Source organism: Halostagnicola alkaliphila (assembly GCF_055379965.1).
Window position 1 is genome coordinate 1 of record NZ_AP043824.1, and the last position, 115343, is coordinate 115343.

Annotated in this window: 96 protein-coding genes and 3 pseudogenes (1 of these 99 running past the window's edge); 56 read left to right on the forward strand and 43 right to left on the reverse strand. The window is 59.2% G+C overall.

All coding sequences use genetic code 11. The features are described from left to right. Positions 1–830 (forward strand): endo-1,4-beta-xylanase (locus ACZ5C7_RS00005; protein WP_464374345.1); only part of this gene is annotated, 830 nt, incomplete at its 5' end. Positions 831–945: 115 nt separating this feature from the next. Beyond that, entirely contained in the window at positions 946–3081 is a 2136-nt protein-coding gene (locus ACZ5C7_RS00010) for an alpha-glucuronidase family glycosyl hydrolase (RefSeq protein WP_464374346.1), read from the forward strand. A 130-nt stretch (positions 3082–3211) separates the two neighbouring features. Here ACZ5C7_RS00010 and ACZ5C7_RS00015 read toward each other — a convergent pair whose 3' ends face one another. After that, positions 3212–3460: a hypothetical protein gene (locus ACZ5C7_RS00015; protein ID WP_464374347.1), complete on the reverse strand. Its 249-nt coding sequence runs from the start codon at positions 3458–3460 to the stop codon at positions 3212–3214. 314 nt (positions 3461–3774) lie between these two features. Here ACZ5C7_RS00015 and ACZ5C7_RS00020 point away from each other — a divergent pair, with 314 nt between their 5' ends. Further along, entirely contained in the window at positions 3775–3930 is a 156-nt protein-coding gene (locus tag ACZ5C7_RS00020; RefSeq protein ID WP_464374348.1) for a hypothetical protein, read from the forward strand. A 154-nt stretch (positions 3931–4084) separates the two neighbouring features. On the opposite strand, the gene ACZ5C7_RS00025 is transcribed toward ACZ5C7_RS00020, so the two are convergent. Together ACZ5C7_RS00025 and ACZ5C7_RS00030 are read right to left on the reverse strand one after the other, a co-directional pair. Further along, positions 4085–5251: an ABC transporter ATP-binding protein gene (locus ACZ5C7_RS00025; protein WP_464374349.1), complete on the reverse strand. Its 1167-nt coding sequence runs from the start codon at positions 5249–5251 to the stop codon at positions 4085–4087. Next, complete coding sequence (locus ACZ5C7_RS00030) at positions 5244–6308, reverse strand: ABC transporter ATP-binding protein (protein WP_464374350.1); 1065 nt, start codon at positions 6306–6308, stop codon at positions 5244–5246. Before ACZ5C7_RS00030 ends, ACZ5C7_RS00025 begins: the two co-directional genes overlap by 8 nt. Positions 6309–6793: 485 nt before the next feature. Between ACZ5C7_RS00030 and ACZ5C7_RS00035 the strand changes: the two genes are divergently transcribed. From ACZ5C7_RS00035 to ACZ5C7_RS00045, 3 genes are read left to right on the forward strand one after another with little or no spacing between them, the layout of a single operon-like run. Further along, entirely contained in the window at positions 6794–6916 is a 123-nt protein-coding gene (locus tag ACZ5C7_RS00035; protein ID WP_464374351.1) for a hypothetical protein, read from the forward strand. A 2-nt stretch (positions 6917–6918) separates the two neighbouring features. Beyond that, positions 6919–7119 carry a hypothetical protein gene (locus ACZ5C7_RS00040; RefSeq protein WP_464374352.1) on the forward strand — a complete coding sequence of 67 codons (201 nt, stop codon included), beginning with the start codon at positions 6919–6921 and terminating at the stop codon, positions 7117–7119. 33 nt (positions 7120–7152) lie between these two features. After that, positions 7153–8976 carry an ABC transporter substrate-binding protein gene (locus ACZ5C7_RS00045; RefSeq protein ID WP_464374353.1) on the forward strand — a complete coding sequence of 608 codons (1824 nt, stop codon included), beginning with the start codon at positions 7153–7155 and terminating at the stop codon, positions 8974–8976. 1229 nt (positions 8977–10205) lie between these two features. Here the strand turns inward: ACZ5C7_RS00045 and ACZ5C7_RS00050 are convergent. Beyond that, positions 10206–10976, reverse strand: a complete 771-nt coding sequence (locus ACZ5C7_RS00050) for an IclR family transcriptional regulator (protein ID WP_464374354.1) — start codon at positions 10974–10976, stop codon at positions 10206–10208. Between the two features lie 410 nt (positions 10977–11386). Then, positions 11387–11650 (reverse strand): annotated as a pseudogene (locus tag ACZ5C7_RS00055) (SDR family NAD(P)-dependent oxidoreductase); the annotation flags it as partial. Positions 11651–11921: 271 nt separating this feature from the next. Here ACZ5C7_RS00055 and ACZ5C7_RS00060 point away from each other — a divergent pair. The 7 genes and pseudogenes from ACZ5C7_RS00060 to ACZ5C7_RS00090 all read left to right on the forward strand — a co-directional run. After that, entirely contained in the window at positions 11922–13220 is a 1299-nt protein-coding gene (locus ACZ5C7_RS00060) for an extracellular solute-binding protein (protein ID WP_464374355.1), read from the forward strand. Between the two features lie 335 nt (positions 13221–13555). Continuing rightward, positions 13556–14578: a carbohydrate ABC transporter permease gene (locus tag ACZ5C7_RS00065; RefSeq protein ID WP_464374356.1), complete on the forward strand. Its 1023-nt coding sequence runs from the start codon at positions 13556–13558 to the stop codon at positions 14576–14578. Then, complete coding sequence (locus ACZ5C7_RS00070; RefSeq protein ID WP_464374357.1) at positions 14578–15414, forward strand: carbohydrate ABC transporter permease; 837 nt, start codon at positions 14578–14580, stop codon at positions 15412–15414. The genes ACZ5C7_RS00065 and ACZ5C7_RS00070 overlap by 1 nt, the downstream gene beginning before the upstream one ends. A 10-nt stretch (positions 15415–15424) precedes the next feature. After that, a complete protein-coding gene (locus ACZ5C7_RS00075) occupies positions 15425–16555 on the forward strand; it encodes an ABC transporter ATP-binding protein (RefSeq protein WP_464374358.1) in 1131 nt (376 codons plus the stop codon). Between the two features lie 161 nt (positions 16556–16716). Next, positions 16717–19698 (forward strand): glycoside hydrolase family 2 protein, encoded by a 2982-nt coding sequence (locus tag ACZ5C7_RS00080; RefSeq protein ID WP_464374359.1) that lies wholly within the window; start codon positions 16717–16719, stop codon positions 19696–19698. A gap of 132 nt (positions 19699–19830) precedes the next feature. Beyond that, positions 19831–21957 (forward strand): glycoside hydrolase family 2 TIM barrel-domain containing protein, encoded by a 2127-nt coding sequence (locus tag ACZ5C7_RS00085; protein WP_464374360.1) that lies wholly within the window; start codon positions 19831–19833, stop codon positions 21955–21957. Then, positions 21942–23042, forward strand: a pseudogene (locus ACZ5C7_RS00090) (beta-galactosidase small subunit family protein); the annotation flags it as partial. The gene ACZ5C7_RS00085 and the pseudogene ACZ5C7_RS00090, both read left to right, overlap by 16 nt. A gap of 836 nt (positions 23043–23878) precedes the next feature. Here ACZ5C7_RS00090 and ACZ5C7_RS00095 read toward each other — a convergent pair. After that, entirely contained in the window at positions 23879–25093 is a 1215-nt protein-coding gene (locus ACZ5C7_RS00095; RefSeq protein ID WP_464374361.1) for an ABC transporter substrate-binding protein, read from the reverse strand. 631 nt (positions 25094–25724) lie between these two features. Here ACZ5C7_RS00095 and ACZ5C7_RS00100 point away from each other — a divergent pair. The 8 genes from ACZ5C7_RS00100 (at position 25725) to ACZ5C7_RS00135 (ending at position 34224) form a co-directional block, all read left to right on the forward strand. Next, complete coding sequence (locus ACZ5C7_RS00100; protein WP_464374362.1) at positions 25725–26852, forward strand: amidohydrolase family protein; 1128 nt, start codon at positions 25725–25727, stop codon at positions 26850–26852. Position 26853: 1 nt separating this feature from the next. Beyond that, positions 26854–27213: a Rieske (2Fe-2S) protein gene (locus ACZ5C7_RS00105; RefSeq protein ID WP_464374363.1), complete on the forward strand. Its 360-nt coding sequence runs from the start codon at positions 26854–26856 to the stop codon at positions 27211–27213. A gap of 288 nt (positions 27214–27501) precedes the next feature. Then, entirely contained in the window at positions 27502–28263 is a 762-nt protein-coding gene (locus ACZ5C7_RS00110; protein WP_464374364.1) for an IclR family transcriptional regulator, read from the forward strand. 675 nt (positions 28264–28938) lie between these two features. Further along, positions 28939–29700: an enoyl-CoA hydratase/isomerase family protein gene (locus ACZ5C7_RS00115; RefSeq protein WP_464374365.1), complete on the forward strand. Its 762-nt coding sequence runs from the start codon at positions 28939–28941 to the stop codon at positions 29698–29700. A 303-nt stretch (positions 29701–30003) separates the two neighbouring features. Next, positions 30004–30339: a hypothetical protein gene (locus ACZ5C7_RS00120; protein WP_464374366.1), complete on the forward strand. Its 336-nt coding sequence runs from the start codon at positions 30004–30006 to the stop codon at positions 30337–30339. Then, positions 30336–31856: a UbiD family decarboxylase gene (locus ACZ5C7_RS00125; RefSeq protein WP_464374367.1), complete on the forward strand. Its 1521-nt coding sequence runs from the start codon at positions 30336–30338 to the stop codon at positions 31854–31856. Before ACZ5C7_RS00120 ends, ACZ5C7_RS00125 begins: the two co-directional genes overlap by 4 nt. Next, a complete protein-coding gene (locus tag ACZ5C7_RS00130) occupies positions 31853–33274 on the forward strand; it encodes a UbiD family decarboxylase (RefSeq protein WP_464374368.1) in 1422 nt (473 codons plus the stop codon). The genes ACZ5C7_RS00125 and ACZ5C7_RS00130 overlap by 4 nt, the downstream gene beginning before the upstream one ends. Then, complete coding sequence (locus ACZ5C7_RS00135; protein WP_464374369.1) at positions 33271–34224, forward strand: MBL fold metallo-hydrolase; 954 nt, start codon at positions 33271–33273, stop codon at positions 34222–34224. The genes ACZ5C7_RS00130 and ACZ5C7_RS00135 overlap by 4 nt, the downstream gene beginning before the upstream one ends. A gap of 131 nt (positions 34225–34355) precedes the next feature. Here the strand turns inward: ACZ5C7_RS00135 and ACZ5C7_RS00140 are convergent, their stop codons facing one another. The 6 genes from ACZ5C7_RS00140 to ACZ5C7_RS00165 all read right to left on the reverse strand — a co-directional run bounded on the left by ACZ5C7_RS00140 (position 34356) and on the right by ACZ5C7_RS00165 (position 37800). Then, positions 34356–35198: an enoyl-CoA hydratase/isomerase family protein gene (locus ACZ5C7_RS00140; RefSeq protein WP_464374370.1), complete on the reverse strand. Its 843-nt coding sequence runs from the start codon at positions 35196–35198 to the stop codon at positions 34356–34358. Positions 35199–35323: 125 nt separating this feature from the next. Further along, positions 35324–35500: a PaaD-like zinc ribbon domain-containing protein gene (locus tag ACZ5C7_RS00145; RefSeq protein ID WP_464374371.1), complete on the reverse strand. Its 177-nt coding sequence runs from the start codon at positions 35498–35500 to the stop codon at positions 35324–35326. A 5-nt stretch (positions 35501–35505) separates the two neighbouring features. Then, entirely contained in the window at positions 35506–36270 is a 765-nt protein-coding gene (locus ACZ5C7_RS00150) for a Phenylacetic acid catabolic protein (RefSeq protein WP_464374372.1), read from the reverse strand. Then, positions 36263–36472, reverse strand: coding sequence for a phenylacetic acid degradation PaaB family protein (locus tag ACZ5C7_RS00155; protein WP_464374373.1), 210 nt, complete (start codon positions 36470–36472; stop codon positions 36263–36265). Before ACZ5C7_RS00155 ends, ACZ5C7_RS00150 begins: the two co-directional genes overlap by 8 nt. Before the next feature lie 9 nt (positions 36473–36481). Continuing rightward, complete coding sequence (locus ACZ5C7_RS00160; RefSeq protein ID WP_464374374.1) at positions 36482–36877, reverse strand: metal-sulfur cluster assembly factor; 396 nt, start codon at positions 36875–36877, stop codon at positions 36482–36484. 2 nt (positions 36878–36879) lie between these two features. Continuing rightward, positions 36880–37800, reverse strand: a complete 921-nt coding sequence (locus tag ACZ5C7_RS00165; protein WP_464374375.1) for a 1,2-phenylacetyl-CoA epoxidase subunit PaaC — start codon at positions 37798–37800, stop codon at positions 36880–36882. A gap of 264 nt (positions 37801–38064) precedes the next feature. Between ACZ5C7_RS00165 and ACZ5C7_RS00170 the strand changes: the two genes are divergently transcribed. Together ACZ5C7_RS00170 and ACZ5C7_RS00175 are read left to right on the forward strand one after the other, a co-directional pair. Beyond that, positions 38065–38562 carry a GNAT family N-acetyltransferase gene (locus ACZ5C7_RS00170; RefSeq protein ID WP_464374376.1) on the forward strand — a complete coding sequence of 166 codons (498 nt, stop codon included), beginning with the start codon at positions 38065–38067 and terminating at the stop codon, positions 38560–38562. Between the two features lie 3 nt (positions 38563–38565). Continuing rightward, positions 38566–38850: a 2Fe-2S iron-sulfur cluster-binding protein gene (locus ACZ5C7_RS00175; protein WP_464374377.1), complete on the forward strand. Its 285-nt coding sequence runs from the start codon at positions 38566–38568 to the stop codon at positions 38848–38850. Positions 38851–39298: 448 nt separating this feature from the next. Here ACZ5C7_RS00175 and ACZ5C7_RS00180 read toward each other — a convergent pair whose 3' ends face one another. The 4 genes from ACZ5C7_RS00180 to ACZ5C7_RS00195 all read right to left on the reverse strand — a co-directional run bounded on the left by ACZ5C7_RS00180 (position 39299) and on the right by ACZ5C7_RS00195 (position 43001). Beyond that, on the reverse strand, positions 39299–39550 hold the full coding sequence (locus tag ACZ5C7_RS00180) for a hypothetical protein (RefSeq protein ID WP_464374378.1): 252 nt from the start codon (positions 39548–39550) through the stop codon (positions 39299–39301). Beyond that, positions 39537–41171, reverse strand: a complete 1635-nt coding sequence (locus tag ACZ5C7_RS00185) for an acyl-CoA synthetase (protein WP_464374379.1) — start codon at positions 41169–41171, stop codon at positions 39537–39539. The genes ACZ5C7_RS00180 and ACZ5C7_RS00185 overlap by 14 nt, the downstream gene beginning before the upstream one ends. A gap of 173 nt (positions 41172–41344) precedes the next feature. Next, positions 41345–42118 (reverse strand): CoA-transferase subunit beta, encoded by a 774-nt coding sequence (locus tag ACZ5C7_RS00190; protein ID WP_464374380.1) that lies wholly within the window; start codon positions 42116–42118, stop codon positions 41345–41347. Continuing rightward, the gene (locus ACZ5C7_RS00195) at positions 42108–43001 is read right to left on the reverse strand and encodes a CoA transferase subunit A (RefSeq protein WP_464374381.1); all 894 of its coding nucleotides are present in this window, start codon (positions 42999–43001) and stop codon (positions 42108–42110) included. The genes ACZ5C7_RS00190 and ACZ5C7_RS00195 overlap by 11 nt, the downstream gene beginning before the upstream one ends. Positions 43002–43194: 193 nt before the next feature. Between ACZ5C7_RS00195 and ACZ5C7_RS00200 the strand changes: the two genes are divergently transcribed. From ACZ5C7_RS00200 to fdhF, 10 genes are all read left to right on the forward strand, one after another. Continuing rightward, positions 43195–44388 (forward strand): ABC transporter substrate-binding protein, encoded by a 1194-nt coding sequence (locus tag ACZ5C7_RS00200; RefSeq protein WP_464374382.1) that lies wholly within the window; start codon positions 43195–43197, stop codon positions 44386–44388. Between the two features lie 117 nt (positions 44389–44505). Continuing rightward, positions 44506–45375, forward strand: a complete 870-nt coding sequence (locus ACZ5C7_RS00205; RefSeq protein ID WP_464374383.1) for a branched-chain amino acid ABC transporter permease — start codon at positions 44506–44508, stop codon at positions 45373–45375. Next, positions 45376–46455: a branched-chain amino acid ABC transporter permease gene (locus ACZ5C7_RS00210; protein ID WP_464374384.1), complete on the forward strand. Its 1080-nt coding sequence runs from the start codon at positions 45376–45378 to the stop codon at positions 46453–46455. 2 nt (positions 46456–46457) lie between these two features. Continuing rightward, complete coding sequence (locus tag ACZ5C7_RS00215; protein WP_464374385.1) at positions 46458–47258, forward strand: ABC transporter ATP-binding protein; 801 nt, start codon at positions 46458–46460, stop codon at positions 47256–47258. Further along, a complete protein-coding gene (locus ACZ5C7_RS00220) occupies positions 47245–48009 on the forward strand; it encodes an ABC transporter ATP-binding protein (RefSeq protein ID WP_464374386.1) in 765 nt (254 codons plus the stop codon). Before ACZ5C7_RS00215 ends, ACZ5C7_RS00220 begins: the two co-directional genes overlap by 14 nt. A gap of 25 nt (positions 48010–48034) precedes the next feature. Then, the gene (locus tag ACZ5C7_RS00225; RefSeq protein WP_464374387.1) at positions 48035–48844 is read left to right on the forward strand and encodes an enoyl-CoA hydratase/isomerase family protein; all 810 of its coding nucleotides are present in this window, start codon (positions 48035–48037) and stop codon (positions 48842–48844) included. Between the two features lie 54 nt (positions 48845–48898). Next, on the forward strand, positions 48899–49378 hold the full coding sequence (locus ACZ5C7_RS00230; RefSeq protein WP_464374388.1) for a VOC family protein: 480 nt from the start codon (positions 48899–48901) through the stop codon (positions 49376–49378). Beyond that, a complete protein-coding gene (locus tag ACZ5C7_RS00235; protein ID WP_464374389.1) occupies positions 49368–50243 on the forward strand; it encodes an enoyl-CoA hydratase/isomerase family protein in 876 nt (291 codons plus the stop codon). Before ACZ5C7_RS00230 ends, ACZ5C7_RS00235 begins: the two co-directional genes overlap by 11 nt. A 96-nt stretch (positions 50244–50339) precedes the next feature. After that, complete coding sequence (locus tag ACZ5C7_RS00240; RefSeq protein WP_464374390.1) at positions 50340–51893, forward strand: NADH-ubiquinone oxidoreductase-F iron-sulfur binding region domain-containing protein; 1554 nt, start codon at positions 50340–50342, stop codon at positions 51891–51893. Beyond that, a complete protein-coding gene (gene fdhF, locus ACZ5C7_RS00245) occupies positions 51890–55096 on the forward strand; it encodes a formate dehydrogenase subunit alpha (protein ID WP_464374391.1) in 3207 nt (1068 codons plus the stop codon). The genes ACZ5C7_RS00240 and fdhF overlap by 4 nt, the downstream gene beginning before the upstream one ends. Before the next feature lie 180 nt (positions 55097–55276). On the opposite strand, the gene ACZ5C7_RS00250 is transcribed toward fdhF, so the two are convergent. Continuing rightward, positions 55277–56869 (reverse strand): long-chain-fatty-acid--CoA ligase, encoded by a 1593-nt coding sequence (locus ACZ5C7_RS00250; protein WP_464374392.1) that lies wholly within the window; start codon positions 56867–56869, stop codon positions 55277–55279. A 305-nt stretch (positions 56870–57174) separates the two neighbouring features. Here ACZ5C7_RS00250 and ACZ5C7_RS00255 point away from each other — a divergent pair, with 305 nt between their 5' ends. Further along, on the forward strand, positions 57175–58182 hold the full coding sequence (locus ACZ5C7_RS00255) for an ABC transporter substrate-binding protein (protein ID WP_464374393.1): 1008 nt from the start codon (positions 57175–57177) through the stop codon (positions 58180–58182). Between the two features lie 50 nt (positions 58183–58232). Here ACZ5C7_RS00255 and ACZ5C7_RS00260 read toward each other — a convergent pair whose 3' ends face one another. The 4 genes from ACZ5C7_RS00260 to ACZ5C7_RS00275 all read right to left on the reverse strand — a co-directional run bounded on the left by ACZ5C7_RS00260 (position 58233) and on the right by ACZ5C7_RS00275 (position 62632). Further along, positions 58233–59039, reverse strand: coding sequence for an enoyl-CoA hydratase/isomerase family protein (locus ACZ5C7_RS00260; RefSeq protein WP_464374394.1), 807 nt, complete (start codon positions 59037–59039; stop codon positions 58233–58235). After that, on the reverse strand, positions 59032–59922 hold the full coding sequence (locus ACZ5C7_RS00265) for a 3-hydroxyacyl-CoA dehydrogenase family protein (protein WP_464374395.1): 891 nt from the start codon (positions 59920–59922) through the stop codon (positions 59032–59034). The genes ACZ5C7_RS00260 and ACZ5C7_RS00265 overlap by 8 nt, the downstream gene beginning before the upstream one ends. 125 nt (positions 59923–60047) lie before the next feature. Next, on the reverse strand, positions 60048–61457 hold the full coding sequence (locus ACZ5C7_RS00270; RefSeq protein ID WP_464374396.1) for a zinc ribbon domain-containing protein: 1410 nt from the start codon (positions 61455–61457) through the stop codon (positions 60048–60050). Then, positions 61454–62632 (reverse strand): thiolase domain-containing protein, encoded by a 1179-nt coding sequence (locus ACZ5C7_RS00275; protein WP_464374397.1) that lies wholly within the window; start codon positions 62630–62632, stop codon positions 61454–61456. The genes ACZ5C7_RS00270 and ACZ5C7_RS00275 overlap by 4 nt, the downstream gene beginning before the upstream one ends. Positions 62633–62873: 241 nt before the next feature. Between ACZ5C7_RS00275 and ACZ5C7_RS00280 the strand changes: the two genes are divergently transcribed. Together ACZ5C7_RS00280 and ACZ5C7_RS00285 are read left to right on the forward strand one after the other, a co-directional pair. Beyond that, entirely contained in the window at positions 62874–64325 is a 1452-nt protein-coding gene (locus ACZ5C7_RS00280) for an aldehyde dehydrogenase family protein (protein WP_464374398.1), read from the forward strand. 129 nt (positions 64326–64454) lie between these two features. After that, positions 64455–65615, forward strand: coding sequence for an acyl-CoA dehydrogenase family protein (locus tag ACZ5C7_RS00285; protein ID WP_464374399.1), 1161 nt, complete (start codon positions 64455–64457; stop codon positions 65613–65615). Between the two features lie 437 nt (positions 65616–66052). On the opposite strand, the gene ACZ5C7_RS00290 is transcribed toward ACZ5C7_RS00285, so the two are convergent. The 6 genes from ACZ5C7_RS00290 to ACZ5C7_RS00315 form a co-directional block, all read right to left on the reverse strand. Next, positions 66053–67381 carry a methyl-accepting chemotaxis protein gene (locus ACZ5C7_RS00290; protein ID WP_464374400.1) on the reverse strand — a complete coding sequence of 443 codons (1329 nt, stop codon included), beginning with the start codon at positions 67379–67381 and terminating at the stop codon, positions 66053–66055. 135 nt (positions 67382–67516) lie between these two features. Then, a complete protein-coding gene (locus ACZ5C7_RS00295; RefSeq protein WP_464374401.1) occupies positions 67517–67945 on the reverse strand; it encodes a universal stress protein in 429 nt (142 codons plus the stop codon). A 93-nt stretch (positions 67946–68038) separates the two neighbouring features. Then, a complete protein-coding gene (locus tag ACZ5C7_RS00300; protein WP_464374402.1) occupies positions 68039–69130 on the reverse strand; it encodes a mandelate racemase/muconate lactonizing enzyme family protein in 1092 nt (363 codons plus the stop codon). A gap of 141 nt (positions 69131–69271) precedes the next feature. Further along, positions 69272–70768, reverse strand: a complete 1497-nt coding sequence (locus tag ACZ5C7_RS00305) for a tripartite tricarboxylate transporter permease (RefSeq protein WP_464374403.1) — start codon at positions 70766–70768, stop codon at positions 69272–69274. 3 nt (positions 70769–70771) lie between these two features. Further along, positions 70772–71377: a hypothetical protein gene (locus tag ACZ5C7_RS00310; protein WP_464374404.1), complete on the reverse strand. Its 606-nt coding sequence runs from the start codon at positions 71375–71377 to the stop codon at positions 70772–70774. Positions 71378–71428: 51 nt separating this feature from the next. Then, on the reverse strand, positions 71429–72421 hold the full coding sequence (locus ACZ5C7_RS00315; protein WP_464374405.1) for a Bug family tripartite tricarboxylate transporter substrate binding protein: 993 nt from the start codon (positions 72419–72421) through the stop codon (positions 71429–71431). Between the two features lie 462 nt (positions 72422–72883). On the opposite strand from ACZ5C7_RS00315, the gene ACZ5C7_RS00320 reads away from it, so the two are divergent. Then, the gene (locus tag ACZ5C7_RS00320) at positions 72884–74041 is read left to right on the forward strand and encodes a thiamine pyrophosphate-dependent dehydrogenase E1 component subunit alpha (protein ID WP_464374406.1); all 1158 of its coding nucleotides are present in this window, start codon (positions 72884–72886) and stop codon (positions 74039–74041) included. A 13-nt stretch (positions 74042–74054) separates the two neighbouring features. Next, positions 74055–75023: an alpha-ketoacid dehydrogenase subunit beta gene (locus ACZ5C7_RS00325; protein WP_464374407.1), complete on the forward strand. Its 969-nt coding sequence runs from the start codon at positions 74055–74057 to the stop codon at positions 75021–75023. A 63-nt stretch (positions 75024–75086) separates the two neighbouring features. Here the strand turns inward: ACZ5C7_RS00325 and lpdA are convergent, their stop codons facing one another. The 3 genes from lpdA to ACZ5C7_RS00340 all read right to left on the reverse strand — a co-directional run bounded on the left by lpdA (position 75087) and on the right by ACZ5C7_RS00340 (position 79669). After that, positions 75087–76511: a dihydrolipoyl dehydrogenase gene (gene lpdA / locus ACZ5C7_RS00330; protein WP_464374408.1), complete on the reverse strand. Its 1425-nt coding sequence runs from the start codon at positions 76509–76511 to the stop codon at positions 75087–75089. Further along, positions 76511–78067, reverse strand: a complete 1557-nt coding sequence (locus tag ACZ5C7_RS00335) for a dihydrolipoamide acetyltransferase family protein (protein ID WP_464374409.1) — start codon at positions 78065–78067, stop codon at positions 76511–76513. Before ACZ5C7_RS00335 ends, lpdA begins: the two co-directional genes overlap by 1 nt. Before the next feature lie 843 nt (positions 78068–78910). Further along, complete coding sequence (locus ACZ5C7_RS00340) at positions 78911–79669, reverse strand: IclR family transcriptional regulator (protein WP_464374410.1); 759 nt, start codon at positions 79667–79669, stop codon at positions 78911–78913. Between the two features lie 171 nt (positions 79670–79840). Here ACZ5C7_RS00340 and ACZ5C7_RS00345 point away from each other — a divergent pair, with 171 nt between their 5' ends. Both ACZ5C7_RS00345 and ACZ5C7_RS00350 read left to right on the forward strand, forming a co-directional pair. Continuing rightward, positions 79841–80350, forward strand: a complete 510-nt coding sequence (locus tag ACZ5C7_RS00345; protein ID WP_464374411.1) for an LUD domain-containing protein — start codon at positions 79841–79843, stop codon at positions 80348–80350. 1 nt (position 80351) lies between these two features. Further along, complete coding sequence (locus ACZ5C7_RS00350) at positions 80352–82604, forward strand: LUD domain-containing protein (RefSeq protein ID WP_464374412.1); 2253 nt, start codon at positions 80352–80354, stop codon at positions 82602–82604. 97 nt (positions 82605–82701) lie between these two features. Here ACZ5C7_RS00350 and ACZ5C7_RS00355 read toward each other — a convergent pair whose 3' ends face one another. Continuing rightward, complete coding sequence (locus tag ACZ5C7_RS00355) at positions 82702–84111, reverse strand: GntP family permease (RefSeq protein WP_464374413.1); 1410 nt, start codon at positions 84109–84111, stop codon at positions 82702–82704. Between the two features lie 376 nt (positions 84112–84487). On the opposite strand from ACZ5C7_RS00355, the gene ACZ5C7_RS00360 reads away from it, so the two are divergent. Both ACZ5C7_RS00360 and ACZ5C7_RS00365 read left to right on the forward strand, forming a co-directional pair. Beyond that, on the forward strand, positions 84488–85870 hold the full coding sequence (locus tag ACZ5C7_RS00360; protein WP_464374414.1) for an FAD-binding oxidoreductase: 1383 nt from the start codon (positions 84488–84490) through the stop codon (positions 85868–85870). A gap of 411 nt (positions 85871–86281) precedes the next feature. Beyond that, positions 86282–86506, forward strand: coding sequence for a hypothetical protein (locus tag ACZ5C7_RS00365; protein WP_464374415.1), 225 nt, complete (start codon positions 86282–86284; stop codon positions 86504–86506). Positions 86507–86553: 47 nt separating this feature from the next. On the opposite strand, the gene ACZ5C7_RS00370 is transcribed toward ACZ5C7_RS00365, so the two are convergent. After that, positions 86554–87861, reverse strand: coding sequence for a class-III pyridoxal-phosphate-dependent aminotransferase (locus ACZ5C7_RS00370; RefSeq protein ID WP_464374416.1), 1308 nt, complete (start codon positions 87859–87861; stop codon positions 86554–86556). Between the two features lie 1042 nt (positions 87862–88903). Beyond that, positions 88904–90985, reverse strand: coding sequence for a cation:proton antiporter domain-containing protein (locus tag ACZ5C7_RS00375; RefSeq protein WP_464374417.1), 2082 nt, complete (start codon positions 90983–90985; stop codon positions 88904–88906). Positions 90986–91337: 352 nt separating this feature from the next. Here ACZ5C7_RS00375 and ACZ5C7_RS00380 point away from each other — a divergent pair, with 352 nt between their 5' ends. From ACZ5C7_RS00380 to ACZ5C7_RS00390, 3 genes and pseudogenes are all read left to right on the forward strand, one after another. After that, a complete protein-coding gene (locus tag ACZ5C7_RS00380; protein ID WP_464374418.1) occupies positions 91338–91583 on the forward strand; it encodes a PRC-barrel domain-containing protein in 246 nt (81 codons plus the stop codon). A 174-nt stretch (positions 91584–91757) separates the two neighbouring features. Continuing rightward, complete coding sequence (locus ACZ5C7_RS00385; protein WP_464374419.1) at positions 91758–92186, forward strand: TRAM domain-containing protein; 429 nt, start codon at positions 91758–91760, stop codon at positions 92184–92186. A gap of 254 nt (positions 92187–92440) precedes the next feature. Then, a pseudogene (locus ACZ5C7_RS00390) lies at positions 92441–92732 on the forward strand (helix-turn-helix domain-containing protein); the annotation flags it as partial. A gap of 125 nt (positions 92733–92857) precedes the next feature. Here ACZ5C7_RS00390 and ACZ5C7_RS00395 read toward each other — a convergent pair. Then, positions 92858–93139 carry a DUF7967 family protein gene (locus ACZ5C7_RS00395; RefSeq protein WP_464374420.1) on the reverse strand — a complete coding sequence of 94 codons (282 nt, stop codon included), beginning with the start codon at positions 93137–93139 and terminating at the stop codon, positions 92858–92860. A 425-nt stretch (positions 93140–93564) separates the two neighbouring features. Between ACZ5C7_RS00395 and ACZ5C7_RS00400 the strand changes: the two genes are divergently transcribed. Beyond that, complete coding sequence (locus ACZ5C7_RS00400) at positions 93565–93813, forward strand: ATP-binding protein (RefSeq protein ID WP_464374421.1); 249 nt, start codon at positions 93565–93567, stop codon at positions 93811–93813. Between the two features lie 356 nt (positions 93814–94169). Here the strand turns inward: ACZ5C7_RS00400 and ACZ5C7_RS00405 are convergent, their stop codons facing one another. From ACZ5C7_RS00405 to ACZ5C7_RS00415, 3 genes are all read right to left on the reverse strand, one after another. Next, positions 94170–94736 (reverse strand): winged helix-turn-helix domain-containing protein, encoded by a 567-nt coding sequence (locus ACZ5C7_RS00405; RefSeq protein ID WP_464374422.1) that lies wholly within the window; start codon positions 94734–94736, stop codon positions 94170–94172. A gap of 2 nt (positions 94737–94738) precedes the next feature. Then, entirely contained in the window at positions 94739–96316 is a 1578-nt protein-coding gene (locus ACZ5C7_RS00410; RefSeq protein ID WP_464374423.1) for a signal peptidase I, read from the reverse strand. Positions 96317–96522: 206 nt separating this feature from the next. Further along, a complete protein-coding gene (locus ACZ5C7_RS00415) occupies positions 96523–97653 on the reverse strand; it encodes a DUF5305 domain-containing protein (RefSeq protein WP_464374424.1) in 1131 nt (376 codons plus the stop codon). A gap of 727 nt (positions 97654–98380) precedes the next feature. Here ACZ5C7_RS00415 and ACZ5C7_RS00420 point away from each other — a divergent pair. The 5 genes from ACZ5C7_RS00420 to ACZ5C7_RS00440 all read left to right on the forward strand — a co-directional run bounded on the left by ACZ5C7_RS00420 (position 98381) and on the right by ACZ5C7_RS00440 (position 102904). Beyond that, positions 98381–99520, forward strand: a complete 1140-nt coding sequence (locus ACZ5C7_RS00420; protein WP_464374425.1) for a DUF7504 family protein — start codon at positions 98381–98383, stop codon at positions 99518–99520. Positions 99521–99635: 115 nt separating this feature from the next. Beyond that, positions 99636–100202 (forward strand): response regulator, encoded by a 567-nt coding sequence (locus ACZ5C7_RS00425; RefSeq protein ID WP_464374426.1) that lies wholly within the window; start codon positions 99636–99638, stop codon positions 100200–100202. Between the two features lie 72 nt (positions 100203–100274). Beyond that, positions 100275–101330 (forward strand): sensor histidine kinase, encoded by a 1056-nt coding sequence (locus tag ACZ5C7_RS00430; protein WP_464374427.1) that lies wholly within the window; start codon positions 100275–100277, stop codon positions 101328–101330. A 278-nt stretch (positions 101331–101608) separates the two neighbouring features. Beyond that, a complete protein-coding gene (locus ACZ5C7_RS00435; RefSeq protein ID WP_464374428.1) occupies positions 101609–102160 on the forward strand; it encodes a hypothetical protein in 552 nt (183 codons plus the stop codon). A gap of 72 nt (positions 102161–102232) precedes the next feature. After that, positions 102233–102904 carry a hypothetical protein gene (locus tag ACZ5C7_RS00440; protein ID WP_464374429.1) on the forward strand — a complete coding sequence of 224 codons (672 nt, stop codon included), beginning with the start codon at positions 102233–102235 and terminating at the stop codon, positions 102902–102904. Positions 102905–103571: 667 nt separating this feature from the next. On the opposite strand, the gene ACZ5C7_RS00445 is transcribed toward ACZ5C7_RS00440, so the two are convergent. Continuing rightward, on the reverse strand, positions 103572–104336 hold the full coding sequence (locus ACZ5C7_RS00445) for an IclR family transcriptional regulator (RefSeq protein ID WP_464374430.1): 765 nt from the start codon (positions 104334–104336) through the stop codon (positions 103572–103574). Positions 104337–104604: 268 nt separating this feature from the next. Between ACZ5C7_RS00445 and ACZ5C7_RS00450 the strand changes: the two genes are divergently transcribed. Next, the gene (locus tag ACZ5C7_RS00450; RefSeq protein ID WP_464374431.1) at positions 104605–105750 is read left to right on the forward strand and encodes an XdhC family protein; all 1146 of its coding nucleotides are present in this window, start codon (positions 104605–104607) and stop codon (positions 105748–105750) included. On the opposite strand, the gene ACZ5C7_RS00455 is transcribed toward ACZ5C7_RS00450, so the two are convergent. Both ACZ5C7_RS00455 and ACZ5C7_RS00460 read right to left on the reverse strand, forming a co-directional pair. Then, positions 105720–106328 carry a nucleotidyltransferase family protein gene (locus ACZ5C7_RS00455; RefSeq protein ID WP_464374432.1) on the reverse strand — a complete coding sequence of 203 codons (609 nt, stop codon included), beginning with the start codon at positions 106326–106328 and terminating at the stop codon, positions 105720–105722. The two genes, ACZ5C7_RS00450 and ACZ5C7_RS00455, sit on opposite strands and share 31 nt — an antisense overlap. A gap of 2 nt (positions 106329–106330) precedes the next feature. Further along, positions 106331–107761: a dihydroorotase gene (locus ACZ5C7_RS00460; protein ID WP_464374433.1), complete on the reverse strand. Its 1431-nt coding sequence runs from the start codon at positions 107759–107761 to the stop codon at positions 106331–106333. A gap of 153 nt (positions 107762–107914) precedes the next feature. On the opposite strand from ACZ5C7_RS00460, the gene ACZ5C7_RS00465 reads away from it, so the two are divergent. Together ACZ5C7_RS00465 and ACZ5C7_RS00470 are read left to right on the forward strand one after the other, a co-directional pair. Continuing rightward, positions 107915–108421 carry a (2Fe-2S)-binding protein gene (locus ACZ5C7_RS00465; RefSeq protein ID WP_464374434.1) on the forward strand — a complete coding sequence of 169 codons (507 nt, stop codon included), beginning with the start codon at positions 107915–107917 and terminating at the stop codon, positions 108419–108421. A gap of 2 nt (positions 108422–108423) precedes the next feature. Continuing rightward, positions 108424–110901: a xanthine dehydrogenase family protein molybdopterin-binding subunit gene (locus tag ACZ5C7_RS00470; protein ID WP_464374435.1), complete on the forward strand. Its 2478-nt coding sequence runs from the start codon at positions 108424–108426 to the stop codon at positions 110899–110901. A 211-nt stretch (positions 110902–111112) separates the two neighbouring features. Here the strand turns inward: ACZ5C7_RS00470 and ACZ5C7_RS00475 are convergent, their stop codons facing one another. Then, positions 111113–111607 carry a CoxG family protein gene (locus ACZ5C7_RS00475; RefSeq protein WP_464374436.1) on the reverse strand — a complete coding sequence of 165 codons (495 nt, stop codon included), beginning with the start codon at positions 111605–111607 and terminating at the stop codon, positions 111113–111115. Positions 111608–111732: 125 nt separating this feature from the next. Continuing rightward, on the reverse strand, positions 111733–112620 hold the full coding sequence (locus ACZ5C7_RS00480) for an FAD binding domain-containing protein (protein ID WP_464374437.1): 888 nt from the start codon (positions 112618–112620) through the stop codon (positions 111733–111735). Between the two features lie 353 nt (positions 112621–112973). Between ACZ5C7_RS00480 and ACZ5C7_RS00485 the strand changes: the two genes are divergently transcribed. Then, positions 112974–113732, forward strand: a complete 759-nt coding sequence (locus ACZ5C7_RS00485; RefSeq protein WP_464374438.1) for a cyclase family protein — start codon at positions 112974–112976, stop codon at positions 113730–113732. A gap of 44 nt (positions 113733–113776) precedes the next feature. After that, positions 113777–115057 (forward strand): amidohydrolase family protein, encoded by a 1281-nt coding sequence (locus tag ACZ5C7_RS00490; RefSeq protein ID WP_464374439.1) that lies wholly within the window; start codon positions 113777–113779, stop codon positions 115055–115057. 76 nt (positions 115058–115133) lie between these two features. Here the strand turns inward: ACZ5C7_RS00490 and ACZ5C7_RS00495 are convergent, their stop codons facing one another. Beyond that, positions 115134–115343 carry the 3' end of a cytosine deaminase gene (locus ACZ5C7_RS00495; RefSeq protein ID WP_464374440.1) on the reverse strand. 1089 nt of this gene lie beyond the right edge of the window, so only the last 210 of its 1299 coding nucleotides appear in the window; its start codon lies beyond the right edge, outside the window — the gene reads right to left on this strand; it ends in the stop codon at positions 115134–115136.

The window sequence follows — 115343 nt, forward strand, 5'->3', positions numbered from 1 at the left end:
TACTGAAGATGGGGCCGCTGCGACCGTCTCGACACACGTACGATTTCGAAGATGCCGACGCGATCGTCAACTTCGGCGTCGAAAACGACATGTTCGTTCGCGGACACACTCTCGTCTGGCACAACCAGAAACCCGACTGGTTCCAGGCGTGGGACTACGCGGACGACCAACTTCGGACGTTCCTACGGGATCACATCCACACTGTCGCCGGCCGTTACCGCTCGAAAATCGACGCCTGGGACGTCGTTAACGAGGCGGTCGCCGATGACGGCTCGATGCGCCGAACGGTGTGGTCCGACGCGTTGGGCGAGGAGTACTTCGCCGATGCGTTCCGATGGGCCGACGAAGTCACCGATGCCGACCTCTATTACAACGATTACGGCGCCGACGAAATCAACGAGAAATCCGACGCGATCTACGACTTCCTCGAGGGGTTGCTCGAGGACGATGTCCCGATCGACGGCGTTGGCCTCCAGATGCACGCGCTGGGCGACCATCCGGACCCGGATTCGATCGCAGAGAATATCGGACGGTTCCAGGAACTCGGTCTCGAGGTGCACCTCACCGAAATGGATGTTGCCTTTCACACCGACGACGTACCCGAAAATCCACTCGAGACGCAGGCGACGTTCTATCGAGACACTATCGTGGCCTGTCTTGACGCTGGCTGTGACACGGTCGTCACTTGGGGAGTTCACGACGGGAGTTCTTGGCTCCGGAGCTTCAAGGACTTCGGCGAGCGCTACACCGGTGATCCGCTGCTGTTCGACGATCGATACGGCCAGAAACCGGCCTACGACGCTGTCAAGCGCACCCTCGAGGAACGGTGAGCGCCGAGGGCACTCGAGAGAAATGATGGCGATATATCACAGAAATTATAGAATCGAACGGTAGCGTCTACCAACGGGGAACGTTTTTATTGTACTCACACACATGTAGGGACGAATGTTCGACTCCACGTACGACGACTGCTGGCTCCGGTACGAGCGCGTCGACGACGCCGCCCTCCCGGCGTACCGAAATCGACTTTCCCACGCGTATGTCTCCGAAGGTGCACCCGAACTCGGAGCCGTTCGGGAGGAACTCAGAACGGGAATTCGGGGAATGCTCGGCCGGGAACCGCACCTCTGGCAGCACCCGCCGCGATCGGTCGAGAACTTCCTCGTCATCGGTCATCCCGAAGAGATGCGACCTATCAGCGAGACGGTCGAGTCAGACGAAGTTTGGAATCTCGAGGAAGGCGGCTACGTGATTCGGACCGTCGAGTGGGAGGGCCACGAGTGTACCGTTATCACGGCTCCGAACGACGGCGGGCTCGTCTACGGTACGTTCCATCTGTTGCGCCTCGTCGCGTTGGGCGAACCGATCGACGACTTAGACATCGTCGAGGAACCCGCGAACGCCTCCCGGATCATCAACCACTGGGATAACCCGTTCAGTCGCTCCGTCGAACGCGGCTACGCCGGTCAGTCCATCTTCGACTGGGAGCGATTGCCCGACCTCCGCGAACGGTATTTCGATTACGCGCGCCTGCTCGCATCCGTCGGCATCAACGGCGTCGTCCCGAACAATGTCAACACCGGCATCCCCGATCGACCGTCCGCCAACGACGCCGTCGCCGAACGCGCCGGCTGGCAACTCCTAGAGCGCGAGAACTTGGAGAAGCTCGAGGCGCTAGCTTCCGTCTTCCGGCGGTACGGCATCACGATCTACCTCTCGGTCAACTACGCCGCGCCGATCCGACTCGGCGGTCTCGAAACGGCTGATCCCCTCGATCCCGACGTTCGCCAGTGGTGGCAAGACAAGGTCGACGAAGTTTACGACGTGATTCCCGACTTCGGCGGTTTTCTGGTCAAAGCTGACTCCGAGGGCCAGCCCGGTCCCTACGACTACGACCGGAGCCACGCGGAGGGAGCGAACGTCCTCGGCGAAGCGCTCGAACCTCACGGCGGCCGCGTCTGGTGGCGCGCGTTCGTCTATTCCGAGCACGACGACCGCGCAGTTCAGGCCTACGAGGCGTTCTCCCACATCGACGGTGAATTTTACGAGAACGTCACCGTCCAGATCAAAAACGGGCCGATCGACTTCCAGCAACGTGAGCCCGTCTCGACGCTGTTCGGTGCGATGCCCGAAACCAATCTGGGCTGTGAACTGCAGATCACCGGCGAGTACACCGGTCAGGGCGTCCACACTACCTTCCACGTCCCAATGTGGAAGGAGACCCTCGAGTTTGATTCCTATGCGGACGGAGAGCGAACCCCCGTCAAGGATGTGCTCGCCGAACGCGACGGGCAGGGTATCGCCGGCGTCGGCATCGTCGGCGAGGACCCGAACTGGACCGGCAATCACCTTCTCCAGTCGAACCTCTACGGGTTCGGGCGACTCTGCTGGGATCCCGACCTCGAAACCGAGGCGATCACCGACGAGTGGGTCCGCCAAACGTTCGGCCACGACCCGGCTGTCGTCGAGGCCGTCAGCGATATTCTCCTCGAGTCGTGGGACGCCTGTATCGACTACCACACCGGCGGAATCGGCCTGATGCACATGATGTACAACGGCGAAGCCGCCCTGGAGAACCACTATGACCCAGCGCCGGAGGAGTGGCCCGAGTACATCGGTGCGACCGAGGACGGCATCGGCGTCGATCGGACCTCGGAAGGGAGCGGCTACGCCGCCCAGTATCGTGATCCGATCACCGAACGCTACGATTCGGTCGAGGCGTGTCCGAAGGAACTCCTGCTCTTTTTCCATCATCTCCCGTGGGAGTACGAACTCGAGGACGGGCGGACCGTCGTCCAGACGCTCTATGATAACTGCCACGACGGCGTCGAGAGCGTTCGTAAACTGCGGGCGAAGTGGGAATCGCTCGAGAGTGCTTCGCAGTCTCGTGATGACGGAAGCCACAAAGCGGCTTCCGAACCACTGCGAGGCGTCGTCGACGATCGGCGCTATCGCCACGTCGCCGAACGATTGGACGAACAGGTCGTTCAGGCCGAACGATGGTGCGAAACGCTCTGTGCGTACTTTTACGATAAATCGGGCGTTCCGGACGAGAAGGGCCGCGTTCCCGAGGTGTCCTGACGACGGCCGTCGCGAACCGGGTCCAGGCGACAAGCGTATTCGCCGAAACCTCCCACCGTACGCGACGTGTGGGGACGCTCGTGTCAGAGGAACGGATACACGTCCTCAAACGCAAAGAGTGGAGAACGGGTTATTCGAAATCCGACCGCTGAATGCGCCACTGACGGAGATATTGCGTGCTGAACGCAAATAACAAGAGAGTGACGTAGCCGAGCGTACACAGGACGATCATCACCGTCGCGTACAGGGCCAAGAACCCCGCTGCAAAGTCTGACCCGATACCGGAGGCGATCACTGCCATACCGAAAAGAACGCCTGCGGCCGGAATGAGTGCGAACAGATACGGGTGCTCGAATCGCTCGTTGTACTTATCTATCATACTACGGTGAGACGGACTCACACCATATCAATCATACGGTCTGATACGGATTACTGTAACGATTTACCGGCGCAACCGCAGGACGGGACGCGGTTGCGCCGAAAATGACTTACAATAAACCGTATGACACGGCAGCAGAGTTGAGTCACTGACGGTCGGCAGTTCGATGCGGGCCATTCCGGGCCACACAGTGTCGTTCTCGATTTCCCCGACGTTTATCTATACCGAGCCAGTAGTCGACGGTACGAATGCCGAACCCTTCACATAACCGCCTCTCCAGTTTCAGTCAACAAATCTGGATCTGGATGTTTGCCATGTCGGTAACCATGTTACTGGTGCTCGGATGGGCATTTCTGTACCTCGAGCCCGGAACGCCGTCATACGTCATCAGTCAGGTCAGCGCGATTATCCTCGGCCTCACAGTTATCGGGACGGTGATTGCACTCTACTCGAACTGGAAGCCGTTTTAAGCTGTTGGCGGACCCCGCACTCGAATCGACGGTCGGTGCGGGCTCGAGTGCGGATTCTCCCCATCGAGTGCGAATTGAGATTATCGAGCGCGAATTCAGGGGGAGATAAACACGCGAGCCAAACGACCGCAAAAACGAGGAATCGACGGCCAAATCAGGACGAGGCTTCGTCGGTCGCCGATTCCTCCGTGGATGCGGATCCGTCGAACTGGCCGTCGACGATTTCGTCGCTTTGCCAGTACTCGTGGTCGTCTATGTTGCGGAAACACTTCGTCTCGTGGTGCTGGTCGCCGTCGCTCTCGTAGAGGGCCGGGGCCTCCTGTCGGCAGGCCTCTCGTGCGTCGGGACAGCGGGTGTGGAACCGACACCCTGTGGGAGGGTTGGTCGCATCCGGAATGTCGATTTTTCGGACCGGCGGAGATTCTCGCATCGACTCTTCGGCACGTTCCGGATCCAGTTCCGGCGTTGCCCACTGTAACACCTTGGTGTATGGATGTTGTGGGTTCTGAATGATTTCCTCTGCTGTCCCCACTTCTACGAGTTCGCCGAGATACATCACGCCGATCTTGCCACCCGATTTCCCCGCGAGGTAGCGGGCGTTCGCGAGGTCGTGGCTGATGAACACGAACGACGTATCGAACAGCTCCTGCATCTCGAGAAAGAGGTCCATCACGCCGATTCGAAGCGAAACGTCGAGTGCGCTGACGGCCTCGTCGGCGAGTATCACTTCGGGCTCGACCAACAGCGAGCGAATGAGCGCGACACGCTGTTGCTCGCCGCCGGAAAGCTGGTGGACGTACCGGTTCGCGTAGTCCTCCGGCGGGCTAATCCCCGTTCGTTCGAGCATCTGGTGGATCCGACTTCGCCGGTCGGCGAAGTTGAGGTGCGGGTGCCAGCGCTTGAGTGGGACCTCGAGGTTCTCGAGGACGGATCGGTAGGGGTTGAGCGCCGCTCCGGGATCCTGGTGGATGATCTGGAGGGACCGTCGGACCTCTTCGAACGTGACGGCATCGTCGTCGCCGTCACGGACTTCCCAAATGTCGTGACCGCGGTATTTGACGGTGCCGTCGGTGGGGCGAGTGAGCCCGACCATCGCCTTCCCGAGCGTGGTCTTCCCGCTTCCGCTCTCGCCGACCAGCGCGAGTACGTCGTTTTCGCCGAGATCGAGATCAATGTTGTCGACGGCCCGAACGGTGGGATCTTCCTCGAGTCCAAGCTTGTTGCCGAGCCAGTCGGGCGTCATCGAGTTGATCATCGACGAGTCTTCGAAGTGAACCTGTAGATCGCGAACCGAAACGACCGGATCGTCGTCTTCACTCATCGGAATCACCGCCGAAAACGAGGGGGACTCCCTCGTCCGCTCGTTCCCAATAGTGACAGCGGACCTCGTGGTCGTCGTCGACCGACTCGAACCGCGGATCGTCTACCTCACAGCGTTCGTCGCCGAGCGGACAACGCGGGTGGTACGAGCAACCGCCGGGATGGGTAACTGGATCTGGACTCTCGCCTTCTATCGGCTGCATCTCCGCTAAGGGAATCTCTAAGTTGGGCGTTGACTTGAGCAGCGCCCTCGTGTACGGATGTGCAGAGTTGCCGAGGATTTCGTTTGCTTCGCCGACCTCGACGAATTCGAAGGCGTAGAGGACGGCCAGCCGATCGGCGAATCCGGAGACGATCGGCAGGTCGTGGCTGATAAATACGAGTGTGAGGTTGTACTTGTCTTTGATATCATAGAGCAAGTTGAGAATCGACCGCTGCATCAACAGGTCGAGCGCTGCTGTCGGCTCGTCCATCACGAGCACTTCGGGTTCCAGAATAAGGCTCAGCGCGATCAGCGCTCGCTGTTTCTGTCCACCGGAGAGTTCGTGTGGAAACGACGAAAGCATCCGTTCGGGCTCGAGGTGAAGGTCCTCGAACAACTCGTTCGCTCGCTCGAGCCCTTCGGCGACATCCCAGCCGTGGGCCTCGAGGGTTTCCTCGAAGTGCTCGCCGATAGACATCGTGGGGTTGAAGGCGCTCATCGCGCCCTGAAATACCATCGAGATGTCCTCCCAGCGCACTTCTCGCAGTTTCCACGGAGAAAGGTTGAGCAGGTCGATCGGTTCCCGGTCTTCGGGGTAGTACATAATTTCGCCCGTCAGTATCCCGGGTTCGACGACGGCATCGAGCAACGCGTCGGCGAACATCGACTTGCCGCTGCCGCTTTCTCCGACGACGCCGAGCGTTTCCCCTCGTTGGATATCTATAGTGACGTTATTGAGCACCTTCGAGGTACCTTTGTCCATCTCGAATCGGACGTTTGCGTCTCGTACCGTAATGACCGGATCCCCCGTCGCTCGAGTCGTCGTCGCCGTTGGTTCAATCGCCTTATTTGACATCGTTGACGATACCCCCTTCCGAAACAATCAATTGATCATCATACATGGGCAGACACCACGCTGTCCTGGCATATGTCATCGACTACCACGTTGGGCCTTTTATCATATATATCCTTCCATCGGCTCGAACTTGCAACTATCGTCCTCACACGGCGAAACACACGCAAGGTACTCCCGCTATGATCCTGTGAGACGTTCGTCGCGACCCACGAGTCGAGCGGCTACGGACTCACCGCTGATAAACTACACGACGGTATTGCAACCGACGCCTACGACGCGGTCTACATCCGTACACCCAATGTACGCCACCTCGCGGTTGTCGGGAGCGCAGCAGCACACGGAACCGACAGTCAAACGGGCCGAGAACTCGTTAACGGAGGCGCGATCGGCGAACCGGTCCACGTCCACGCAGACACATCTTAAACCATCATTGGCTGGGGAAAAAACAGTGGCGACTAAACAGTAGCTCGTCGGCCCCGAGACGAGTGGTCACCGATCTTGGAATCGACCCGCTCAACACGACCCGATTCATCCTCGAGCGCGATCCGGTTGCCATACAGGCGATGATGAACTCGAGTCACGAGTACTTCAAGAACGTCTCCGGGTGACAGTGGGGGACACGACTATCGACATCGGGATCCTGCAGGTCGATCAGATGGAAGAGGAACTCGATTACTTCGCCCGACTGCATCCTGGATGGCGTGAGCCACGCGCGACGCTAGCGTGGCGGTTCACCCCGGCAGTGGTGTACGGTCAGACGACCGCCGATCCGGTAACTCGAGCAATTGATCGGGCAAAACGGTTCCCATAACATTTATAATGGACAATGATACATATTAGTTCGATGCCAACAAGCAACGACCGCCAGGGTTATTTGTCGCGTAGAAAAGTGCTGGCCCTTTCGGGGGCTACGGGTGCGGCGACGCTCGCAGGTTGTTTCGGCGACGACGACTCCGACTTGCTGGGTGACGACAACCTCGAGAACGTTCTAGACGATATCGACTACAACGAGAATTACGTGGACGAGTACCATCAGGCAGTTCCATCGGGTGCCGTCAATCCGTTTAGCGACGAATACCTGTTTAACCCGTATCATCCGAACTGGAGTTCGGGGGACGGTGGTCAGGAGTTCTGTAACGAGTACCTCACCGTCTACAATACCGAAACTGACGAGTTCATCCCGCGCGTCGCCGAGGACTGGGAGATTGACGACGACCTCCGGACGGAAGTGACCCTCAGTGAGGACTATGGCTGGTCGACCGGCGGAGATGTCACGGCACAGGACTTCGCGACCGAGATGCGACTCAGTGCGTATATGGGGATGGGAATGCAGAACTTCGTCGACCCTGACGAAGGGATCTACGCTGAGGACGACTACACGCTCGTCATTGAACCTCGCGATGAATACACCGACCTCGAGGACGGGCTCTGGATGAACCAGTGGGCCGAAACGATTTTGCAGGTATCAGAAGACCAGTTCGGTCAATTCATCGAGGCGTTCGAGGAGGCAGAAGACGAAGACGAGAGACAAAGCATTCGCGAGGACGTACTCAGATTCGAACCCAGTTGGGACCAGACGATTTTCTCGGGTCCGTTCATCTTTATCGACGCCAACGAACAGTATGCAGACCAGATCCCGAATCCGAATCACCCGATCGCACAGGACTGGGAGTTCTACCTTCGTCACGGTGTCTACGACGACGAAGAAGGCGTTCAGGCTGGCGAAGTCGACTGGGAACACAACAACCCCGATATCGACAGCGTCCCAAGCAAATACGACGAGCCGCCCGTGTCGTTCTCCGGCCAGTCGTTTACACTCATTTTCGGGACTGAAGATGAGTACATCCGTGACCACGCCGAAGTGCGTCAAGCGATCGCCTACGCCATCGACATGGAGAATCTCGTCGACGTTGCTGCGCCCGGGACGCCGATCGACGAGTACTCGACGGGTATCGACTACGGCTACGTCGAGAACTTCGTTGACGAAGACGCGCTCGATGCCATGCCGAACTACGCGCCCGAAGACACCGACACCGCTGCGGAACTACTCGAGGAAGTCGGCTTCGAATACGACGGCGACTACTGGCTTACGCCCGACGGCGACGTCTGGACGGTCCATTTCCCGGCTGGCGACTGGTTCGACACTCACTCGGAACTCATCTACAACAACCTCGCTGAGTTCGGTATCGACATGGACTGGTACGTCGAAGAAATGACGACGTGGGATGCCGAAATTGGAGACAATCTTGCGTACGACATGACCGTCCACCTGAACTACGGAATGGCACGTGACTATCACCCTCACGCCGACTTAGACGAGGAGTTTCACAACCCTGACCGCGGGCTGTTCACCGAGCGCACAGGTATCGTTGATGAAGAAGTTGACGTTCCCGAAGTCGGCAATCCCGACGGCGACACGGTCACATTCGACATCGAGGAGGAACTCGAGGCAATGGCGACCGCTCAGGACGACGACGAACTCATGGAGCACTCGACCAACCTCGCCTGGGTTCACAATCAACTCCTGCCGGGTGTGACTATCTTCCCGTGGAGCGAACACTACTTCGTCAACGATGGTGAGTGGAACTTCGAGCTCGAAAGTGACGACTGGTTGACGTCAAATCGAATTGCACACTACCTGCTCCAGAACGGCCTCCAACCCGAGTAACACTCGCTTCGACCGAGCAAGCCGCGGGTGAATTAGTGGCAACTATCTCTTTTCAACTGGCAGTGTATCGGAAGCAGTTTAAAAAGAGAGCTGATTCTGAAGGGAATCTGGCATTGTGCTCGAAGAGGGCCGCGCGGTTGGATTTGACAAATCGGGGATGCATGAGCGGACTGCGACCACGTTCGGATGGTTTACCGCCTGCCTCTACGCAACCGGTTGTTCGCTTCGAGAAACACAATCGATTCCTCGCCCGATCTGCGTGAAAGTCCATAAATCGACCTCGCACTGGGTGTTTCGGTGAGCTAACAGCGTTCCAGACCCGCCAGCGAACACGGAAGCGACGCTTTCGTGTGGCCTCTTGGAGAACAGTGTTCTCCAATGGTCGCCAAAACGGAGATTCGGCTCGTTAGCAAACGCGAAGGCGTCTGCGGGCGGTCAAGCCGTCTTAGGGCCGGTATTGGGAGATTAAAGTTGTTTCTAACGGTGGTTGGCTTTGGGCATACACCGCAATGCTGTGATCTGAAACGGTTCCCGATAGCGTATTCCTTGAAGGGGCCCCAATTCAGTTGCCGCGTTTCTTCACGAATTCAGCGGGGAACACAACCGTTCTGAAACTGAAGTTACCGTCGATTGCGACGTCTGTCTGGGTTCACTTTTTGGGCGAGGATGTAGCAGTCGCTCGATCGGCGAACGAAACTCGATCGAAACGTGATTTGTCTCCCAAATAGTATTAACCACATTCACATTTCGTCGATAATCGATCAGTCAAGCGCCAGAGAAAGACTTGATTTATACACTACGATAACAGCAGTGACATCACCAGTCACGTAACAGACAGACGCAATCGGAGGTGCTGTACTAGACTGTTCGGTATCACTAGACTGTAGTTGGGATACCAATTTCGTCCGTGAGGAATAACCGGTTCGAGATGATTGCCCAAATACTTTTACAGAAGTACTATAGTAATCAGATGGCATCTTGGACGGGTCGGAGAAATACATTCCGTGTCTCGATACCACACCAGGAGAAATTCCCCGAAAACGGGCCCGAGTCGAACAGCCTCCTTCGACGGTTCCAGATCGTTTCTCACAATGGAACGAAAAGCGGACGGTAAGTACAACGGTGTGCATACGAGTAGGCGATTGTAAATGCGTTTCTCAAGGCGTGATACCCATAAGACACCGAACGTTCGAGCCAGGGTGTTTCATATATCGAAACGGCGTTCCGAGTTACTCTCTTTGCAAGAGCGATACTTCCACAGCGTTGCTCGCACTGACCACGAGCCCGGCGATGTCTTCCTCGAGTTTCTTCCCGCTCATATGGTCGATGTTCCCTGCGGCCGTGATCGAAGCGACGCTTCCGGAAGGTGTGCGAATTGGTGCCGCGACACACTGAATGGACGGAACGTGCTCTCCGCGCTCGAAAGCCAGTCCTCGGTCGCGAACCGATTGGAGTTCTTCAGTTAATTGCTCTCTCGTGGTGATCGTCTTTCCCGTACATTCTGAAAGCCCCCGTTTCTCAAGGATGTCGTCTATTGTGTCCGCAGAGAGCTGAGAGAGGATCGCTTTCCCACCCGCCGTCGCGTGGAGGAACACGGAGCCACCGACCGGGGGAAGAAAGCCACTGGTCTCGGAGGTCCCACCGGCACGGTACGCATAGACGCCGAGTTGGTGCTCGTGGATCATCAAACTAACCGTCGCACTCGTGGTTTCGGCGAGGTTGTCTATCGCAGCTCTGGCGACGAGACAGAATTGATCGCGGCTGCGGACGCGTTCTCCGATTCCGAGGAATCGAAACCCGAGTCGGTACGAACCGCTGTTGTTCGTCACGTACCCCATTGTCTCCAGCGTCGAGAGATGCTTGTGAACGGTCCCTTTCGAAATCTCGAGTTTCCGGGCAAGTTCAGTAACACCTGCCTCTCGACGATGTTCGAGTGCTTCGATAAGTCGAAAGCACGTTCCGACCGCGCGTATCGGTAGTTCGTTCCGGTTCGTTTCCATAGGGAACATCCACCGCCAAGGATAATAATTGTTTATCATTGGGAAACGAAAGCGGGTGCGAATTTCGTAACCGCCCGCTCGCGGACGTAGCGATCGGTCGGAACAACTAGGCATCTCTTTCGAGTCCGCGATACGTATCATCACAGTGAACGCCGTTGCCTTGCACTCGAGATTCAACATCGATTTCGAGCGATGGCGTTTCCAAGGGGGGGTTTTGGTCTCACCGTTCGAATTCGCGGACGGCGCAATTTCAAGCTACATCGAAAGCGTTCAATTTCCACGAGAATCCGAGTAAGCAACGTCAACCGGAGTTATTATTGGTCGACGCACCGTCGAAAACCGTCGGCTTCGATGACGACCGTCCGCCCGCCGTCGGCCGGTAACGAGACACCGGTCACGAACGCCGCCCTTCAGAGAGAGACTCGAGTTCCTCGAGCGTTTCCCTCGTTCGTGGTTGCAAGAACGAATTCCCAGTCCTCGAGCGTCGCCGTCCGAGCGGTGGTCTCCGCCCGAACGGTTGCACCGTTCACCAGAACGTCGAGACTGCCGTAGGTGGCTGCCGTTTGCTCGACCAGCGTTTCGATATCGTCAGGGGACCTCATAACGGCCGGAACGAAGGGTGCCTCGACCGCCGTGGCTGATGAGGTTATTTCGTCTGTAACCGCCGTTCCCCGTCTCGTTTCCCGAGACGTCTACGTCGCCGTCATAAGAGATCTCCTTCAGTTCTTCAACGGCAGCGCGAGCGGTTTTTACACGACTTTTGACGATCGGAATTCGTTTATACGATTTTACTAGTGGTTCCGGGTCGTAGCCCCCTGACCTGCCCTATTTACGACCCAAACGCCGTCGAATGCGAAATCGGGAGCGAAATTCGAGGGATAACATGACAGGTCATATACCGAAACCTTCATTTGATATCTTCTCTAACATGGGTTTGGATAACTAATGACAGGGCCGACTACCCCTAGCGTTCGCCGTCGAAGACTGCTCCAATCACTCGGAATCGCTGGCATAGCAGGGATTGCCGGATGCGTTAGTACCGGTGGAGACGACGATACCGAGCCGACCGGTTGGGGATGGAACGTCGCAGCGCAATCGCTCCAAGACGCTGCGGAGGAATACAACGAAGAGAACGGAACCGATATTTCGGTCGACGAACTCGGCGAAGACGCCTGGGAACAGCGATTCCAGACAGCGATTACGAGCGGTGAAGGAGCACCGGAGTTCTCTCCGGTCCAGAACTACGAAGTCGCGTCATTCGCCGACCTCGGCGGACTGACGGATCTCACCGACCGAATCAACGACGCCGGGATACGAGACGACATCGTGGACGGAAAGTGGGACACGGTCAACATCAACGGCAACGATTACGCCCTCCCGTGGGACCTCGGACCGACCGGCATATTCTACAACCGAGAACGGTACGCCGAGGCCGGAATCGATCCTGACGACATCGAAACGTGGGACGACTTTATCGAAGCCGGACAGTCCCTCCCGGACGACGTCGCAATGCTCGACATTCCGACCGCAGAAATTCCACAGCTCTGGCGGATGTTGTTTCGACAACTCGGCGGACAGGCGTTCACCGAAGACGGCGAGGTAACCATCCATAGCGACGAAAGCGTTCGCGCAGCAGAACTAATCGATGAACTAGACGAGGCGGATATCACGACCCGCGTCGAAATGTGGTCCGGTGGCTGGTTCACCTCCTTCGCCGAAGGAACCATCGCGTCGATGGCCACGGCGGCCTGGATGGACGGAACCCTCCGTGCGGAACTGCCGGACACCGAGGGGAACTGGGGCGTTTACAAGTTGCCAGCCTTTGAGGAAGGCGGAACTCGAGCGTCGAATCGAGGAGGATCTAATCTGGTCATTCCTTCGCAGATACAGGACGAGGAGGTCGTCGAAGAAGTCTGGGAGTACTGTCTCTGGAGCATGACAACTCCCGACGTGCAGAACACGATGCTAGAGGAGTACGGACTCTTCCCGTCGCTATCGACCGCATACGATTCACCGGTTTTCGAGGAGGAACATGAGTTCTACGACGGACAAGCGGTCTGGGAACTCTTTGCGGAGGTCGCCGAAGAGATCGAACCGTATCGATACACACCGGACACGCCCGAAGTCATGGACGCGCTAGAAACGGAACTCAACGACATGCTTGACGACGAACAGTCGCCGGAAGAAGCGATGGAAGCCGCCGCAGAAACGGTCGCAGATCGCACAGATCGCGATCTAGCATAAGATGAGTACAACCGACAGACAAACCCGTCATATCACGACACGCGATCAGTCGTCCCACTGGAATAGACACAACCACGAATCGATACGGCAGCGGGAACGAACCCGTCTAGGACGCCAGCCCCGATCCGTGTGGAACGAAAATGTCCCCGAGACCGTTCTCAAATTACTAACCGAGAGCGGCCGTCTCTCACCACTCGAGTGGTGGTCCGCTCGAGTAATCGGCCAAAGCGAACGCTTGCGAACGGACACGAGAGACCGTATCGGGCTGAAAGGGGGAGGATCACGCCCCGAACGAAAGGAGATACGACGGTGTTAACAGAGTACGTGACACACAGATGACTCTCACTACCCTCATTTCGAAGGTTCAATCCACCAAGTCGTACAAACGGGCTTCCGACGGACTGCGGTACAAACGCCAAGAACTGGCTGAGCGCCTCCCGACGCTCCCCGGACTCCCCTACCTGTATATTTCGCCATTTTTTATTCTCTTCGGGGTTTTCCTGTTGTTCCCGACAGTTTATACGCTCTATCTATCGTTTTTTACGTATTTGGGCGTGGCTGATGGAAACCTCTTCGATATCCAGCTCGGGGCAGTCGAGATAGCGATTCCGCGAATCGCAAACCTCGAATTCGCCGGTCTATCGAACTACGAGCGATTAATTCTCAGGGATTCGCTCTTTCACCGATCAATGTACAATACGGCCTTTATTTTCTTCGTTCAGGTGCCGTTGATGGTCGTCCTCGGTCTGGCCACCGCGCTCGTGTTGGACGCCAAATTCATTCGCGCAAAGGGGCTATTTCGGACCCTGATCGCGCTTCCGGTCGCGACGGGTCTCGTCGCGTACTCGACCATCTTCCTCTTGCTGTTCAACGACGACATCGGACTCATCAACTACATGCTAGAGTCCGTCGGCGCGACGGCGATTCCGTGGTTGACGGACGGGTTCTGGGCTCGAATCACGCTCGTGATTGCAGTCACTTGGCGGTGGCTTGGATACAACATGATCATCATACTAGCCGGGTTACAGACGGTTCCACAGCAGTTGTACGAAGCGGCCGAAATCGACGGCGCAAGTCGTTGGCAGAAGTTTCGGTACGTGACACTCCCGCAACTCCGTCCGGTCCTGTTGTTCGTCGTGGTTACTTCGACGATCGGAACCTTCCAGATATTCGCCGAGCCGTACGTCATTACCGGCGGCGGTCCAGGCAACGCGACGATTACCGTCGTACAGTACATCTACGAACAGGCGTTCTTACAGTTCAATCTCGGGTACGCGAGCGCGGCCTCGGTGATTCTGGTTACCATGGTTAGCATCCTGTCGATACTCCAAATAAAATACGGAGGTGGGGAGGACTAATGCGACAGGAAACCAGAACCAAAGCGCTCTGGAAGTTCGGAAGCTACATCTTCTTGCTCATCGTTACCGCACTCGTAACGATTCCGATCTACTGGATGGTTGTCACGGCAACCATTCCGCAATCGGAGTTCTTCTCCTGGCCGCCTCGAGTTATCCCTGGCACGTACTACTTCGAAAACCTCGGGGCGCTACAGGAGAACACGAACTTCATCAGGAGTATCGGAAACAGCCTCGTTATCGCGATCTCCTATACGCTTCTCTCCCTAATTCTTTGCTCGATGGCTGGCTTCGCCTTCGCGAAGTACGAGTTCCGGTTCAAAGAGCCCCTGTTTTACTTTATTCTCGCGACGCTCATCCTCCCGATCCAGCTGCTGATTATCCCGCTGTTCCTCTTGATGGTCCAGTTCGGGTGGACAAACTCCTTTGTCGCAGTAATTCTTCCGTGGGCGGCGAATCCGCTCGGGATATTTTTGATGCGCCAGAACATGCGAGCGATACCCGATTCGCTCCTCGAGTCGGCACGGATGGACGGCGCAACGGAGTTCCAACTGTACTACAAGATCGCGTTGCCGACGATGATCCCGTCGCTGGCGGCGCTTGCAATTATTCTGTTTCTCTTCCAGTGGCAAGCCTTCCTCTATCCGCTGGTAATCTTACAGGAACCGGAAATGTACACGATTCCGCTCGCGTTGGCGGACCTCGTCGGCGCTCAACGGGTGTACTACGATCAGATAATGGTCGCGACGTCGCTCGCCATCATCCCGATCTTCGTCGTGTTCCTGACGCTCCAGCAGTACTTCATCAAAGGGATTCTCGCAGGATCGGTCAAGCAATAAGGTGATTACTATGGCTACAATTGACATTACAACGTTACGAAAGGAGTTCGGTGACGACGGCGAACAGATCGTGGCAGTCGACGACGTCGATCTCACAATCGAAGACGGGGAATTCCTCGTCTTCGTAGGACCGTCGGGCTGCGGAAAAACGACGACGCTGCGGTGCATCGGCGGCCTCGAGGACGTCACGGAGGGAACCATCGAGTTCGACGGGGTCGACGTGACGGACAAACGAGCGCGGGAACGAAACGTCGCGATGGTGTTCCAGAACTACGCGTTGTATCCGCACATGAGCGTCGAGAAGAACATCGGGTTTCCGCTGAAACTATCGACGAAGCAATCCTCCGAAGAGATCGCCACTCGAGTGCGGGAGGTCGCGGAGTTACTCGGCATCGAGCCGCTGTTGAACAAAAAGCCGAAAGAACTCTCCGGCGGGCAACAACAGCGCGTTGCACTCGGCCGTGCGATCATCCGCGATCCGGAGGTGTTCCTGATGGACGAGCCGCTCTCGAACCTCGACGCGAAGCTCCGGTCGACGATGCGAACGGAGCTTCAGGAGTTACAAAAGGAACTCTCCGTCACCACCGCGTACGTGACCCACGACCAGACTGAAGCGATGGCGATGGGTGATCGGATCGCAGTTCTCAATCACGGGGAACTCCAGCAGGTCGGTTCCGCAGAAGAAGTGTACCGGTCCCCGACCAACGAGTTCGTCGCGGGATTCATCGGGAGTCCGGGTATCAACCTCTTTTCCGCGGACGTCGGCGGGAACACCCTCACGGGACCCGGCGAATTCACCTACGCCCTCGAGGACGCCGCTCCGCTTGAGGGCAGGGACCGCGTTCGCGTCGGCGTCCGGCCGGAAGACCTGACGCCCGTTTCGGACGGGAGCATGCCCTGTGACGTCACCGTCGTCGAGCAGATGGGGAACGAAAACTTTCTCTACGCCGAGATGGGCGACGTCGATCTAACGGCGCGTATCGAAAGCAGGCTCAATCCGGCGGAAGATATCGGAATCACGTTCGGATTCGAGGAGGAGGACCTCTACCTCTTCGATCCGCAGACTTCGTCGGCCCTCAAAACGAAGACGAGCGAGACGAACGTCGACTACCAACAGTACGTCCAAACTGGGAGCGTCTAACGAGTAGCGGAGACAGCCCAAAATTGGAGTGGGTTTTCGTCGAGGCCCCACGCAACGACAAGCGAGCTAAATCAGTTGGAAGCGTTCTCTCGTGGCGATTGTATCGTTCAGATGACTTACGGAAATAGCTATACGTATCGACCGCCAATAGCCGATAGATCATGTCAAATAGAGGCATACCAAGCGAAGCTGTTAGCCGACGAACGATGCTTTCGTCGGTATCGGGTGTTGCATTGAGTACTATCGTCGCACCCAGCGTGGGCGCTCGCGATCGAACCCCCGTCGAAACGGACGAGGTTCTCTCCAGTTTCGATACGGATACCGTTCCGTCAGTGACGCTCACTCCTCGACCAGCAGAGACGGAGCGTCGACAATCGCTGAACGGAAAGTGGGAGTTCACTGAACGCGCGGGCATCGACATTCCGGAGACGGACAACTGGGGAGCAGAGGACGTTCCGGGACAGTGGAGATGGGACGAAGTCCTCGAGGACGAGAGCGAATGGTACCCGCCCGACGACGAGAACGGTTGGTATCGGAGAACGTTCGCCGTTCCGCCGTCGTGGGACGGCGATCGACTCAAACTCCGATTCGGAGCCGTCTACAGTCAGGCAACGGTGTGGATTAACGAAACGGAGGTCGGCGAACACACGGGCGGTTACACCCCCTTCGAAATCGACATCACCAACGAGGTCTCGACCGATCAAGAGAATACTGTGACCGTTGCAGTCTCACACGATTCAGTCGCCGACGATATCAGTTGGCAAAACGTCACCGGCGGGATTACGCGAGACGTGACCCTCTATAGCGTTCCTTCGACCTTCGTCTCCCGGTTCCACGTAGACACCGAACTCCACGAGGACGGAACCGCGACGGTGTACGCGGAAACGACGGTTTCGAACGACGGGGATGAGATCGTCGAAAACCCGGTCGTCGACCTCGAGTTGACGAACCCGGACGGAGAACACGCCGGTTCCACCGAACGCGAACTCGAGCCCCTCGAGAGCGGCGAATCGAGGACGGCGGTGCTCGAGATACCCGTTCCGGATCCGGTCACGTGGAACCCGGAACAGCCCCGGTTGTACGGTATCGCGTGTACCTTCGCCGACGGTACCCAGCAAACCGCTCTCGAGAAACGGGTCGGAATTCGACAGCTGACCGTCGACGGAAACGAACTCCGCCTGAACGGAACGGCGCTCACGCTTCGGGGGATCAACTGGGAAGAGATCCACATCCCCGAGCACGGCCACGCGGTTCCGGAGGAACTGACCCGGCGTGACGCCGAACGGCTGCTGGAAGCGAACATCAACTTCGTTCGAACGGCCCACCACCCGACCTCCGAAGCGTTTCTCGAGGCCTGTGACGAACTGGGGATCGTCGTCGAGGTCGAAGCGCCGCACATGTTCGTCGGACGGGACCGTCCCGACCCCGAGTACGATCTGGTTCTCCAACAAACGGCGGAGATGGTCGAACGCGACCGAAGCCGAACCTCGGTCTGCCTGTGGTCCATCGCGAACGAATCCGAGTGGTACCAAGCGTTCGAGGACGCGGCGACGCTCATCCGCGAACTCGATCCGACTCGTCCGACGATTTTCCACTACGACGTCTACGACGAGGGTCAACCGTGGGAAGAGCACGTGGACATCGACAGCCACCACTATCCGGCCAAACGAGTTGATTCGACGGTCGACCAGTTCGAGGACCACGACGAGCCGACCATGTTCGGCGAGTATGCCCATCTCTACTGTTACAACGACCAGGAGCTCGTCACCGATCCCGGCCTCCGGGACGAGTGGGGTCGCCTGTTCGACGAGATCTGGGAGCAGTGTCGATCGCTCGAGGCGTGTATGGGTGCGGCAATCTGGGCAGGCGGCGATCACCTAGAGCAGTGGGGCGATTACCTCTGGGGCATCGTCGACCGACACCGACGGCCGCGGCCCGAATACTGGCACGTGAAGAAGACGTATTCTCCGGTCAAACTCGCGGCGACGGAGTGGATCGACGGCGGTGAATCGGTTCAGCTTACGATCGAGAACCGCTACGAATTCGTCAATCTCTCCGATCGTCGCCTCGAGTGGGAACACGCCGAGGGCGAAGGTGTCGTGGACGCGGACATCGAACCCGGAGAACGCGGAGAGATCGTCATCCCCGCGGAGAACGCGGACGAAGTTACCGTTCGCGCCTGTCATCCGGATGGATTCACGATAACGTCGTTCGCACTTCACCGAGAGCAGCCGGAATCGGAACGGACGAACGAGACAGGGGGCGGTCCCCCTGACGGTGCCGGATCCGTCTTCGAAGCCGACGGAGCGGTTCGCGCGGAAACGCCGACCCACGCGCTGTCGGTGGACTGTCAGTCGGGGGAGCTTGCTGTCGGATCGGGGGGTAACGACTCGGTCGTCTCCGGAGCCCTCGAGCTCGCCGCAACGCCGATCCAGTCCGACGCCGGGAGAGCGTACGACGAAGCCATCGACCACCGCCTTGAGGGACGAACGGTCGACGATGTTCGGATCGGAGACGACGGCGAGACGATCGTCACGGAAGTGAGCTACCAGACGGCGACCGGTGAGTTCGTGATCCACCCCCTCTCGAGGGGTATCGAGATCGAGTACGATTTCACGCTCGAGGAGTCGCATACGCTGCGAGAAATCGGCGTGGCGTTGCCAGTCGCGGACGACCACACCACGCTTTCGTGGACGCGGGATGGACACTGGAGTACCTACCCGGCGAATCACATCGGTCGACCGTCGGGGACCGCGAGCGCGTTTCCGACCGGCGATCGGTCGGACGACGACACGAAGCGACTCGATCCCGATCAGCCGTGGAAAGACGACGCGACAATCCGCGGGTCCAACGACTTCCGGAGCACGAAACGGAACGTGCTCGCCGCAGACCTCAGGAACGACGACGAGGACGGAGTGACGATTCTCTCCGAGGGAGACCAACACGTTCGGTGTCAGGTTCGCGACGGCACCGTCGACGTGCTCGTTCTCGATCGATCACTTTCGGGTTCCAGCGACGACTGGATGGACCGGTATCCAGTTCTGGATCAAGAGCCGGAACTCGAGTCGAGCACGCAGCTAGCGGGGAGCGCACGATTCCAGATAACCGGATCGCGCGCCGGTGATCTTCCCGCAATGGACTGATCTGGACTGCTGTGAGTAGGGAGGTCAAAAGACGCTGGCAGTCCCTCGACGAGCGGCGGATCTCACCGAGAACGTGCCAGATCGGTTATTTTTCACCCGACCGTTTATGATCGACCGATTCGTGGTGTTCCTATGGCTCGACGCCCAGTAGAACGAAGTTCGCTGCCCGAGTACATCGAAAACCCGGCTCAGCTCGGGGAGAACGTCGAACCGGTCCACTGTCCGACGGTCGGCTACGAAACGATAGCGCGCGCCGTCAACGCAAACGAACCGCTGACCGAACTCGAGTCCCGATGGGAGGAATCGAACTACTTCGAACGGCTCGACGGGGAGTGGGAGTTCTGTTGGGCCGAAACGCCAACGGACCTTCCCGAGGAACTCCCGGCGGGCGGCGACTGGGACACGATTCCGGTTCCGTCGGTCTGGCAACTGCACGGGTACGATAGCCCCATTTATCGGAATCACGCGTTGACGTGGGAGCGACTGCCCGAAGTCGAGACGCTTCCAAATGCGCCCGACGTCCCGAACGAATTCAATCCGGTCGGCACGTATCGACGAACGGTGGCCGTTCCCGATGCCTGGGAGGGAAACCGGCGTTCGTACCTCCAGTTCGAGGGCGTCAAATCCGCCTTTTTCGTCTGGATCGACGGCGAGTACGTCGGATACGATCAGGGATCGATGACGCCGTCCGAGTTCGACGTGACCGATCACCTTCAGCCGGGGTCGGATCACGAACTCCTAGTCCAAGTATTCCGGTTCTCCGACGGGAGCTACCTGGAGACCCAGGATATGATCCGATTCAGCGGTATCTTCCGGAGCGTATTCGCGTATTCGAAGCCGGAGAGACACGTCCGAGATTACACCGTTCGAACCGACTTCGACGAGGCGCTCGTCGACGCCACGCTCTCCGTCGACGCCGATATTTGTTGGCCGCGAACCACCGAAGACGAACCGGAACTGACGCTCGTCGGCGAGTTGTACGATCCGAGCGGGTCACTCGTCACGACGATGGAAGCGCTCGCCGAGCGCGGAGACGGAAATTCCGTGCGGCTGGAAGCGGAAATTTCCGATCCGGAAAAGTGGTCCGCGGAGGATCCGACACTGTATACCCTGGCGATCGCGCTCCGAACGGCGGCCGGCGAGACAACGGAGGCGCTCACCCAATTTGTCGGCTTCCGCGAATACGAGATCGACGACGGAGTCCTCACGGTTAACGGGAACCCGGTGACGATCCGCGGGATGAACCGACACGACCACGATCCTCGCGGAGGACGAACCGTCCCGTTCGAGCGGGCACTCGAGGACCTCAAAGTGATGAAGTGCAATAATATCAATGCTATCCGAACAGCTCACTATCCGCACGATCTCTCGGTCTACGCCATCGCCGACGAACTCGGACTGTACGTCTTCGACGAAGCGAACGTCGAAACCCACTTCGATCTGAACTTCGTCAACGATCACCCCGAATTTCATGACGCGTTTCTCGAGCGATTCGAGCGGATGATCGCCCATCACAAAAACGTCACCAGCATCGTCGCCTGGAGCACGAGTAACGAGGCCGGAACCGGACCGGCTCACGAGGCGATGGCCGAGCACGCACGAGACGCGGACGAGACGCGATTCGTATTTCACCAAGGCGATGGTGAGGCACCATACGAGGCGTTCCACGACTCGATGACCGGGACGGCGCCGTTTACCGATATTTCCGGGCCGCGATATCCGATTCCGGACACGCTGGCGCAGTTCAGTTCGGTCGACGATCGTCCGCTGATCATGGGAGAGTACGCCCACGCGTTCTGTAACAGCCTCGGTTTGCAGGACGCCTACTGGGACCTCGTCAATACGATCGACGGGGTGCAAGGCGGATTCATCTGGGAGTGGACCAACCAGACGCTTCAAGCGGATACCGTGACGGGTGAAAGCACAGAGAGTGACAGCGTGTGGTTCGACGACGACAGCTTCCTCCTGGACGGCGTCGTTTTCTCGGACCTTACGGCCAAACCATCGCTCGAGCAGGTGAAATGGACTCAGCGACCGATGTCGGTAGAACCGATAACACCGCTCGACGGCGTCGTAACGATAACGAACGGCTTCGATTTCACGAATCTGTGCGAGTACGAACTTCGATGGGAACTCGCTATCGACGGTGTAGCCGATCAGAAGGGCGTCGTTGACGTAGATATCCCGCGGGACGCACTCGAGGAGCGAGACTCCCGTTCGAAGAGCCGTCTCTCGACCCAGGCCAGGAGTGTCTGGTGACGGTTAGTCTTCATCTCGGTTCCGACACGAAGTGGGCCGATCGCGGGCACGAGATAGCGTTCGAACAGTTCGAAGTGTCGATTCACCCTTCGGCGAAATCGTCGAACGATGACGAGGTCGAACGCGGGACTCTCGAGGTCACCGAACTCGAGGAGGAAATTACGTTCGCCTGCGGCCAGTTCGAGTACCGCTTCGATCGGACTCGAGGGCGATTCCGGGACCTATCCATCGGGGGACAATCCGTCGCACAAGACGGGCCGATATTTGACGCGTATCGCGTACCCATTCCGAACGAGGGCCGCGTTCGAACCGCGACAGAGTGGGGGTACGACAACGAAACGGAGTGGACCGAACTCGGGCTCGATAGACTCACCCACGATGTTCGGGAGTTGACTCTCGAGCAGGGTTCGTCAGATCACGCGCATCTCGTGGTTCAGACGGCGGTCGAAAACACGCGAGGGAATCGCTTATTCGACGTCGTCTACGGGTACGATATTCACTCGACGGGAGCCATCGATGTCGAGGTTACCGTCGAGCCGACCGAAACGCTCCGTGAACGGCTTTCGTCGTGGCTACCACGGATGGGTATCGACCTCGAGTTACCAGCCGCGATAACGGACATCGAATGGTACGGTCGTGGGCCACACGAAACGTATCCCGATAGGAAGACCGGAGCGAAAATCGGGCGATACACCGGTCGAATCGAAGACCAGTTCGTCCCCTACCGCGTGCCACAGGACAACGGAAACAAAACCGACGTTCGATGGGCGGCGATGACCAGTTCGGAGGCCGGCATCGTCGTCTCCGGAGATCGCCCGCTGAACGTCCGCTTCGATCGGTACCGGAACCTCAATGCGGCCGCGTACCTCGAGGACCTGATTCCGAGCGACGAGACGACGCTGTCGGTCGATGCGCGCGTTTCGGGGGTCGGCGGAACGCCGGTAAAACCGAGCGAGGAGCACCGAATCACTCCAGATCCGCTTTCGTTCTCGTTCGTTTTGCGACCGTACACCCCGAATACCTACTCGCCGGAATTATCGGGAAAAGGCGAATCGGGCAACGGAGATAACACTCCTGAGAGTTGAATACCGAGCAGTCAAAGCGATCGAGATAGATCGACGTTTCAGGTCTTATTCGGGCCGTTTCGGCGTTCCAACGCGCCCGAACACTTGCTGAGGACAGTCCCGGCCGTTCAGAAGAGTTGTTTGCCATCAGTAGTGTGTATATTTGCCAATATAGAACACCTACATGGAATTGGATAGATATAGTAAGAAGACATTATTTAAATTCGATAGCGCAACGATATTCACAGAGAATGGGTATACTAGTCACGAAGCGGGAAATAAGCACAATAGGAGGATATTTCGCTCGATGTCGGAAAGCAACAGTAAGTCAATAGAGAGAAGCACTAAAGTGAGTATTTGAGTTCCAGTTCGGCGCTCTATAGAATTTCAGTACGAGGTCCCAGAAATCAGCAGGTTCCTTGTTTGTATCACATCCACAATACTACCCGATAATACAGTGATACTTCCACGACGGAGACGAGATCCCCGCTGACTCAGTGAGTATCCAAGTCAGAATCGATACCGATGACGGTGGACACTCCAGGTTCGGCTCCGAACTGACTGTTGTCGCCATCGCCTTCGACGAGACGCATCATCGCGGTACCGAACATGCCACTTCCCTCATCGATTCGTGTACCTCGAAGTAACATGTAATTGCATGGGTGCTCGGTTTCGTGGATACGTCCCTCTTCGAATGCTGTTTCTGTCCGATCACTAGTCCTGTCTGAACGCTGTTCCTCTCCGATCACTGAGCCACGGCGCTATCACGGTAATCGGCGAGCACACGGGCGAGAACAAGTGGTTCCGATTGCTGTTGACGGGGTAGGCTGACTCGAGAGAGAAACTCGTTTCTCGAGTCAGTCGATCGGCATCTCGTCGGGGTTGTACGGTTCTAGCGGTTCGGATCGGAACGATTCGACCAACCCGAAGTCCCCGTCAGGGTAGTACGCCGGTGGCTCGAGTTCGAACTCGCTGTAGATTTGTGACTGGGTATCGAGTTCTCCCCAGTCGCTGTACTCGAGCGGGGTAGAAAAGAGCGTGTCATGTTCGATGTCGCGAATCGCCGCGCTGATCTCGGACGGGTCCTCGGAATCGGCCGCTTCGATTCCGGCGGCGATCAGGTGAGTCGTTACGTATCCGAGCGCTTGCGTGCTGCCGAAATACTCCCCCGTCTCCTCGTAGAATCGATCCGCGACTTCCACGTACTCCTCCGAGTAGACATCCGGTTGGTGGAAGAACGCGAACCCGCGGGAAATGTCGTCGCCGACGGCGTTGTAACTCGCCGTCGGTTCCTGTAGCCCGGCGGTAAAGAGGTCCGGTTCGATGCCGATCTCGAGCATCTGAGAGAACATCGCGTGGACGCCGGATGGGTGACCCGAGCCGACCAAAAACTCGACGTCATCGGAGAGGTTTCGGAGGTACGGATTGAAGTTATCTTCTTCGAACGGTGCAACTTCGATCTGGACATCGACGGGGAAAAACTCCTCGATGGACGCTTCGACGGCTCTTCCCCACGCGTAGTCGCCGATGATTGCTGCGACCTCGTCGTACCCTTCCTCCTCGACGACCTCCGCCTGCGCCTGAATTGTCGTCGGTGCAGGGAGGTGACCGACGCGAAACGTGTACCGCGAGTCGGTCGTCAGAATCTGGTGATCTCCGGCCGCGTGAAGGAAGAGCGGGACCTCGAGATCTTCGACGGTGTTCGCCGTAGCGACCCCGACGTCGCTCGATACCGGCCCCACGAGAGCGACTGCACCGTCCCCTTCGACCAGTTGTGTCGCGGCGGTGTTCGCCTCCCTCGGATCGGTTTCGGTATCGATACTCTCGTATGACACTTCTTTGTCGAGGACGCCCCCGTCGTCGTTGATTTCCTGGAGAGCGAATTCGATCCCCGGGTCGTAGGCTGCCGAGAAATCGGCAAACGGCCCACTGTACGGCTGTAATCCCCCGATCGTGATGGTATCGTCGTCGCCACCGCGGAGCTCACCGAGACAGCCAGCAAGTGTCCCGAGAGTCGCTCCAGCGATGCTCGTCTTGAGAAACGTCCGACGACGTGCTTGCGAATAGTTCATGTTGTGTTTTACCACACCACAAGGATTTTGATTTCTAATTCACTTAAATCTTGGGTCGGCCGAGGACGACAGTTCTCACCCGAGGGCAAAAGTTGGCGTGACGCTAAACGGGTGTAATCCGCTCTGCGGAATGTTTGTTGTGAGAGAACGCACGTCGACCCCGCTAAAGTAGACGGTGGTCCCACGACGCTCTCTTTTACACCAATACGATCGTATAAGATTCGGAATTCTCTTCCCTATATCGGCATCGTTCGACCATAACAAACGTGTACAATTACGCTCCGCCGACCAGCAAATGCCTCCCGCCGCTTTCCATCGACGCCGAAGCGATCGGCTCGCTGAATGCGTACTAGCAGCGTATAGCGTCACGGCATCTAGTACCGTTCTAACTCCGAGCGCCGGGTGAAACCGAGGGTATTCGTCCGGTTTCGCTCAGCAGTCGACACTCGAAACGGTACTGGCTCCCTGCACCCGAATCGTCGGCCAACGGGCACGGCGAGTGTCGCTCTTGCACGTTCGTACACCGCCGAACCATCGAGAGTTCCAACCCGGATACGTCACGTCGCAGCGGGCGGGAATAGTTCCACGCCAACGGATACTACTAAATATCTCGTCTACATTATTGACACACATGGCAACAGAACAGGTGGATACAGATTTGGAGATACCAGCGGAAGCGAGGGACGTTCGAATCATCGACCTCGACTTCCACATGAACCCGACGGAGGACCAACTCATCGGATACGTCGAGGACGACGCCGCTCGAGAGAAACTCTCGACGGAGTTCGGAATGCTTCCGCGGAAAGCCAAGTCGGACGCGGCGTACGCCATTCCCGGCGGTAACGAAGGCCTGTTCACGCAGGGGAAAGCCGAAGCCGCCGAGGACGTTAAACTCGCCGCCGACAAGTTCGCAATAGACGAACCGATCGTCAACATTGGCCTCAATAACACGCCGACTCAGCACAATCCCGTCCTCAAGAACGCGATCGTTCAGGCCGCGAACGACTTCGCACTCGATCGAGTCATCCCCGAGGATCTCTACTGTCTGATGATGGTTCCGCAGTGGGATCCAGAGCACGCCGCCGAAGAGATCCGACGCGTCGGTGACGAAGACGGCTTCATCGGCGCATACGGCTGGTTCGGACCGTTCGCGCTGTTCGGAGAGACACGGTTCGATCCGATGTTCGAAGCCCTCGTCGAACACGACCTCCCGTTGGTCCTTCACGGCTCGCTGTCGATGTGGCCTCAGAACACGCCCGTGGGCGATAACATGTTGAGCTGGACGGAGATGCTCGGTCTCGATTGGCCCGTCTTCGCGCAGGTAAACGTGGCAAATATGATTATGTCGGGTCTGTTCGACAAGTTCCCGAGCCTGAACGTCATCATCGAAGAGGGCGGTCACTGGTGGATTCCGTTCCTCCGATACCGACTCGACGAGTTCTACGAGATGCACCCGGACGATATCATTATCCAGCCGCGCAAACACGAGATGGGAGAGCGACGGCTTGGTCGCAAACCGAGTGAATACCTTCGGGATAATGTCTACGTAACGACCCAACCGATGGCTCCGCCGGAGCGGACTCGAGACACGAAACAGATGCTCGAGCAATCCATGGCCGAGGACACCTTCCTCTACTCGAGCGACTGGCCGCATCAAACGCTGGACCCGGCGACGTGGGCCTTTCGGAACCCCGCGTTCGACGACGACCTCTCGAATGCAATCTTACACGAAAACGCGGAAGACCTGTTTGGGATCTAATATGAGTTCGAACGACTACACGAAAGTGACGACCGTCGACGACGTGGAACCGGAACGAGGAATGAGCACCACCGTGGACGGGATCGAGATCGCACTGTTCAAAGTCGACGGTGAGTATCACGCTATTACCAACCGCTGTCCACACCAGAACGCCCCCCTCGACAAAGTCGGTGAAAAAAAGATCAACGGCGAAAAGTGCTGGAACGAGCGCCGAGGTGGATTTACCGACCAACCCGCGGTTACCTGTCCGTGGCACCTCTGGGAGATCGGCCTCGAAACCGGCGAACACGAAACGTCGGGCAAACGAGTAAGCGTCTTCGACGTGAAAGTGGAGGGGGACGACGTGCTCGTCAAAGTGTAATCGTACCACTCCGTATCACTCGAGCGTCGGGTCGACAAAAACAGCCTTCTCATCCAATCATCGTGGCGAAACTACCGCTAGTACCGTTCCAAGCGTCGACTGATGAGTGAATTCGACGACCCCAATCGATTTCAGCCGGCAGTTCATGCCTGGAACGCCACTAGTATCTAGAAGGCGCTCGTTCGTTCGACGGAGTAATTCACGCGCTTGGTAAGTGGAATCGAACGAAGAGCGTCAGGGGTCAATCCGATCGAAATGTTAATGTTTGATGTTAGCAAAAACAGGAGTATGGATACGACCCGGAAAATCAAGTCGTCGGAGACGATGTTTGCCATCGTCGACCAACTTCGGGCTACTGACGAGGCGGGCGTGACGGAACTCGCCGACGCCCTCGACATGTCAAAGAGCAACGTCCACCACCATCTTTCGACGATGCAGGATCATGGGTTCGTGGTCAAGAAGGCAAGCGGAAGGTACTCGATCGGTCTCGAGTTCTTTTCGGTCGGCTTCGACGCTCGGAATCGGTACCAGGTCTATCAACCGGTAAAACAGAACCTGCCCCAACTCGCAGAAGAGACCGGTGAGACGGCCTGGTGTATGGTCGAAGAGAACGGACGAGGGATTTTCATCGACGGCTACTCGTCGAAAGCGTCGCTCAACCCGCACGGTGTTATCGGCACGTGGAAGCCGCTTCACTGTAGTTCCACGGGAAAGGCGATTCTGGCGAACCTGCCAGCGGAGCGACGGGACGCATTTCTGGACCGGGAGACGCTCCCGGCGATGACCGAGTACTCTACCACGGATCCCGAGGCTGTTCGCGAAGAACTCGGAGAGATTCGCCGTCAGGGGTTTGCAAAGAACTGGGGCGAAGACATCCACGGGATCCACGCCGTCGGCGTTCCGATCTTCGACGGTGATACCGAGCTCGTGGGTTCGATTTCCGTCGGCGGCGCAGCGAATCGTCTCACGGAAGAGTACTGCGTGGAGGAACTCGTCCCGCTCGTCAAAGCGACCGCGAACGATATCGAACTGAACTTAGCGTACAAGTAAGCTCGGTGGCGATCCCCACGACGACCGATTCGAAAAGCCAGTTCCATTCCGATCGAAAACGGACGATCAACCGCGCAGACGATGTGGATACACGTATACAGTGCAAGAAACGGTGTCGAAACGCCGAGAGCTGTGAAAAACGAATACCACAGCCACTCTGGAATTTACGGAACGGGTTTGAATTCCTCGTCGACGTTTACCTCCTCGAATGCTGTCTCGCAGTTCAGGTAGGTGACTTATTTTGCACCGAAACGAAAGACCCACCATATTCAAATACATATTGTAAAATAAATATGATGCGAAAAGAGTGTTGCTGCGAACGCTACTAGGTGCGCAGCAGTCAGACTATTCTATCACAGTAACAAGCGCTAAACGGAAGAAATACTGCATAGAAATCGCCAACAGAATAATGAGAGACTGTTTCTGAAGGGGAGTTAGTTTCCTCAAAGTATTTTCGTGTGTCTTTAGCCAAAGACAAGTTCTTAGCGGTTAAGATGTGGTTTGAACGAGTTATTCTGCAAAAGTTGACTATATTCCCGTCCAAGTTCAAATGAGAAGATTAGGTTTATTTCTCGTCATTACGTTACAGGCGTCAATATTTATTAATATTCTATAGTCGTGGCAAACTGAACTCGGTCTAGGTAATTTTAACACGGTCAGTAGAATGGGTACAGTATGATCGTTGAAGACAGCGGGGGGAGACGAACGATTACGTTCGACAGACCTGAATCGCTCAACGCAGTTACGGCGACCGTCGCCGAAGAGTTGGCAGACGCCATCGAAGCAGTCAATGTCGACGATCACGACGTGATCGTCCTCACCGGCGAGGGTGACGCCTTCAGCGCCGGTGGCGACCTCGAGGCGATGGCCGAGCGCGACGAGACGCCGAAAGAATCCGTCGACAGGGTGAGCAACACGCTCGGTCGAGTGGTCGAAACAGCGCTTTCCTCGGAAGTGCCAATCGTCGCCAAAGTCAACGGCGACGCTGTCGGTGCCGGGCTAGCGATCACCGCTATCAGCGATTTCGCCTACGCTGCAGATTCGGCGTCCTTCAGTTGCGCGTTCGTGCGCGTCGGGCTGGTTCCCGATACGGGCGGGACCTTCCTCCTTCCGAAGCTGGTGGGCCTCCGAGCCGCAAAACAGCTGGCGCTTACCGGCGAGTTTATCACTGCATCCGAGGCCGCGGAGTTGGGTCTCGTAAACGAAAGCGTGCCGAGCGGCGAACTCGACGAGACCGTCGAAGAGCTCCTCGAAACCCTCGAAAAACGGCCGACGCGCACCATCGGGCTCACTAAGCGGGCGATCCACGAAAACATGGGTCGACACTGGCAGGACGCACTGACCCACGAAATCCACACGCAGTCACTCGCCTACGGCTCCCCCGAACACGAAGAAGGGGTTCGAGCGTTCTTAGCGAACGAAGAACCGGATTATTGAGCGGGGGTAGACCCCTTTCGAACCACAGCCCGCAAAATCCGATGACGTACCGACTCATTGTGGTCGAGTCAAGTTATATACCTGTTTGATAAAATACGTAGGGCTTTTATTTGGAGGACTTCCCAATATTTGGTAGTAAGCATGGCAGGGAACTACATCACATCGGAAAACAATCTACCGGAGGATCCGACGGGGGAAGAAACCAGATTACAAATAAGTGATGCACAAACGAAGGAGATTTCCAGCGTTCGAGCCAGAATAGATACGGATCCGGATAACCTTACAGATCCTGATATATTAACCGTGGTCAAGGGGCCACACGAAAACACCGAAGAAGAGTGGTATATCGACATTATCGAGACCGACGAACAGGACGACATCGACATCGGCCTTCTCGAGGCGACGATAGAAGAGATCGAAGATCAGTCGACGGTTATTAACACCCGGTCGAAAGAAGTGAAAACGTTGTTACAGTACCTGGCCGAGAAAGGGGAGTTTCAATCCGTCTCCGAAGCGAGCCGATCTATCATGTTAGCGCATCTTTCGGAGAACTATCCGGCTCTCGTCCGCGAATATATCGACCTCAAGGTCCAGTCAGAGCGGACGGACCTCGCCGAAGAACTACACGACCACGAATGACAATCAATAGTCTCCGAAAGTACCTGCAAACCGTCGAATCGAAAGGAGACCTCCATCGAGTCTCCGAGCCGACTTCCTGGAATCTAGAGGCCAGTGCGGTAACGATGCTGTTGAACAAAGAGGATAGCAAAATCCCGCTGTTCGACGACGTCGACTCGGCACGGTTGGTGGGCGATCCGTTTCGCGGAACGCAGGACAGACCCTGGGACCGGATCGCGCTCGGGTTAGGATTGCCACCAGATCTCTCGGCTCGAGAGTACTACGAAATCGTTATCGATCGCCTGAAAAATCCGCGCGACCCCGTGACGGTTTCCGCCGACGACGCCCCGTGTAAGGAGAACGTCGTTGACGGGGACGACGTCGACCTGCTGGATTTTCCCTGGCCGTACATCCACGGCGGCGACGGCGGCAGATACTCGAACTTACACACCCTCATCGCCCCCGATCCGGACTCGTCGTGGGTCGATTGGTCGACACACCGTTCGATGATCCACGACGGCGAAAACGCGAGCGTGTTGCTGTTGGCCGGAGAGCAAACGCCAAATCTCTACTACTACAAATACGAGCGCAGAAACGAACCCATGCCCGTTGCGATTGCGGTCGGTGTCGAACCCGCCGTCCAGTACACGTCGGTCATGTGGATCCCGACGGGACGAAGCGAGGCCGAGTTCGCGGGCGGACTGAAACAGAGTCCCGTCGAACTCGTCCCCTGCGAGACGAACGACCTCATGGTTCCCGCGACGGCGGAACTCGTCATCGAAGGCGAAATCGTGCCCAACGAGCGCCGGGACGAAGGGCCGTTCGGGGACTATTTCGGATACATGCACGGCCCCAGACGATCGATGCCCCTTCTCCGGGTCACGTCGATAACCCATCAGGAGGACCCGATCATCCCGTTTTGCGTCGAGGGAACGGGCGTCGGCTACTCCGAAAATTCGACGAGTTCGATGGAAGTCGGCTGCGTCGGCCCCGACGCGACACTCGGTCTGAGGGCAGCGGGGTTCGACGTCGAGAGCTGCGTTCCCTGGAAATCGACGCCGAGAACCGTCTACGTCATCTCGACCGACACGACGAACGCCGGCTACCTACACGAACTCGCGAATTTTATTTTCACGACGTGGGGCATGCTTCACGTGGATTTCTTCGTCTTCGTCGACGCCGATGTCGACCCGCTCGATCAGCGGGCGGTACTCGAGGCGCTTTCCGTCCACGCCGATCCGGACAGCGACTTTCACCAGTTCGGGGTCGAAACGATGCCGAAGGTCCCGTTGAACATTTATCAAACCCCAAACGAGAAAGGGGACGTACAAACGGGGACATCCAAGGCGAAATCGGCGAAAGCGTACATCGACGCCACGCGTGAGGAGGACGAAGACGAGACGAGTACGGATGTGACCGGGTTGGGATCGCCCGGCGACATCGAACCAGAGTATCGCGCGCAGAAAATCCTCGAGCGAGCGGGCGTCGAGTTAGAAACCCGCCCGTTCGACGGTCCGAACGAAGGTGGTCACGAATGACGCTTCGAGCGCAACTCGAACGACTCGAGGAAACGGACGATCTGGTGACGATCACGGAACGCGTCCACTGGGACGAAACGGCGCCCAGCGTCGCGCGAGAGGCGGCCCGACACGACGGGCCCGCGACGCTGTTCGAGACGACGCCCGGAACGGTGCGCCTCGCCAGCGGCGTGTACGGCGGTCCCAGTCAGTTCGCCAGCCGATCACACCGATCGGGGCAACGAATCGCCCAGGCGCTCGGACTCGGACCGGACTGTTCGTACGTGAAATTACTCGAGCGACTGTCCAGGCGCGAAACAGCGTCGGTCCAAGAGGTGATGACGTCATCTGCGGCGACGGCCGATCAGGGGGACTGTGACCTTCACACGCTCGGTCTTCCGACGATCGGCGACGAGCGGTACCCGCTCGTCTCGCTCGGGCTACTCATCGTCGAGCGCCAGGGAACGACCACGTGGGTCCCGATCCGAGGAGAGGCCGTACACAGCAGAAAACTCCGTCTCTCAGTGCCGGACGCGTTTACCGACTGGTGTGGCCCGGAAACGGAAGCGAGCGTCGCACTCGGCGTTTCGGCGTGTTCGCTGATCGCCGCGATTCAGGGCTGGACGCAGGACCGGACCACGCCCGATGTCCCCGCATTTGCGGCGGGTCTGGCCGACACCTCGATGGCGACCGTCGGATCGCGGATCGTTCCGGCGGACGCGGAGGTTCGAATCGACGGAAGCCTAACCGTCGTCGACTCCGGGTCTCACGGGCCGGACGCGGCCTGGGAGTTGACGTGTGAAACTGCGACCGTCGAGGTCCGAGCCGACACCATCGCCACGCGCGAGGATCCTGTGATCCCGTTCGCACCACTCGGTGCGCCCCTGAGCGACGATATGCATCTCATGAGCCTCGTCGAAGCCGCACAACTGTTCAGACGTGTCAATAATTACTGGGGCGTCTCTCCGGTCAAATGGATACAGCTCCCGGTCGAAGGGCGGCTCGGACTTTGTATCGTCTCGAGCGAGATTCTGTACGCGGGCTTCGAGTGGCAACTGGCGAACACGCTGTTTTCGTTTTCGAACCTCTTCGACAAGGTCGTCGTGCTGGACGAACAGGCCGATCCGACGAACCTCGCTCGAGCGGTCAACGATATGTGGGTGAAAGCCCACCCCGCGAACGACTGGACCTTCAGCGAGCCGAACGCGCCCGCGGCGACCGCGACGCAGTACCGTCACGGTGGCGAAACCGGCTCCCGGCTCTACGTCAACGCGACCTGGGATCCGCGGTGGGACGAGGAGTACATCGCCCCGCGAGTGACCTTCGAGACGACGTTCTCGGAAAACATCCTCCAAGCGCTGAGCGACCGCTGGACCGAATTAGGGCTCGACGAACTGCTCGGCGACCGAGAAGACACGGCAATCCCCGATAACTCATGAACGAACACGTTCGAATCCCCGTCGGCGCCGGATCACCCGAAGGAGTAAACAGCGCCTACGTTCTCCCGGAACGAGGTGTCGTAATCGACCCCGGGCCCCCGACCGACGACGCGTGGGCGGCGCTTCGGGACGGAATCGGCGAGGCCGGCCTCGGAATAGCCGACGTCGAGCACATCTTCGTCACGCACTGGCACATCGATCACGCGGGGCTTAGCTGTCGATTGGCCGAGCGAGCGAACGCCACGGTACACGTCCATCGAGACGATAGCTCGCTGATCGGCGACTACGCCGACGCGCGCGAACACCGACTCGAGCGCGACGGGCGAACGCTGGAGTACTGGGGCGTTCCAGACTCGATTCGAGCGCGGGTTCTCGATGGAGATACGCCCTCCCCGATGCCGGAGACGTTCCCGATCGAATCACACGCCGACGGCGACGTCGTTGCAGGCATCGAGTTCGTCCACACACCGGGGCATACGAAAGGTCATGCATCGCTCCGAGCGGACGAGCGACTCTATCTGGGCGACGTGTTGTTGCCGACGTACACGCCGAACGTCGGCGGGAGCGACACGCGGCTCTCCGATCCGCTCGAATCGTACCTACGGGCCCTAGACCGGCTCGAATCCCGTTTCGAACGCGGTGAGCCGGGTCACGGGACGAAAATCGAAATTCAAGCGGCGGTCGACGAGGTTCGACAGCATCACCGAGAGCGGGCCCGCGCGTCTTTCCAAGCGCTCGAGGCGGCCGAGCGGACGGCGAGTACGCCGTGGGACGTCGGCCGGGAACTGTTCGGTGAAATGCGCGGGATTCACGCGAAGTTCGGTGCCGGAGAAGCGGCCGCGCATCTCGAGCGGTTGGCCGCACTGGGAATCGTCACGTCCACAGCGGACGAACCGATTCGATTCCGTCCCGCCGTCGAGGACTATCCTGATTTCACTGCGTTGTTGTAGCGAAAGCGACAGGGTAGTGTGTATCGACAGTGTAGCGTGTACCGACACCAGTTTCTCGAGTCCTGACGGAGAGTTGGAACTGCGGGACTTACGACCCAAAGAATAGTTCGGTAGTATCGAGGGGATGGAGTCTACTCGTCGGCGCCCGGATCTTTGTCCCCGAGTTCGACACCCAGGAAATCGGGCTCGCGATCGTCGAGGAAGGCGTCGACGCCTTCTTTGGCGACATCGGAGCCGAGCAGGCGATTCTGTAGTTCTCGTTCGTGGGCTAAGGCGTCCGAAAGCGGCATCTCGAGGCCCTCGTTGACGGCGAGTTTGTTGTTTCCGACTGCGACGCTAGACTTCGAGGCGATGAGTTCGGCGAACTCGAAGGCGGCGTCTTCGATCTCCTCGGGCGGGTGGATCTCGTCGAAGATTCCCTTCTCAGTCGCCTCTTCGGGAGTGAGCGTCTCTCCGGTGATCATCATCTCGAGCGCCTCGGAGCGGTCGATGTACCGCGGGAGCAACTGCGTTCCGGCCTCGCCGGCGATCAGTCCAAGGTGGATTTCCGGCATGCCGATGTTATAGTTCTCGTCGTTCCCGACGTATCGGAAGTCACAGGCGAGTGCGAGCTCGAGCCCGCCGCCCATGCAGTGGCCGTTGACCATCGCGATGAAGATGGTGTCGGTCGTTCGCATCTTCATGATGATCTCTTTGCTCGTCTGACTCGCGTAGCCGACTTGTCGGCCCGACTTCTCCTGAAGGACCTTGATATCGAATCCGGTCGAGAAGAACTTGTCGTTCGAACTACCGAAGAGGACCGCACGGACGTCCTCGTCGAATCGAACCGATTCCACGGCTCGCTGTAGTTCCAACAACACGTTGATGTCGTGTGCGTTCGCCGGCGGCCGATCCAGCCGGAGGACACCGACGTGGTCGGTTACCTCTGTGGTGAAATACTCCAGATCCAGCTCACTGAACGGTCGGAGTTGCATACAGGATACCAATTGGCGTCCACATATAAGTAACTTTCTTTCCCGTTCTAAATTTCATATAATTGAAAATATAGCAATGGCTCTCGCTATGGGCGCGGAGACGAACGCCAGCCGGCTCGAGAGCGTTATCGACCGGTTTCCGGGTTCTCCCCGTCGTACTTTATCCGTTCGAACATCGTGTTACAACCGTTACAGTAGTACTGTGTCTTCGAAATCTCGCTTCCGAAGGCGGACTCCTGTTCCGTATCGGCAGCGCCACAGAACGGGCACAACACGGTCGAATCTGAGAGTTGATCGTTCATCGTCGTTAGTTCATCGTGAACAGCTGGTTTTTCTCGCCGCGAAGTTGCTCGACGTCCGTCTGACTGATCGAACCGGAACCGGTCCGCCGTCTGGTTTCGTCCCAGTCCTCGAGGGGCGGTGCGTCCCAATCGACGTTCTCGAGCGACACGTCGGTTCCGTCGAACAGGCTTCGGTAGTGATCGATGTACGCCGCTCGGATCTCGGCGACCGGCCGGTCAGTGAACCCGGTTTCGAACACCGGATCCTCGTCTGCGTCGTAGGGTTCCGGACCGATCAACGCGAGCGCCTGCGGCAACGTCGTCTCGAGCGTGTTCTGGACGGTTTCGGGGTTGTCCTCCGCGAGCGTCTCGAGACGGGCGTCGTGGTACTCGAGGTGGAAGTACTCGTCCTCGCCCATTTTAGTGATCAGCCCGTCGAGGTCGTCTCGATCGATCGCATCGAGCAGATACCACGCGGCGCGGTCTGCGGGTGCGATCGACGCGACGTATTCCGTCCAAGTACCCTCGATGCTGTCGAGACATGCGGCGTTCGAGAACGCCTCGGGCTCTCGTTGCCCGTTTAGCCAGTCGAGATCACGACCCTGGCTTTCGAGTTCTCGGGCCAACTGGCGGACGTGACCGATCTCTTCCTGGGCCGCGCTCGCGCCGCCGATATCGTCCTCGAGCGAGGGACCGGAGAGACTCCACTCCGCGTACCGGTGTCCGAGAACGAGTTTCGTATCGGAGATCGCCTGCACGTAGTCGACTGCCGGTTCTGGCCACTCACTCACCGGCGGCCACCTCGCGTTTGGGCTGTGCGCCGGTTACTTCCAGCAGGTTTTCTTCGCGAACCACCGTCAGGTAGTCCCAGTCTTCTTCGTCGAACGTGTTGTAGGCGTACATCTTTGCTAGTCTATCGCTCTGTGCGGTGACGTTACCGATGTGCATGGTATCGTCGCCTTGATTGATTCGTGCGAATACTTCGTACTTCATAGATCGTTGTTAAAGGCTGATTCCCGACTCGCGCATCTTTTCACGAACCGGTTCGGTGAGCATGTCCTTGGACCAGACGGGATCCCAGACGACCTCGATGTCGACGTCGTCGACGCCGTCGGTGAGGGAGAGACAACTGCTGATATCGTTCTGGATCATGTCGTAGGCCGGACACCCCATACACGGGTAGGTCATCTCGACCGTGACCTGTCCGTCGATCGCCTCAACGTCGTAGATCATGCCCATTTCCACGAGGCTAACGGGGATGTGTGGATCCGGGATTTCGTCGATCATGTCCCAGAGTTCCCGTTCGAACGGCGTCGCGTCGGCGCGGCGGCGCTCGACGAACTCGCTGATCTGGCCGCCCCCTACCGACTCCGCTGCGTTCGCGCGTGCACTCGACATCGTTATCCCTCGAGCTCGACTTTGCCGGACTGGACCATGTTCACGTACTTTTCGTTGGCGGGCCCGCGCGAGCGCCACCGGTCCATGACGTCGGACCACGAAATCGGTTCGTCGAAGCGCCACTCCTTATTGGCGGCGTCGAACGCGACCGGAAGGTCGTACTCGAGGACGTATTCGTCCCGGTCCTCGCTGTAGTGAGCCGGCACGTCGAGTTCGAGTTCGTCCATGAGCGGGAGCGTCCGCGAGAGCCAGTCCTGACGGAGTTCGTCGTTGGACTTGCCCTTGATGCGGTACTCGAGTTGGTCGTCGTGTTTTTTCTTGTCGTCGGGCATGCCGAACCACTCGACGCCCATCGGGAACATCCAGTCGATCGCTTCCTGTAGATATTGTTTGGTCTTCTCGCTGTTGTTCGCGAGTCGACGCATCCAGGTTTCGCCATGACGGAGGTGAAACTGTTCTTCCTTGCTCACTTTCGTCAGCGCGCGCTTCCACGGTGCGTAGGAGGTATTCTCGTGAATATCGCTGAGGAGCACGATACCCGCACGGTCGAATATCCCGTGAGCCGTGACGAGTTCGGCGAAGTTGTCGATATGCTGGTCGAACCCGTACGTGTTACGGAACTCGTGCGGTTCTCGTTCGTAGATGAGTTCCTCTCGATCCTCGCCGAGGTCCTCGAGCAGGCGATAGGCGATGTGGCCGTGGCCGAGTTCGTCCTGGATAACGCTGATACACGACGCGCGTGCGTCGAGCGAGGGTGCGTTGAGCGACTGGTCGTAGTAGGCGGGTGCGCTCATCAGCTCCGTATCGCCGGAAACCAACAGGATCTGTTTGAGGGCCTGTTTGTACCCGTCGGTCATCTCGTCGGTCGATTCGATCATCTTTCCGTTCTGGAGGTCGTTCTTGAATTGCTTTTCCGTGGGCATAGCTCGTTTCGTCCAACTATCCGTTGACACCCCAGGGTTATAATTGTTTTCTGTATACGCTTGGTGTATTTTCCGGCAGAATTACCGTCGGTATTCACCTGTTACTACGCCCGCCTGACCGCTACGACCGTTCGACGTTCACGACGCGCCACAACCGCGACTGATTCGGCGGAGTAACAGACCGACTCAAACCGGCAACATATGTCTGGGGTTCGAAATCTTCTAGCAGTGCCTTTTTTGGTAGTCCAACTCAGACAGTAGTACATGTCGTACGATATACGCCAAGCGAGTGCCGAAGACGGCGAGGAACTCCTTGAACTCTGGCACGGGTTTACTGAGCACCTCTCGAAATACGACGAGCGATATCAACACAAAGAGAGCGCGAACGACCGATGGCTCCAGTACTTCGAAAGCCAACTGCTCGAGTCGAAATACGGAACGGTGATCGTCGCCGAACACGAACCGTCCGGAGATCTCGTCGGCGTGCTCGAGGCGCGTATCATGGGGAATCATCCAATCTTTCGCCTGCAGAACCACGGATACATTAACGGTCACTTCGTCTCGGAAGGGCACCGCGGGAACGGCGTCGGTACCGCGCTCCTGGAGGAAGTTCACGAGTGGTTCTCCCAGTCCTCGAAGGACGTCGACTTTTACCGCGTCGACACCATCGACGGCGACGAGCAGTCGCAGGGATTCTACGAGTCCGAGGATTTCGACCCCGTCGAACACGTCTTCGAAAAATCGATCGATCAGGACCACTGAACTATGGTCGAGAGTTACACAGTCGAGTTTGTCGACGAGGGGCGGACGATCGAAGTACCGGCGAACAAGCCGGTGCTCGAGGCGGCGGAGGAAGCGGGACTCGCGCCTCCCTACCAGTGTCGAATGGGCGTCTGTGGGGTCTGTTGTGGCATGGTCGTCGAGGACGGTGAGGTCGAACAGACGGAGGGGATGTTCCTCTCCGAGAACGAGAAAGAAGAGGGGTACGCGCTGACCTGCATCGCGAAGCCGAGGTCCGACCTTCGCATTCGGACCGACGAAAGCCCCTGACAGAACGTCTCGAAATCCGTTTTCGGTGGGCACCGAACGATAGTCGTGACGCCGGTGAGCGAAACCATTTGTTACGTGCCCGTTCGTCATCGCACTCCGTCGTCAGCTCGTCGTTCATCACCGATTGTATACGTATAGCGTATACGCAGTTTGTCTACGGAGAGATCAGCCCTCGCACTACTATCGGATCGGCGGTTCGCTCGGTATCCTCACACGAATCGAGGATGATACTAGTTGTTTACATCCATACACCTGTAATTACATTGGTGACAAGAGACATGATTACTAAACGCGTACCACGTTATCAGCTAGCATGATCAAAAACTATCCGCCTCAGGCAGTGTAACCCGAATATACGGCCCCCGTATACGGTAACCGAATACGTACTCTGTATTCTCGACTATATCCTGCCGTCTCGCCCAGATATCTCCGGTACCGGTGGGTGAGTTCAGTACTCCCGGGAACCACAAGCGTTGCAACGATCCTCAGCGAGAAAGAGCGCACAGACGCCTTCGAACTGCCGGAAGGAGACCGGTCGTGGCCCAATCGAGCGGATGAAGATGGCGACCGTAACCGACCGATCGACGAGCAGCTCCCACTGTGCTATACAGCAGCCGATTGCGAGGTGGGCGAGAACGCTACCGACACAGTAAGTGCTGCTTGCCCTATCGATGTCGCCGTCGAGGTTACTGGCGCTCACGATCGCGCAGTTCGGTTCGGCGAATCTTCCCCGTTTCCGTACGGGGGAGCGTTTCCATGAACTCGACCGCTCGCGGGTACTTATACGGCGCGAGGGTGTTCTTCACGTGATCCTGAATTTCGGCGACGAGATCGTCTCCTCCCGTCGCGTCTTCGGTCAGGACGACGAACGCTTTTACGATCTCACCGCGTTCTTCGTCCGGACTCGCGGTTACGGCGACCTCCGAGACGGAGTCGTGTTCCTGGACGACGGCTTCGACCTCCGGGCCGGGGATGTTGTACCCGCTCGAGATGATGAGATCGTCGCTGCGTGATTTGTACTCCAGTCGACCGTCCTCGCGCTGAACGAAGATATCTCCCGGAACCGACCAGCCGTCTTCGACCGCCTCGAGTTGCTTCTCCGGACGGTTCCAGTACTCGATACCGGTCGGGCCGCGGACGGCGAGCAGTCCGGCCTCGCCTCGAGAGAGTTCCTCACCCGTGTCGGGGTCGATAATCTTGCACTCGTAGCCCGGCACCGGGAATCCGGTCGCGCTGGGATCGATCTCCTCGTCGTGGCGATGACTGATGAAGATGTGAAGCATCTCCGTGGTCCCGATGCCGTCCAACAGCGGAATTCCGTACTCGTCTTCGAAGCTCTCGAAAGTCGTCGGGGTCAGCGGTTCGCCCGCGCTGAGTCCGACTCGAAGTGACGAAGTGTCGTACTCCGTTGGGCCGTCGGGATGTTGGGACAGAATTTGATTGAATCCCGTCGGAATCGAACAGAGGACCGAAACGCCGTGATTTTCGACGGCCTCGAGGAGGTCGCCAGGTGAGGCGTCTTCGACCAGACTCGTGCTCGCGCCGAACCGGAGGGGGAACGTAACCAGGTCGCCGTAGCCGTACGCGAACGGGAGCGGCGGGTTACCGCCGAAAACGTCATCCTCCGTCGGCTCCAGACAGTACCGCGCGTAGGTGTCCGCGGATGCCAACACCTGCCGGTGAGTGTGCACCGCACCCTTCGGTCGACCCGTCGTCCCGCTCGTGTAGAGCATCAACGCGAGATCCTCGCGGTCGGTTTCGTAGGGCTCGAGTTCCTCGCTCCCTGCCTCGAGGAGGTCGTCGTACCCGTGATAGCCGTGCTCGACGCCGTTTCGCTCGGCGACGACGACGTTCTCGACGGTTTCGAGTTCGGGGAGCGCGTTTTCGACTTCCCCGAGGAGGTCGTCGTACACGATGACCGTCGTCGCTTCGGCGTTGTTGATGATGTACTCGAGTTCTTTGGCCCGCAGGAGTTTCATCGACGGCAGTGCGACGGCGCCGATCTTTTGAATGGCAAGACACGAGACGACCGCCTCCGGTCGGTTCGGGAACCGGACGACGACTCGATCGCCGGCTTCGACACCTGAATCACGGAGGGCGTTCCCCAATCGGTTCACCCGCGACTGTAACTCCTCGTAGGTGATCGTTCGATCTTCGAAGCGAATCGCAACGGTATCACCGCGGCCCTCTCGAACGTGCCGATCGAGTAGCTCGTCGACGACGTTCAGCTGCTGGGGGTAATGGGCCTCCGGGACCGGATAAATGTAATCCGGGGCGTTCTCCTCGTCTGGTAGAGACTCAGTTGAGACGTTGGGCTGCATGTACGATTAGTTCATCATAGCTTAAAATGATATACCTAACGGTTCTTCTCTCCAGAAAGAGGATGGAAGTTACGAGTGTGAAGAAACGTTGAACGACCGATCACGGAGTACCCGTTTCGGCGACAGCGTGACGGGAGTCCTCGGGTCCCGGTTCAGGATCGTTCGGCCGCCGATCAGGTCCAGAACCCGTCGGGATCGAACGTTCGAATCAACTCGAGTTCCTCCGTCGTCGGGTCCACCGTCGTCGTCACGGGTCCCTCGCCGATATCTTCGGCCGTGTTCATCTCCCAGGGGAAGTCGGCGACGACCTCCGCCTCGCTAACACCGGGGTGCAGGCTTCGGAGATACAGTTCGCCGCCGTCGTCGAACCCGAACGTCGCCTTCGAGGTCACGAGTGCGCTCGGGCCACCGCCGGCCCGGGGATGGGTATCCCGACCGCTCCCGTCGCTCGAGTGGCCGGGGCTGGTTACGTAGTTCACTTCCTCGACGAAGCGACGGGGTTCGTGGGGCATGAGCAACACCGTTCGATCTGCCATGCAAGCGATATCACAGGCACCGCCGCTTCCGGGGAGTCGAATCTCCTGCTCGCCGCCCTGAACCCAGGTCGTGTTCACGTTACCGTACCGATCGATTTCCGCGCCACCCAGGAAGCCGACGTCGACATCCCCGCGCTGGAGGCGGGACATAATATCGATCATTCCCGTCGTCGACACGGCTCGATTCAGGTTCGGGAGGTCACACATCGTGTGGATGAACCCGTCCGCGGGAGAGTCCCGCACGACACCGCTTTCGTACACCGCCATCGAATTCGGGGCGTGGGTGCTGACCGCGACCTGAAACGCGATCAACGGCAGTCGCATTCCGACGAACGCCGTGTCGCCGTCGTCGATTTCGCTCGCGGCGGCGGTGACCATCAACTCGCGATCCGTGTACGATTCACTGGCCATACTGCACCTCCGCGGCGATGGTCGGCTCGGTTATCCCGAGCTCTCGTTCGACGAGCGACTCGTATTCCTCACGATCGGAAACGCCGTACACCCACTCGTCGGCCCACTCGTCGTAGGCCGACTGCGTTTTCGTCTGGGAACTGTACTCCAAATAATACTCGTTGTCCCGGTTGTAGTAGCCTGCGACCGGCGACGGATGTGCCCCGAAGGGACACTCTGTGACGGCCGTCACCTTGTCTCGAGTGATTCCCACCCTGCTCGGGTCGCTCTTGATCACCTCGGGGTCGACGATTTCCTCGGCGGTGACGAGGACGTTTTTGGCGGCGCCGACCGCTGGTTCCGTGATTCCCGTATTCCCCCAGAGGTGAGCGTCGCCCTCGGGACTCGCACGCTGGGCGTGAACGACCGTCCAATCGGGTTCGATAGCCGGCACGAGCGCGAGTCGGTCGTCGCCGAACGGGTTGGGCTCCTCGCGGAACAGGTCGCTTCGTTCGAAGATGTCGCTTCCGAGCAACGACTTCGTCGGGAGGTAAGGGACGCCCATCGCCCCGGCTTTCAATGCGAGTGCGATACTGAAGTTAGAGTGATCCTCGACGTCGATCGTCCCGTTTTCGACGGCTTCTCTAAAGCGATACCCCGTCCCGGCACTAACGTTTCCCGCCCAGGCAGCCCGGACGCGGGAAACCGCGCCGCCGCCGATCAGCTGATCGAACAGCAGGTCGCTGATCGGTCCGATCATCGTGAGGTCGTCCGTTCCCTGCCGAAGCAGTTCGTGTCCCGCCGCGAACGGAATCGAGTGCTCGAGTGCGAGTCCGGCCGCGATCGAACTGCCCGAATCGATTCGCGAAACGGCCTCCTCGAGCGTCGCAACTTCGTTTGTCATGTAGTAGCGGATACCAAACGGAGATATTTAAATCCACGCGATAGCGATCGTCTCGTCGGTTCGACCACCTACATTAACAAAAGTTATATATACGTGTGGTGTGCACACAACTCATATGTCTCGCAGAGACGCGAATATTGCTAGCAACCAGGGGGACAGTACCACGAACCAAGGGAACGGGGGGAGATCGACGATGCTCTCACGACGAAAGTACCTGGCCGGAACGACCGCAGCAGGTATCACCGCGACGTTCGCGGGCTGTATGGGAAGCGACGACGGACTCACCGTCGGCTACGCGCTCCCGTTTACCGGAACGTACGCGTTTCTGGGAGAAAGCATCGTCAACGGCTTCGATATGTTCCTGGAACAACAGGATGGCGAGATCAACGGCGAGGAGGTCAACACCGTCCAACTCGACACGGAGGCGGATACCGACCGCGGGGTAGACGTCACTCGAGAGCTACTGGTCGAGGAGAACGTGGATGCGATCGTCGGCCCCGTCTCGAGCGCCGTCGCGATCGCGATGATGGGAATCGTCGAAGCCGAGTCGAGCGCGATCTGGCTCAACGCGAACGCGGGCGACTACCGCGTCACGGAGGAAGGGTGTCTCGATTACCACTTCCGGACGTCGTTCAACGACTGGCAGACGAGCGCTCCGCTCGCCGAGTGGGTGTACGACAACGTCGCCGACAACGTCTGTCTCGCCTACGCGGACTACGCGTTCGGGCAGAACTCCAAGGAATTCTTCGGCGAAGCGTTCGAAGAGGAGGGCGGCGAAATCGTCGAGGAGGTCGGCATCCCGCTCGGGACGGACAATTACTCGACGTACCTCGGCGACATCGAAGATTCCGGAGCCGACGCCGTCTACTCGTTCTTCGCCGGCGACGACGCGGTCAACTACGTCAGCGACTTCAACGACTTCGGACTGAACGAAGAGATGACCCAGACCGGAAGCGGATTCTTGCTCTCGGAGGACACCCTTCCGGCCCAGGGAGACGCCGCCGAGGGGATGTACTCGCTTCTCCACTACACGACGACCCAGGACACGGAACGGAACCGGGAGTTCGTGGATAACTACAGCGAAATGTACGACCACGAGTCGGCGAACGTCTACGCCTGTCAAGGATACGACTCGGCTCAGGCCTTCAGCGCCGCAGTCGAGGAAACTGGCGGCACCGATCCGGACGAGATGGCCGACGCGCTCGCCGGAATGGAACTCGACAGTCCGCGCGGGCACTTCCAGTTCAATCCAGATACCCACGAGGCCATCCACGACATGCACATTCGGGAAGTCGTCGAAAGCGACGACGAGGACTTCGAGGTCGAAAACGAAGTTATCGACACGATCGAGATGGTCGAAGGACCGGACTGGGGTTGCAGTCTGTAACAAACATGATTTCGGAACTACCACGCCGTCTCGAGCGGAAACGACGGTCCGAAAACGCTCTGACGAAGAGCAGCCGGGACCGGTTCGAGAACGTGACTCGAGGAGAAACACCAACACATGGTTGAATCGATTATCCGCGCGACGTTACTCGGGCTCCAGTTAGGGATGACGCTCGCGCTCATCGCGGCGGGACTGACCCTCATCTTCGGGATGCTCGACGTGATCAACTTCGCCCACGGAGCCCTGTTCATGCTCGGGGCCTATCTCGGGACGGTTATCGCCGGACAGTTCGGAAGCTTCTGGCTGGCGTTACTGCTTGCCCCCCTCATCGTCGGCGTTATCGGCGCGGCTATCGAGATCCTGTCGCTTCGACCACTGTACGGGCGAAACCCGCTCTATCACATCCTCCTGACGTTCGGGATCGCGATCATGATACAGGGGGCGATCCTCCAGATATGGGGCGGCCAATCGAGACAGATTTCGGTCCCCGAGATCCTCTCGGGATCGGTCCCGATCGGCCCAGTTAACTACCCGTTGTACTGGCTGTTCGTGTTCGTTTTCAGTACCGTCCTGATCGGACTCGTCTGGATCGGCATCGAACGGTCGAACCTTGGAATCCTGATGCGCGCAAGCGCACACGACACCGAAATGGTGAACGCGCTCGGCATCGACGTCTCGAAGGTGTTTACCGGCGTGTTCGTGTTCGGAGCCATCCTCGCCGGCGTCGCCGGGGTGCTTTTGAGCGGAACGCAATCCGTTCACCCGGGAATGGGGTTCGGAATCATCATCGAAGCGTTCATCATCGTCGTTATCGGCGGACTCGGGAGTTTCCGCGGCGCGGTGTACAGCGCGTTACTAATCGGGCTCGTCAGCGCCTACGGCGCGCTGATCGCGCCGACGCTGACCGAACTGTTCCTGTTCCTGTTGATGGCAGTCGTTCTCATGATCAAACCGAGCGGGCTCTTCGGAGCCACGGAGGCAGCGTAGATGAAAGCAGTAACCGAATTCTTCGAACGAAGTTCGCCCTCGCGAACGGGAAACCGACTCCTCTCGAGTCAGGGGAGATTCGCGCTGGTCATCGCGATTGCCGTGCTCGCCATCGCAGCACCGATCGTTCAGATGATCCACCCGTTCTGGTTGAACCTCATGGTCCGAATGATGATCTTCGCGCTGTTGGCGTTGAGTCTTGACTTCGTCTTCGGCTACGCGGGGTTGCTTTCGTTCGGTCACGCCGCGATGTTCGGGGCGGGCGGCTACGCCGCCGCGATCGTGATCACCGAGGTTACGCCACACGCTCTCGTCGTGTTACCCCTCGCCGTCGTCTCGGGCGTCGTGATCGCGGCCCTTATCGGCTGGCTGAGCGTTCGGGCTCGGGGGATTTACTTCGCAATGCTTACCCTCGCGTTCGCGCAGATGTTCTACGTGATCGCGTTCACCGACCTTCCGGCGACGGTTCTCGGGCGCGACTCGGTCACCGGCGGCGACAACGGGCTGTACGGCATCGGGATGTACGAACTGTTCGGAATCGACTTCACGTCGACGCTCATGTACTTTTACCTGACGCTCGCACTGGTCGCTCTCTCGCTTGCAATTATCATCCGGCTCGCGAACTCGCAGTTCGGACGGGTGTTGCAGGGGATCCGCGAGAACGAAGAACGGACCGAGTTTATCGGGTACAACGTACAGCGGTACAAAGTGGTCGGCTTCGCGATCAGCGGCGGTTTCGCCGGACTCGCAGGCGGCCTGTACGTCCCGTTCCAGAGCGTCGCTCACCCGGGACTACTCCACTGGATGATCAGCGGCGAACTCATCGTCATGTTGTTGCTCGGCGGCATGGGAACGCTCTGGGGACCGATGCTCGGAGCCGGACTGGTCGTCTTGCTCGAGGAGCAACTCGCCGGCTTCGCGAGCTGGGAGATCATCCTCGGCGCGATATTCGTCGGCGTCGTCATCTTCGCGCCGCGGGGACTGGCCGGAATCCTGATCTCGATCCGAGACGATCCGGGTAGTGCACTCGAGAACGCAAAACAGGCAGTTCGAAACTATCTCGAAGCGGTGAGAGGATAACTATGAGTACCACAACGACAGAGCCGAATTCCGCGACGTTCGAAGACGGTATCGTCCTCGAGACGAACGGACTCACCAAGAAGTTCGGAGCGCTGACCGCGGTGGACGACGTATCGATCGAGATCGAGTCCGGAACGATCAACTCGATCATCGGGCCCAACGGAGCCGGAAAGACGACGCTGTTCAACCTCTTTACCGGAAAGCACGAGCCCACGAGCGGTTCCATCAAATTCCGCGGCGTCGACATCGGCGGGAAAAAGCCGCACAAAATCGTCGCGGACGGCATCGTTCGGTCGTACCAGATCACGAACTTCTTCAGCGAACTAACGGCCCTCGAGAACGTCCGGCTCGCCACCCAGGCGCGCCAGACCGGCTTCCGGCCGTCAGATTTCGTTCGCCACCACGGTTCGGTCGAACAACCGATCGAGGAGGCAAGCCGCGTACTCGAACGGGTCCACTTGGCTGACGTTGCCCAGCGACCGGCCGCCAACCTTTCCTACGGCCAGCGTCGACACCTCGAGATCGCGATTTCGCTCGCGGCCGATCCCGACCTACTGTTGATGGACGAACCCACCGCGGGGATGAGTCCCGAAGAGACCAGAGAGACCGTCGAGTTGATCACGGAAATCGCAACGGACGTGACGCTCGTGCTCATCGAGCACGATATGGATATCGTCATGGACATCTCGGATCGTATCGCCGTGATGAACAAGGGATCCTTGCTCGCTCGCGGAACGCCGGCCGAGATACAGCAGGACGACCGCGTCCAGGAGGCCTACCTCGGAGGTGGTGGCCGTGACTGAATCCGACCGTGATCGAGGACGCCAACGCACCGACGGAGGCGAGTCCCTGCTGTCGGTCGAGTCGATAGACACCCACTACGGAGAGAGCCACATCCTGTTCGATCTGTCGCTGACGGTCGATCGAGGAGACGTCGTCGCGCTGGTCGGCCGAAACGGGGCCGGAAAGACGACGACGCTCCGGAGCATCATGGGACTGACCCCTGTTACGAACGGCCGGATCGTCAAAGGTAGCGAACAGATTCAGGCCCGAGAGCCCCACGAAATCCGCAAGGAGGGGATCTCGTGGGTCCCCGAGGAACGACGCGTCTTCGGCGGACTAACCGTCGAGGAAAACCTCCGACTCGCGGCCCACAGCGGCGAAAAAGAGCAGGGCGACCGATTCGAAGAGATCTACCGCCGATTCCCTCGCCTCGACGAGCGCAGAGAACAGGACGCCGGGACGATGAGCGGCGGCGAACAGCAGATGCTGGCCATCGCCCGCGCACTGTTGGGGCCCGAAACCGATCTGCTCTTGCTCGACGAGCCGTCCGAAGGGCTCGCACCGCAGATCGTCGACGACGTCGAGGACATCATTCGGGAGCTCAACGAGGACGGCGTGACGATCCTGCTCGTCGAACAGAACGCGGAGATGGCGCTCGGACTCGCGGATTACGCGTACGTCCTCGAGACGGGCGAAATCGTCCACGAATCGCCCGCCGAAGCGCTGGCGAGCGATCGCGAAGCGATGGAGTCGTACCTCGGTGTCAAATAATGGCGTTTCACAGGAGTGAATAACCGTGATCACAGAAACCGAACGCGTCCACGAGTCGGTTCGCATCGAACACCTGGGAGACGAGTCCGTCGCGCGACTCGTTCTCGAAACGAACGAAACGTCGCTGAACGTGTTCCACCCCTCGAGCGTCGAAGCGTTGGCAACCGCCGTCGAATCGCTCTCCGGCGAGGTCGACGCCATCGTCCTCTACGGCGAGCCGGTGTTTTCAGCGGGAGCGGACCTCGACGAGATCGAACAAACGCCACAGGAGATGCGATCGGCGAAAATCGATACGATCGCCGGTGCGTCGAATCGGTTTATCCGATCCGTTCGAAGCTTCCCGGCACCGGTTATCGCGGGCGTCACCGGCGTCGCCGCGGGCGGCGGGCTCGGGTTCGTCCTCGCGTCGGATCTCGTCTACATGCACGAGGACGCCGTCCTCAACACGGGCTACGCTCGAGTGGGCCTCACCCCCGATAACGCGGCCCCGTTCTTCCTCGTCAAGACCGTCGGACCGTACAAAGCCCGCGAGCTGTTTTTCGATCCGGAACCGATCACGGCGCGCGAAGCCGTCGACCTCGGGCTGGCGAACGAGTGTTTCGACGGCCCGGAAGCGACGTTCGTCGACAGGGTTACCGAACGGGCGATCGGGTACGCTAACGGTCCGACGGAGACCTACGCCCGGACGAAGGAACTCGTCGACACCGTCTTCGAGGGCCACCTCGATCAACACTTAGAGGAAGAACGAGCCGCCATCAAACGGATGAGCGATTCGGACGTCTTCGACGAAGGGTTGTCGGCGTTCCTCGAGAATCGCCAGCCCGATTGGGAGTAGGGATTTTCGCCGACGGGAATCTCTTTGTGTACGGGTAGTCTATACGAGTGTGTAATGACAGCACACGACGTTCCGATTCGGGTCGACCACGTCGGAATCGCCATCGATTCGATCGAGACTGGCGAACCGTTTCTCGAGGCGCTCGGCTGTGAGAAGATACTCGAAGAGCCGGTCGACGACGAGTTCAAATGGGCCTACTACGAACTCGGCGACGCCTCGCGGATCGAACTCATCGCGCCGATCGCCGAGGACACGTTTTTGACGAACTACCTCGAGGAACACGGACCGGGACTCCACCACGTGACCCTCGAGGTGGCCGATATCGACGAGATCATCGGGGCGCTCGAGGACGAAGCGATTCGAGTCGTCGACTACACGGAACGAGACGACTGGACGGAAGCGTTCGTTTCGCCGGCGAACCCGACCGGCACGCTGTTTCAACTCATGGAGTACCACGACAGCTACGTCGAAACCCGTAGTGGGGCCGAGAACCCCTGTATCGGGGGTGCTCGCGTCGGTAGCGATGGACGGTGAGCGAGGAGATAGTCGTCTCACTCACGGACTCGAGTACGCGGCCGGAGAGACAATAGAATCAAAACGGTTGGGAGCCAAACGGGTGGGTATGGAATTCGAAACGCTCGAGGTATCCGTCGAAGATGGAATCGCGACCGTTCGGCTCGACAACGATCCGGTGAACGCGATCGATCAACAGATGCGCCACGAACTGGCCGAAGCGGTCGACGTGCTCCGCGAGGACCGCGTTCGGGTCGGCGTGTTCACCGGGGCCGACGACGTCTTTTCGGTCGGCGCCGACGTCGGCCTCTTCGAGGAAGCACAATCGTGGACGACCGCGGAGTTTCGATCGAACTCTCGTATCCTCGGGAGGGCCTTCGAGGGACTCGAGGAGATCGAAAAACCCGTTCTCGCGGCGCTAGACGGAACGTGCGTCGGCGGCGGGCTCGAACTCGCGCTGGCGTGTGACGTAAGGATCGCCGCCCCCGATGCGACGCTTGGCTTTCCGGAACACAATATCGGACTGATCCCCGGTTTAGGCGGCTGCTCGCGGTTCGTCACCCTCGTCGGTCCGGGGATTGCCAAAGACATGATATTCAGCGGCGAGCTCGTCGACGGCGAGCGCGCACGAGAAATCGGACTGATCGAGCGACTCGAAGCGGATCCGGAGACCGCCGCGCTCGAGTACGCCGAATCGCTCTGCGACCGCCCCCCACAGGCCGTCGGCCTGGCCAAACGCGTCGTCAACGCCGCTCGCGAGACCGATACGCAGACGGCCGGCTTGCTCGAATCCTACGCCCAGAGCACCCTCCTCGAGACGGCGGATCACCGGGAGGGGATTCGAGCGTTCCGAGAGAAGCGCGATCCCGAATTCACGGGAGAGTAACTACCGGCGTAAATCGCCGCGTCGGCCGCGCCAGCTCGTCGCCGCGTTCTCCGTCGAAGACAAGGTTTACACCATCGGCCACTCTGGATCCGATCAATGGACGGGAACACAAGCGGGTCGTCACCGGTCGTTCGCGTGGCAGGAACAACGGATTCATCGTCGGTACGAACTGCCGCCTCGGACGCGACGGGTGACGTTCCGGTCGTCGACGTCGGATCGACCGGCGCGACCGCGATCGAACCGCTACTGCTGGCGACGCTCGAGGGCGAGACTGCCGTCCTCACACAGTGTGATCCCGACGCTGCAACGGCCGTCACCGAAGCGCTCGCCAACGGAGAACTACCCGACGAGACGGCGACGTGGCTCGTCGACCACGACCCCGAAACGTCGGTCCTTCCGATTCCCGAACGCTCCCGGCTCGCAACCGGCGAGCGACGCGTCCTCGAGGCCTGCGGCTGGGCCGATCCGGCGAGCGAGGACGACTACCTCGCTCGAGGAACGGTCCTCTCGAGCGAGACGACCGAATCGGACGGCCAATCCCTGCTCGAACTCGTCGCCGACGCGGGCCTTCGAGGACGCGGGCGGGGGGACGACGCCAGCGACGAAGCCGTCGGCGACCGCTGGCAGACCGCGATCGACGCCGACGGCGAACCGGTCGTCGTCGTCAACGCCAACGAAGCCGATCACCGGGTAACCGTCGACTCGTTGCTGTTGCGTTCGGATCCGTTCAGCGTGCTCGACCCCGCCGTGGCGGTCGCGAAACAAATCGGCGCGCCGAACGTCGTCGTCTACGTCAACGAAGCGGAGGAGGCCGTCCAACGGACGGCGTCAACCGCCGCCGAGTCAGTCACCAGCACCGCGTTCGACGGCCACGACGTGAGCGTCGAGGTCGTCGCCGGTCCCGACGAGTACAAGGCCGGCGAGCCGACGATGGCGCTCGAGTCCCTCGAAGGGAACGACCGCCTCGAGGCCCGACGCAGTCCGCCGGGGCCCGCCGAATACGGGCTCTACGGCCGGCCGACGATCGTTCACACCCCGCGGACGTTCGCCCAGATCCGGCAACTGGCTTCGGATCGACCGCTCGTCGGCGTCGACGACGATCCGGGTACGCGAGTATTCGACGTAAGCGGAGCCGTCGACGCCCGCGGAATCGTCGAACTTCCGACGAGCGCGACCCTCGAGACGGCGCTCGAGGCCGTCGAGACCAACAAGCGGATGAAAGTCGCCTGCGTCGGCGGAACCTTCGGCGGACTCACGGAGTCCCTCGACGTGCCAGTGACCGCGAACGGCCTCGAGTCGTCGGGGCTCGGAACGAACGGCGCGGTCGAACTGTTCGGCGACGATCGGTGTGCAGTAGCCCTGGCCGGACGACGAGCCACCTTCGCTCGCGAGCAAAACTGCGGGCGGTGTGTTCCGTGTCGCGAGGGCTCCGTTCAGTTGACCGAACTCCTTCGGGCCGCCTACGACGATCAGGACATCGTCGCGGACGCCCGGGAACTCGCTCGAGTGATGGAGCGCTCGAGCGTCTGCGGGTTCGGACGGGACGCCGCTCGGCCCGTGACGACCGCGCTGGATCGTTTCGAATCGGAGTTCTCCGCACACGCTGATGGCCGGTGTCCCGCCGGCGAGTGCGAGGTGAGTCAGTCGTGAGCTCGAACGACGATTCGAGGGCCGGAACAGGTCAGTCGCCGCTTCCCGGCGTTCCCTCCGTGGAGGATCCCCAGCCGAGCACGCCCCTGACCGAAGACTTCCAGACCGGCACGGCGAACGATCCGGACGTTCCGACCGGCGACGGGCCGACGACGTTGACCGTGGACGGCCAGTCGGTCACCGTCAGCGGCGATGCGACGGTGCTCGACGCGCTCGAGGCGGTCGGCGACGGCTCGTCCGTTCCGGCGCTCTGTCACTACGACCAGAGCGACGAAATCGGGCCGCGAAGCACGTGCCAGACGTGCGTCGTCGAGACCGAAGAACACGGACTGGTCTCCTCGTGTAGCCACCCCGCTGAGGAGGGGATGAACGTTCGAACGGACGATGCCGAAGCGTCGGAAGTCCGAGACGTCAACCTCGATCTGGTGCTCTCGAATCACAACCTCCGCTGTACGACCTGCGGGAAGAACGGCCGCTGTGAACTGCAGGATACCGCGATCGAACAGGAGGTCGAGCATCCGCGATACGGCGTCTTCGACGACCGAGACGCCTACGAACCGCTGGACGATACGTCGCCGTTCATCCAGATCGACCGGAACAAGTGCATCCTCTGCAATCGCTGTGTGGAGGCCTGCAACGACGTACAGGTCGAAGGCGTCCTCCGAATCGAAGGAACCGGCGAGGATACCCGAATCGGTTTCCAGAACGAGAGCGAGGCGATGGCCGGCTCCTCGTGTGTCTCCTGTGGACACTGCGCGACCGTCTGTCCGACCGGCTCGCTCACGGAGAAGGGACTCGTCGACAGCGCAACCCTTCCGATCCCCGGGTTCACGCAGAAGAATTCGATCGGGAAAGCGATCGAGTACGACGGGGACGACGAGGGCGAGAAAGCCGCCGGCACCGACGAGAACGCCACAGGGGTCGCCGACTCCGAGCCGGAAGACTCGCTCTCGGGCGTCGCCGGCGTGATGCAACGCGGGAAACAGCAGGCGAGTTTGGCCCTGCGGGGGGCAGGCGAGCGTGCATTCCTCGAGGCAGAGCACGCCGCAGAGGGGGTCGCCTCGAGCGTCCTCTCCGAAGGACAGATGTTCGATATCGCAGAGTTCGTCTCGAAGCACCGCCTCGACGACGTCGACGTGACCGAAACGACCTGTGGCTACTGTAGCGTCGGCTGTCGGTTCGACGTGTACGGCAAAGACGACGAAGTGCTCGGCGTCCGGCCGACCGATTCGGACCACGCACCCGCGAACGACGGGTTTTCGACCTGCGTGAAAGGAAAGTTCGGCTACGACTTCGTCAACAGCGAGGACCGCCTCGAGACGCCGCTAATCCGCGAAAACGGCCGGCTTCGCGAAGCAAGTTGGGAGGAGGCCATAGAGCGAGTGGTCGAGGAGCTCTCGGCCATCGTCGACGACACCGGGCCGGACGCTGTCTCCTGTTTCGCGTCCTCGAAGTGTACCAACGAAGAGAACTACCTCATGCAGAAGTTCGCCCGACAGGTGCTCGGGACGAAGAACATCGATAACTGCGCGCGGCTCTGTCACTCCTCGACCGTCGCGGCGCTCAAACAGACCGTCGGCTACGGCGCGATGACCAACCGCATCGAGGACGTAGCAAATACCGACTGTTACCTGATCACCGGTTCGAACACGACCGGAAGCCATCCCGTGCTGGCGACCCGAATCAAACAGAACGTCCGGGATGGCGCGGACCTCATCGTCTTCGACCCGAGGAAGGTCGACATCGCCGACCACGCCGACCAGTACACTCGAGTCGAGCCGGGCTTCGACGTCGCCTGGATCAACGGACTCACGCGGTACATCGTCGAGAACGACCTCCACGACGAGGGGTTCATCGAGGAACACACGAAACACTTCGACGAACTGCAGGAAAAACTCGAGCCGTTTACGCCCGATGAGGTCGAGCGCCTCTGTGGCGTCCCGCCCGAGGAACTCGAGAGTGCAGCGGAGACGATCGCCGCCGCCGAGACCTGCGTCTTCGGCTGGGCGATGGGGATGACCCAGCACTCCCACGGCACGCAGAACGTCCTCGCGCTGGCGAACCTCGCGTTGGTTACCGGCCAGCTCGGCAAGCCCAACGCGGGTCTCTCGCCGTTTCGCGGACACAACAACGTCCAGGGCGGGGGCGGCGACATGGGCACGCTCCCGAACTCCTTGCCCGGCTATCAGCCGGTCGACGACCCCGACGTGCTCGAGGCCTTCGAGGAATCCTGGGGCGAACGACCGCCCGAAGAGGCCGGGCTAACGGTGCCGGAGACGTTCACGGAAGCCCACGAGGGCAACGTCAAGGGTATGTACGTCATGGGCGAGAACCCGGCGCTCTCCGAGCCCGATATCGGCCACGCCGAGGAGGCCCTCGAGGCCCTCGACTTCCTCGTCGTCCAAGACATCTTCCTCACGGAAACCGCCGAGCACGCCGACGTGGTCCTTCCGGCTGCGTCGTTCGCCGAGAAAAACGGCACGTTCACGAACACCGAACGCCGGGTACAGATGGTCGGCAAGGCCGTCGACACGCCAGGGTCGGCCCGTCAGGACTGGGAGATCCTCCAGGAGCTCGCGAACCGCCTCGGCTACGACTGGTCCTACGACTCGCCCGCCGAGGTGATGGACGAGATTGCCGACCTCACGCCGATCTACGGGGGGATTAGCCACGAGCGTCTCGAGAACGAGGGGGGCCTCCAGTGGCCGTGCAGAGACGCGGAGGACCCCGGAACGCCGTACCTCTACGAGGATGGGTTCAACTTCGCGGACGGAAAGGCCCGATTCGTCCCCGCCGACCTCGGCGAGCCGAACGAGCTCCCCGACGAGGAATACCCGCTCACGATGACGACGGGTCGGGTGCTCTATCACTTCCACACGGGCACGCTCAGTCGCCGCGTCGAGGGAATCATGTCCCACGTGGGCGAGAGCTTCGTCGAGGTCCACCCCGACACCGCCGAGCAACTCGATATCGGCGACGGCGATGCTGTCACCGTCGAATCCCGCCGCGGCTCGACGACCGTCAGCGCGCAGGTGACCGACCGCCCCGACCGCGGCGTCGTGTTCATGCCGATGCACTTCGCAAAGGGGGCCGTCAACGAACTGACCCAGGAGTCGTTCGACCCGATCAGCGGCATCCCGGAGTATAAGGTCTCGAGCGTGCGAGTATCTCGAGCCGAGACACCACCGTGTCCGGAGAACTGAACGCGGTTCGATTCCGCTCGAGCGGGATTGAGTCGGACGATTCGACTCTTTGTAGACGAGCAGGTCGAGTAGGTCGAGTAGGTCGAGCAGATCGACTACGACAAGCAGATCGACTACGACAAGTAGATCGACTACGACGATCGTGACGGACTCGAGGCACTTCGAAAACGGCCGCTACCGCTAGTTGACGTTCTCCTCGGCGTCACTCCAGTGTTCCTCGCGGAGCTCGAACTTCTGAATCTTGCCGGTCGACGTCTGCGGAAGGTTCTCCCGGAACTCGACTCGAGTCGGGCACTTGTAGTGGGCAAGGCGCTCTCGAGTGAACTCGATGAGTTCGTCCTCGGTCAGGTCCGAGCCCTCGCGGGGAACGACGAGCGCCTTCGGGGTCTCGCCCCACTTCTCGTGAGGGACGGCGATGACTGCGGCCACCTGCACGTCGGGGTGATCGTAGATCGTGTCTTGAACCTCGATCGAGGAGATGTTCTCGCCGCCGGAGATAATGATGTCTTTCTTCCGATCGACGATGGTAATCATCTTGTTCTCGTCGATCGTCGCGATGTCGCCGGTGTGGAACCAGTCGTCGACGCGATCGTTGAACGCCCGTTCGGTCTCCTCCGGCTTGTTCCAGTACCGGTCGAGGACCTGATTGCCTCGAGCCACGACCTCTCCTTTCGTCTCGTCGTCCGTCGGCACGTCCTCGCCGTCCTCGTCGACCACGCGGATTTTCGTATTCAGCGTCGCGAAGCCGGGTTTGTTGATGATATCGTACTTGTCTCCGTCCTCGATCTTGCGCCGGGAATTGCTGGTCGTGATGAGGGGGCCGGTCTCGGTCGCACCGTAGGCGTGGATGATCCGCCACCCGAGTTCGTCCTCGGTCCGCCGGATGGTCTGCTTCGGCGGGGGACTGGCGGCCGTCTCGACGCGAACCGGCTTCTCGCCGCTCGTGGGAGCGTCGGCCTCCTCGTGGTACTCGAGCAGCATGTTCAGGACCGTCGGCGCACCCCCGAGGAAGGAAACGTCGTACTCGTGGATCCGCTCGAAGACCGTCCCCGGGTCGAAATCGCGGAGGATGACGTGCGTGCCGCCGATGCCGGTGAGCCCGTAGATGTGCCCCCAGCCGTTGATGTGGAACATCGGCGAAGTCCAGAGGATGGTGTCGTCGTCCTCGAACTCCACGTGGTGGGCGTGGATCATCGCGTGATAGTGCTGGATACGGTGGGTGTGGACGACCCCCTTCGGATCGCCCGTCGTCCCCGACGTGTAGAGGATCGTCGCGTCGTCCTCTTCGGAGATGTCGACGTCTTCGGGCGGGTCGGGCGAAGACTCCTCGAGGACCGTTTCGTAATCGGCCCACTCTCCGTCGACGGCGGCGGCGTCGTAGGCGATCCACGATTCGAGGTCGCGCTCGCCTTTGAGGTGTTCGAGTTTGCCCGCGTACTCGTAATCGGCGATGAGGACGGCCGGGTCGCAATCGTCGACGAGGTAATCGTACTCCTCAGGTTGCAGTCGGAAATTCAACGGGACGAACAGCGCGCCGATCTGCATCGTCGCGTACAACGTCTCGATGAAGTAGTGGGAGTTCGGCGAGAGGAGTGCGACGCGGTCGCCCTTCTCGACGCCGCGCTCGTCCAGCGCGTTCGAGAGGCGATCGACTCGTTCGCCGAGCTCGCCGTACGTGAATTCGGTTCCGTCGTCGGCGATCACGCCGGTATCGTCGCCGAACAGGTCCACCGCCCGATCCAGATAATCCGTAGTGAGTAATGGCTGTTTCATGAGTATGTTACTGATTGCTGTTATGAGGGGTGGTGCTCCGCCGGGCCATCTGCATGTTCCGCCGTACCATGTGACTTAGTCATTCGTACACAAACAACACAATTTAACCTTGCGGTGTCACCGCATCGAAGTCGGTGTCTCGCCGTCCCAAAACCAGCCGGAATTCGAGCGAACGGAAAGGATGTCGAACGGTTACAACGCGAGTTGGCGGACCGGCTTGACGAAAGTGTTCCCCCGCCCCCTTTCGCGTTCGTGGAACTGCGTTGACGAAATTGTTTATATACACGCAACCCATTTTATGACATATGGTACCTATTGACAGAAGAGGGTTCCTCAAATCAGGGACAGCCGTAACGGCGGCCGGAATAACGGGGATTTCGGGGTGTCTCGGCGGGGACGACGGAATACCGACGCTATCGTATCATTTCACGGTCCCGATCGAGAATTTCGCCTCGTTGCTCGGCATTCCCGAGATTCAGGAGGAACTCGAGAACGTCGGCGAGGAGTACGAACTCACCGTCTCGAACGACTCGAGTACGATCGATTCGCTAAACGCGATGGCCGCGGGGGAGTGTGACATCGCGCAGGTGACGACCGAAAGTTACGCGAACGCGATCATGGAAGACGCGGTTCCGCAGGGAATCACCAAAATCGCGACCGATTTCTGGGACGCCCACGACGACTTCTACGGATTTACCGTCTACTCGCCGCCCGGTTCGGATCTCACGGAACCCGAAGACATGGAAGGCGCGAGTTTGGGGATCAACGCGATTAATACGGGAATACACGCCACGTACACCAGGAAGTTAATGGATCTCGGATTGGATCCCGAAGAAGACGTCGAGTACGTCGAACAGGAGTTCGGCGCGCTCCCGGCGGCCGCCGAAGACGGCATCGTCGACGCCATCGTGCTCCCGCCGCTGTTCGCCGCGGGCGTCCGCGACGAATTCAACGCGGTGTACACGAGCCACGAGGTGTTCGATCGAGAGTATCCGTTCGCCTACATCGCCGCCGCCAACCGCGCGCTCGAGGATCACGAGGATGCGATCCGGACGTGGGCCGAAGACTACGTCGACATCATCGACTACGTCGAGGAGAATCGAGACGAGGTCGTCTCGTTGGCAGCAGATCACTTCGAAGTCCCCGAAGAACAGATCGACGCGTTCTACCTGACCGAACACGATTACTACCGCGGGGTGTACGAGGTCGACTTCGACGACCTCCAGTACGCGATGGACGAGCTCGAGGCGTCGGGAATCACGGACGGCACGTTCGACGTCGAAAACCACGCGACGAACGAATATCTGCCCTAACGGCGGCGAACGATCGGTCGACTTTCGTTCGACCGATCGTTCTCGCGCCGTTACTCGCCGGTGAACGTCGGCTCGCGCCCCTCGAGGAACGCGTCGATCCCCTCGTCTTTGTCGTCCGTCGCGAACAGCTGTACGAACAGTTCCGCCTCGTAATCCAACCCCTCCTCGAGTCCCGTTCGGGAGCTCGCCTTGACCGCGTTCTTGGCGAACTCGAGGGCGATCGAGCTCTTCGCGGCCATCTTCCCGGCCAATTCGTACACCCGCTCGTCGAGGTCGTCCGCCTCGAGGACCTCGTCGACGAGACCGATTTCGCGGGCCTCCTCGGCGTCGATCAGTTCGCCCGAGAGGATCAACCGCATCGCCTGGCCTTCGCCGACGAGGCGGGTGAGACGCTGGGTGCCTCCGCCTCCGGGGATGATCCCGAGGTTGATTTCGGGCTGGCCGAGTTTCGATCCGGATTTGGCGATCCGCACGTCACAGGCCTGGGCGAGTTCACAGCCGCCCCCGAGTGCGTGGCCGTTGATTCGGGCGATAACCGGAATCGACGCGTCGTCGACCGTCTCGTAAACGCGCGGGCGTTCGCTGGCCTCACGCTGCTCGACGACCCCACGCTCTCGAAACTCGGTTACGTCCGCGCCGGCGACGAACGATCCGGATCCATCGCCGCCCGTGAGCACGAGGACGCGCACGTCGTCGTCGGCGTCGGCCGCGGCCACGGCGTCCTTGAGCTCCGTCCGAACCTGGCCGTTGAGCGCGTTTCTAGCGTCCGGACGCTCGATCGCGATCGTCGCGACGCGATCGGCCCGGTCGCCGACCTCGACCGAAAGCAGGTCGTAGTCGTCCGCGAGCTCACTCATCGTCCCCACCCCGATCGCCGCTCGTGCCGACGCGCTCGCCGTCCTCCCAGACGTAGAACCCCTCGCCGGACTTCTTTCCGAGGTTGCCCGCCCGGACCTTCCGACGCAACGTCTGGGGCGGCTTGAACCGCTCGCCGAGTTCCTCGCGGAGATGTTCCGCGATATGGAGGCGAACGTCGAGACCGACGTGATCGGTCAACTCGAGCGGTCCCATCGGATAGCCGTAGCCGATCTTCATCGCCTCGTCGATGTCGGCGGGGCTGGAGACGCCCTCCTCGACCATCCGGATCGCTTCGAGCCCCGTCGCGACGCCAAGTCTCGAGGAGGCGAAGCCGGCAGTGTCGCGGACGACGACGTCTTCCTTGTCGATGTCGCGGACGTAGTCGACTGCGAACGCTTCCGTCTCGTCGTCGGTCTGTTCGGCGACGACGATCTCGACGAGATCCATGATGTGGGGCGGGTTGAAGAAGTGGAGCCCAATCGCTCGTTCGGGGTGCTCGAGCGCGCTCGCCATCTCCGTCACCGACAGCGAGGACGTGTTCGACGCGATGACAGTGTCCTCGTTCACCGCGGCCTCGACGTCCGAAAAGACGTCCTTCTTGAGATCCATCTCTTCGGGAACGGCCTCGACGACGAGATCCGCGCCGGCAACCGCGGCCTCGAGGTCGGTCGTTCCCGAAATTCGCTCGAGGGTCGCTTCCATCTCCTCGGCCGATACCTTTCCGCGGTCGACACCACCCTGGAGATTGTCGCGGATCCCCTCGAGGCCGTCGTCGACGAACTGCTGTTTGATGTCCCGAAGAACGACGTCGTGACCCGCCATCGCCGAGACCTGTGCGATTCCGTGGCCCATACTCCCGGCTCCGAGGACTGTGATTTGCATACGCGGATCATCTCGAGTAACGATAAAAAATGTTCCTATCGAACGAACGGTCACTGGAGTCGAGCAACCCTCACCGTTCGAGGACCCGAACCACTCGACCAACCGACCCGACGCGAGGCGTCGAACTACTCCGTCGGCCTGAACTTCACACCGTAGCGCGCCACTCCCTCTTGCGTGTAAATCCGCCGGATCGTCGCCTCGACGGTATCGCCGACCGACACCGTTTCCGGGTCGGCATCCGTCACCTGTGCGGGAAGCGTGATCGTCCCCTCGTCGGATTCCAACGCGACGATCGCGGCCGCGTACGCGCCGTCCCGTTGCTGTAGTTCCGCGAACTCCGGAGGCGCACCGCCCTGCCCGATGATCGTCATCGCCCGAACGGTCCCGGTTCGGGGCGCTTCGAACTCGTCGAACTCGACTCGAGCGTGACACTCCTGGCAGGCCCCCTTCGGCGGGAACGTCACCCCGCCACACTCGGGACAGGACCCCGCAACGAGTCGATACCGCTGTTCGAGCGATCCCTGCCAGTTCGGCAGGCTGACGTTCGCTCCGCCGCCGGAAACCTCGCCGTCGACGACGTAGCCGCGTTCGCGGAGGTACGCCGCGTACGAGATCGGTTCGGTAGACTCGATATCCTCGAGTCCGGGGACCGAGAGAGTCCCTCTGCAGGCTATCGCCGCCGCGCTCCCGCCGCCGAAGAACCCGGCGACCGTGAGTTCGTCGTCGTCGGTTCCCGAAAGCGCTGAAAGCAGTCCGATCGGAACGGTGGCCGCCCCGGCGTCGCCGATGCGATCGACGACCGTCCCCGCCGCCACGGCTTCGTTCGATACCGGCAGATCGCCCGCGACGCGGTAGGGAAACGCCCCGTCGCGCTGGTGAATCGCCGCGGCAGTCGGCGTCGACGGGTCAATCTCGAGCGAAGACACCGCGTCGGTTACGGCGTCGCGAACCGCGTCGCGCTCGTACGTCGTAATTCCGAGGGCTTCGACGTTCCGACTGTCGCGCTCGCGGAATCGAACGCCCGGCGTCTCGTTGCTGTACCAGGCGGTGTCCTCGATTTCGACTGCCGGATCGTCGCCGAGCAGGAACGCCGCCGCTCCCGCGCCGTACGGATGGTCGGCGTCGGCCGGCTCCCCCTCGGGGCAGTCGGCCGTCACCACGAGCGTAGTTCCGTCGGCGTCGAGTCCCCTCGAGAGCGCCTCGGCTCCCGCTGCGGTGTGGTGAGTCGCGGTCGCACTCGCAACGTCCGCCGGAAGGTCGAGCGCGCGGATCAGTCGCGGAACGAAGTCGCCTTCCTCGAGCGGCGGCGTCGTCGTCGCGGCCGAGACAACGTCGATCGCCGCTCGGTCGACAGCGTGGCTCTCGAGCGCTCGTTCGGCCGCTTCGACGGCCATCGTCAGCGAGTCCTCGTCGGCCGCGGGAACCGCCTTTCGGTCGACGCCCGATGCGTGGTTCGTCCCCCACGCGTCGTCGAGTTCGTCGCTCGAGAGTCGGAATCGAGGAACGTAGACGCCGGCGGCGACGATACCCCTCATACCGATCCCCCCGTCTCCTCCTTTTCGAAGATGTGGACGGTCACGCCGCCCCCGCTCCCGCCGACGTTGTGGGTGAGTCCGTATTTCGGATCGTCGACCTGCACGTGGGCCTCGCCGCGCAGTTGGTCGAACGCCTCGACGATCTGGCCGGTACCGGTCGCGCCGATCGGGTGTCCCTTCGACTTCAGCCCGCCGCTGGTGTTCGTGGGCAACTCGCCGTCGGGATCGGTGACGCCCTCCCGAAGGAGCCGTCCGGCTTCGCCTCGTTCGCAAAAGCCCAGATCCTCGTAGGCCAGCAGTTCGGCGATGGCGAAACAGTCGTGGACCTCCGCGAAGTCGAGATCCGACGGACCGATCCCCGCGGCTTCGTAGGCGTCTTCTCCCGCGCGGGTGCTCGCCGGAACGGACGTCAACGAACCGCGCTGGAACAGGCCGACGCGACCGCTCGAAGCGCCACAGCCAGCGACGCGAATCGGCGTGTCGCTGCGTTCTCTCGCGACGTCTTCGCTCGCGACGAGGACGGCGCTGGCTCCGTCGGTCGTCGGACAGCAGTGATAGAGGTTGAGCGGGTCGGCGACCGACGGCGCGGAGACGGCGTCCTCTAACGAACACTCGAAGCCGAGGTGAGCTTTGGGATTCTGTGCCCCGTTACCGTGGTTTTTGACCGCGACGCGACTGAGGTCTTCGGTCGTCGTTCCGTACTCCTCCATGTGGGCGCTGGCCATCTGTGCGTAAACGCCGGCAAACGTCGTCCCGCTCGTTCGCTCCCACTCGGTCTCGCCGCTGACCCCGAGCCACCAGCGAGTGTGGTCGGAGCTCGCGTCGGTCATCACTTCGTAGCCGCCGGCCAGCGCGACGTCGACCATCCCCGATCGGACGGCCGTCACGGCCTGTCGGAACGCGTAGCCGCTCGCGGCGCAAGCGTTTTCGACTCGAGTCGTCGGAACGCCATGAAGGCCGATGTGTTCGGTCACCGCTGGCCCTGAAAGGCCGATCTGGCGGCCGCCGACGCCGAGCGTTCCGAGGAACGCCTCGTCGATCATCTCCGGGTTGATTGGCGCGTCCGCGCTGTCGATCGCCGCGTCGAACGCGTCGTCGAACAGCGACAGATACGTTTCGTCGGGAAACGAGCCGAACGACGACTGTCCGGCTCCGAGCACGTATGCATCTCGCATGAGTTGAAGTATCTGCTCCGCACTCTTATAGATGACTCACGACGGAGCGGTGCCATCGACGATGGGAGCTGTACGGCGTCATCGACGATGCGGACAGTATTGTCAACGACGGGGGCAACGTGATTACACTCGAGCGGAACCAGTACGCGAGCGATCCCTCGAGCGAACCGCCGGGAGATACCCATCCGCGGCCACCCGGTACCACACGGCTTTTACCGATCCGGCTGATACGCTACCGTGTATGAGCTACACCGGTCCAACAGACCTGTATATCGACGGCGAATGGATCGCCGCCGAAAGCGACGAGACGTTCACGACCGAAGATCCCGCGACCGAAGAACCGTACGCGGACGTCGCGAAGGCGGCCGAAGAAGACATCGACAACGCGGTTTCTGCGGCCTCGGAAGCGGTCGACCGCGACGGCGAATGGCGATCGCTCGATCCCCGAGAACGCGGCGAGCGTCTCCGCGCGATGGCGGACGCTATCGAATCGCGAAAGGACGAAATCGTCCGCGTGGAATCTCGAGATAACGGGAAGACGCCCTTCGAGGCCACGCTCGACGTCGACATGGTGATCGACACGTTCCGGTACTACGCCGGCTGGACCGACAAGATCCAGGGCGACGAGGTTCCCGTTCCCGGCAACAGGCTGAACTACACCGTCCGAGAGCCGGTGGGCGTAACGGGACACGTCATCCCGTGGAACTACCCCTTCCAGCTCGCGGGACGGAGTCTCGCACCCGCACTCGCCTGCGGGAACACCGCAGTGCTCAAACCCTCGAGCACGACGCCGCTTTCGGCGCTGTATTTCGCCGTCGCCGCCGAAGAGGCCGGACTCCCTGACGGCGTGTTGAACGTCGTTCCCGGACGCGGGAGCACCGCCGGCAACAGGCTCGCCGAACACCCCGACGTGGACCACATCGCGTTCACCGGGAGTACGGGCGTCGGAAAGGGCGTCATGGAACGCGCCTCCCAGAACGTCACCGGCGTGACCCTCGAACTGGGCGGGAAGGGACCGAACATCGTCTTCCCTGACGCCGACCTCGAGGCGGCCGCCGCGGGCTGTCACTACGGAATATTCATGAACGCCGGACAAATGTGCTGGGCGGGGTCGCGCTTGCTTGTCCACGAATCGGTCCACGAGGAGGTCGTCGAACAGGTCGTCGAGCGCGCCGAGGGAACGCCGCTCGGAAGCGGTATCGACGACGGCGGCCGGATGGGGCCGACGGTGAGCAAGAGCCAACAGCAGGAGGTTCTCGACTACATCGAGACGGGGAAGGCAGAAGGCGCAACCGTCGCGACCGGCGGCGGCGTTCCCGAGGACAAAGACGCCGGTCACTTCGTCGAACCGACCGTGTTGACGGACGTGACCAACGACATGACTGTCGCTCGAGAAGAGATCTTCGGGCCAGTCCTCTCGGTTATCGAGTTCGCCGACCAGGAAGAGGCGATCGAAATCGCGAACGACTCGCCGTACGGCCTCATGGCGGGAATCTGGACATCCGATCTCAACACTGCACACGGCGTCGCGGAGTATCTCGACTACGGGATGGTCAGCATCAACGAGTACCCGGTTACCCAGCCCCAGACGCCCTTCGGCGGCTTCAAACAGAGCGGTAACGGCCGCGAACAGGGAACGGAAGCGATCCACGAGTACACCCAGACGAAAAACGTCAACGTCAACCTCGAGTAACGCCGCTCGAGCGAACGACCGGCCCACGTCCACCTCGACGACGGGGCGGAGACGACGATGCCGCCGAGACGAACCCGTCATTGGCTATCTCGGGACTTTTATGGTAGTGTGGCCCGCGTATGCCACTGTATGACTCTCATCGAGAACGCCCTCTCCGAAGAGCACCGTGAGTTCCGTGACCGAGCGGCGTCGTTCGCAACCGAGGTCGTGAAACCCGAAGCAGAACGCATCGAGCGAACGGACGAGTTTCCGCGAGCGGTCGTCGAGGAGGCGGGCGACCGAGGCCTGCTGGGGATTTTGGTTCCCGAAGCCGACGGCGGCGAAGGGTCTGACTTCCTGTCGTACTGTCTTGCCATCGAGCGAATTGCGCAGGTGAGCGGCGCGGTCGCCGAGACGATACACGGCCACACCTTCGCCGCGCTTCCCATCGCGAACTTCGGCACGGAAGCGCAGAAGGAAACGTATCTCGATCCCATGATACGCGGCGAATCCGTGGGGGCGATGCTACTGACCGAACCCGACGCCGGGAGTTCCCCCACCGAACTGTCGACGGTTGCCGCCGAGCACGAAAACGGAAACGGCTACCGCCTCACCGGCGAGAAATCGTTCGGAACGAACGCTGGCGTCGCGGACGTCCACCTCGTCGTCGCTCGGAAACAACCGACGCCCGAAGACAGCCACGGCGTGAGCGTCTTCCTGACCCCCGGTATCGACGAACGGGACGGGTTCACCTTCGACCGATCGAAATTTATGGGGATGCGCGGCCACGTGACCGGAGACTCGACGCTCGAGGACGTCCCGATCGACGAATCGGCGCTGCTCGGCGAGGTCGGTCAGGGCTTTCGAATCGCGATGGGAACGATCGACATGGCCCGCACCGGGCTGGGCGCGATCGGAACCGGAATCGCTACCGCGGCGTTCGAGGAAGCGATCGAGTACGCAGGCGACCGCGAGCAGGGCGGTCAGGCCGTCGGCGAGTACCAGGCAGTGCAGGTGCTAATCGCGGACATGGACGCCCGCCTCGACGGTGCACGACACCTGGTGTATGACTCCGCGGCCGCGATCGCCAACGGCGACGCGAGCACGCGCCAGTCGAGCAAAGCCAAGTACGTCGCGAGCGAAACGGCCGAGTTCGTCACCCGGAACGCGATACAGGTTCACGGCGGGAAGGGGTATCGAACGGACCTCCCCCTCGAGCGCTACTATCGGGACGCAAAGATACTGAGTATCATCGGCGGGACGACGGAAATCCAAAAAACGACGGTCGCGAGCGATGCGCTCGGTCTGTAACGCCTTCTGAAGCTGCTCGGTCCGCGACTGACGTTTCGAAACAGATCGATACCGGCGAGTGGTATCCCCGAATCTCGAGAGAGCGAACGAGCAGCCACGAGATGGGTCTCGCGTATACGATCCTCGTATACAAAAATGAACGTGAGTCAAGAAGTCCGCCACTCGGACGAATACATCAGAGAACGGCAAGCAAGTCGCGTTCTACCGATGGACACGAACAAAATAGTTTACACAAATACTTCTGTAATTTTGACCGGAAGGCGCGTTATTCGAACAGTGGTATACGGTAACTGTATACAGAATGTGGTCGACCCAATATCGCGCGTTCCCGTTCGAGGAGAAAGGAAAAGCCGTGATTCCTCGAAACTATCGCCACATCCGCCGGAGCGATCCTCCAGACAGTTCGTCCCGCAGAAACCGACCGACCAGCCGTCAGGTTAGAGGTCGTTCTCGAGGTCCCGAACCTCGTCTCGGACTTCGCGCACCTTGTTCGTTTGCTTCGCGTTCGTTTCCGCGAGCGTCTCGATTTCGGCCGCGACGTCTTCGATCTGTTCGACGGACGTACTGAGCATCGTGGCGACCTCCTCGGCGGTCGCAGCCTGATCGTCGGTAGCGCCGGCGATCTGTTCGATACCCGTCGTCGCCTCCTCCACGGCGGACTTGATCTCCGATTGTTTATCGTCGACCGCTCCGGCCCGTTCGATCGCATCCTCAACGCGGTCGATCGTCGCTTCGACGCTTTCGACCGTCGTCGTCGTGTTCTCCCGGACGTCGTCGACGATGTCCTCGATCGTTCCAACCTCTTCTTTGGACTGATCGGCGAGTTCTTTGACCTCGTCGGCAACGACGGCAAACCCTTCGGCCCCGGAATCAACCTGTGCGGCCTGAATGTTCGCGTTGACGGCGAGCAGATTCGTCTCGTCCGCGATCCCGTCGATTACGTCCACCACTTTGTCGATTTCGATGATGCGCTTCTCGAGTTCCTGACTGCTCTCCGAGAGGGCGTCCGTCGCCCGTCGAACGTCGTCGATCATCGAAACGATCTCCGCGGTCGCATCCTTGGATTCGTCGGCCAGTTCGGCGGCGACCTCGCTCTGACTGCTAACCTCCTCCGCGCTCGCCGAAATTTCTTCGACAGTCGCCGAGAGCGATTCCATCTCGTTACGAACCTCGACCAGGTTCTCGACCTGTTTCTCGGCCAGTTCGTCGACTTCCGCGGTCGTTTCGGCGTTTGTCTCGGCGGCGGCGAGTAACTCTTCGACCGCCCCCTCCACAGTTTCGCTGATCGACGCCTGAACTCGCTCTAATCCCTCGCGTTGTTCGACCAGCTCCGTGACGCTACTGACGTACTCGAACGCACCGATCGATTCGCCGTCGGGTGTCAACAGCGGAACACCCGCCGCTCGAACGTGCCAGTTCTCGCCGCCGGTTTTCCCCGACCGGATTCGATCCTCCCGGACCGATTCTCCCGTCCGAGCGATTTTCTCCGCGAGCGTTTCCTCGACACCCTCCGTACCGACGATATCGATCGCCTGGTTCCCGACCGCCTCTGCCCGAGTCGCGCCGATCAACTCGACGATCGGATCGTTCCAATGTGTGATAGTCCCTTCGTCGTTGACGACGACGACTGATTCGGGGAACTCCTCGACCAACTGGTCGAAGAGATTCCGCCAGAAGTCGCGTTCGGCACGGAGTCGCTCGAGGTCGTCCGTTCCCTCAGAATCCCCTGTATTTTCCTGAGAGAACAACAATTCGCTTTCTGACATCTATTTGTGGTATTCACACCCACGGTTGAAAAGCTTCTGGCCGGGAGACGATTTCGTCCGGACGCGGATCGATCGTCGTGTCACATCCACTCACGAACGGACAGCGGACCGTCGAATCGCCGACAGTAAAACGGGCTACTGACCGGCAGAAACGACGACGAGACAATCCGCGTTCAGGAGTACCGACTGGGCGACACTTCCGAACAGCACCTTTCCAGCAGGAGATCGCTTTCGGCTCGAAACGACGATATAGCGAGCGCTTTGGTCGTCTGCGTATTCGAGGATTCGATCCGACGGGTCACCAACTAATCCGACAGTTTCCGCTGGTGAGTCGAGACTCGACGCCGCCTCGTCCGCGACGGTCGCCGCAACCTCACGCACTCGATCCATGTCGAGCGCACTGCCAGTGTTGTTGACGCTCGTTCGTTCCAAACTCACGAATTCCGACTCGGATAGGACGTGAACGACGTGGATTTCATCGTCGAACGCCGCTGCCAAGCGCTCAGCCTGTTCGACGACTTCCGGGGCCCTCGCGGATCGATCGACTGCTGCAACGATTACCATATCGAGTGCTCGTACTCACGGCTATTCACTCTTTCCCAGAGCAACCGAATCGTCGAATAGCGCCGAGTCCGAAGGGTGGAGATCGGAGTACTGCTAGTCGTCTCGGTAGGCCTCCAGGGTGTCGAGGTCGGGCTCGAGACCGAGTCCCGGTTCGTCCGGAAGCGTGATAGACTCGCCGGTCGGTTCGGGTGGTGCGTCGTAAATTATTTTTCCGATTTCCCAGACGATGTCGTGAAACTCGACCATCTTGCCGTTCGGTAGTCCGGCCTGAAGGTGCATATTCTGGAACGGCCAGCCGCCGCCGTGATAGACGTCGATATTGAACGCAGCGGCCATTCCCGCAACCTTCCTGGCTTCCGTGTACCCGCCGGTGAAACAGACGTTCGGGAGGCTGATATCGACCGCACCGCCTTCGATGAGGTCTCGATGACGGAAACGGTGTCCCTCGTTTTGGCCCGCGGCGATCGGAACGCGCGTCCGCGAGCGGAGGTCAGCAAGCAGGGACGCGTCGTTTCCGTACACCGGCTCCTCGAACCAGCTGATCGAAGTCGACTCGAGGCGGTTACACAACTCGAGCGCTTCGTTGAGCGAGTAGAGGTAGTTCGCGTCGATCGCCAACTCGACGTCCTCGCCGACGGCTTCTCGAACGGCGGTTACTCGTCCCTCGTCGACCCTCGGGGTCGCCCACTCACCCTTTCCGACGACGACTTTGATCCGTTCTGCGCCGTCAGAAACGAGTTGTTCCGCGACCCCGGCGAGTCGCTGTTCGTCTCGAATCGCCTGTCCGATCGTGTAGTACACCGGCACCGTGTCGTCGGCACCGCCGAGCAGTCGCCACACGGGTTCGCCGTACTGCTTCCCTTTGATATCCCACAGGGCGATATCGACGGCGCTCACCGCCGTGCTCCAGACACCGGTCTGCGCTCGAGGATTGAGTTCGGTGTAGAGGTCGTCCCAGATTCGTTCGTTGTTCAGCGGATTTCGCCCAGTCAGCAACGGCTCGATGTGGTCGTTGATGAACGAAACGCTCGCCGGGGGGTGAAGATACCCGGTTTCACCGTAGCCGGTGATCCCCTCGTTCGTTTCGACGGAGACGAACGCGAGCGTCATTTCGTCGGGTTCGTCCATGCCGGGAACGTCGGCCGGTACGGTGTGCGTCGTCGCTTGAACGTCTGTAATTTTCATCGGTAGTCGTACCCAATAGTAATCGAATCGACAGCGTCCATAGACTTATTTTTACTGGTCTCAACCGGCGGTCTGGCGTAGTGCGAGCGGACAGCGCGGGGCGGAGGATCGCCGATAGATCCTCCGCCAACGAAGGGACGGCTATCGATCACCGCTGCCAACCGCCGATCGAATAACGGAGAGAATCGGGGACGCAATCACCGCAACCGTCAGCAACGTAAGCACCAGCGGGATCGGTTCGTTGATGAATATCATGAGCGATCCCTCGGACAGTTGTAACGAACGGACGAGGTTTTCCTCCGCTATCGGCCCCAGAACGATCCCGAGAACGAACGCGATTATCGAGTAGTTGTGCTTCATCATGAAGAAGCCGAATATACCGAAGATGAGCACGGTAAAGACGTCCAGCCAGCTCCCTCGAAGCCCGAACGCACCGAGTGAAGCGACGGCGATGACCAGCGGGATGATGTAATCGGTATCGATCGTCGTGATGTACACCGCTCGAGTGATGATCAGGAGTCCGAACAACAGGATGACGACGTTTCCGGCGAGCAAGGCCAGAAAGATGCTGTACGTGATATCGACGTTGTCCGTGAACAGTTCCGGCCCCGGACGAAGTCCGTGCATCATCAGGCCACCGAGAAGGATGGCCGTCGCGCCGCTTCCGGGAATCCCGAACGAAAAGGTCGGGATAAGCGAGCCCGCGACGGTTCCGTTGTTCGAGGCTTCCGACGCGATCACACCGCGGTGATTGCCGTCTCCGTACTCCTTGTCGCCACCCCCGCTTCGGACCGCCTCCGCGTAGGAGATGAAGTTCGATATCGACGCTCCGGAGCCGGGAATCGCACCGATGAACATCCCGATATACCCGGATTTGATCGTGGTAATCGGCGCAGACAAGACCTTTCGAACGCCGGAGAGGACGTTTCCGCTCAAGCTGAGGTCCTTGTTCGCGAGGCTCCCTTTCTCTCCGGCCAGCTTGATCATCTCACCGACCGCGAAGATCCCGATCAACACGGCGACGAAGTCAAGCCCGTCGTAGAGGATGAACGTATCGAAGGTGTACCTCGGTTGACCGGCGGCAACCGGAAAGCCGATCGTCGAAAGGAGAAGTCCGAACGCACCCGCCGTCAACCCTTTGACCATCGACCCCTGCGCGACGATGGTGATCAGTGCGATCCCGAACAGCGCGATGAGGAAGTACTCGGGCGACCCGAACAGAAGCACGATCGTCGTCAAAAACGGCGTCAACAGAATCAGCGTGACGATGGCGAACGCACCGCCGATCGCCGACGCCGTCGCCGAAATCGAAAGCGCATCCATGGCACGGCCCTGTCGAGTCATCGGGTATCCGTCCAGCGTCGTGGCCGCCGCCGCGGCAGTTCCGGGAGTATTGATCAAGATCGCCGCGATACTCCCGCCGTACATCGCTCCGCTGTAGATGCTGATCAGCAGGATGATCGCGTCGGGACCGTCGAGGCGCATCGTCAACGGGAGGACGACCGCCAGACCGAGGTTCGGTCCGAGACCGGGAATCGTTCCGATGACGATTCCGGCCAACAGTCCCACCAGCAACCATCCCGCGGTCGGCCAGGTGACGAGGATTTCCAGTGCGCCGAACAGCGATTCTTGAACCATCGGTTAGAGGAACACTCCGTCAGTCATGTTTACGGGAAGTATCGAGTTGAACGCGAACGCGGCGACAAGCCCGAGGACCACAATCACCAGCGTCATAAGCCGCGGAAGATCGAACAGTCGCGCGAAGGCGAGGATAAACAGCGGCGTGGCCCAGACGAGACCGATTGCGTATCCGACGAGCCCGTAACCGGCGAGAAGCGCCACGAGAATTACTTGTTTCGTCGAGTCTATCTCGCTGTCCTCGACCGCACCCGGGTCGGCATTTTCAACCATATCTCGATCGGCGCCGTTGTCCGCTGCCAGATCTCGATCGGCGTCTCCGACCGTACCGACACCCTCGCTAAACTCGTCGTCGCTCGGTTCCGTATCGTCGGCCGAGGACTCGAACTCTTCGTCGTACTGGTCGAACATCCCCGCCGATTCGGTAATTACCTGTCGTATCGGCTCCGGGAGGTACGCCCTGAGAAGTAAGAGAACACACCCACAAACGGTCACGGCCGCCGCGAACCGGGGAAAGATCCCGGCTTCGTAAGAGAAGGAAAACGATTCGATGAGCATGTAGCTCGAGACCCCAAGCATTGCGAGGAGCATCAGCTGCTCTGAGGTCACTCGACGTTTCATCGAAGTATAGAGTGAGTGGATCATACTACGTAGGCGCTCTTATTCCAGGTCGTCCAAATCGATGATTTCCGGAATGCGCTCCTGATTCTCTTCGAGTACTTCGAGGACCTCAGCCTCGCCACCCAGATACTCGAGGTGGTTCCCGGTCTCGTCGGCCCACGACTGCAGTTCATCGCTCTCGAGGGCCTCCTGAAGGTTTTCGTTCAGAATGTCGATTCGGTCGTCCGGCGTGTCCGGCGGCGCCATGAACGACCGAAGGAACTGTCCCATGAAGTCGATTTCCGGTTCGTATCCGTAATCGGTGTAGACCGGAAGGTCCGGGAAGACGGGACTCCCCTCGCTCGCGAGTGCGGCTATAATATCGATCTGATCCTCCGCGTCCGCCGCCGCCGTCTCGGTTACGATACCCGCCGAGACCTCGCCGGAGGCAACGGCCTGTATGACCGGACCGCTCCCATCGTAGGCGACGTAATTTTCCCACGGTACGTCCAGTTCGGACTTCAACGACTCCGCGAGGACGTGGTTCGGTTCGCCCGGCGACTGACCCGAAATGGATCCGATGTCGCCGTCCTCGTACGCCTCGACCACCTCGTCGAACTCACTCAAGCCGAGGTCGGGGTCCGTGACGAGTACCCAGACGGTCTGCGTGTACGCACCGATGTGTCTGAACTCGTCGATCGTGAATCCCGGATCCTGCGTGAGAAGCGGGACGACGGATGGCGAGTTCATCGGAGAAATCGTGTATCCGTCCGGCTCCGAGCCGTACAGTTCGGTTATCCCTCGGACGCCGGCCGCACCCGTGACGTTTTCGAACCCGACCGAGACGTCGCTCTGGTCCGCGATTCGCTGCCAGATCTCTCTCGTGAAAATATCGGTTCCACCGCCCTGTCCCCACGGAATAACGCCGTGAAACTGTTGGGAAGGAAAGTCTCCATCCCCCTCGTCGTCGCCGAGACATCCTGCGAAAGCCAGTGATGCAGCCCCTACTCCCCCAGCTACGGTGCGCTGTATGAATGCACGTCTATCCTGCATGGTCTGTAATGTGCGGAGAAGTCACCTTAAATCTTTCGGGATGTGTTAACTGGTGTCAGAGACGCGACTTAATCGCGATGTCTCGCTTGACGAAATCGTGGGCCAGTTACAGGACAGCTATCGTCTTGACGAACGAAATATTCAGATCTGCCACTACTCGATTCGAGCAGGTCAGTCTCAAACGATTCGCACGTGAACGATTCACGCGTAGCGGTCCCCGCGTGGGCCGACGTTCCCCGCGTTATGGCTTATTTTCCACGTGGGACCGATTCTAGTGGTCGCGGACCGTTCCTCCACTCGGTCGAGATAGGTTTCGCATCACTCTCGAGCCCACGCAGTCACGGACTTGGGGTCTCCGAAGACGGCCGTTGGCGGCTGCCATCGAAGTCGCCCCATTTCGCGACGGGACAAAGCTGTGGTTACAAAGATTTATATTGTAGATGACGACATCTACACTGTGAGATGAACGACAGTCAACGACCAGTTTCAACCGAGTCGGGCGACGTTGGTATCGATCCGCTCTCGCAAACAGAGTTGGATATGGATACCTATCAGGTCGTTCGTCCCGACGGATCCTACGACGCCGACAGGGTTCCCGACGTAGACGACGAAGCGTTCCTCGACCTGTATCGGTGGATGCTACTCCAGCGCGTTTTCGACACTCGAGCGACGAAACTCCAGCGCCGCGGGCTGCTCGGGACGTACCCGTCGGGCCGGGGTCAAGAGGCGAGCATCATCGGCGGCGGATTCGCCCTCTCACCCGACGACTGGATCTTTCCGTACGGCCGGGAGACCGGCGCACTGTTGATGCACGGACTCTCGATGCGGGACCTGTTGCTTTACTGGCGCGGTATCGAGGACGCCTCGCGCATGGAAGACGCGAACATTTTCGGCCTCGCAATTTCCATCGGTTCGCACATTCCGGTCGTCACCGGCAAAGCCTGGGGAATGCAACTCGAGGGCGAAGACAACATTGCGTTCGCAAACCTCGGGGACGGCGCAACGTCGACCGGCGCGTTCCACGAAGGGATCAACTTCGCCGGCGTACTCGACGTGCCCGCCGTCTTCTTCTGTCAGAACAACCAGTACGCGATTTCGCGATCGTTCGACGGGCAGACGAACTCCGAAACGGTCGCCCAGAAGGCGTTGGCCTACGGAATGGACGGCATTCGCGTCGACGGAAACGACGTGCTCGCCGTCTACAACGCTGTCTCGAAAGCACGAGAACGAGCACTCGAGGGGAATCCTGTGCTCGTCGAAGCCGTTACGTACCGGCGCGGCGCCCACACGACGAGCGACGATCCGACGCGGTACCGATCGGAAGCGGAAGTCGAGCGGTGGGCGGAGCAGGATCCGCTCGAGCGCTATCAGTCGTTCCTCGAGGAGACCGGCCGTTGGGACGCGATCGACGAAGAGGCAATCGAGCAGGAAGTCGAAGCCGAGTTCTCCGACGCGGTCGACGCCGCCGACGCGTTCGAAAATCGGGGTATCGATGCCATTTTCGACTACCTCTACGAAAGGAAACCCCCGGAACTCGAGCGCCAACTCGAGGAGTTTCGGGAGCTGCTCGAGGAACGACCGGATATGTACGACCACATCGAACACCGACCGAAGGGATAAGAGAGGAGACACTATGAACGCGACAATTATCGAAGCCGTCAACGACGCATTGCACGAGGAGATGACCACCGACGACAAGACGGTCGTCTTCGGACAGGACGTCGCCGAATCCGGCGGCGTCTTTCGAGCCACCGAGGGCCTCCTCGAGGAGTTCGGCGAAGAACGCGTCCTCGACACCCCGCTCTCGGAGATCGCCATCGCCGGTGCGGCCGTCGGACTCGCAACACACGGCTACAAACCGATCGCAGAGATCCAGTTTTCGGGCTTCCTCCCGCCGGCGTTCGACCAGCTCGTCACCAACGCCAGCCGCATCCGCTGGCGGACGCGCGGCGAACTCACCGCACCGATGGTCATTCGAACGCCCTACGGTGCCGGCGTCCGGGCGCTCGAGCACCACGGTGAGAGCCTCGAGGGAGCCTACGGGCACATTCCAGGCCTGAAGTTAGCGATTCCCTCGACGCCACACGACGCGAAGGGGATGCTCATCAGCGCCATCCGCGATCCCGATCCGGTGTTGTTCATGGAGCCCAAACACGTCTATCGCTCCATCCGCGACGAGGTTCCTGAAGGCTCCTACACCGAACCGCTCGGCGAGGCGGCCGTCCGCGAAGAAGGCGAGGACGTTACCGTCATCTCCTGGGGCGCGATGATGCACAACACCCTCGAGGCCGTCGACAACCTCGAGGGAGTCGACGCCGAAGTGATCGACCTACGGACCATCTCGCCGTTCGACAAGGAGACCGTCATCGAGTCGGTCGAAAAGACGGGCCGTTGTGTCGTCGTCCACGAGGCGGCCAAAACCGGCGGCTTCGGCGGCGAAGTCATCGCCACGATCAACGACGAAGCGCTCATCTACCTCGAGGCCCCCGTCGAGCGAGTCACCGGCTTCGACGTTCCCGTTCCGCTCCTCTCGATGGAAGACTATTACATCCCGCATCCGCCGAAAATCGAAGAAGCGATCAAAGAAACGCTCGCCCACTGATTTTTTCCTCCCGATTCAGCGTGTGATGTCGGTTCGGCCAACCGATATCGAATCAACGGATTCCTATCGATTCAGCGTGTGAATCGCCTTCCCCTGTGCGTGTTCGGCCGCCTCCATCACCGCCTCTGAAAGCGTCGGATGGGAGTGAACCGTTCCGGCGATATCCTCGAGTTTCGCGCCCATCTCGATCGCGAGGCCGAGTTCGGCGACGAGTTCGGAGGCTTCCGGCGCGACGATCTGGCTCCCGAGCACGAACTCGGTTTCCTCGTCGGCGACGATCCGGACGAAGCCGTCGGATTCGTCCATCGAAAGCGCCCGCCCGCTCGCACGGAGCGGCATCGTTCCGACGACAGGGTCGAACCCTGCGTCGTCGGCCTCGGCTTCGGTCATCCCGACCGTCCCGATTTCGGGATCCGTGAACACGGCAGCCGGGATCGCCTGGTGGTCGAGCGCCGACGGTTCGCCCGCCGCAACCGCGGCCGCCACCAATCCTTCGGCGCTGGCTTTGTGCGCCAACATCGGTTCCCCCGCCACGTCACCCACCGCGAGGACGTGCTCGAGGTCCGTTCGAGTAAACTCGTCCGTTTCAAGGAAACCGCGATCGTCGGTCTCGAGGCCGAGTTCGTCCACCTCGAGTGCTTCGGTCACGGGCTCGCGACCGACCGCGACCAGAACCCGATCAGCGTCGAAGACCGACTGCTCGCCGTCTTCGTCCTCGGCGACAACTTCGATTCCCTCGTCGGTCTCGCGCCACTCGCTCGCGCCGAGGCCGAACTCGAAATCGATGCCGAGCGCTTCGGCTCGCTCCTTGACGACTCGTGCGATATCGTCCTCGTAGGTCGGGAGCGCGTCGTCTAACATTTCGACGACCGTTACGTCAGCGCCGGCTTTCGCGAACACCGTCGAGAGCTCCATCCCGATGTAGCCCGCGCCCACCACCACGAGTTCGTCCGGGATCTCCTCAGCCTCAAGCGCTTCGCGCGAGGACCAGACGGGGTCGTCGGCGAAGTCGAAGCCGGGAATCGACATCGCTCGGCTACCGGTGGCGATGATGGCGTGTTCGAACTGGATCGATTCACTTCCCTGGCCCTCGCCGCCGTGGGCGACCCGAACGGCGTCTTCGTCGATGAACGTCGCCGTTCCCTCGATCAGCGAGACGCCGTTTGCCTTACAGAGCTTTTCGACGCCGCCGGTCAGTTGATCCACGACGTCGTCCTTCCACTCGACGAGCGCTCGCATGTCGATCGACGGGTCGGCGTGAACGCCCATCTCTTCGGCGGTCGCCGCCTCGTGTGCGACGTCCGTCGCGGTTATCATCGCTTTCGAGGGGATACAGCCGTAGTTCAGGCAGGTTCCGCCATAGGCGTCTCGCTCGACGAGCGTCGCGTCGAGGCCGTGTTGGGCGGCCCGAATCGCGGCCACGTAGCCGCCGGGTCCGCCGCCGATTACCAGTACATCCGTCGCCGTCCGCACATCTCCCATCACCATTATTCGAGTAGTAGCAGTTCAGGATTGTTCAGGTATCGCTTGACCTCGTTCGTAAACTGTGCCGCCTCCGCGCCGTCGACGATCCGGTGGTCGACCGACATCGAAATCGGCATCGTCTCGCGAACCACCAGCTCGCCGTCCTCCGCCCACGGGCGCTCTTTCATCGCCCCGAGCGCGAGGATGCCCGCCTCGGGATGGTTGATGATCGGCGACGCGTACTCGCCGCCGATCGCACCCACGTTCGTGATCGTAAACGTCCCACCCTGCATCTCCTCGAGTCCGATCGACCGATCTCGGGCCCGCGCGGCCTTATCATTAATCTCTCTGGCGAGCTCGAGCAGGCTTTTCTGATCCGCATCGTCGATAACCGGCACCATGAGCCCGGCATCGCTCGCTACCGCGATGCCGATGTTGTACTCGTCGTGGAGGATGATTTCTTCGTTCTCCTCGTCGAGTTCGGCGTTGATCGCCGGAACCTCTTTCAGCGCTGCAACGACGGCTTTGACCGCGAACGGCATGTACGTGAGTTTCGTCTCGCGCGATTCGGCCTCCGACTTGAGACGGCTCCGCGCGGCGACAAGTTCCGAGACGTCGACCTCGTCGTGGTGACTCACGTGTGGTGCGGTGTACTTCGAGGTCGCCATCTGCTCGCCGATGGTTTTTCTCACCCCGCTGTAGGGGATCCGGTCGCCCGGACGCTCGTCGTCGGTGTCCTCTCGAGAAGGCGTCTCGGAAGCGGACGACGGTGTCGCCGCTGGCCCGTCACCGCGCGAGAACGCTCGAACGTCCTCGGGGATGACGAACGGTTCGCCGTCCCGTCGTTCGCTCGCCGGGACGTCGTCCAGGGAAACGTCTTCTTCACGGGCGAGCTGACGAGTCGCCGGCATCGCCAGCGTTCGCTCTCGGCCGGCGGCCTCGAGGGAAGCGGACGCGGACTGCCCGTTAGCCTGTTCGCTTTCGTCGCGCTCGATGCCCGCAACGGTAGAAGCGTCCGCCCCCTGCTCCGCCGCGGCCGAGGACGAATCCGATCCGTCGGAAGCGTTTCCGGCATCTCGGCGAGCCGCTTCGCGCACGTCGCGTTCCGTAATTCGATCCCCGGATTTGGCGCTTCCGACGGCCTCGAGGGAAACGCCGAGTTCGCGCGCAACGTTCCGGACGCTCGGCGGGGCGAACACCCGACCGTCGGGCACGCTGGCTCCGTCTCCAACCCCGGATTCGACCGATTCCGCTGGTTCGGGTGGATCCACCGTTTCTTCGGTCTCTGTGCCCGATGCGTCGGTCGTGTCCTCCGCGTCGGCGTCCTCGACGGACTCGTCGTCCACGTCGAAAACCACGAGGACGTCGCCGACCGGAACCGTTTCGCCTTCCTCGGCGCGTCGTTCGACGATAACGCCGTCGTACGCCGATGGAATTTCCACCAGCGCTTTGTCAGTTTCGACCTCCGCAATCGGTTGGTCCTCCTCGACGTGCTCGTCGGTCTCGACGAGCCACGTAACAAGCTCCCCTTCAGCCACGCCTTCGCCGACATCAGGGAGTTCAAACTCCGTTCTCACCATACAGGAAAGTATCTCTCGTGTACAGAACTATACGCTCTTCGGTAAGACGCTGAGAGGACGCGTTCGGATTTCGTCACCGCATATCCGAACGCGAGCGCGAGCGAATCCGGCGGACGTCGTACTGACACCGTAACCGCCCGGATGAGCCTCAGCCGATCGGAGACAACGGTCTCGAGCGACCCCTCACAACTTCTGTCGAAACCGCTACTTCGAAGGCCCCCACTAACCAACTCCTGGGAACCGGCTAGTAGACAGAGGAGAACGAGCAGTTACTACGGTGCCAAAACCGAACAATCCGTTATTGGGTTGTCCGATTTGATATGAGGCATTCTCGCTTCCACTACAGGCCGAATGAAGCGTGTGAGCGAAGCGTTGCGAGGATATATTACGACCATATACTTGTAATGGATAAAGTCAATAAGTGGAGCTCAAAACCACAGTAAACGCTATCGGAGCGTCTCCGTTCGGCAGTGGTAACTATGCGTTTCGGAAAAGAAAACACACGGAGTTTCGAACCCTCTGAAGTATCTATCTCCACGAGACTCCCCGATTGACCCCAAAAAGAGGGACAAGAGGGAGGATTACAGCTGACACGTTGTCGAATCGAGTCGATCTCTCGCACTGGTCCCGTTCCGGGAACCGGTATCGTTTCTTGACAGAAAGTTCTCTCCAAAGAGACCAAAACGTGAGGTTGAACACCTGTGGTGAATAGATATTTTGTTTGAGAGAAGGTGAATTTGATAATACAGAACGCATATTCTACAACATTTTGTTACCAAAAGCGAGCCGAGTGGTGGGGCAATAGAGAGATTACTTCCCAGGGACCCCCGAAAGCCGTTTCGACTACGAAAAAACGAACCGGAGCTCGATGACGTTCGCTATCTCTTCGACCGCCTCGCTCAATTCCGTCCGCCGTTCTTCGTTTGTGAACCGATTAACAGGACCGGAAACGCTTATCGCGCCGATGACATCGTCGTCGACGATCACGGGGGCCGAGATACAGTATAGTCCGTGAATCGTCTCCTGACGGTCGAACGCCAATCCTCGTTCCGCTATTTGCTCGAGTTCGTCGAACAGTTCGTCGCGGGACGTTATCGTGTGTTCCGTGAGTTCCGGAAGGCCGTGCTGATCGATGATCGCTTCGACTTCGGCGTCCGGCATGTGGGCGAGGATCGCCTTTCCCGTACCGGTTGCGTGCATGTAATTTCGCTCGCCGCTAGACATGAAGACGTCGGCCGAGTTTCTGGGATTGGTCGCGTAGAGACAAATCCCCTCCCCATCCATTTCGACGACGAGGTTCGTCGGTTCGCCGGTTTTTTTAGCCAATTCGTCGACATGTTGTTTCGCCATCTGGTAGAGCTCGAACCGCTCCTGAACGGACGAGCCGAGGGTAAGGAACTTACAACTGAGCCGGTACATATCCCCCTCTTTGGTCACGTACCCGTTTTCTGCGAGCGTATTCAGATGCGTGTATACGGTACTCTTCGAGACCGGCATCTCTTCGGCGATTTCCGACACGCCGGCAGGTTCGGCATCACTGACGATCTCGATGATCTCGAGGGACCGTTCGACCGCGTGGATTTTCTTCGGTTGTTCGTCCATCATCGGTTGAACGTTCTTCTGGGTATTACATCTTTTCCTCTCTGGAAAACAAAGATTGGACACACGTATATGTTTCCGTACAAGTAGTTCGAGAACGCATTCGGCGATTTACCACGTCCGCTGATTCCGACCGTCGAAACGCTTAATTAGATTCGTTGAGATTCCAGTTATATGACTACGACACCGATAGACGCGTTCGAACAGTCGCTGGCAGACCTCCCAGTGAGGACCAGACGTACCGCTACCGACGAGTTCGACCAAACGCTCGAAGCGTGCCTCGATCAGCCCGCAATCGGTGTGTCGCTTCCGTTCGAGGACATCTCGCTCGCGAATTGTTCGATAACGCTCGACCCGACCGCCGAGGAGCTACTAGCAGCGTCGACTGGCGTCACCGCCGGCGGGCCCGCCATCGCCGAGTACGGGAGCGTTGTCGTCACCTCGAAATTCGACGGCGGCGAGCACACGAGCCTCTATCCCGACAAACACGTCATCGTACTCGCAGCGAGCGATATCGTTCCCACCCTCGCGAGCGCCATTTCGGAACTCGAAGGAGCCATCGACGACGGGCTCACGAGCGCCGTTATCACGACCGGACCGAGCGCCACCGCCGACATGGGTGCCCCGGTGTACGGTGCACACGGGCCCGAGAAAGTCGACGTGATCATCCTCACCGACAAATAATATGACGGACCAACCAAATCAACTCACCCGTCGGGAGAAGACGGCGAAGATCCGACACCTCCTCGAAACGGAAGGAGAAACCGTCCACGAGACCGTTAGACCGTTCAACGAGGGTCGATATCGCCGCTACGACGAGATGGACGATCTCGAGGAGTACCGGGCCGAAGCACGCCGAATTCAGGAGGATGCGATCGATCGACTGCCAGAACTAATCGACGACGTTCGCGACGCAGTCACCGAAAACGGCGGCAGCGTCTATCTCGCCGACGACGCGGCCGACGCTCGCCGACACGTGAGTGAAATCGCCGAATCGAAGGGGGCAGAACGCGTCGTCAAGGCGAAGTCGATGACCACCGAAGAGATAGAACTCAACGACGCGCTCGAGGCGGCGGACCTCGACGTCTGGGAGACCGATCTCGCGGAATTCGTGCTTCAGATCGCCGAGGAAGAGCCGAGCCACATCGCATCACCGGCGATCCACAAGTCTCGAGAGGAGATCGCCGCCCTGTTCAACGCACACTTCGACCTCGACGAACCGCTGGAGACGCCCGAGGAACTGACGAGTTTCGCTCGAGAGTACCTCCTCGATCGCATTACGACGGCCGATATCGGCGTCTCCGGTGCGAATTTTATCGCAGCCGACACCGGAACGCTCGCGCTGATCACGAACGAAGGAAACGCGCGCAAGTGTATCGTCACGCCGGACACTCACGTCGCAGTTGCGGGCGTCGAAAAGCTGATTCCGACGGTGGCGGATCTGCCGCCGTTCCTGAATCTCATCGGACCGGCCGGGGCGGGACAGGATATCACGGCGTACGTATCGCTGTTTAGACCGCCGGTCGACTCACCCGTTGCCGACTTTTCCGAACCCGACGAGCCCGCGTTCGACGCCGGTAACTCGGACCGGTCGTTCCACTTGGTGCTGGTGGACAACGGACGAATGGCGATGCGCGAAGACGAAGAGCTACGCGAGACGTTGTACTGCATTCGATGCGGCGCGTGTGCGAACTCGTGTGCGAACTTTCAACAGGTGGGCGGTCACGCGTTCGGCGGCGAAACCTACTCGGGCGGCATCGCGACCGGCTGGGAGGCCGGCGTCCACGGCGAGGAGAGCGCCGCCGAGTTCAACGATCTCTGTACCGGATGCTCGAGATGCGTCGATGCCTGTCCGGTAAACATCGACATTCCGTGGATCAACACGGTCGTTCGCGACCGAATCAACCACGGGGCCGACGCATCGGGGTTCGATCACCTCGTCGACGGATTGACCCCGGACGACGAACCGACGGGTATCGACCGGAGCAAGCGCCTGTTCGGAAACTTCGAAACGCTCGCGAAGTGGGGGAGTCGGACCGCGCCGCTGTCGAACATGATCGCCGACGTGTCCGTGCTACGTTCGGCGCTCGATCGGGTCGCGGGTGTCGAACGTCGGCGCGAGCTGCCGCGATTCCAACGGGAGACGTTTAGAGCGTGGTTCGAAGCTCGAGACGCCGTTGAACCGTCCGATCCCGTTCGCAAGGCGGTGCTCTATCCCGACGTGTACACGAACCACGTTCAGGTCGACCGCGGGAAGGCCGCCGTTCGCGTCCTGGAAGCGCTCGGCGTCGACGTCACCGTTCCCGACGTCCCCTCGAGCGGGCGTGCACCGCTCTCCCAGGGAATGATAGACACCGCGTCGTCTCACGCACGAGGCGTTCACAGCGCGCTCGCACCCGAGATTGCAGCCCAGAAGGACGTAGTCGTCATCGAACCGAGCGATCTCGCGATGTTCCAGGGGGAATACGAGCGGCTCCTTCCGGGAGACGCCCACGAACCGCTGGCGGAGAACAGCTACGAACTGCTCGAATACGTCTACGGACTCCTCGAGAACGGCGCGGAGACGAGCGCACTCCGCGGCCCCGACGAACGGGTCGGTACCAGCGGTGACATCGGGACGGAAATCGCCTATCACAGCCACTGTCAACAGCGAACGCTCGGCCTCGAGGGCCACACCGTCGCCGTCCTCGAGCGCGCCGGCTACGACGTCGTGACGTCCGACGTGGAGTGTTGTGGGATGGCGGGAAGCTTCGGATACAAATCGGAGTACTACGACCTGAGTATGGCCGTCGGCGACGTGCTTCGGGAGCAGTTTACCGAACCGGAAACCGAAGACCGGACCGTCGTCGCCAGCGGCACCTCCTGTCTCGATCAGTTAGATTCGCTGCTCGAGCGACCGAGCCGACACCCGATTCAGGTACTCGATCCGGGACGCTAAGGTCGCTGTCTTGCGGAACGGCGAGACGGGAAAATATCGGTCGCGATATCGGTCGGTTGTCCGAAAGCGATACGAGCGAAAATGGCTTCGCGGTAACTCAAGCCATCGGGAAAATCGTCGCGATCACGAGCGTCATCGCCAAGCCGACGACCGACATGATGAACCCGACGAACGAGAACGTCCGTAGCGTTTCGTCGTGTTTCAGGCCGCCGATTTCGTTAATAATCCAGAACGGACTGCTGTTGTGCCACGCGAAGAACATCGAGCCGGTTCCGATCGTCAGCATCAGGTAAACCGGGTGGACCTCGAGTTGACCCACGAGCGGCGCCATCATCGTCGCGCTCGTTATCATCGCCACGGTGAGCGAGCCAGTAGAAACGATCAGGACGGCGGCGATAAGCCAGGCCGTAATGAGCGGTCCGACGCCGATGCCTTCCATGAACGACACGAAAAAGTCGCCGACTCCGGCAGCGCCGAGCATCGCACCGAACGCTCCGCCGGCTGCCGTTATCGCGATAATGTTCCCGCCGTCCTTGATGGCGCTCGTGAGGCCGTCGCTGAAATCTTCGTTCGTCTCCGCCTCGAACCGGTAGAACGTCCAGATCGCGGCGATCGCGGCGATCGTCAGTGCAATGTTAGCGTCCCCCAAGAATTCGGTCGCAGTGACGATCTGGGAGCCTTCGGGGAGAAACGTGGTGCTGATGGTGTTCGACGCGATGAGTACGATCGCGAGAAGGATGGGGAGCAAGGCCTCGAAGGCCCCCGGAAGTTTCTCGATCGGTTTTTGCGTCGTTTCCTTGAGATCCTCGGCTGTCGTACCCAGAGCTTCACGGAGCGGAATATTCATTCTATCGTCGATCCAGCGCCCGTACACGAGACCGCCGATAATCGACGACGGGACACCGATCAAGAGTCCCATACCGATGACGAGACCGAGATCCAATCCGAGTTCGCCGGAAACCGCGAGCGGACCGGGAGTCGGTGGGACGAGAGCGTGAGCCGCAAACGCGCCACCGATTATCGCGGCGGTGTACAGCGCCATCTTTTCGCCGGTTCGTGCTCGCATAGAGCGGGCGATCGGAGCGAGCAAGTAGAACACGGTGTCGAAGAACACCGGAATCGAGAGGAGGTAGCTACTTCCGAGCAGCGTGACCCCCTCGCGTCCTTCCCCGAACGTCGAATGGAAAGCCCGAACGATCCGATCGGCCGCCCCGCTTTCGATAAGACACTTTCCGATCAGTGCCGCCATCAGAATCGGGATACCGATCGCGGTGAGTATCTCGCCGAACGAACTGGCTACTTCGGGCCCGACCGTCGGAACGGCGATGTCGGGTGACAGAATGCCAACGACGAACGCGGCGATAATCAACGCGACGAACGCGGGCAATTCCCATCGCATGAGCAACACGACGACCATCAGAATGCCGACGGCCAGAATGACGACCGGATTCAGTACCGTTTCAACGAGTAACGGAGTCGGTTCTCCTACCGTGAATGATGATAGCATGCAACAGATACGAGCCAACTTGAATATTTAAAATTTTTTGTGTATTTGACTACACGAATTTGTTACATTCAAGGGTTACTGACGATAACGCCTCGAAATTGTAACCAGTAGACTGAATGCAATTCACACGGGGCCCGCCGTTGCCGTCCGAACGTTCGAACGAGTATACTGTCGGACAGAAGTCAATACGAAGTCGGTCGCGAATTCGCGGCCGTCTCTACCGGTGACGGCCGCAACGGAGCGACTGATCTTCACGTAGTTCTGTCTGATAGTATAATTCGAATCAGTGGTCAGCGGCGTGTTTCGGCGACGGGAGCGGATCATATCCGGCCACGTCGAATCATATAAGTAGACACATGTGGTGATATCATACCACATGGACATCGACTTTCTCGCCGACACCCCACTCGACGACGATCAGTTCTCAACCGATCTGCGCCGTCGAGAAGAACACAAGACCGACTGGGGAACCCCCGACGAAGAAGGAACGATGCCGGATGTCGTGGTGTGGCCCGAAACGACGGCAGAAGTTGCCGCGGTATTGCAACGAGCGAACCAACGGGGGATCAGCGTCACGCCGTACGCCGCCGGAACGAGCCTGGAGGGCCACGCCGTGCCGGTTACGGGCGGCATTAGTCTCAATATGACGAAGATGGACGATATCGTCGATATCAGACCAAACGACTTTCAAATCGACGTTCAGCCCGGCGTCTTCGGTTCGGCTATCAACGAGGCGGTCAAGCGAGACGGATTATTCTTCCCTCCGCTTCCCTCTTCCGGAAAAATTTCGACCATCGGCGGAATGATCGCCAACGACGCGAGCGGGATGCAGACGGTCAAGTACGGCGAGGTACACGATTGGGTCCTGCGCCTCGAGGCAGTGCTTCCCGACGGAACGGTGATCGAAACGGGAAGCAACGCATCGAAAACCTCGAGCGGATACAATCTGATGGATCTCCTCGTCGGCAGCGAAGGGACCCTCGCCGTGGTTACCGAAGCGACGCTCGAACTCGCCGGAATCCCCGAACAAATTTGGGGTGGTCGAATACGCTTCGGGAACCGGACGGAAGCCTCCGCGGCGATATCCGACATCGTTCGCTCGGGCGTGGACGTCGCGAAGGTAGAACTGATCGACGAACTCAGCGCCAAGATGGCGTGTCGGTACCTCGGCGCCGATTTTCCACACGCCCCGATGGCGTTCGTCGAGTTCCACAAGAATCACAACATCGAGGCGGAAGTCGATTTCTGTCGCGCGATCCTCGAGGAGTACGACGTCGCGGAAGTCGACATCGAAGCGTCCGGGGCCGAGATGAACGAACTGTGGGAGATTCGAGAGGAGATGGCGTCCGCGCTGAAAGAGTACGATCCGGAGTTGACGATGCTTACGTCCGGGGACGTCACGGTTCCGATCAGCAAATACGCGGACCTGATGGAGTATATTTCGATTAGAGAAGCGAAACACGATCTCGAGATCCCCTGCTTCGGTCACGCGGGCGACGGAAACATCCACTATACGGTCATGGTACGCGTCGGGGACGAGGAACACCGCTCCCTCGGAGAGCGCGTCGACGAGCGTATCGTTCGACACGCCATCGAACTCGGCGGGACGGCGACGGGCGAACACGGTGTCGGCCTCGGGAAGCAGGCGTACTTACCGATAGAATACAACGAGGGAACCGTCGACACCATGCGACGAGTGAAAGCGGCGTTCGATCCCAACGGAATCTTAAACCCCGGGAAAATCTTCTCCGCGGAGTAAGGCGAAAGCCAAAACGCGCTACTCGAGCCACAAGATGTGCGGAGCTTCGAGAAAGGTCGAATCCGGTAATCTACGGCGATGCATCGGCCGACCAATAACGGAATCGAACGTGGCGAGAAAGAGTCACTGACAGACAGTCCCCGCGGGATTGTACTCGAGCGATAGTGGACCTAGTCGATGACGGCCCGTATACGATCGGCGAATACACCCCCGCATGAACTCACCCCAGATAAACTGGAATTATCGATAGAAGCGGAGGGTGCGTGTATCGACGAGAATTACTGATCAATCGTGACTGAAATGGTTGGTTCTCACGACTGATTTCGGAGCGAAGGACCGTTGCCCGCTCTCGTACCCAAAATCGGCGTATACGGTCGCCGAATACGAGAAGGGAGGACACCCGAGGGGGACGTGGCTATTCAGAGCGTCCCGACCACCTCCGCACGCGGGCCGAAGCTTCCGGCGTCGAAATCGATCCCGCTCGAGAAGTCGACGGCGTCCGAAATCGGTCAAACTCCGTCGGATCGGGTGTATCCGCCGTCTCGAAAATCAGCCTCCGAAACCGTTCGTGGGTTCACTGAGACGCAGCTCAACTCGTTCCGCGATCGGGGAGTGATGGTTCGGGGCGGACGGTGAGAACGTCGTCCGGTCGGTATCCGGCCCGAACCGATGGGAATCGGCACCTACGAGACGTCTTCGATCGCCTCGGCAAGAATCGAGACGGCGATGTCGAGTTCACGATCGCGGACATCGAGCGGCGGCAACAAGCGAAGCGTCTTGTGACCGCACCCGAGCGTCAACAAGCCGCGTTCGACCGCGGACTCGATTACGGCTTCCCGACGATCCGTCGCGTCGAACTCGAGGGCAGCCATGAGACCGAGACCGCGAGAATCGACGACGATCTCGGGGTAGCGATCTTGCAGGTCCTCGAGCTGAGCGAGCAGTCGTTCACCCGCTTGCCGCGCATGTGCTAAGAGATCGTGCTCTTGGATGGCGGCGATCGTCAGCGTACCCTGAATCGAAGCCAGAATATCCCCGCCACCCCACGTTGAGGAGAGACGAGCTTTTTCGTCCGGGAACAACTCCGCTCTCGAGATCGTCGCCCCGACGCGGAGAGCCTTCGCACTGGTGATAACGTCCGGTTCGAGGTCGTACTGATCGGACGCCCACATCGAACCGGTTCGACCGATCCCCGACTGGATCTCGTCCGCGATGATCGGGATCTCGTGTTTCGAGCAAATTTCGTTCACGCGACGCATGAACTCGGGAGTCGGTATCCGATATCCGCCCTCACCCTGTATCGGCTCGAGGATGAGAAAGGCGACCTGATCCGAAGGAATGTGACCGACGTCGGGGTCGAGTTTCTGCTCGAGTCGCTCGAGACCCTCGAGCGAGCGCGGAACGTCGTGGATACCGCTCAGTTCGGGGAACTTCCTCCGGTGTACCGATTTCGATCGGTTGAGAGAAAGCGCGCCGAGAGTGCGTCCGTGGAACGCGCCTTCGAACGTGAGCCCGTACTTTGGGGCGGGACAGTTGTCGTAACAGATTTTGATCGCGTTCTCGACCGCTTCCCCGCCGGAGTTCGAGAGGAAAACGGTATCGAGACCGTACTGGTCGGAGATATCCGTTAACGTATCCATTAGATGAGACGGGCCTGGTAAATCGGTGTCGTCGGGCGTTCCGCCGGTACTCACGTAAAAATCCTGACCGGCTATTTTTAGCGGATCGACGAGATCGAACTTCCGAACGTCGTCCATCAGTTTCGGATTATTGTAGCCCAGGGGAGCGGCCCCGACGTGACTCGTGAAATCGAGTAACACGTTCCCGTCGGGATCGGTACAGAACGGCCCCGCGGCGTCCTCGGTGATATCCCAGACGAACTCGTAGACGTACGTACTCGTCGCGGCCGAATTGCGGTGAAAATCGACCCACTCCTGCGTTTTCGGGCCCGGAAACCGGCTGACAGTTGGTTCGGCCGTTCGACGTTGCATGGTAACACAGTATTCACTTCGAGTGATAAAGGTTGTGTGAGAACGACGGATGCACTGGATCGTAGCCCGTGGATACCGCGGGACACGATTCCCGCACGAAACGTTCCTCAGGCGGTCGGTAACCGGAATAAATGGTTCGAAGCGAACGGTGCCGACCGATTCGATCGACCCGAATTTTTTGCTAGATGGGCGTTTTACTCGAACGGAAGCAACAGCAAGTTGCACTTGTTCGGACGGTAGTGTTATACACACGTACAGTCGTAAATGCTGTAATTTTACTCCGATCATTGTGAAATGTGGATCCCTCGAGAACGCACCGAAATGGTTAGAAGTATATTCCCAATCAACTATCCGAACTCGGTTCGGCTCTCCTCGAGGTGAAACAATAACCCATGGTCACAGAAATAGGGGAGGAGCCGTGAGACCTGATCGCCTTTGGAGTACTCTTGCTACCGTAAATTACCCCGTTCGACGAGATAGGGTACCAGAAGTCTACTCGGAATAGTTCGTGTACAACGGATGTCCATTTTTACGTGAAGATGAGTGGATTCATTTGTTAATTTCCCCCAACAGAGTGCTAAATCAGTACTACCCGGATGAGCATCTCACTTCGTCGGACTTCGATAAAAGAGAGGGGTAATCTCCAGTTCGGCATTCGAAAATGGTACGGAACGTCAAGGATGAACGGGAAACGCGTTGTTCATACCGATCGTAGTATCATCCGAACATAACTCGTAGTGAACCGTCATTTTCCACACAATATTGAGATGTTACTTTTGATTGCTTTGAGCCACTTCTCGGCTCGAGTAAGCCGATAAACGCCAGCGGAAGAGATTATCCAGTGTGAACCGTCCCGAGATCAAGTCGTTCGAGAACCTTCGATTCTCGTGACTGATCGAATCGGAGTTAAGCGGGAGCAAAGCTCACGCGAGGTCACGAGACGTACGTCTCGCCAGAATTCGCGAGGTTGTCGGCGCTTTACGCCGACTGCTCGAGGGATCGGAGATCCCTCCCTGTCCGCGAAGCCATTGGCTTCGCTTGATCACGAAAATCGAAGGAATTGGCGATCGTCCATCCGTTCTTTGCTCCCAGGGTAGACGATGACGAAGTTCCCGTCCGTACACCTCGAAATTTGCTTCGGAAGCGTTTGTAGTTCGGGATGCCAGCCGATATCGGTGCGCCGGGAACTCAGACAGACGACGAGGTCATCAGCACGTGTCTCGTCTCGAAGCGTCGAGCGCAGTTCGTTCCACCCATCCACCGGACGGAAGTCGCCGAACGCGTCGGAGTCGTCGCGTTCGAATACTCGCTCGAACCGCTCGGCCTCACCGTCCACGACAAGCCCGCGAACCGGCGCCCCCGTATCCGCAGCAATGAGCCCCACCGTGTAAAGCGCCTGCTCGAATCCATCGTTGTGCTCGATACCCGGCGCCAATACGAGAACGATTCGTTGGGTTGTGTTGAGAGGGGCTGGAACGTGCCCGACGAGGGTCAACTGATTGGTCCGACTCAACACTTGGTCGATGATCCGACCGAACACCCGCTGTGTTCGCGAACGAGCGCCATCCCACCCGATAACGAGCGTGGTTATCCGGTTCTCGAGCGCGGACCGAACGATACCAGAGGCGATGTTGTGATTGACCCGCGTGTGGTCCTCGATCGGAACCTCCGCGCTCGAGGCGTACTCCGCTACTCCCTCTAGAAGGGATTCTGACTCCGCGACTTTTTCGTCCGTCGGGGTGTGTTGATCCGGCCGAACGACCGAAAGGGTGTGGATCGGCTGCCCTGAACGCTCATCGCGGATCGCAAACGCGAGATCGAGTAACGACTCCGTCTGTCTAGAAGTTTCCGTTACCGGAACGAGAAGGCGCTGTGGCGTGTCACTCGGGTCGTACTCTTGCCGATCCGTCTCACGGACGAGCGCCGCTCCCGACCGCTCGACGACCGCGGGGCTGAGCAAACTCACGACAAGTATCATCAACACGACCGCGTTGATCATGTTTTGATCGAAACCGGGGATACCCGCGTCGAAGCCGATCTGAACGATTGCGAGGGCGGCGGCCGCCTGTCCCACCGAGAGCCCGAACATTCCGAGAATCTCGTTCCGATCGTATCCGTACACTCGTCCGGTCACCCACGCCGCGGCGTATTTCGTTATGACGACCATGACGAGTAAGGACGCCGCGATGAGGAGCGTATCCACGCCCTCGAGAACGACGCGTGCGTCGACGAGCATCCCCACCGAGAGAAGGAAAAAGGGGATAAACAGCGCGTTCCCGGTGAACTCGATCCGGTTCATCAGCGGACCAGTTTCGGGGATCAACCGATTGAGTGCGAGCCCCGCGAGGAACGCGCCGATGATGTGCTCGACGCCGACGAGTTCGGCGAGGAACGCACAGCCGAACAAGACGGCCATCACGAACAGGAACTCGAAGTAGCTTTCCTCGTTGTGGATCCGAAAGAACCACCGGGCGAGACGGGGAACCGCGATCCAGACGCCCGCGAAGAACACCGATAGCCCGAGTACCAGCTGGAGCCAAAATTCGGCATCGAGAGCTCCGTCGGTGGATGCGACCACGACGGCGAGAACGAGCAATGCGAGCGTATCCGTCAGGATAGTACCGCCGATCGTCGCCGTAATTGCTTCGTTTTTTGCTATTCCCAACCGACTGACAATTGGATAGGCAAGCAACGTGTGCGAAGAAAAGATGGCTGCGAACAACGACGCCGAGAGGACGGTCAGATCGAGGACGTAAATGCCGACAACGGTTCCGATCGCCTGCGGGATAAGAAAGGATACCAGACCGAAGACGAGACTGCGATCCTTGTACCTGACGAACTGGGCGAAGTTTATCTCGAGTCCGGCGATAAACATCAGGTAGAGAAGGCCAACTTCGCCGAGCAGTTGGATAGTCTCACCGCGCTCTAAGACGTACAGTCCGTTCGGGCCGATCGCCGCACCAATCAGGATAATTCCGATGATCCCCGGCAGTCGGTAGCGTTTGAGGACGAGCGGAGCAGTCAGAAAGATTACCATCGAGAGCCCAAAAATCAAGACGGGATCGTCGAACGGTGGCGTCAGTGAGGGTCCCACTGCATTCGGCGAGACGACCGTTTTTCCCATCACCACAGAAGCAATCTCGGCGGCGTCTGAAAGTATGCGGAGACTAGTGGAACGACCGAAGTATCGGCCGACGGGACTGCGACACCAGTTTCAAAGACCATCGTTTCGGACGATCGTATGCAGTAGCTACCGACGGCGCTGACGGCGAGAAAGAGCGAGTACATAATGTGAGAGCAAGTGAACGCACTATCTAGCGACGAGCCACAACCGAATAAGAATCTCGTTCGAACAGTTACCAGTCGAAAAACAGCCGTGTCCTGCCGGTCGAGAGAGGAAAAAACAATCAGAATGATTGATATGACAGTTAAAAATTCCATTACATTTAAGATACTCTGGGAAAGAATCAAATGGTATGGACGAGATACTTGCCAGAAATCTCATAGACAAATCTATCGTTGGTATCGACGGGACCGACTTTGGAACACTCTCTACCATTACTATGGAACTCGAATCGGCCGAACTAGGCGACCTCGTCATCGACCCGAACGAGGGACTCTCGACACAATCGGTCGACTTCGAAACCGACGACAACGGTCGACTCCGAATTCCCATCAGTCAGATTTCTACGCTCAACGACCAGATCGTGATTCACCGCTAGCCAATCCAATCCGCCGCCCGCAGTGGACCACTCGTCGACTAACGAGACTCAAGGAGGTTCATCTCCCCGGACGATCGCCCGTTAGGGAGAAGATATCGCCGAGTAAAACGGAGCGAACGGCACCGGAGGACTGAAGGGGTTGTCTACACGTCTCTTTGGCAAGGAACGATATTCATGGAAATACCAGATGAGTTACTGTGTGTATTCAGCGCGGAAGTGACGGAACAAGGGGATTCGTACCGTCTCGAGGTTCCAGAGAACGAAGTCGCGGTTGGTGACATCGAAGACGGAGAAGTGTACCGGGTCGCACTGCTTGCTTCGGAGTCGGCCGACGAACCCGAATCCGAGTCGGCAACTGACCCAAGCCCGTCACGGAAATCGAATCGAGGCGGTCCCGAACCGCCAGTCGAAGAGGGTGAAAATCGTACGGTCGATATCGAAGATATCGGCGAGCAAGGGGACGGTATTGCGCGGATCGAACGAGGGTACGTTGTTATCGTCCCCGACGCAGAGAAGGGTGAACGAGTTACTATCGAAATCGCCGACGTGACAGATACCGTTGCCTTCGGAGAGGTCCTCGAGCGGAAGGATTACTACGAATAACCCGAGAGACGACGCTCGAGGCATTGTCGAAAAATCTGTCAAGAGTACTGTTAGCGACCAGTCGGGTTCACTTCTGAACAATTTTCTTTCCGAAACGCTCACCGGTTTGCCGTAATGGAGTCCTCGACAGCAACGTCCCGAAATGTGGACGAGAAACGAGGGCGGCCTCGTCGAGATTCGAGGCCAGATCAAAGGAATTGTACAATACACACAAAACCCATATACTGGTCGACGAACTCTGCGATGGGAGAAAAATGTCTATATCGATGGCAGAACAACTGCAACAAGAGATGGAGTGTGAGGGACTACTCGAGTGTATGTACGGCCTCAAGCAACTCGACAAAGCGTGCTACCGCGTTCATGGTCGAAAGCGACGAGCGGTTCACGGACGACGAGATCGACGAACAGGTCGACCGAGAACGTTCAACTGCCTATCGGTCGGTCAAGTGACTGCTCCAGAGCGGGTTCGTCCAGAAAGAACAGATCAACTACGATCAGGGTAGCTACTACCCGGCCGACCCGACCCAGATAGCAAACAACTTGCAATGAATACACCTAGTACGCGATAATGGGCCAACTCGTTTAGGAGTTCGAGGAGAAGTACGAACACGTCGACGAAAGGCCATCGACGGGAGAAAACTCATCGAAGCGAGTATACGTTCCGAACGGCGCTAGATAGCGTCGCTCGGATCGTGTACACCGGCCATTCGAGTCGCTTCCGTGCCGTACTGCTCCCGTAAATCCGGATCGTCCACGGATCCGAGATTCGTCGCCTCAACTGTCACCGCCGCTGTCGTCGTTCGCATATCCGTCGAACTCGTAAGCGCACGTTCTTTTCGGAAGTATCGGTCTCCACTTACCGTCGCGTAGATTAGTATTATAAGGTTCTGTTCGTCGTCCGAGTACGTTCGTTCGACCAACCAAACACGGACGCCATTTGTTCCGTCGTTCATGCGTACTACGACGGGCGTCCGGCACATAATATTGTCCCAGGATCACACAATAGCGTCGAAGGACGACTGCAATCACCCCTCGATAGGCAAACACATACTATATTTAAAAGAACCGTTCGAGAAGATTGTGGCGTAATGAGCGCAGCGGCTTTCCTCCTCGACCTGTGCGAGGAGCGAAACGCCATCGCCTCCTCAATACGTCCTCGAATGTCACTCGTGCTGTCGAATCCGTTACGAAAGCGTCGAGAACTGAGCGTACTCGATCGCATTCACGAGCGGACCGAACGACTCCTAGAAACCGCACGGAAATGACGGAAAGTCACACAGATACTGCCCGAAACGGCCCAACTGAAACCAGTCGACGTCGTCGAGCGGACTGCGACTACGGCGCTAGAAGCCAACCCGGATAGTCATATTCCTTCGAGGTGCCTGACCGAGCGGTCGTCACTGCGACGGAACAGGTTTCCGAAGCCGTCACAGAACTCCTCGAGAACGCGATCATCCACTCGGATCGAGCGAAGCCGGCTATCGACATCGATGTCCGTCGAACGGACGAAACGATTCAGATAGCAGTTGCCGACAACGGGCCAGGGATAGCCGAGATGGAACAACAAATCCTCGAAGAGACGAAACGAGAGAAGAACCTCGAACATGGAAGCGGGTTCGGATTGTGATTCGTTCACTGGGTTATTCGACGTGCACACGGAACGCTTTCGTTCGAAGAAAACGACCCACGGGGAAGCGTTGTTGCGATCGAACTCCCGCAGGCAGTGTCTGGCGACTAGCTGCCGGCACGAGGAGACGTTGCTCCGGTCAGAAGTCGGTAACCGAACGAATAATACAATCGGTATTAGTAATTCAATCACACTATATTTCCATCCACCATCCATTACAGATATACGGGTGTGATGTTTCTGTAAGTGACGCCCGTATTTATCTATCCGCCTACCGCGTTGGAAACGAGATGAGCTCTCCCGGCGACTGCGTTCTAGTGGTTACGTTTGCGGACGGAGTATCGAGCGTGGACCGGTCAGTCAGTAATCTCGAGCGGGCGGTCCGAAGGGCCGAAGCTAACGCGGTTCGAGCGCCGATAGTGGACGAGCGCCGAGCAGAAAAACACGAACAGAACGATTCCGGAGAGCAACTGAGCAGAAATCGGATCCGGAAGGAGCCCGATCAGCTGTACTCCGAGGATGAATCCACCAATCGTGCTCAAACCCAGATAATAGAGGCTCCAGGGAACATCGGATTCGGGGACCAGTTCGATGTACAGATCGAGGTTTCGCGCTTTCTCGGTACAATCGATCGATTTGTCGTCGAGTTCGATCAACCCGGATCGCTCGAGTTTCGAAAGATGGTGCTGTTGGAGGGACGTATACACGCGCTTGTGTTCGGTTGACGTGACCTCGGCGATCGGTTTCTCGTACTCCCACGCGGCGACCTGATCCGCGATCACCGAGAGTGAGAGTTGACCATCAGTTTGGAGACACGCGTACAGCGCGTACCGACTTCGGTGGCTCCCGAGCGCGTCGAAAAGTTCGTTTTGCTGTTCGTGTTCGGCAGTTTCTACCGTCTCGCCGTGAATCGCTTGACTCATACTTATGGATCGTCCGCACCCCACCCATCGGTCGATCCAGACAGGGTATCTCCACTCCCCGTCGAATCCGTATCGATTTGGTACGTTCGTATCGTTGATGGGTTTAACTCCCCCATCAACCTTCTGCATTCGGTTCGCGTGTACTGTTCGTCGTACGCCGTCTCGAGAAACGTTCGAAGGAGCGTCGGCGTCCATTCGGTGCCGTCGAGTCCGATTTCGTTCGGTGGCGTCCGGAGAACTCCCTCGATCCACCCGTATCGACGCAGCGTTGGTTCCTCGAAATCGTTCGGTCGGTCCAGCGATGGTGTCGTTTCTGCAGTGTGCACCTTCGAATCGGTCTCGCGGGGGCGATCCGATTGTGACGCCTCGGGCTCCCACAGGGGTGGCGGAGCGGGTCTATCGGGTCGACGATTCAAGAGCGAGAGAACCGGTAGCTTTCGACGGATTTCTTCGCGAAGCGTGAGGTTCCGCGAACGGGATCGAAGACGCAGCCGCCCGGTCCCCAGCGTACTGATTCCAATAAGCGCCAAGACGATGACGATCGGTGCGTTAATCGCGAATAGTGCGACGATCGGATGAACCGAATGCAACGTTGCGATCAACGAGGGAGGAAGGAAAACGAGATACCTGGTCTCTTCGACGAACCGATAGTGTGTTCCGGTTTCCTCCGGAGCGTCCATCGTGAAGGAGGCATCCTCCGTCGATGCTCTGGATACGTAATACTCGTTTTGATCGATATGAATTCCGTCACTCGCCGGTTCGACGATTACGAGCATCGGAATCTGTCCGCCGTTGGTTATCGGATACGAAACCTCCGCCGAAGTCCCTGCTTCGATCGTCTGTTCGTCCCCGTCCGGAGCGTTCGAACTGACTATTTCGTACTGATAAACGCCCGACGGAAGCAACATAGAAAGATTGAGTGGAACCAGTACGACCAAGATCAACACGAGGATGATAATGGCGCCCGTTCGAGCCGAACTCCCGCGTGAACGGCCAGTCGAACTCCCTCGACCGAACACCTCGGTCAGCGAACTACCGAGGAACAAGAGCGCGCTGAAAGCCAGCACGCCAACAGCAAAGCTAGTCACCCCTGGTGGCTCAAGCCCAAGGGAGGAGAATATTCGGTCTTGGGTGGTGTCCAAGACACCAGAGACCGTTTCGACGACGGATCCTAACCCGGGGATGGCGACGAGGTCCCCGCCTGCGGTGAGTCCAACCGATTGAATTTGTCCCTTCTGTACCGGCGGCTCCTCGTCTTCTTGGTCGGTGAACGGATTCGCGTCTCCTTTCGTTATATACCCTTCGGCCGTGACCGCATCCACCCGATGAGTGGTTAACTCCCCACCGTCGCCGAGTTCTTCGGCCTCGAAAAGAATCACGTCGCCCTCCTCTATTTCGCCGGCGAGCATCGCTGGAACGGCGACGTATCCGTCACCAGGCTCGAGCGTCGGCTCCATGCTCCCAGTCTCGACGAACACGAGCATCGGTTGGCCGAGGAGCTGACCGACGAGTGTAACTCCGATAAAGAGAAGGAGGAAGAAGACGAGCGCATATTTAATCCACTGTACTACCGAACTCATGTGCTTCTCAAAGTGCCCACACCGTTGCTGGGCAAATGGTGATCTTCCGAAGCGGCCGTCGGGACGAGCTATACGACTGCAGGCATCGGCAGAATCGACATCGATACGCCCTGAGTGCGCGCCGAGACCGCCTCAATGGACGACGAGACCGCCACACGGACGCTGCCGTGTCGGGCGAACGCTTCCTCGACCCAAACGTATGTGACTCAAAAGTCATGGCCCTCGAATTCGTCGATCGTTTCGTCGGCGTAGTTGAGCAACCAATCTCGAGCGGGCGAGCCGGGGTGTACGAAAATGTAACTGTACTCTTCGTCGAGCACCGTACTCACGCCGAGTTGTTTGTCTTCGATAACTCGCTTGTTCGTGTCGATTGCGACGTCGATCAATCCGGTGAGATCGTCGACGAGAATTGTCGATTCGTACTCGCGTTCGGAGGGGAACGTTCCGGTCGTTATCCACTCGTCGAAGCGCTCTCGGTTCCGTTCGAACTGCAAGCGTTGCTTTTCTTCCTCGGTAATTTCGATGTAGTTCGCGTTGCGTCCGACGACCAACGTGATCGCCAGAGCGAGAGCGGTTGCGAAGGCCAGAATCGAACCGATCGACTCGAGCATCGACGACTCGACGGGCACCTCAGTTTGTTCGGTTGTCCGTTCCTGTTCGTCGACGGTTTCGATATCACCGACGCTAAACGTTGACGGTCCGACTTCGAGCGGCATTTCACTATCGTAGGTGGTGGTAACTTGTTCGCCTTCGATTTCGCCCTCAATGGCCGTCGTCGAAACGACGCGAATATCGACAGCGCCCTCGCTCGCTTCCAGGTCTTCTTCGACCTCGAAGACGTCTGCCTGGACGGCTTCTATATCGACGGTAAATTCGACGGTGTGTACGTCTTCGGGACCCAACGACTCGGTCGTCGATTCCTCGAGCGGTTCCGAGAATTCCCAGAAGACGTTTTCGCCGTCGCCGTCATCGACGCCTCGAACGAGGAGGTACGTGTCGGTCGTCACCGCGGCTTCTCCCTCCGTCGCCGTATACTCGTCGGAGTACGTACCGTCCAATTCCGTAGAGACGGCCGTGTAGTAAATCGGCCGATTACTCAATCGCTCTCCCGACGACCAGACGGCGGTGTCGTCGGTGACTAGCACGCTGTGATTATACGCGGTTGACTCTCCCCACTGTTCGATGACGCGCTCTTCGTGCTCGAACTCCGGAACTGCGTTGACCTGATAAGCCCAAACCCCGAACAGAGCAGTGAGTACGAGTAAGAAGACGAGTACGGGAACGAACCAGTCGGTCAAAAACGCTCGAGCCCGAATAGACCAGTCCTCCCTATTCATTGTGCTTTCCCGAAAAGTTCACGAATAGTGAACGTTCTCCAGCTTGAACAGTACTCATAGCTCGAGTTATTTATACTTCCCCAAATCGATAGCCGGACGTGTGTAATTCCCATGGAATACAACGGCACGTGGATCGAATTCTCGCGACGCGTTGGGGGTACTGGACTTGGTTCGAGACGACCATGCCGACATACTTGTTAAAGATTCCATCACATTCGCTTCCGGTTCCACGGATACCGATTTGGATTCCTCGAGCGATGACGGCGGAAACACGACCGAAACTGATTGTGCTGAGTTAGTCATTGATCGTGATTGAATCGAGAGATTCCCATCCTCGGGGGATAAACTGACTCGTCGTCGACCGTACCGGGTTCGTGGACGGTCCGTTGCTCTCTTGTGCAAATCGGGGCTTCGGTTCGTACGAAAACGTCGACAATCCGCACCGCCAGAGAGGGGTCGTTCATGCAAAACGTACGCAATAACCCTTGGGAGTTATCTTAATTCTACTGGGCGAACGCAATTTAACGTGGCTACTACCCCGTACCGACAACGCCGAATACGGATTCGAATCCACGATTGGAACCGTTCGGCGGAGAGACACGTCCAGATCAACTTACAGGAGAGTAAAATACGAGACGTTGTAACCGAAACCATTGGACGAGGCGCGTCGTACCGAGATATGTAGGTTAAAGTCGATGCAATACGAACTCGTAGATAGAAATCTGCAATGGCAAATCAGACTCGGGTGCTCTACGTAAACGATGAGCCGGAATCGTTGCGAACGTGGGCCGATTTTCTCGCAGATCACGGCGAGCTCGCTGTAACTACCGCAGAAAGCGTTTCAGAAGGGGTTACAGCCGTCGCGACCAACGATATCGACTGTATCCTGAGTGACTTATCGACGACCGAAGAGCGTAACCTCGAGTTTCTGAAGGAAGTCAAAAAACGAGATGCAACAGTCCCCTTTTTCCTATTCACAGAAGACGAAGCGGACAAAACGATAAATGAAGCGATCAAAGCGGGCGCTGACGATTATATCTCGAAATCAATCGCAGAGAACGGCGTACTCCTCCGGCGCATCCGACAGTCCACACCGGATACCCCAACGCAGGTAACAAACAGCGGAGAACCGAAGTCGACGAGCATCGATATCGTCGAACCGGGTGAAACGGACAACACGAAGCCAGCTGGTAGCGAATCAACGCAAAGCGCTACTACCACCGAAGGTGAGGCCAGTAGCGAACAAAACGTAACCAAAACCGATACGGAACCGCTCGAAAAGAAGGCGGAACCGCTCGATTATCAGCCAGCACGCGCGACCAGCACGCTCGTCCAGTCTGAATCGAAAGCCAAGCGAAAGCGAGCGTCCGCCGTCGACGTACTCGAAAACGAACAACCGGAAGAGACCAACGTAGCGCTCGTTAGGTACAGGCGGATAGATAAAAACGTCCTTGCAGAGGTCGCTCAACGATCCAATCGGACAACGCTCATTTCGGTCGGATACAGTCAGTCTATCCCGAGTCAACTGAAAGACAAGATCGATATCATTCGGATCAACAGTCCAACTGACCTTACTCGCCTCGGAATCGTTACGACGGGAATCGTCGAAGAATGGGAGTCGTACCCGGAGGATACTATCCTGTACTTCGATACGCTGAATATATTACTGCAGTACAAAACTATCAAGCAGGTATTCCGGTTTCTCCATATACTGCTCGCGAAGTTACAGTCTGCATCCGTGACGTCGTATTTCCATATCGACCACACCACAGAAGAGCTCCAGGATGTCAACTCACTGAAACCTATTTTCGATAATATCCTCGCGGTATCTACGGAGAGTACGGAGGTCGAAAGTGAAACCCGATAGTCACGTCCTGTGCAAAGAAGACAACCGAACGACACCAAAGCAGAACGGAACGTCCTCAGCAGGGAACGATCTGCCAGTACTATTTATAGGATCGCCTGAGTAGGGGCAACCAAGAATGGAGACGCCACCCACAGTTCTCGTCGTCGAAGATGAACGTATGTTAGGTGATCTGTTCGCAACGTGGTTGGAATCCGAGTACAGTGTCCGCGTTGCGTACGACGGAGAGAACGCGTTGGAACTCCTCGATGAGCAAATCGACATAGCCATCCTCGATCGTCGCATGCCCGGGCTGTCCGGTGACGACGTTCTCGAGGAAATACGGGATCGTGGGTTCGAATTTCCCATCGCAATGGTCACCGCTGTCGACCCGGACTTCGACATCGTCGAGATGGAGTTCGACGACTACCTCGTAAAGCCGATCGAACGCGACGCGCTTCTGTCGCTCGTCGATGATCTCGTTTCGCTCCCGGCGTACGAGGATGCCGTCCAAGAGTACTTTCAACTCGCGTCGAAAAAGGCTGCACTCGAGGCCGCAAAGACGGGCACGGAACTCGATTCAAGCGAAGAGTACACCGAACTCATAGCGCAGTACGATCAGGCCAAGCACCGAGCAGACACGACAATCGAAACGCTCGCCGACGATCTGGACTTTGCTGATCTCGACAAGAAGGCAAATTTCTAACACATCAGCCATCATAAATATAATGAATAACGGACCAAGAGTTCATAATGGTTTATTCCAGTTTATGAATAGATGACTTCTGAGGGTGGGCAAGCTAGCCAGTATTCAATCGCTCCCCAGCTGTCTACGGTGGAAGATCGTTTCTGTCAAACGCTCGTATCGAATACGTCTGAAGGGCTGTTGACCATTGACAGAGAGAGTGAAATCGTTTTCGCAAACGCCGCAATCGAAGACGTTCTCGGGTACACGCCGGAAGAGTTGGTCGGGAATTCGAAGTTAGAAATAATCCCGGAACGACTTCGACACGTCCATAAACGGAGACTCGAGGCGTACATTCAAACCGGGACCAAGAATATCGATTGGAACGGCGTCGAACTACCAGCGTTGCACAAAGACGGCCACGAAGTGCCAGTCACAATCAGCCTTAGAGAGCACGAATTTAACGGGAAGATGCTCTTTACTGGTGTGTTTCGCGACATATCTGATATTAAGCAACAGGAACAACAATTAGAACGGCAGAACGAACAACTCGAGAGCTTTGCGAGGGTTCTCTCTCACGACCTCCAGAGCCCGCTGAACGTTGCGAAAGGGTACACGGAGATCCTCAAAGAGGATCTCGACCGCGATGAGCTACCCGAAATCGCCGAGTCGCTCGATCGGATGGAGCGGATGATACAGAATACGCTCAAACTGGCCCAACACGGAGAAACCGTCGGTGAAAAGGAGAACGTCTCCCTCGAAACCGTCGCGACCGAGTCGTGGCAATGGGTCAATACCAACTCTGCGGAGTTGGCGTTCGAAAGCGACCTCGAGACGATCGACGCCGATAGAAACCGGTTGAACTCGCTCCTCGAGAACCTGTTCACCAATGCTGTCACGCACGGTGGAACCGGCATTACGGTAACCATTGGGGCGCTGGACGATGGAAACGGATTCTACGTGGAAGACGATGGCGACGGGATTCCCGAACAAAGACAGCAAAGCGTGTTCGAACACGGGTACACGACTAGCCCCGACGGGACGGGGCTCGGTCTATCGATCGTCAAAGGCGTCGCGACCGCCCACGGGTGGGACGTCACCATTACAGACAGTGCGGCTGGCGGCGTTCGATTCGAGTTTCGGACGTGAGCCCGGTGGCATACGCGATGAGCGAAACCGTCTCTCGAGCGAGAGCAGTGCATTCGTTCGAACGGAAATGGACACGCAATTTCATAAGGAGAGGAATACGATTCGAATAGGCGTCAAGAAATCATCAATAACGGAAACAGCCAATACAGCACCTCAAAACCGATTCAGGCACCGCCAGAACGGAATTCAGGATGTGCGATCCACCTATTCAGGAGCAACCTGCCTGGAAAACAATACTACACTATAAAGAGACTGTCACCAAATAAAATAGATAACGCATGAAATTAACACGACGTAATACCCTAATCGGTCTCGGAGGTCTCGCGGGCGGAGCAGGATTGATCGGCGGAACCGGTGCGTTCGATACGGTCCAAGCCGACCGTGATTTTGACGTGGAACTCGATGACGACGCGAGTGCGCTCCTGGCGCTCCTCCAAATCGACGAGGAATACGTTCAGGTCAGCGACGACGACAACGAAATGCTCGAGATCGATATCGGAACGGAAGACGGAAGCGCGGGGATCAACGACGAAGCGCTAACGACGTTCACCGATCTCTTCGCCGTTGGCAACAACGGGACCGAGGATGTCCACGTCTGGTTCGAAACCGGCGCAGCCGAGGGAGTAACGTTCGTCGATGGAGATGGCAACAGTATCACCGGCGATACCAACGCACAGGAGATCGAGGTCGGAGATCACAGTGAGGATCCAGACGGCGCGGATCTCGTCGTCGGCCTCGAGATAGACACGCGCTCGTCCAGCGAAGAAACGTATACCGAAGGAAACAACTACACCATCACCGTCCACGCAGAAACCACCGACCCCAACTAAGCGCCAACGGACGGCTTTGAACGAATCACTCACGAGTATGCAGCCAACACGACAGATGAGCACTCTCTACTAATGCGACGACGAAACGCACTTCTCGGATTCGGAGCGCTCGTTTTCGGCAGCGGGAGTTTTATCGTCAGCGGTGCGTTCGGAAGCGATACCGGCGGAAGCCAAGGAAACTGGGTCGAGGCGAACCAGTTCGAGGGCGAAAGGACCGGCGAAGTCCGCGTCCAAACGATCACCGACGTCGAGAGCAGTGATCACCGGTTTGACGAGCTGGACCGAGACGATATCGGTGTCACGAACTCGAGTATCATTCGGGAAGACGACGGCGGATTCCTCGAGGGAATCAGCTTCGAGTCGGTCAATGCGGATTCGACGACTCGCGTCGGTCGACTCGACGGGCGAGGGAACGTCGATCCGCAGAACACGGCCTTTCTGATCGCGAATCTCGGTGGAGTTGGGACAGCCTCGAGGATCGGCGAGACCGTCGAAATACGTCTGCGACTGTACGATGGATCGTCCATGGAAGAGAGTTCGATCGTTCAACCGGGCGGAGCGGTGAGGTTTCCTTACACGATTCCAGACCACGAACAAGATGGAGAGTTACTCGCGGAGGACGCCGTCGTTCTGAACCCCGAGGAAATCTTGTGTATGGCAGTCGAGATAAACGCCGACAATGCCGATATATTCGACCGAATCGAAACAATCGGGCTGACGATTCGCCAACCCGCGGAGGAGTGAACACCTACTCGGTGATGACCGCTTTTGGTTGACGGCGATAGCACGAACGATAACGTAGTTATCGGAAGTGTTCACCCCGAAGGCGCCAAAAAACGATCCACCATCAAAATCAAAATTAGTTACTCAATAGTATCACAAGTCAGCGCCACACACAGCACGGGTGTGAGATCGGGAGTACCGTAGAGACCGTTTAGCCCGAAGTAAAGCCGCTGATCGGCCGCAGTACGGAAACGTGAGGAACTAATACTGTTTGTCCGATCACAATGAGGGAGAGACGGCTAAACAATCGCTAATAGACGCAGATAACTGAATAAACCGAGAGTATGAGTAGACGAATAGTATATTGAAGTGAATTAGAAGAAAGCTGAAACGGTTTATTGTATTATATAGTACGATAATAGACAGATGACGAGTTATCACGGCTAGTGAGAGTACCTGTATACAACCGCCTATTCGGATGGGAAGAAACACTGGCCAATGAATAATTATGCGCCCAACCGCAGCAGCAGAAACGATGGTATGAAAAAGAAATGTTTGGGAAAATACTTCTAATGATTGATTTGGATATGGGCACATTACGAAAGTATGTTTGTAAAGATCGGGCTCGTCTCGTAACCAGTCACCCGGGAAAATCGCGGGTACAAAATCGTTCCACGATACAGAACGATTACGAATGTTGAATGTTGAGTTCGATGATGTTCGCCACACCCAGTGCCTGATCAGGCAGTTCCGTGCGGAACCGTTCACCCTGCATCCGATGGGTCGGCCCCGCGACGCTGATGGCCCCGATAACCGTATTCGTACCGTCCAAAATCGGCGCTGCGACGCTTCGTAATCCGTTGAGCCGCTCTTCGTCGTCGAACGCGATTTTTCGTTCTCGAGCCTCCTCGAGTTGCTCGAACAGCTGGTCGCGATCGGTAATCGTGTTGTGTGTGAGTTGTTCGAGGCCGTGTCGATCGATAATCGCGTCGACCCGCTCGTCCGGAAGGAAAGCCATAATGACTTTGCCGAGCGCAGTGCAGTGGAGCGGGATTCGATCCCCGATGTGTGTGTCTATCCGAGCTGCTTCCGACCCGCGACCTCGATAGATGAAGACGCCGCGTCCGTGCTCTTCGGTCATCAACCCGGAGATATCCCCGGTTTTGTCGGCGAGTTTATCGACCTCTGATCGTGCCACCTGATACAGTTTATGCTGACTTCGGGCGATTTCCCCGGTCTGGAGGAATTTTAGTCCAGTGCGATACTCCCCGTCTCGACGGACGATATACTCCGCGGACTCGAGCGTATTTAAATGGTTGTGAACGGTACTTTTCGGGAGATCGACGTGCCTTGCGAGTTCAGAGACACCAGCACCATCGAGTTCGTTAAGGCCTTCCACGATGCTGAACGTCCGTTCGATCGCCTGTATACCGTTCGTTTCGGCGTTTGTCATACCAAACCGTACGGACTGAACGATATTAAATGTTCAGTATCGTAGAACGGCATCCCCACCGGAGATTGCCAAACCACAACCACCAGCGGACAAAGTCTCCACAGCCGAGCAAAATAGCTACCGGAAGTATTCAAAATCAAAAAGTCGCTATAATTAGGTGAACCCGTTGCACAAGCGTCTATCATATGTAGCTATGACACGTCCCACGATACGAAACGCCATATGCGATAGGATAACAAATATACAGCTCGCCACCTATCATAGGGATATGACCGATACAGACCCGTGGGGCGTGACCACCCTCGACCTTTTCGAACTCCTCGAGGAGACGTTCGGCGGTCCCGTCGAGCACGCGGTCGCGACGGTAGTACGGGTAGATGGATCCGCGTACAGGCGACCCGGAGCGAAGATGATACTTGGAGAAGACGGGTCGACCTACGGCGGGATTACGGCGGGCTGTCTCGAGGGCCCGCTTCGAGAGGTCGCACAGGAAGTAATCGCGGACGACGCGACACAGGTCGTCACCTTCGACCTCACCGCCGACGAGGACGGGTGGGGGATCGGGCTCGGCTGCGAAGGGGTCGTAGACGTTCTCGTCGAACCGGCAGACGAGACGTGGACGGAACCGGTCGGCGCGTTCCACCGCGGAGCGGCGCGCACGCTCGTGACAACAATCGACGGAACCGACGCGATTCAGACCGGGTCGAAAGCGGTTCTTACGGCCGACGGATCAACGGCGAACACCGTCGACAGTTCATCCCTCCCGCCTACCGTTCTCGAACGGATCGACGATAGTGTACGAGAACGGGCAAAAGACGGGAAATGGTGTACTCGAACAGTCGAAACGGCAGACGGGTCCGTCGAACTCTTCGTCGACGGAATCACGCCGCCGACGCGGCTCTTGGTGTTCGGCGGCCAACCAGACGTTCGGCCCGTAACGCGACTAGCTCGAGACGTCGGTCTGCACGTGACGGTTGCGACGGCCAGAGGGGGACAGGCCGACGAATCGGCGTTTCCTCGGGCCGACCGCGTCGTTTCGACGCATCCGTCCGACCTGGACGAATTCGTCGACGAACGAACCTACCCAGTCGTGATGTCCCACAACTTCGTCGACGATCGGCTCGCCCTCGAGACGCTCCTCGAGACGCCGGTCCCGTTTATCGGACTCATGGGGCCGCGGGAACGATTCGAACGCCTGAGAGACGACCTCGAGGCGGACGGCGTCACGCTGTCTGCGGACGACCGTGCACGAATAGCCACCCCCGTCGGGCTCGAACTCGGCGGCGGTGAGCCGGTCGAGATCGCGTTGAGTATCGTCTCCGAAGTCGTCGCGGTGAGCAACGAGAAAAGTGGCGGGCGGCTCCGCGACCGAGAGGGACCGATTCACGACCGACCGACGCCGCAGTCGGACTGACGAACGTTCTGCAGATCGGCTTCCGTATCGATATCGAGGTGAATTCCCGGATCGTCGACCGGGACGCGACGAACGGTCCCGTCGTCGAACAGCGACCGACCGCCAACGTCCCCCGAAAGCGATGTCAGACCCTCGAAATGGACTGCATCGAACAGGACCGGGTTGCCGCGCTGGCCGTCGTAAGTCGGGACGAAGATATCGCCACCACCGCCTCGATACGCGGCACCGAGTTGCCGGACGGTTTCCGGATCGACACACGGCATATCTCCCGGAAGAAAGACGACAGCGTCGGCACCAGCTTCTCGAGCGTCCCGTGCACCCAACCGGACCGAACGGCTCTGGCCGCGTTCGTACTCGGCGTTGCCGATCGTCTCGTCGGCGTGTGACTCGACGGCGTCTCGGACGGGCTCGTCATCGTGTCCGACGATGGCGACCGTTCGATCGAGCGGCGCTTCGGCCAGCGATCGGACGGCCCGACGGACGATCGGTTCGTCCTCGACCGTCGCGACCAGCTTGTTTCCGGCCTCGAATCGGGTTCCCAGGCCCGCCGCGAGCACGACGCCGACGAGTTCACTCATGCTTACTCGAGTGCGACTCCTTCCGGTCCACGCGGGAGGTACTCGCGTCCGCCAGGTTCGGCGAGTAGTTCTCCGTCTTCGACGACGACCTCGCCGTCGACGATCGTGTGGGTCGGCAAGCCGGTGAGTTCCTCACCGTGGTAGGTCGAGTAGCGAGGCTCCATCGTGTGGTAGAAGTCGTCGTCGACGACCGTGCTCTTCTCTAAGTCGACGATAACCATATCGGCGTCCGAGCCCTCTGCGATGGCTCCTTTTCGGGGGTAGAGCCCCCAGCGTTTGGCGTTGTTGGTCGAACAGACCTCGACGAGTCGTTCCATGCTGAGGCGGTTCTTGTTGACACCCTCGCTCATCATAACCGGGAGGAAGTACTCGATCCCGTTGTTGTCGCCGGGGATCGCGTCCCAGATGTCGCCGTGTTTGCCCGTGTCCTTCTCCTTGAACTCGATCTTGTGCGGGCAGTGGTCGGTTCCGACGTAGTCGACGACGCCGGTTCGAATTCCCTCCCAGAGGCGTTTCTTGCTCTCCTCGCCCCGAAGCGGCGGAGAAATCTTCCCCCAGATACCGAGGTCGTCCTGCTCGTAGGTGTGGCTGAGGAACGCCGGGAGCGTTTCCGCGTGGAGGTTCACGCCCTTGTCCTGGAAGCGCTCGCAGACGTCGACGCCTTCGCCGGTGCTCATGTGGACGATGTAAGCGCGCGAGTCAGTGTACTCCGTAAGCCGTCCGATCTGTTCGATCTGCATCGCCTCGGCCACGTTCGGCGAGGCTTCGGACCACGCCTCGAGGTCGTTGCGACCCTCTTCCTGGAGTTCTTTGCGACGTTCGATCGCGAGATCCTCGTTTTCGGCGTGGAACATCACGACGCCGCCGGGGATGTCCGACACGCGATCGAGCACGCGATACGTTCGACCGGCGTCGGAGTGGTCGATGCCGAGCTCGGGCGAGGCGTGTTTGTACCAGTTGAAAAAGACCTTGTACGAGCGGATTCCGGCGTCGGCAAGCGCCTCGATTTCGTCGACGTGGTGGTCCTGATGGACGATGGCGTGATAACCGAAGTCGATGTAGGAGTTCTCCTCGCCGGCGCGCTTGAAGAAGTCCATGTCCGGCGTGTACGGCTCCTTCTGGAGAAGGAAATTGACGACAGTGGTCACGCCGCCGTGAATCGCGCCGCGCGTTTCCGTCTCGAAGTCGTGCTCGAGTCCCTCGTGGTAGTCGAATTCGTACCGCGAGAGCCCCCAGTGAACGTGGGGATCGATGAATCCGGGAATCAGGTAGTTCCCTTCGGCGTCGATCTCTCGATCCGCTTCGGGAAGGTTCGACTCGTCGCCGACACCGACGATGATACCGTCGTTCGCTACAACTCCGCCGCTGATCGTTCCGTTCGGAGTGACGACTCGTGCATTCGTCACTCGAAGGTCTGCGGTTGCGTCGACCATACGTCTACACGTAGCTCATCCTACTTGAGTGTACCCGATCGCAGTGACTGCTCCGAACGCCTGACCGATCGATCAAGTCGCCGACCGGTGGGGGATTCGCCCACCGGCAACGCAACGCTTATGTTTCGGTCACGGGATAGTTTATCTATCTCTATGAGCACCGATAGCACAGATGGAACGGACGGACCCGTGACCGAAGAGATCACGGTGACCGTCAACGGTGAACCGGTAACCGCAGCAGTCGAGCCGCGGCTCAAGCTTTCCGACTTTTTGCGGTACGAATGCGATCTCAACGGCGTCCGCGTCGGCTGCGAGCACGGCGTCTGTGGGGCGTGTACGGTCCAGCAGGACGGACGAACCGTCAAGAGTTGCCTCTCGTACGCTGTTCAGGCCGACGGGGCTGAAATCGAAACCGTCGAAGGGCTCGACGAAGACGGATCGCTCCATCCGATTCAGGAAGCATTCCACGAGACGCACGCGCTCCAGTGTGGGTTCTGTACGAGTGGGTTCGTGATGGCGACGAAGGAACTGCTCGAGGAGAATCCCGATCCGACTCGAGAGGAAATCGAGACCGGACTGGCAGACAACATCTGCCGGTGTACCGGCTACCAGAACATCTACGAAGCGGTCGAGCACGCGGCGGAGAAGATGGAGGAGTAACAATGTCCAGATCACAACCTACCGAGGTCGGCGACGACGCCGACGCCGAATCGGAATCGTTCACGGGCCAGGGGCTCCCGCGGGTCGAGGATCACCGAATCCTGACGGGGAAAGCCGAGTTCATTCACGACATTACGCCGGAGAACTGCCTGCACATGGCGCTCGTCCGGAGCATGCACGCCCACGCGGAGATCGAATCGATCGATACCAGCGAGGCCGAAGCCCACCCCGACTGCGAGCTCGCCTTGACCGGATCGGACCTGCAAGCGGAGTACAACCCGATGCCGACGGGCATCGAAAGCGTCGAGACCGAAGACGGCGTTGCCGAGCTGTTCGAGTGGTCGCTCGCCACTGATAAGGCCCGCTTCGTCGGCGAGCCCGTCGTCGCTATCGTCGCCTCGAACCGATACGCGGCCGAAGACGTCGCGGACCTCGTCGACGTCGAGTACAACTCCATCGAGGCGGTCGCTGACGGGATGGCCGCTCGAGAGGACGACGTGGTGGTCCACGAACACGCCGAAACGAACGTCGTCGACCACGAGCGAATCGAGTTCGGCAACCCGTCGGATGCGTTCGACGACGCCGACACCGTCGTCGAAGGCGACTATTCGTGGGGCCGGATATCCGGTGTGCCACTCGAGACCGCGGGCGTCGTCGCCCAGTACGACGAGGACGGTGATTCGTTCGATATCGACTGCAACATCCAGTTGCACACGCTCGTCGATCACATGATCTACGAGACGCTGGGCTACGGCGAAGACGACGTTCGGGTCAACGTTCCGGCGGATGTCGGCGGGAGTTACGGAACCAAAATCGGCATTCACCGTTACTGCTGTCTGGCCGCGATGGCGAGCCACCAGCTCGAGCGCCCAGTAAAGTTCGAAGAGGACCGAATCGAGAACCTGCAGGGCGGAGACATGCACTGTTCGGATCGGGAGTACGAGATGCGCATGGGCGTCGACGACGACGGAACCATCCGCGGGCTCGAAGTGTGGTTCGTGGACGACTTCGGCGCGTTTCCGCGTTATCCCGTCAATCAGGTGCTCAAACCGCTGTCGGTTCTCACCAACTCCTACGATATCGACGACGTCTCCTACGAGTACGATCTCGTCCTCACGAACAAAACGTCCCAGACGGCCTACCGCGGGTTCGGCGTCGACCCGCACATCTACGCGCTGGAGATGGTCGTCGACAAGGCCGCCCGCGAAATCGGGATGGATCCGACGGAGTTCCGCCGGCGGAACATGATCCAGCCCGAGCAGATGCCCTACACCCTCCCCTCGAAGAACATCTACGATTCGGGCGACTACCCCGCGACCCTCGATCGGATCCAGGAGATCATCGAGGACGAACGCGACGGCGGTCTGCTCGATCCCGAGGTCGTCGAGGCCAAGCGCGAGGAGGGCAAGTACCGCGGCGTGCAACCGAGCGTCATCATCGAGCCCGGCGTCAGCGGCTCGGACTGGACCGACCGCCAGCGAAGCGACCGCGACGCGCTCGAGGACCGAGACCGCGACGACGTCGACGAACTGCCCGAGCACCTCCGGGCGACCCTCGAGGACGACGGCACGGTCACGGCGTCCCTCGCGACGGATTCCTCCGGACAGGGCCACCAGACATTGGTCTCCCAACTGCTCGCCGACGAACTCGAGATCCTCCCGAGCGACATCGAGGTCGACTATCTCGATAGCGTCGACGCGCCCACCGAGTACGGAAGCGCGGCCTCGCGGATGGCCGTAATGCTCTCGGGCGCGACCGTCGGCCTGGCGGAGCGCTTCATCGCGAACGCGAAAGCGGTCGCAACCGACCACTGGGACGTCTCCGAGGAAGACGTCAGCTATCGCGACGGCACGCTCGAGCGAATCGACACCGGCGACTCGCTCTCGTTAGAAGAGCTGTCGGCGATCGACGCCGACGGCGAACGGCGTCTCGCGGAAGTCAGCTACAACTACGAGCACCCCGCGACGGAGTTCGAGGAGTTCGACGAGGCGTTCTCGCGGAAGTTCCCGGTCTACCCGACGGCCGCCTTCGGGGCGAACGCGCCCATCGTCGAGGTCGACATCGAAACGGGCGAGGTCGACATCCTCACGTTCCACACGGTGCGAGACTGCGGAACGATGTTGAACCCGATGATCGTCGAGGGCCAGGCCCACGGCGGCATCGCCCAGGGGATCGGCGCGTCGCTCATGGAGGAGTTCGGCTACGAGGACGACGGACAGCCCCAAGCGATCACGCTGTTCGATTACCTGCTTCCGTCGATCGAGAACGTGCCGGAGATCCAGATGGAACACACCGAGACGCCCTCGCCCTACACCGAAACCGGTGCGAAAGGCGTCGGCGAAGGCGGCATGATCGACGCCCCCGCGAGTATCGCCACCTCGATCAACGCGGCCCTCGAGCCGCTCGGCATCGACGAGCCCGCGGATCAGATCCCCGTCGCGCCGGATCACATCCGAGAGAACGTTCGGGACCTCGAGTAGTCGCTCGTCCTCTCGATTTTCTGCTGTCGTATCGTATTCGACCGTTTTGCGCCGAAACGTTGACAATGAGTTGATTTGACGAGCGAGCGCAAGCGCTGATCGAGAGAACCGCACACGAGCTACTGGGTGCGGGAAGTCGAGGAGAACATCGAAACACGCGAACGCGTCAAAACAGACTGCGACCCACTACGTCGGGTCAGGGTGTGACTGATTACGTCGATTCGAGTTCCACGTCGAGGTCCGCGTCCGCCTCGTCCGGCGCCTCCTCGAGTTTCGATTCGGCTCCCTCGCCCTCCTCGATGACCGTCTGCATGTCCGAAAAGTACTTTTTGACCAGCCGGTTGGTCACGCTCTTTAACGCTCGGCTTCCCAGACTGACGATCGTTCCGGAAACGTCCGCCTTTGCCTCCCAGTCGACGATCGTTCCGCCGTCGTCCTGTTCGATCAGCTCCATCGTCGCCGTCATCTCGAACTCGTTTCGCGGGGCCTGACCGACCGCCGTCAACTCGAGTACCCCCGGGTACTCGATGTTGGTCACGACCGCGTCGACCTCGAACTCCGGCTTGACGCTTCCGACGCCGACCGCGAGTACCGCGGTGATCTCGTGTGGGGACTCGAGGATCATCTCCTTACAGCCCGGGGCGCACTCCGCGAGCACGTCGGGGTCGGTAAAGTACGGCCACAATTGCTCTCTCGACTGTTCCATCTCGTTTTCGCCAGTGAATTCTAACATGTGTGATTTGTACGGGTGGTATCGTGGTTGGTTGCTTGTCTATACGGGGTGGTCCGTTGCTGCCTGCACGGGATGATCGCTCTCGGCGACGAACGCGATCACTCTAGCGCATCGTCGTACGCGCTCTCGAACGACCGTTTGGCGTACTGGCCGGCCACTTCCTCTTTGTACTCTCGGTCCGCGTGCATCTCGCCCTCGGGAGTGACCGCGCCCGTGACGATTTCGGCAACTTCCTCGAGGCCGTCTTCGGACAACGGCTCGCCCTCGAGGACCGACTCGGCATCCTGAACCCGCAACGGCACGTCCGCCGCGTTCGCGAGGGCGAGGCGTGCCGTTTCGATAACGGGATCGTCGGCGCTCGGGTCGTCGACTCGAAGAGCTGTCGCCGCGCTAACCGTCGGGAAGGTCTGGGCGGCCCGCTTGAGTTCGACGAACGCCATGCCGGTTCGGTCGGCAGGGAACGGTTCCGTCGGCACTGAGACGCTCTCGATGAGTTCATCCTCCCGGAGATCGGTAAACATGTACGCGATAAAGAACTCGCTCACGGGAATCGTGCGAGTGCCCTCGAGTGAGTGGAGGGTCACGGAGCCATCGAGCGCGAGCAACGCCGCAGGGTAGTTCCCCGCTGGGTCGGCTTCGCCGAGACTACCGCCGACCGTGCCCTGATTGCGAACGGAGGGGCCCGCGATCTGTCCGGCAGCGTCGGGAAGCATCGGAAGCGCGTCGGCGAGCCTGTCCGACCGCTCGAGGGTTCGGTGGGTCGTCATTGCCCCGATCCGGACCTCGTCGTCTCGCTCCTCGATGTACGCGAGGTCGTCGACACCGTTGAGATCGACGAGATGATCCGGCGTCGCAAGGCGATTCGCCATCACGATCCCCAGCGACTGATTGCCCGCCATCAGTTCCGCGTCCTCGAGGTCGCGGAGGAGTTCGAGTGCCTCTTCGATCGTCTCCGGGCGGTGGTGTGTAAACGGTGCTGGTTTCATAGCCCCTCGAATCGATCACGGTGCCGTCCCCGGCCATCGCACCCGGATCGGGAGCGATTGCTCGAGTCGTAGCGACCGCGTAGTCGCCGGCCGACGGGCGGCTGGTGGGTGGATTCGAGTCCGTACTGGGCGGTGGTTCGTATAGTCATCTGTCGATCACACGGATACCGTATCATTATCCCAACGGTACTAATAAGTGTTGTTGGGTGTTGGCATGCCCACATTTGTCCAGAAATCGAGTCTAACGGGCTGAAACCAATACATCGGAAGCGTCGACGAGAAGGATTTTCGCTCGAGTGGACGGATATCCCGTTTACGTAAGTTTAAGTGGCGGGGACGGATACGTTCATGTCATGCTCGACGACTACGAGATGCACGACCTGACACAGCCGTGGTCACAAGATACGCCGGCGTGGCCGACGTACGACAACCCCAAGGTGTGGTACGAGAAGAGCCTCGACACCGAGAAAGTGAACGGACAGAAGATCGAGTTCATGAACCACACCGGAACTCACCTGGACGGCGAGAAACACTTCGTCGCGAGCGGCCGAGATATCGAACAGGTGGGACTGGACGAGCTCGTCGGCGACGCCGTCGTCGCGGACATCTCCGATAAGGTCGGCGACTACGATGTCTACACCAGCGAAATGATCGAGGACGTCTGTGACGTCCGAGAGGGCGACATTCTGTTCATCCACACGGGCTATCAGAAACACGCCTGGCACAAGGACGAAGCGGATCCCGACCGGTTCTTCTGTAAACACCCCGGCCCGAACCAGGAGTTCGCGGACTGGTGTAAAGAGATGAACATCAACTATCTCATCCTCGACTGCGGGAGCGCGGACCACCCGATGAACACGATCGTTCGAGAGATTCGGCCGGAACTCGCGAAAGAGGCCGCCGACGCTCTCGGCGTCGACGACCTTGACGAGGTTTTCCCGCCCGAAGGCTACCAGCTGATGCACAACGAGCTGTTCCCCGAAGGCATCATCCACGTCGAAAACGCGCAGGTTCCCGAAGAGCTACTGAACGAGCGCGTACAGATCGGTACCTTCCCGTGGCGGTTCCGCGGCGGCGAATCGAGCGTCTGTCGCTGCGTCGCGTTCGAATAGCTGACCGACTCAACACTTTTTGTTTCGGACGCGAACGGGAGAGTATGACTTCCGAGAGGAAAACACCCGATCTCCTCGTCAGGAACGCGATACTGCCCGAGCGTCGAGAACCAACGACGATCACCGTCTCGAACGGGCGGATCGACGGAATCCACGGCGATACCGACGACCCAACCCCTTTCCCGGAGGGCGATGAGACGACCGTTCTCGACGCCGAGGGCGCGCTCGTCGCGAGCGGATTCGTCGATCCGCACGTCCACCTCGACAAAGCCTACACCGAGCCCGATCTGCCGCCGAACGAGTCGGGGACGCTCGCCGAGGCGATCGAAAGCATCCACGACCGGAAGGCGGACTACACGCTCGAGGACGTCCGCGAGCGCGCCGTTCGGGCGATAGAATCACACGTACGGAACGGTTGTACGCGCATCCGGACGCACGTCGACGTCGATACGATCGGCGGACTAACCCCGCTCGAGGGAGTCGTCGCCGCCCGCGAGGCCTGTGACGAAATCGCCGACGTGGAAATCGTCGCGTTTCCGCAGGAGGGAATCCTGCAGGACGACGGAACCGCCGAGAAGCTCGAACGAGCGCTCGAGAGCGGTGCCGATCTGATCGGCGGCATGCCGGACAACGAACGAACGGAGGTCCACCGACGCGAGCACGTCGATATCTGTCTCGACTTGGCCGAGCGATACGACGTTGGCGTCGACATGCACGTCGACGAGACCGACGATCCGTCGGCCCGCTCGCTCGAATACCTCGCGGCCGAGGTGATCGACCGGGGGTTCGATCGACCGGTGACGGCAGGCCACACCTGTGCGCTGGCGGCCTACGACGACGCCCACGCGGCGCGAGTGATCGAACTCGTCGCCGACGCCGGACTGTCGGTGATTACGAATCCGCCGACGAACCTTCTCCTGCAGGGACGACACGATACGCATCCGAAGCGTCGCGGGATCACTCGGGTGGACGAACTGGTCGACGCTGGCGTTACCGTCGCCGCCGGACAGGACTGCTTGCTCGACGGCTTCTACCCTTACGGCCGGGCGAGCATGCTCGAGACGGCCCTGCTGACCGCCCACGCGGCGCAGCTAACGACCTCGGAAGAGCGACGGCTCGCGTGGGGATTCGTGACGACGAACGCAGCGTCGGTCCTCGAGCGTGCTCGCGGGATCGGCGTCGACGAGCCGGCGACGTTCAACATGTTCCCGAGCGGGATCGAGAGCCGTCACGACGCCATCCGGGCAGGTCGAGCGCCGCGGTGGGTCGTCCACGACGGGGCGGTCGTCGCCGAGAACACGTTCGAATCGGCAGTTCGGCGGTAACGCGAGGAGAGGAGCGCCGAGAACGGGAGTTAGAAACGGCAATTCGGGTGTTGCGACGGGGTGAGGGGTTCCGTCTTTAGCGATGGAAATCGACGGACCGCTCGGTTTCGTCGCCGTCGTCACCCTCGCGGACGACGTGCGTGCTCGAGGGTTCGGTTCGTGCGATTTCGCAACCCTCCTTGAGAACCAGCGTGCGCGGGGCTCGCGTTCGAAGCGTGTTGAACGGATCCGGTGCGTCGTAGACGACGAGCGAACCCGGTGCACCGACGGAGAGGCCGTAATCCTC

Excerpts from the sequence above, each read along its gene's own strand:
- ACZ5C7_RS00295 (WP_464374401.1), bottom strand. The coding sequence starts at position 67,945 with ATGGTAATCGTTGCAGCAGTCGATCGATCCGCGAGGGCCCCGGAAGTC.
- ACZ5C7_RS00450 (WP_464374431.1), top strand. The coding sequence starts at position 104,605 with ATGACCGATACAGACCCGTGGGGCGTGACCACCCTCGACCTTTTCGAA.
- ACZ5C7_RS00250 (WP_464374392.1), bottom strand. The coding sequence starts at position 56,869 with ATGAAACAGCCATTACTCACTACGGATTATCTGGATCGGGCGGTGGAC.
- ACZ5C7_RS00305 (WP_464374403.1), bottom strand. The coding sequence starts at position 70,768 with ATGGTTCAAGAATCGCTGTTCGGCGCACTGGAAATCCTCGTCACCTGG.
- ACZ5C7_RS00315 (WP_464374405.1), bottom strand. The coding sequence starts at position 72,421 with ATGCAGGATAGACGTGCATTCATACAGCGCACCGTAGCTGGGGGAGTA.
- ACZ5C7_RS00100 (WP_464374362.1), top strand. The coding sequence starts at position 25,725 with ATGGCAACAGAACAGGTGGATACAGATTTGGAGATACCAGCGGAAGCG.
- ACZ5C7_RS00285 (WP_464374399.1), top strand. The coding sequence starts at position 64,455 with ATGACTCTCATCGAGAACGCCCTCTCCGAAGAGCACCGTGAGTTCCGT.
- ACZ5C7_RS00360 (WP_464374414.1), top strand. The coding sequence starts at position 84,488 with ATGGACATCGACTTTCTCGCCGACACCCCACTCGACGACGATCAGTTC.
- ACZ5C7_RS00190 (WP_464374380.1), bottom strand. The coding sequence starts at position 42,118 with ATGGCCAGTGAATCGTACACGGATCGCGAGTTGATGGTCACCGCCGCC.
- ACZ5C7_RS00355 (WP_464374413.1), bottom strand. The coding sequence starts at position 84,111 with ATGCTATCATCATTCACGGTAGGAGAACCGACTCCGTTACTCGTTGAA.
- ACZ5C7_RS00200 (WP_464374382.1), top strand. The coding sequence starts at position 43,195 with ATGCTCTCACGACGAAAGTACCTGGCCGGAACGACCGCAGCAGGTATC.
- ACZ5C7_RS00060 (WP_464374355.1), top strand. The coding sequence starts at position 11,922 with ATGACAGGGCCGACTACCCCTAGCGTTCGCCGTCGAAGACTGCTCCAA.
- ACZ5C7_RS00375 (WP_464374417.1), bottom strand. The coding sequence starts at position 90,985 with ATGGGAAAAACGGTCGTCTCGCCGAATGCAGTGGGACCCTCACTGACG.
- ACZ5C7_RS00480 (WP_464374437.1), bottom strand. The coding sequence starts at position 112,620 with ATGAAACCAGCACCGTTTACACACCACCGCCCGGAGACGATCGAAGAG.
- ACZ5C7_RS00030 (WP_464374350.1), bottom strand. The coding sequence starts at position 6,308 with ATGTCAAATAAGGCGATTGAACCAACGGCGACGACGACTCGAGCGACG.
- ACZ5C7_RS00370 (WP_464374416.1), bottom strand. The coding sequence starts at position 87,861 with ATGCAACGTCGAACGGCCGAACCAACTGTCAGCCGGTTTCCGGGCCCG.
- ACZ5C7_RS00475 (WP_464374436.1), bottom strand. The coding sequence starts at position 111,607 with ATGGAACAGTCGAGAGAGCAATTGTGGCCGTACTTTACCGACCCCGAC.
- ACZ5C7_RS00445 (WP_464374430.1), bottom strand. The coding sequence starts at position 104,336 with ATGACAAACGCCGAAACGAACGGTATACAGGCGATCGAACGGACGTTC.
- ACZ5C7_RS00095 (WP_464374361.1), bottom strand. The coding sequence starts at position 25,093 with ATGAACTATTCGCAAGCACGTCGTCGGACGTTTCTCAAGACGAGCATC.
- ACZ5C7_RS00010 (WP_464374346.1), top strand. The coding sequence starts at position 946 with ATGTTCGACTCCACGTACGACGACTGCTGGCTCCGGTACGAGCGCGTC.
- ACZ5C7_RS00230 (WP_464374388.1), top strand. The coding sequence starts at position 48,899 with ATGACAGCACACGACGTTCCGATTCGGGTCGACCACGTCGGAATCGCC.
- ACZ5C7_RS00405 (WP_464374422.1), bottom strand. The coding sequence starts at position 94,736 with ATGAGTCAAGCGATTCACGGCGAGACGGTAGAAACTGCCGAACACGAA.
- ACZ5C7_RS00300 (WP_464374402.1), bottom strand. The coding sequence starts at position 69,130 with ATGAAAATTACAGACGTTCAAGCGACGACGCACACCGTACCGGCCGAC.
- ACZ5C7_RS00270 (WP_464374396.1), bottom strand. The coding sequence starts at position 61,457 with ATGAGGGGTATCGTCGCCGCCGGCGTCTACGTTCCTCGATTCCGACTC.
- ACZ5C7_RS00205 (WP_464374383.1), top strand. The coding sequence starts at position 44,506 with ATGGTTGAATCGATTATCCGCGCGACGTTACTCGGGCTCCAGTTAGGG.
- ACZ5C7_RS00195 (WP_464374381.1), bottom strand. The coding sequence starts at position 43,001 with ATGACAAACGAAGTTGCGACGCTCGAGGAGGCCGTTTCGCGAATCGAT.
- ACZ5C7_RS00240 (WP_464374390.1), top strand. The coding sequence starts at position 50,340 with ATGGACGGGAACACAAGCGGGTCGTCACCGGTCGTTCGCGTGGCAGGA.
- ACZ5C7_RS00420 (WP_464374425.1), top strand. The coding sequence starts at position 98,381 with ATGGCAAATCAGACTCGGGTGCTCTACGTAAACGATGAGCCGGAATCG.
- ACZ5C7_RS00080 (WP_464374359.1), top strand. The coding sequence starts at position 16,717 with ATGTCAAATAGAGGCATACCAAGCGAAGCTGTTAGCCGACGAACGATG.
- ACZ5C7_RS00155 (WP_464374373.1), bottom strand. The coding sequence starts at position 36,472 with ATGAAGTACGAAGTATTCGCACGAATCAATCAAGGCGACGATACCATG.
- ACZ5C7_RS00160 (WP_464374374.1), bottom strand. The coding sequence starts at position 36,877 with ATGTCGAGTGCACGCGCGAACGCAGCGGAGTCGGTAGGGGGCGGCCAG.
- ACZ5C7_RS00275 (WP_464374397.1), bottom strand. The coding sequence starts at position 62,632 with ATGCGAGATGCATACGTGCTCGGAGCCGGACAGTCGTCGTTCGGCTCG.
- ACZ5C7_RS00235 (WP_464374389.1), top strand. The coding sequence starts at position 49,368 with ATGGACGGTGAGCGAGGAGATAGTCGTCTCACTCACGGACTCGAGTAC.
- ACZ5C7_RS00425 (WP_464374426.1), top strand. The coding sequence starts at position 99,636 with ATGGAGACGCCACCCACAGTTCTCGTCGTCGAAGATGAACGTATGTTA.
- ACZ5C7_RS00335 (WP_464374409.1), bottom strand. The coding sequence starts at position 78,067 with ATGGTGAGAACGGAGTTTGAACTCCCTGATGTCGGCGAAGGCGTGGCT.
- ACZ5C7_RS00165 (WP_464374375.1), bottom strand. The coding sequence starts at position 37,800 with ATGCCCACGGAAAAGCAATTCAAGAACGACCTCCAGAACGGAAAGATG.
- ACZ5C7_RS00345 (WP_464374411.1), top strand. The coding sequence starts at position 79,841 with ATGACTACGACACCGATAGACGCGTTCGAACAGTCGCTGGCAGACCTC.
- ACZ5C7_RS00020 (WP_464374348.1), top strand. The coding sequence starts at position 3,775 with ATGTCGGTAACCATGTTACTGGTGCTCGGATGGGCATTTCTGTACCTC.
- ACZ5C7_RS00135 (WP_464374369.1), top strand. The coding sequence starts at position 33,271 with ATGAACGAACACGTTCGAATCCCCGTCGGCGCCGGATCACCCGAAGGA.
- ACZ5C7_RS00050 (WP_464374354.1), bottom strand. The coding sequence starts at position 10,976 with ATGGAAACGAACCGGAACGAACTACCGATACGCGCGGTCGGAACGTGC.
- ACZ5C7_RS00385 (WP_464374419.1), top strand. The coding sequence starts at position 91,758 with ATGGAAATACCAGATGAGTTACTGTGTGTATTCAGCGCGGAAGTGACG.
- ACZ5C7_RS00025 (WP_464374349.1), bottom strand. The coding sequence starts at position 5,251 with ATGAGTGAAGACGACGATCCGGTCGTTTCGGTTCGCGATCTACAGGTT.
- ACZ5C7_RS00260 (WP_464374394.1), bottom strand. The coding sequence starts at position 59,039 with ATGAGTGAGCTCGCGGACGACTACGACCTGCTTTCGGTCGAGGTCGGC.
- ACZ5C7_RS00395 (WP_464374420.1), bottom strand. The coding sequence starts at position 93,139 with ATGAACGACGGAACAAATGGCGTCCGTGTTTGGTTGGTCGAACGAACG.
- ACZ5C7_RS00490 (WP_464374439.1), top strand. The coding sequence starts at position 113,777 with ATGACTTCCGAGAGGAAAACACCCGATCTCCTCGTCAGGAACGCGATA.
- ACZ5C7_RS00325 (WP_464374407.1), top strand. The coding sequence starts at position 74,055 with ATGAACGCGACAATTATCGAAGCCGTCAACGACGCATTGCACGAGGAG.
- ACZ5C7_RS00215 (WP_464374385.1), top strand. The coding sequence starts at position 46,458 with ATGAGTACCACAACGACAGAGCCGAATTCCGCGACGTTCGAAGACGGT.
- ACZ5C7_RS00415 (WP_464374424.1), bottom strand. The coding sequence starts at position 97,653 with ATGAATAGGGAGGACTGGTCTATTCGGGCTCGAGCGTTTTTGACCGAC.
- ACZ5C7_RS00065 (WP_464374356.1), top strand. The coding sequence starts at position 13,556 with ATGACTCTCACTACCCTCATTTCGAAGGTTCAATCCACCAAGTCGTAC.
- ACZ5C7_RS00105 (WP_464374363.1), top strand. The coding sequence starts at position 26,854 with ATGAGTTCGAACGACTACACGAAAGTGACGACCGTCGACGACGTGGAA.
- ACZ5C7_RS00290 (WP_464374400.1), bottom strand. The coding sequence starts at position 67,381 with ATGTCAGAAAGCGAATTGTTGTTCTCTCAGGAAAATACAGGGGATTCT.
- ACZ5C7_RS00175 (WP_464374377.1), top strand. The coding sequence starts at position 38,566 with ATGGTCGAGAGTTACACAGTCGAGTTTGTCGACGAGGGGCGGACGATC.
- ACZ5C7_RS00410 (WP_464374423.1), bottom strand. The coding sequence starts at position 96,316 with ATGAGTTCGGTAGTACAGTGGATTAAATATGCGCTCGTCTTCTTCCTC.
- ACZ5C7_RS00340 (WP_464374410.1), bottom strand. The coding sequence starts at position 79,669 with ATGGACGAACAACCGAAGAAAATCCACGCGGTCGAACGGTCCCTCGAG.
- ACZ5C7_RS00185 (WP_464374379.1), bottom strand. The coding sequence starts at position 41,171 with ATGCAGCCCAACGTCTCAACTGAGTCTCTACCAGACGAGGAGAACGCC.
- ACZ5C7_RS00380 (WP_464374418.1), top strand. The coding sequence starts at position 91,338 with ATGGACGAGATACTTGCCAGAAATCTCATAGACAAATCTATCGTTGGT.
- ACZ5C7_RS00085 (WP_464374360.1), top strand. The coding sequence starts at position 19,831 with ATGGCTCGACGCCCAGTAGAACGAAGTTCGCTGCCCGAGTACATCGAA.
- ACZ5C7_RS00075 (WP_464374358.1), top strand. The coding sequence starts at position 15,425 with ATGGCTACAATTGACATTACAACGTTACGAAAGGAGTTCGGTGACGAC.
- ACZ5C7_RS00320 (WP_464374406.1), top strand. The coding sequence starts at position 72,884 with ATGAACGACAGTCAACGACCAGTTTCAACCGAGTCGGGCGACGTTGGT.
- ACZ5C7_RS00455 (WP_464374432.1), bottom strand. The coding sequence starts at position 106,328 with ATGAGTGAACTCGTCGGCGTCGTGCTCGCGGCGGGCCTGGGAACCCGA.
- ACZ5C7_RS00210 (WP_464374384.1), top strand. The coding sequence starts at position 45,376 with ATGAAAGCAGTAACCGAATTCTTCGAACGAAGTTCGCCCTCGCGAACG.
- lpdA (WP_464374408.1), bottom strand. The coding sequence starts at position 76,511 with ATGGTGATGGGAGATGTGCGGACGGCGACGGATGTACTGGTAATCGGC.
- ACZ5C7_RS00435 (WP_464374428.1), top strand. The coding sequence starts at position 101,609 with ATGAAATTAACACGACGTAATACCCTAATCGGTCTCGGAGGTCTCGCG.
- ACZ5C7_RS00440 (WP_464374429.1), top strand. The coding sequence starts at position 102,233 with ATGCGACGACGAAACGCACTTCTCGGATTCGGAGCGCTCGTTTTCGGC.
- ACZ5C7_RS00115 (WP_464374365.1), top strand. The coding sequence starts at position 28,939 with ATGATCGTTGAAGACAGCGGGGGGAGACGAACGATTACGTTCGACAGA.
- ACZ5C7_RS00350 (WP_464374412.1), top strand. The coding sequence starts at position 80,352 with ATGACGGACCAACCAAATCAACTCACCCGTCGGGAGAAGACGGCGAAG.
- ACZ5C7_RS00015 (WP_464374347.1), bottom strand. The coding sequence starts at position 3,460 with ATGATAGATAAGTACAACGAGCGATTCGAGCACCCGTATCTGTTCGCA.
- ACZ5C7_RS00280 (WP_464374398.1), top strand. The coding sequence starts at position 62,874 with ATGAGCTACACCGGTCCAACAGACCTGTATATCGACGGCGAATGGATC.
- ACZ5C7_RS00255 (WP_464374393.1), top strand. The coding sequence starts at position 57,175 with ATGGTACCTATTGACAGAAGAGGGTTCCTCAAATCAGGGACAGCCGTA.
- ACZ5C7_RS00070 (WP_464374357.1), top strand. The coding sequence starts at position 14,578 with ATGCGACAGGAAACCAGAACCAAAGCGCTCTGGAAGTTCGGAAGCTAC.
- ACZ5C7_RS00430 (WP_464374427.1), top strand. The coding sequence starts at position 100,275 with ATGACTTCTGAGGGTGGGCAAGCTAGCCAGTATTCAATCGCTCCCCAG.
- ACZ5C7_RS00265 (WP_464374395.1), bottom strand. The coding sequence starts at position 59,922 with ATGCAAATCACAGTCCTCGGAGCCGGGAGTATGGGCCACGGAATCGCA.
- ACZ5C7_RS00465 (WP_464374434.1), top strand. The coding sequence starts at position 107,915 with ATGAGCACCGATAGCACAGATGGAACGGACGGACCCGTGACCGAAGAG.
- ACZ5C7_RS00045 (WP_464374353.1), top strand. The coding sequence starts at position 7,153 with ATGCCAACAAGCAACGACCGCCAGGGTTATTTGTCGCGTAGAAAAGTG.
- ACZ5C7_RS00145 (WP_464374371.1), bottom strand. The coding sequence starts at position 35,500 with ATGAACGATCAACTCTCAGATTCGACCGTGTTGTGCCCGTTCTGTGGC.
- ACZ5C7_RS00110 (WP_464374364.1), top strand. The coding sequence starts at position 27,502 with ATGGATACGACCCGGAAAATCAAGTCGTCGGAGACGATGTTTGCCATC.
- ACZ5C7_RS00140 (WP_464374370.1), bottom strand. The coding sequence starts at position 35,198 with ATGCAACTCCGACCGTTCAGTGAGCTGGATCTGGAGTATTTCACCACA.
- ACZ5C7_RS00130 (WP_464374368.1), top strand. The coding sequence starts at position 31,853 with ATGACGCTTCGAGCGCAACTCGAACGACTCGAGGAAACGGACGATCTG.
- ACZ5C7_RS00460 (WP_464374433.1), bottom strand. The coding sequence starts at position 107,761 with ATGGTCGACGCAACCGCAGACCTTCGAGTGACGAATGCACGAGTCGTC.
- ACZ5C7_RS00125 (WP_464374367.1), top strand. The coding sequence starts at position 30,336 with ATGACAATCAATAGTCTCCGAAAGTACCTGCAAACCGTCGAATCGAAA.
- ACZ5C7_RS00485 (WP_464374438.1), top strand. The coding sequence starts at position 112,974 with ATGCTCGACGACTACGAGATGCACGACCTGACACAGCCGTGGTCACAA.
- ACZ5C7_RS00170 (WP_464374376.1), top strand. The coding sequence starts at position 38,065 with ATGTCGTACGATATACGCCAAGCGAGTGCCGAAGACGGCGAGGAACTC.
- ACZ5C7_RS00470 (WP_464374435.1), top strand. The coding sequence starts at position 108,424 with ATGTCCAGATCACAACCTACCGAGGTCGGCGACGACGCCGACGCCGAA.